This window comes from Streptococcus sp. 27098_8_69, assembly GCF_041432445.1.
Classification (GTDB): domain Bacteria; phylum Bacillota; class Bacilli; order Lactobacillales; family Streptococcaceae; genus Streptococcus.
This window is the reverse complement of record NZ_JAPVZO010000001.1, coordinates 114,990-230,332: the sequence shown is the minus strand read 5'-3', so window position 1 is coordinate 230,332 and position 115,343 is coordinate 114,990. Positions and strand designations below refer to the sequence as shown.

The window sequence follows — 115,343 nt, the reverse complement described above, 5'->3', positions numbered from 1 at the left end:
TGTCTTTGGTCATACACCAGTCTATGGTTTGTTGGATCAAAAACCTGGCACATCTGAACTCTGGATAACAGAAGATGGCAAGATTGGAATGGATGGAGGAGCAGTCTATGGTGGTGTCCTTCATGGAATCGTCTTTACCGACCAAGGTATGACAGAACATTACTTCATTGAAAATAACGGCTTTGTTGCTGAAGATTAGTACTCCTAACAGGGTATGGTCTTGTCAAAATGTTAAAAACAATTTATAATTAATAGATACCCTGAAAGGAAGAGAATGATGAACTTAGAAGAATTGAAAAAACGACAGGAGAAGATTCGTAACTTCTCTATTATCGCCCATATTGACCATGGAAAGTCAACCCTAGCAGACCGTATTTTGGAAAAGACAGAGACAGTTTCCAGTCGCGAAATGCAGGCCCAACTTTTGGATAGTATGGATTTAGAGCGTGAGCGTGGAATTACGATCAAGCTTAATGCTATCGAGCTTAATTATACGGCTAAAGATGGTGAGACTTATATCTTCCACTTGATTGACACACCAGGACACGTAGACTTCACCTATGAAGTTTCACGTTCGCTAGCTGCCTGTGAAGGTGCTATTTTGGTCGTTGATGCTGCCCAAGGGATTGAGGCTCAAACCCTTGCCAATGTTTATCTGGCCTTGGATAATGATTTGGAAATCATGCCAGTTATTAACAAGATTGACCTGCCAGCTGCAGATCCAGAGCGCGTGCGTACGGAAATTGAGGATGTCATTGGTCTAGACGCTAGCGAAGCAGTATTGGCTTCAGCCAAGGCGGGTATCGGTATCGAAGAAATTCTCGAGCAAATTGTCGAAAAAGTACCAGCCCCAACAGGTGATGTGACGGCGCCACTTAAGGCATTGATTTTCGACTCTGTTTACGATGCCTACCGTGGGGTTATCCTCCAAGTGCGTGTCATGGATGGAGTGGTCAAACCTGGCGATAAGATTCAGCTTATGAGCAATGGTAAGACCTTTGATGTGACAGAAGTTGGTATTTTTACTCCGAAAGCAGTTGGTCGTGATTTTCTTGCGACTGGGGACGTTGGTTATATTGCGGCTTCTATCAAGACGGTTCAGGATACTCGTGTGGGTGATACAGTTACCTTGGCAACTAATCCTGCGGCAGAGCCCTTACATGGCTACAAGCAGATGAATCCTATGGTTTTCGCAGGTCTTTATCCAATCGAGTCAAATAAATACAACGATCTTCGTGAAGCCCTTGAAAAATTGCAACTGAATGATGCTAGTCTTCAGTTTGAACCAGAAACATCTCAGGCACTTGGATTTGGTTTTCGTTGTGGTTTCCTTGGACTTCTTCATATGGATGTTATCCAGGAACGTTTGGAACGTGAGTTCAACATCGACCTCATCATGACAGCTCCGTCTGTTATCTATAAAGTCAATCTGACAGACGGCGAGTCTATGGATGTGTCTAATCCATCTGAGTTCCCAGACCCAACTAAGATTGCGACCATTGAAGAACCATATGTTAAAGCGCAAATCATGGTACCGCAAGAGTTTGTTGGAGCAGTGATGGAGCTAGCTCAGCGCAAGCGTGGTGACTTTGTGACTATGGACTATATTGATGATAACCGTGTCAATGTTATCTATCAAATCCCACTTGCTGAAATCGTCTTTGATTTCTTTGATAAGCTTAAGTCTTCAACACGTGGTTATGCAAGTTTTGACTACGAATTGTCAGAGTACCGCCCATCTAAGCTTGTGAAAATGGATATCCTTCTCAATGGAGACAAGGTGGATGCCCTTAGCTTTATCGTTCACAAGGATTTTGCTTACGAACGTGGAAAACTCATCGTTGATAAGCTTAAGAAAATTATCCCTCGTCAACAATTCGAGGTACCAATTCAAGCAGCAATTGGACACAAGATTGTTGCTCGTACTGACATCAAGGCCCTTCGTAAGAACGTTCTTGCCAAGTGTTATGGTGGTGACGTTTCACGTAAACGTAAACTTCTCGAAAAACAAAAAGCTGGTAAGAAACGCATGAAAGCCATCGGTTCTGTAGAAGTACCTCAGGAAGCCTTCCTCAGCGTCTTGAGTATGGATGAAGAATAGTTGAGATCTCAAGAAAAAATAAGATAAATATAAAATAATGATTTTTTAAGTGGCTGGGTAAAAAGTCAATTTTCTCCGAAAATGAAAAAAATATAACGCATAGTATCAAGGTTTTCAACACCTGATATTATGCGTTTTTCTGATTTTAAAGATTTTTTGCCCAGCCTCTTTTCTTAATGTTTGACAAACGCGCCAACCTCAAGTATAGCAGATTGAACTTGGGATAGTACACTACAGATTCTAAAACATTTTTAGAAATTGATTTGACTTTCCTAATCTCTTTGTTCATATCTTATTTCAATCAACTATATAAGTTTGGGAATAGACATTTCTGGTCGGAAGGTTATTACGTGAGTACAGTAGGGCTTAATGAAGCCACAATAAGGAAATATATCCAAGATTAAAGAAATTATCCAGTGGATGATTTCTTCACGAGTATGAAAATTTGAAAATAAGTAAAGCATGATATAGCACTAGATAAATTGAGTATAAAAAAATATGAGGATCCCTTTAGGGATAGTGGCAAGTAATACTCACGCCTTTTTAAGAGGCAAGTGACAATGAGGCTTGAACAAGGTGAAAGCCAGCGTCTTTAGGCGCTGGCTGGTAATTTGGGCTTATAGCGTTCTGGTGCAAACCAGCCGTTAGATGGGGGGGATGTATTTTTGATTTTTTTCAACTTTTATTATACAATAAAACCAAATAAAAAGAAAGCGGTAACAATATGCTTAATGCGAAAATTTTTTATATATTTTTATGTTTGATCGTTGTCGAAACTACAGGCTTGTTGTTGTTGAAAAACGGTCTTGAAAGAGGTTATTTAGATACAGGAGCTATCATCCTTGCAGTTTTTTCATTTGCTTTCTACAACCTATGTTCATTCGGTTGGGTCTGCTCTACAATAAAAAACAATAAAAAATAAATAGTCTTATTTTTAGTCAGAACCTCTCAAAAAACGTATTTTCTTGCACCTGATCCGTAAATGTGTTATACGGATTCTGCGAAAAAGTGATAGTTTTCTAGGCCAGGAGCAATGGAAAAGCACCAGCAGTGCGAATACTGAGGCTTTTTTTACGTGGTTGCAAACCACGTCCGGACCAGTGGCACTTAATCATCGCCTTTCTTATCTAGCCAGACGGAAGAAACGCAAATAGTTGGATCTGATGATTATGGATATGTGAAAATTCCTAAATCATGGGTTCATTTCAAAGAAATTGAAGGTGGAGATGACATTCAGTACTGTGATGGAACGGATGTCAACATTGTAACTCTCAATACTTTTAAACCAGAACAGTTTGGTATTAGTGAAAGCGAATATGCAGCGCTAGAAACTGTTCAAATTTCAACTAGCATTTATGAATCTAAACAGAAAAGTCAAGACTTTTCCAAGGTATGGGGGTCAAAATCAACTATCGGTGGCTATGAGGCCTACGTAGTAAACTGTATTGCTAAGAATGGTAAATATTTAATTATCTGGGTATTTAAATCCGATGATGGTAAGTTTAGATATGTTTCTCTTGAAGGTGTTCTAGAGGTATTAAAAAATCTCCTTCCAATGGTGGAAGAAAGTTGGACCAATAAAAAGAGTTAACATCGTGAAAACAGGAGTCATTCCTGTTTTTTTATTATACTTATTAGGAAATTATAAAAAATATGTTTGAAATTATTAAATGTTTAATTCGTAAACAAAAAAAATAAAAATCAAACAAAATGCAACAAAAAAAATATTGACAACGGTTTCATATAGTGTTATACTTATACCATAAAAGTTAAATATGAAGGGAGAAGGTCATGGGATTAGATCATTTCTTTGACAAAGACCTAGTCTTTTGCTTAGAAGCAGATAATCAAGAGCAACTTTTCGATCAAGTTGCAACCATATTGGAAGAAAAGAAAGTTGTTACAGAGACCTATCGTTCGGCCTTGATTGAACGTGAAAAATCGTTCCCAACTGGTTTGGATATGGAGTTTTTAGGGAAGGATTTGCCTAACGTAGCTATTCCTCATACTGATACAATTCATAATCTAACTGAAAATGTTGTCGTGGTTCGTCTGGAAAAACCAGTAACGTTCCACAATATGATTGCCCCTGATAAGGAAGTAGAAGTATCATTACTCTTCTTTATCATCAACAATTCAAGCTCAAGTCAAACAAATATTCTTGCGCAGTTGATGGACTTCTTTACAGGCAATGGTCATCTTGAAGCGCTCTCTAAGATTACGGAACCTGAAGCTTTGTTCCAATATATCTCAGAAGCGACTGCTTAATTTGTTAATAATTTTTATATAAAAACGGAGGAAATCCAAATGATTAAAATTCTTGCTGCTTGTGGTGCAGGTGTTAACTCAAGCCACCAAATTAAAAGTGCTCTTGAAGAAGAACTTTCTAACCGTGGGTACGATGTTCAATGTGATGCTGTTATGGTAAAAGATGTCAATGAAGACTTGATTAAAGGTTATGATATCTTCACACCAATCGCTGCTACTGATTTAGGTTTTGAACCAGGTATCCCAGTTGTTGAAGCAGGACCAATCTTGTTCCGTATTCCAGCTATGAGCGCTCCAGTTTATGACAATATTGAAGCAGCTATCAAAGAACATGGTCTAAGCTAATTATTAATTTGTAAATATTCCATAAAAATAAAGGGAGGAAAATTATGGATTTCATTATTGACTTGGCCAATAAAGTATTCAAGCCAATCTTGGATATGGGTGGCCCAATTATCATGCTGATCATTTTGACAGTATTGGCTTTACTATTTGGAGTGAAATTCTCCAAAGCACTTGAAGGTGGTATCAAACTTGCCATCGCACTTACTGGTATCGGTGCTATCATCGGAATGCTTAACGGAGCTTTCTCAGCTTCTCTTGCAAAATTCGTTGAAAATACTGGTATTCAATTGAACATCACCGACGTTGGTTGGGCACCACTTGCTACAATCACTTGGGGTTCAGCTTGGACACTTTACTTCTTGCTTGTGATGTTGATCGTCAACATTGTAATGCTTGCAATGAAGAAAACTGATACACTTGACGTCGATATCTTTGATATCTGGCACTTGTCTATCACAGGTCTTTTGATTAAATGGTACGCTGACAACAATGGAGTTAGCCAAGGAGTTTCACTCTTCATCGCGACTGCAGCAGTTGTCCTTGTAGGGGTTCTTAAAATCATCAACTCTGACTTGATGAAACCAACATTTGATGACCTTCTTAACGCACCAAGTTCATCACCAATGACTTCAACTCACATGAACTACATGATGAACCCAGTTATCATGGTTTTGGATAAGATTTTTGATAAACTCTTCCCAGGTCTTGATAAATACGACTTTGACGCTGCTAAATTGAACAAACGAATCGGTTTCTGGGGATCTAAATTCTTCATCGGTTTCATCCTTGGTATCGTTATCGGTTTGATGGGAACTCCACATCCAGTTCCTGGTGTTGAAGGTGCTGAAAAATGGGAACTTGTTATTAAAGGTTGGTTGTCACTTGGTTTGACTGCCGGTGTCTGCTTGGAGCTCTTCTCATTGATCGGTTCATGGTTCATCGCAGCCGTAGAACCACTTTCACAAGGTATTACAAACGTTGCTACTAAACGTCTTCAAGGACGTAAATTCAACATCGGTCTTGACTGGCCATTTATCGCTGGTCGTGCTGAAATCTGGGCTTGTGCCAACGTACTTGCACCAATCATGTTGGTTGAAGCTGTGCTTCTTTCAAATGTCGGAAATGGTATCTTGCCACTTGCTGGTATCATCGCAATGGGTGTAACTCCAGCTCTCTTGGTAGTTACTCGTGGTAAATTGCTCCGTATGATTATCTTCGGAACACTCTTGTTGCCACTCTTCCTTCTTTCAGGTACACTTATCGCACCATTTGCAACAGAACTTGCTAAAGGTGTAGGTGCCTTCCCAGAAGGTGTAAGCCAAACTCAATTGATTACTCACTCAACTCTTGAAGGACCAATCGAAAAACTATTTGGTTGGGCAATTGGTAATGCTACAACTGGTGATATCAAAGCTATCCTTGGCGCATTAGTATTCCTAGTATTCTACGTTGGTATCTTTGCATGGTACAGAAAACAAATGATCAAACGTAATGAAGAATACGCAGCAAACGCAAAATAATTCGCTCCTAAAAATGTAAATTGTAAAAACTAGGTTGTCAGTTTCCAAATCTGGAGTCGACAGCCTAGTTTTTTTAGGTCTTAAATAAATGGAGGTAATTCTAATGATTGAATTAAAAACAGAACAGCTATGTGTACAGTTTCAAACTTTTGGTGGTGCACTTTCTTCAATAAAAGACAAAGATGGAATGGAGTATTTGTGGCAGGGAAATCCAACTTACTGGAGTGGACAAGCACCTGTTTTATTTCCAATTTGTGGATCCGTTAGAAATGATAGTGTCTTGTATGATCAAGAAGATGGTAGTCAAGTAAAAGGTAAAATTCCACGTCATGGATTGGTTCGAAAAAAAGAATTTGAATTAGTAGAACAAACAGAGAACTCTGTCACCTTTGCTATCGAAGATGACCAAGAAATGTATGAGAACTATCCCTATCATTTTCGTCTAGAAATAACTTATACTGTTACGGGAAAGACTATTCGAACACAGTATCAAGTTACCAATAAGGAAACAGATAAGAAAATGCCTTACTTTATTGGTGGACATCCTGGCTTTAACTGTCCTTTATTTGATGATGAAGCTTATGAAGACTACTATCTTGAATTTGAAAAGTCAGAAACTTGTACAGTTCCTAAACCATTCCCAGAAACAGGGATGTTAGATTTTCAAGATAGAAGTAGCTGGTTAAAAGACCAAAAAGAATTGGATCTAAACTATGATTTCTTTAGCTATGATGCTGTGACTTTAGACGAGTTAGCCTCTCGCTCTGTTTCCTTACGGTCACGTAAGCATGATAAAGGGTTGAAACTAGACTTTAAGGAGTTTCCAAACCTCATCGTTTGGTCAACGCTTAATAAAGGTCCCTTCCTTGCTCTTGAACCTTGGTCAGGTTTGTCAACTTCACTCGAAGAGGGCGATCATCTAGAAGATAAGAAAAATGTTCGAATCTTAAATCCAGGTCAAAGTGATCAAATTGGTTTTGATATAGAAATTCTCTAAAAAATAAACAAAAACAAACATAAACTGTTGACTTTTTTAAACAATAGTAGTATATTATGTTTAGAAAGAACAATTTGTGTTTGTTTTAACAAGTTATTCTTCCAATTTCTCCAAGGAGAAGTTACAAAGAGTGATTAGATAAATCATTCTTAAACTAAAATAGTCAACAAAAACTACCAGTAACTACTTGGTGATGGTCATTTTCTTTCCAGAACCAAAAAATTTTTACTGGTCTATATAAAAAAGGAGTATACAATATGTCTATTGTTATTGGTGCAGATGCTGCAGGTTTGAGATTGAAAGAAGTCGTTAAAGATTTCTTGGAAAAAGAAAACTTCCACGTTGTGGATGTTACAGCTGAAGGTCAAGACTTCGTTGATGTAACTCTTGCAGTTGCTGAAGAAGTTAAAAAAGAAGAACAAAACCTTGGTATTGTCATTGATGCTTATGGTGCAGGTCCATTTATGGTTGCAACTAAAATCAAGGGAATGGTTGCAGCAGAAGTATCTGACGAACGTTCAGCCTATATGACTCGTGGTCACAACAACTCACGTATGATTACTATGGGTGCTCAACTCGTTGGTGACGAATTGGCTAAAAACATTGCTAAAGGCTTTGTAAATGGTAAGTATGACGGCGGTCGTCACCAAATTCGTGTCGACATGTTGAACAAAATGTGCTAATTTTTATAACGAAAGAAAGGTAAGATAAAAATGAGAATTGCAATTGGATGTGACCACATCGTAACAAATGAAAAAATGGCGGTTTCAGAATTTTTGAAATCAAAAGGACATGAAGTCATCGACTTTGGTACTTATGACCACGCTCGTACCCACTACCCAATCTTTGGTAAAAAAGTTGGTGAAGCAGTAGTTAGTGGCCAAGCTGATCTTGGTGTATGTATCTGTGGTACTGGTGTAGGTATCAATAATGCTGTTAACAAAGTTCCAGGTGTTCGTTCTGCTTTGGTTCGTGATATGACAACAGCTCTTTATGCAAAAGAACAATTGAATGCTAACGTTATCGGATTTGGTGGTAAAATCACTGGTGAATTGCTTATGTGTGATATCATTGAAGCTTTCATTAACGCTGAATACAAACCATCTGAAGAAAATAAAAAATTGATCGCTAAAATCCAACACGTTGAAACTCATAACGATCATCAAACAGATGCCAACTTCTTTACAGAGTTCCTTGAAAAATGGGATCGCGGTGAATACCACGACTAAGAGGTGACTTATGATTTTAACAGTCACAATGAACCCATCCATCGATATTTCATATCCTTTGGATGAATTGAAAATTGACACTGTCAACCGTGTTGTCGATGTTACGAAAACAGCGGGTGGTAAGGGACTCAATGTTACACGAGTTCTATCAGAATTTGGTGATTCTGTAGTCGCGACAGGACTTGTTGGTGGTAAACTTGGTGATTTTTTAGTAGAAAATATTGATGATAAAGTAAGCAAACGTTTCTTCTCTATTCAAGGTGAAACCCGTAACTGTATCGCAATTCTACATGGAGAAAATCAAACAGAAATCCTAGAAAAAGGTCCTAAAGTTCAAGAACAAGAAGGTCAAGATTTCTTGGCCCATTTCAAGAAACTTTTAGAGACTGTAGAGGTAGTAGCCATTTCAGGTAGTCTACCAGCAGGACTTCCTGTTGACTATTATGCTAGTCTGGTTGAACTTGCTAACCAAGCTGGTAAACCTGTTGTCTTGGACTGTTCAGGATCTGCACTTCAGGCGGTTCTTGAATCTCCACATAAGCCAACAGTTATCAAACCAAATAATGAAGAATTGTCTCAACTTTTAGGAAGAGAAATTTCTAAAGACTTGGATGAATTAAAAGAGGTTCTTCAAGAGCCCCTATTTGAAGGAATTGAGTGGATTATCGTTTCCTTAGGTGCTAATGGTGCCTTTGCAAAACACGGGGACACTTTCTATAAAGTGGATATTCCAAAAATCCAAGTTGTAAACCCAGTTGGATCTGGTGATTCAACCGTTGCAGGTATTGCATCAGGTCTTTTCCATAAAGAATCTGATCAAGAATTGCTGACTAAGGCGAATGTCCTTGGTATGCTAAATGCTCAAGAAAAAATGACCGGTCATGTCAATATGGCTAACTATCAAGGCCTATATGACCAACTAGTAGTGAAAGAGGTATAAAATGGTTTTAACAGAAAATAAACGTGCATGTTTGGAAAAACTCTCAGACGAAAATGGTATCATCTCAGCTCTTGCTTTTGACCAACGTGGTGCTTTGAAACGCCTTATGGCTCAATACCAAACAGAAGAGCCAACAGTAGCTCAAATGGAAGAACTTAAAGTGTTGGTAGCGGATGAATTGACTAAATACGCTTCATCAATGCTTCTTGACCCTGAGTACGGACTTCCAGCGACTAAAGCACTTGATCCAAAAGCTGGTCTTCTCCTCGCTTATGAAAAAACAGGATACGACACAACAAGCACAAAACGCTTGCCAGACTGCTTGGATGTTTGGTCTGCAAAACGTATCAAAGAACAAGGTGCAGATGCTGTTAAGTTCTTGCTTTACTATGACGTAGATAGCTCTGACGAACTCAACCAACAAAAACAAGCCTACATCGAACGTATTGGTTCTGAGTGTGTGGCTGAAGACATTCCATTCTTCCTTGAAATCTTGGCTTACGATGAAAAGATTGCTGATGCAGGTTCTGCAGAATACGCTAAAGTGAAACCACACAAGGTTATCGGTGCGATGAAAGTATTCTCAGATCCACGCTTTAACATCGATGTCTTGAAAGTAGAAGTTCCAGTTAACGTTAAGTACGTTGAAGGCTTTGCTGAAGGTGAAGTTGTTCATACACGTGAAGAAGCAGCAGCATTCTTCAAAGCCCAAGACGAAGCTACTAATCTTCCTTACATCTACTTGAGTGCAGGTGTATCCGCTAAGCTATTCCAAGAAACTCTTGTCTTTGCCCACGAATCAGGCGCAAACTTCAACGGAGTTCTTTGTGGACGTGCAACATGGGCTGGATCAGTTGAAGCTTACATCAAAGATGGTGAAGCAGCAGCTCGCGAATGGCTTCGTACAACTGGATTTGAAAACATTGATGAACTTAATAAAGTACTTCAAACAACAGCTACTTCATGGACTGAACGTGTGTAAACTTCCCCCTTTATGTCCTAAAACCTAGTAAAAAAACTTTTAAAAAAAGTTGTATGTAAAGGTTTACAAAAAATCATTCTTGTGGTATACTAAAGTCACAAGTTAATACAAAGTGAGTGTTACTAAGTAATATTAGGCATGATCACAGATGACTCAGATGTATATTTTCTGAGTTCATTTGTGGTCATTTTTTATGCTCACAAAACTTAAATAATAGGGCAAGGAGGTTGCCATGTATCGGATATTAAATCCAATGAATAACAATGTTTCTCTTGTGCGTAATAGCAAGGGAGAGGAGTTGATCGTAATTGGTAAGGGTATTTCATTCGGTAAGAAGAAGGGAGATTTGATTTCTGAGGATCAGGTTGAAAAAGTTTTCCGGATGAAAACAGAAGAGTCGCGAGAAAATTTTATGGCTCTTCTCAAGGATGTACCGCTTGATTTTATTACGGTCACTTATGAGATAATTGATAATCTTTCTAAAAAATATCAATATCCTGTCCAAGAGTATCTATACGTCACTCTGACAGACCATATCTATTGTTCTTATCAGGCTATTAGTCAAGGACGCTATAAGGATAGTAACTTGCCTGATATTTCTGCCAAGTATCCTATCGCTTTTCAAATTGCACAAGAAGCTTTTGAAATTTATCGTCAAAAACTGACAGAAAATTTTCCTGAAGACGAGATCATTCGTATCGCTTATCACTTCATCAATGCAGAAGGTGAAAATGAAGTCGAAGTGGTTGAGTCGATTGATAAGAGAAAGGAAATTTTAAAGAGGGTCGAAAGCGTTTTGAAGAGCTATAAAATACAGCGAACACCTGAAAATAATAATTTCTACGACCGCTTTATGATTCATCTCAATTATTTCTTGGATTATCTGGATCGTAGTCGCGATGATAATCAATCCTTGCTCGATATGGAAGAACATATAAAGAATACCTATCCAGAAGCATTCGAAATTGGTAGCAAAATTTATGAAGTCATTGCTCAGGAAACTGGTCTTGACCTCTACAAGAGTGAACGAGTTTATCTTGTTCTACACATTCAACGTTTATTGTCATAACATCTATTAAAAAATATAAGGAGTATTCTATCATGAATAGAGAAGAAGTAACATTGTTAGGTTTTGAAATCGTAGCCTATGCTGGCGATGCTCGTTCAAAATTATTGGAAGCTTTGAAGGCTGCTGAAGCAGGTGATTTTGCGAAAGCGGATAGCTTAGTTGAGGAAGCTGGTAGCTGTATCGCTGAAGCACACCACGCGCAAACGAGTCTTTTAACCAAGGAAGCTGCAGGTGATGATTTGGCTTATAGCGTGACCATGATGCATGGCCAAGATCACTTGATGACAACTATTTTGTTAAAAGATTTGATGCACCATTTAATCGAACTTTATAAAAGAGGAGCTAAATAATGAATAAGTTAATTGCCTATATCGAGAAAGGGAAGCCTTTCTTTGAAAAACTATCTCGAAATATCTATCTTCGTGCTATTCGGGATGGATTTATCGCAGGAATGCCAGTCATTCTCTTCTCAAGTATTTTTATCTTGATTGCTTTTGTTCCAAACTCTTGGGGCTTTAAATGGTCTGATGAAGTAGTAGCACTTTTGATGAAACCTTACAGCTACTCTATGGGGATTCTAGCAGTCTTGGTAGCTGGTACCACTGCTAAATCTTTAACAGACTCCGTCAATCGTAGTATGGAGAAAACCAACCAAATCAACTATATGTCAACGCTATTGGCGGCTATTGTTGGTTTGCTGATGTTAGCAGCTGACCCAATCGAGGGTGGCTTTGCAACTGGTTTCCTTGGTACAAAAGGGTTGCTTTCAGCCTTCCTGGCAGCTTTTGTAACTGTAGCTATCTATAAGGTTTGTGTGAAGAACAACGTTACTATTCGCATGCCTGACGAAGTTCCACCGAATATCTCACAAGTCTTTAAAGACGTTATTCCGTTTACGCTTTCAGTTGTTTCTCTTTATGCTCTTGACTTGCTCGCTCGTCAATTTGTTGGTGCAAGCGTTGCAGAATCAATTGGTAAATTCTTTGCTCCATTATTCTCAGCAGCAGACGGTTATCTTGGTATTACTATTATCTTTGGTGCTTTTGCCTTCTTCTGGTTTGTCGGTATTCACGGCCCATCTATCGTTGAACCTGCCATTGCAGCGATCACTTATGCAAATGCCGAAGTCAACTTGAACCTTCTTCAACAAGGTATGCACGCTGATAAGATCCTTACATCTGGTACACAAATGTTTATCGTCACTATGGGTGGTACAGGTGCGACACTGGTTGTTCCATTCATGTTCATGTGGTTAACAAAATCTAAACGTAACCGTGCAATCGGTCGTGCTTCAGTAGTTCCTACATTCTTCGGTGTAAACGAACCAATCTTGTTTGGTGCACCACTTGTTTTGAACCCAATCTTCTTTATTCCATTTATCTTCGCACCTATTGCAAACGTATGGATCTTTAAGTTCTTTATCGAAACTCTTGGCATGAACTCATTTACTGCCAACCTTCCATGGACTACACCAGGACCTCTTGGTATTGTTCTTGGTACAAACTTCCAGTTCTTATCATTCGCTCTTGCAGCATTATTAATTGTAGTAGATATTGTTATCTACTATCCATTCCTCAAGGTTTATGATGAACAAATTCTTGAAGAAGAACGTTCAGGTAAAGCTAATGATGAATTAAAAGAAAAAGTTGCAGCAAACTTTAACACTGCAAAAGCAGATGCTATTCTTGAAAAAGCTAGAGTAGAATCAGCACAAAATACAATTACTGAAGAAACAAACGTCCTCGTTCTTTGTGCGGGTGGAGGAACAAGTGGTCTTCTTGCCAATGCTTTGAATAAAGCTGCTGCAGAATACAATGTTCCTGTGAAGGCCGCTGCTGGTGGTTACGGTGCTCACCGTGAGATGCTACCTGAGTTTGATTTGGTTATCTTAGCACCACAGGTCGCTTCAAACTTCGAAGATATGAAGGCTGAAACAGATAAACTTGGAATCAAATTGGCTAAGACTGAAGGAGCTCAATACATCAAGTTGACTCGTGACGGTAAAGGTGCTCTTGCATTTGTTCAAGCGCAATTCGATTGATGATAGGGACTGTAAAACAGTCTCCTATCATCACGGAAATCGCTGTGGCGAATTTCCTAATCGCCTTGTTAATTCGTCGGTAAAAAAATATCGTTTTTACCTCCTCATGTCACAATTCGACTAACCTTAGGGACTGTGAAACGGTTTCCTATCATTACGGAAATCGCTATGGCGAATTTCCTAATCGCCTTGTTAATTCGTCGGTAAAAAAATATCGTTTTTACCTCCTCATGTCACAATTCGGTGACTTGCTACAAGAAGTGAGATGGAGATGGATAGCTCACTAACTCCTCTCCTCTCACTTTTCATTTTATCCAATCAAGAAATAGGTGAAAAAATGACAAAAACACTTCCTAAAGATTTTATTTTCGGTGGCGCAACAGCAGCTTATCAAGCTGAAGGTGCTACACATACAGATGGTAAAGGTCCTGTTGCCTGGGACAAATACCTAGCAGATAACTATTGGTACACAGCTGAACCAGCGAGTGATTTCTACCATAAATATCCAGTAGATTTGCAGTTGGCTGAGGAATATGGGGTAAACGGTATCCGTATTTCAATTGCTTGGTCACGTATTTTTCCAACTGGTTATGGTGAAGTAAATCCAAAAGGGGTAGAATTCTATCATAACTTATTTGCAGAATGTCATAAACGCCATGTAGAACCGTTTGTTACTCTTCATCACTTTGATACACCTGAAGCTCTTCACTCAAATGGAGACTTCTTAAATCGTGAAAACATTGAACACTTTGTAGATTATGCGGCCTTCTGTTTTGAAGAATTTCCAGAAGTAAACTACTGGACAACCTTTAATGAAATTGGACCAATCGGTGACGGTCAATACTTGGTCGGTAAATTCCCACCAGGTATTCAATATGACCTTGCGAAAGTCTTCCAATCCCACCACAATATGATGGTTTCTCATGCACGTGCTGTGAAATTGTACAAAGACAAAGGCTACAAAGGTGAAATCGGGGTTGTTCACGCCCTTCCAACTAAGTATCCATTGGATCCTAAAAATCCTGCAGACGTTCGTGCTGCTGAGTTGGAAGATATCATCCACAACAAATTTATCTTGGATGCTACATACCTTGGACACTATTCAGATGCAACAATGGAAGGTGTAAACCACATCTTATCAGTAAATGGTGGTAGCTTGGATCTTCGTGACGAAGACTTTGCAGCACTTGAAGCAGCTAAAGATTTGAACGACTTCCTTGGAATTAACTACTACATGAGTGACTGGATGGAAGCCTTTGATGGAGAAACTGAGATTATCCATAACGGTAAAGGTGAAAAAGGAAGCTCTAAGTATCAAATTAAAGGTGTTGGTCGTCGTGTAGCTCCTGACTATGTACCTCGTACTGACTGGGACTGGATCATCTACCCTCAAGGTTTGTATGATCAAATCATGCGTGTTAAGAAAGATTATCCAAACTACAAGAAGATCTACATCACTGAAAACGGACTTGGATACAAAGATGAATTTGTGGACAACACTGTTTACGATGATGGCCGTATTGATTATGTGAAACAACACTTGGAAGTATTGTCTGATGCGATTGCAGATGGTGCGAACGTCAAAGGATACTTCATCTGGTCATTGATGGACGTCTTCTCATGGTCTAATGGTTATGAAAAACGTTACGGACTTTTCTATGTTGATTTCGATACACAAGAACGTTATCCTAAGAAATCTGCACATTGGTACAAAAAACTAGCTGAGACCCAAGTGATTGAATAGTACAACTAGTTATTAGGTATAAAATTTAAGCGAGGAAAGTTTATGCTCAAAGATTTTATCAAATCAATCTATGAAAAAGTTTATATTATTAACTTTGAACATTGCTCTCATGTACCATCCTTAACCAAGGAAGAACTTACAAGTCTTGGGAAATGGTATGTCTCTACCGGTAAAGAATGGATTTGCCATTCAGACTATGAATTTGAAGAATTTCAAAAGCTATTTTTAAATTTTGTCAACGCAGAAGATAAGGATAACATTTCCTTTGTTTCGGATTTTATGCCATTTCAACACTAAAATATTATAAAGAGGAATCTATCTCATACTAGGGGATATTCCTCTTTTTTATCTAGATTTTACCTGAAAGACAAAAAAATTCTTGACAGATTTATGTTATAGGAGTAAACTATTAACTAGTTAAATAACTGGTTAAGTACATAAAGAGGTAACTCACTCGCTCAAATCTTGTTTGATAAATAGAAAATAGAAGGAGGAGTTTTAAAAGTGTTTTCGTTTTTCAATTATATAATTAACCAGTTAAGGAAGTTCTTTAGGAAAAAGTGTAGTTCTTTATTTAACGAATAAATGAAATAGGAAGTGTGTTTAGATGAAAATCAATAAAAAATATGTTCTTGGTTCAGTAGCTCTTTTGACTTTAAGCCTTTCAAGTTATGAATTGGGGCGTTACCAAGCAGTACAGACTAGCAAAGAGTCTAATCGTGTGTCTTATATAGAAGGGAATCAGGCTGGTGCTAAGACTGAAAATCTGACGCCTGATGAGGTTAGTCAGCGAGAGGGGATCAATGCTGAGCAGATCGTCGTTAAGATTACCGATCAAGGTTACGTAACTTCACATGGGGACCATTATCATTACTTTAATGGCAAGGTTCCTTATGATGCAATCATTAGTGAAGAACTTCTGATGAAAGATCCGAATTATCAGTTGAAGGATTCAGACATTGTCAACGAAGTCAAGGGTGGTTATGTCATCAAGGTTGATGGTCGCTATTATGTATACCTCAAAGATGCATCCCATGCAGAAAATATTCGTAGTAAGGATGAGATCAATCGTCAGAAGCAAGAACACGGACATGGTAGTGGAACAAAAGTTAGCAATGAAGTTACCCTAGCAAGGGCTCAGGGACGTTATACAACGGATGACGGCTATGTTTTTAATGCAAGTGATATTATCGAGGATACTGGCGATGCTTACATCGTTCCACATGGCAATCACTTTCATTATATTCCAAAGAGTGACTTGTCTGCCAGTGAATTAGCTGCAGCTCGAGCCTTCTTATCTGGTAAAGGTAGTCAAACAAGCTCAGTTGGGTATCGTCCGTCAATAAATTCTTCTAGCAGTAGCTCATCAGAGGCATCGAATAGTAGTTCATATGGACAAACAAATCAAAGTAATGTTGAGACAAATATTAGTAGATGGGCTCCAACTGTTAGCCCACAAGTGGATAATAGTTATCAAGCAAGTCCAAGTGAAGATGTATCTAGTCTTTTGAAACAACTTTATGCCTTGCCACTTAGCCAACGACATGTGGAATCAGATGGGCTTGTCTTTGATCCAGCGCAAATTACAAGAAAAACTGCGAATGGGGTAGCGGTACCTCATGGGGATCACTATCATTTTATCCCTTATTCTCAAATGTCTGATTTAGAGCAGAAGATTGCGAGAATGATTTCTGAAAATTATCAAGGAAATCATACAACTGCAGGTGGTAAAGAATTAAAACCAATTCCGACTCCAAGTCTTCCAAATCCAATCCCTGCTCCAGAGCCTACCCCAATACCAAGTCCACAACCTGTACCAAATCCTCAACCAGCTCCAAGCAATCCAATTGATGGAAAATTTGTAAAACAGGCGATTCGAAAGGTGGTTGATGGTTATGTCTTCGAAGAGAATGGAATTTCGCGTTATATTTCTGCCAAGGAACTTTCAGTAGAAACTGTTGCAGCCATTGATAATAAACTTGCCAAACAAGAAAGTTTGTCTCATGAGTTAGGAGCTAAGAAAACCAATCTTGCATCTGGTTATCAAAAATTTTACAACAAAGTTTATGATTTACTAGCAACAGTTCATCAAGATTTGATTTCCAATAAAGGGCGCCAAGCTGATTTTGACGCTTTGGATAGACTATTGGAACGTCTCAACGATGAGTCAAGTGATAAAGTCAAGTTAGTTGATGATATCCTTGCTTTTCTAGCGCCGATTCGTCATCCAGAACGTTTAGGAAAACCAAATGCACAAATAACTTACACAGATAATGAGATTCAAGTAGCCAAGTTGGCAGGCAAGTATACAACAGAAGATGGCTATATCTTTGATCCCCGTGATATCACCAGTGATGAGGGGGAGGCCTATGTAACTCCGCATATGAGCCACAGTCATTGGATTAAGAAAGATAGTTTGTCTGAAGCTGAAAGAGCAGCAGGTCAAGCTTATGCTAAAGAGAAAGGTTTGACACCTCCTTCAACAAATCATCAAAGTTCAGGAAATACTGAAGCTAAGGGAGCAGAAGCGATTTACAATCGAGTAAAAGCAGCTAAGAAGGTTCCACTTGATCATATTCCTTACAATCTACAACATACTGTTGAAGTTAAAAATAGTAGCTTAATTATACCTCATTACGACCATTACCATAACATTAAATTTGGTTGGTTTGACGAAGGACTCTATGAGGCACCTAAAGGGTATAGTCTAGAAGATCTCTTTGCGACTGTGAAGTACTATGTCGAACATCCAAACGAACGTCCGCATTCGGATAGTGGTTGGGGAAATGCCAGCGACCATGTTCAAAGAAACCACAATAGTCAAGCTGCTAACAATCAAACAGAGAAACCAACAGAGGAGAAACCTCAGACAGAAAAAATTGAGGAGGGAAAAACGAAAAATGAGAACGCAGAATCTCCAAAACCAAAAGAACCAGAGGAATCAGAAGAAGAATCATCATCGGAACCAGAGGAACCTCAAGTTGAAACTAAAAAGGTTGAAGAAAAACTGAGAGAGGCGGAAGAGTTACTTAAAAAGATTCAGGATCCAATTCTCAAGTCCAATGCCAACGAAACTCTCACAGGATTAAAAAATAACCTGTCATTTGGTTCTCAGGACAACAATACTATTATGGCAGAAGCTGAAAAGCTATTAGTTTTGCTAAAGGAGAGTAAGTAATTATACAACTATTATAGAAGATAAAAAGGGAGCAGAATATGGATTCTGTTCTCTTTTTCATGAAATTGTGAAAAAATTCTTGACATATTTTCTAAATAAAGTTAAACTATTTACTAGTTAATTAAATGGTTAAATACTAGTTAAGGAGTTGTTATGAAAAAAAGAAGTATCCTATGGCTTATGCTTGCCTTCTTTGTTCTTGTCTTAGGAGCTTGTGGACAAAAGACAGGTCAAGACAAGAGTGTTGAAACTAAGGAAATGAAGATTGTGACCAGTTTTTATCCTGTCTATTCCATGGTCAAAGAAATTTCAGGTGATCTAAATGATGTGCGGATGATTCAGTCTAGTTCTGGTATCCATTCCTTTGAGCCTTCTGCAAATGATATTGCAGCCATCTATGATGCCGATGTTTTTGTTTATCATTCTCATACATTAGAGTCATGGGCGGGAAGTTTGGATCCAAGCCTACAAAAGTCCAAGGTAAAGGTGTTGGAAGCATCTGAAGGTATGACCTTGGAGCGCGTGCCTGGGTTAGAAGATATGCAGGCTGGAGATGGGATTGATGAGAAGACCTTGTACGATCCTCACACATGGTTAGATCCTGAAAAGGTTGCTGAAGAAGCACAGATAATTGCTGATAAGTTATCCGAACTGGACAGTACTAACAAGGATACCTATCAGAAAAATGCACAGAACTTTAGTGCTAAAGCTCATGACTTAACCAAGAAATACCAACCCATCTTTGAAAAAGCTAATCAAAAGACCTTTGTGACCCAACACACAGCCTTTTCATATTTGGCAAAACGATTTGGACTCAACCAGCTTGGGATTGCAGGAATATCTCCTGATCAAGAACCAAGTCCAAGACAATTGACTGAAATCCAGGAATTTGTAAAGACTTATAAGGTCAAAACCATCTTTACAGAGAGTAATGCATCATCTAAGGTAGCTGATACACTTGTCAAATCAACAGGTGTGAGTCTGAAAACACTCAATCCTTTAGAGGCAGACCCACAAAATGACAAGTCCTACTTAGAAAACCTAGAAGAAAATATGGCTATCTTAGCTGAAGAATTGAAATGAGGAGATTATGAAGAGTAATAAAAAATATTTAGCAGGATCTGCAGTGGTCCTTGCTTTAAGTGTCTGCGTTTATGCTTTGAATCAACATCAAGCACCTGAGAAAAAAGATGATAATCGTGTATCCTATGTTGACGGTAAAGGATCTGAAGCTAAGAAGAATGAATCTCTGACACCAGACCAAGTTAGCAAAAAGGAAGGGATAGAAGCTGAACAGATTGTTACCAAGATCACTGATCAAGGTTATGTGACTTCCCACGGCGACCATTTCCATTACTATAATGGTAAGGTGCCTTATGATGCAATCTTTAGTGAAGAACTGGTCATGAAAGATCCGAACTATCAGTTGCGTGATCAAGATATTGTCAATGAGATTAAAGGTGGCTATATCATCAAAGTGGATGGCAAATACTATGTCTATCTAAAAGATGCAAGCCATGCCGATAATGTCCGTACCAAAGAACAAATCGAGCAGCAAAAACAAGAACACACATCAGATAGTGGTAATGCAAGTGAGGAAGTTCTTGCTGCACGAGCTCAAGGCCGATATACAACGGATGATGGTTATGTCTTTAATGCTGCAGATATTATTGAAGATACAGGGGATGCTTATATCGTTCCTCACGGTGGGCATTATCACTACGTTCCAAAGAGTGCCCTATCTTCAAGTGAATTAGCAGCAGCTCAAGCCTATCTAGCTGGAAGAGGAAGTCAACCAAGCCTGACGGATTATAAACCAAATCCAAGTGTTACACCAAGTTCTCAAGCCGATAGCCCAGCAACAAGCATCCCAGTAGATCAAGAGGATAGCCTCCAAAGTCTTCTTGCTCAGTTATATGCTTTACCAGTTAGTCAACGCTATCAAGAATCTGATGGTTTGGTATTTGACCCAGCTAAAATTACCAGTCGAACACCATCAGGAGTTGCGATTCCACACGGCAATCACTACCATTTCATTCCTTATAGTAGTATGTCTGCTTTGGAGCAAAAAATTGCTCGTTTGATACCACTTGGCGGTGCCCTAACACTAACAAAGCCGTTAGAAAATCAAAATAAACCAACAGTTCAGCGTGATCATGAAAATGTAACTCATAAGAACCATCATGAGGATGAACATGATCATGGCTTTGCCGCTGAGCGTGTGATTAGAGAAGATGAGCAAGGTTTTGTAGTTTCACATGGGGACCATGCCCACTATTTCTTCAAAAAAGATTTGTCAGCAGAACAGATTAAGGCAGCGCAAGAGCATTTGCATGGGCATGGCCGAACAGAAGTTCCAAAAGATAATCAAAACACTCATAAAGAGAATGAAGTGAAACATGAGCATCATGAGGATGAACATGATCATGGCTTTGCAGTTGAGCGTGTGATTAGAGAAGATGAGCAAGGTTTTGTGGTTTCACATGGAGACCATGCCCACTATTTCTTTAAAAAAGATTTAACTAAAGAGCAGATAAAGGCAGCGCAAGAGCATTTGCATGGTCATGGTCAAACAGAAGTTCCAAAAGATAATCCTAACACTCCTAAAGAGAATGAAGTGAAACACGAGCATCATGAAGATGAACATGATCATGGCTTTGCAGCTGAGCGAGTGATTAGTGAGGATGAGCAAGGTTTTGTGGTTTCACATGGAGATCATGCCCACTATTTCTTTAAGAAAGATTTGTCAGCAGAGCAGATAAAGGCAGCACAAGAGCATTTGCATGGGCACCATCAGGCAGAACCTGTTAAACCTCTTGCCAAGACTGTAGAAAGTTTCTCTCGAGATGCCAGCGATGAAGAAAAGATAGCCTATATCTCTAAAACCTATGGTGTTCCGCTTGAAGCTATCCGAATTTCAAATGGATTCTTTGTATTCGGAAATCCAGACCAGGCTTACGACCCAACTCACATTCACCCTTATGCAGTTCGAAAAGAACACGTTCGTATTCCGCTTCAAACAGGCGATGCAGAACTTGATTTCCTAAACGAACTCTATACAACTGCTTTACGTGATGGTGTTTCTCCTTATAGCTTACAGGTTGAAAATGGTAGCTTTGTCATTCCTCACGGTGACCATAATCACTACATTAAAGTACAGACTAAAGGTTATGAAGTGGCTTTGAAACATAAGATTCCTGCCTTGCAATCCAACTACCAACCAGGTGCCTTTGATGAAGCTACTGTTCAAAATAAGATTGATCAACTCTTGGCAGAGAGTCGTGACGTCTATAAAGATAAACCAATTCTTCAAAGACAGATTGAACTTGCTTTGGGGCAATTTTCTGAGAATATGAAGAAGCTATCAACCAACTCTACAGCTGGTTATCTGGCTGCTTTAGATCTCTTTGACAAGCAGTACATCCACGTTGACTCTAGCGTAAAACCAACAGAAATCAGTCCTTTAGACAAGAAATATCAAGCTTTAGTAGATAAGATTAATACCTTGGATACGGATGCTTATGGACTTCCTAAAAAGGATCTCTTAGCTCAACTCCAAGAAAATAAATTGGCTCAAGATGAGGCTGGTTTAGATGCAGTTGAAGCTAAACTAGAAGCTCTACAAGATTTTAATGATCGTACTGGAGTTACAACAGTGGAGTACATTAAGTATTTCTATCAACATCTGTCAGATGGTCGTTTAAATGATACTCTTAGAAATAAGGTTGCCAACTTAACTTGGACCCTTTATCAATCACAATCCTTCCTTAAGGCGACTGACTTGAACAAACTATTCCCAGAAATCTATCAAACAAAACTGGAAGTTGAAGAAGCTCTGAAGAATGAACCTGTTACAAGTAAGCCTTCTGAAACGATCCTAGATACTGAAAAAGTGGATGGTCACAGTGCTAAAACGGCAGTTTATGAATTTTTGAAAGGTTTGTATGATGATATTAAGCCTGAGGAACAAAGCAATCATGTTCGAAAAGGTCAAGTAGAAGAACTCTTAACAAAAGCTGAAGAGTTAGTGGCTCAAGTCAAAGAAGAAGGAGTGAAAGCTTCACTTGCTGACGAAGTTAAAAATCTGAAAGCTGCTCTAGAGAAAGAGGACGCAGACCTTGATGAACTAAACACGCAAGTCCAAGACCTTCTGAAGCGTATTTCACAAACCATTCAGACTGAACGTGAGAATGCTAAACAAGACCCAGAGGTTTTAGTTCTTTATCAAAAACTATACAACGGAGTTATTGCCCTTCATACATATTTGGAAGTGAATAATGGTTCAGATGCTGACTTTGAAAAAGTCGATGCTCTGTTTGATAAACTAGCAGCAGCTAGCAAAGACAAGCAAGCTCTTCTATCAGTTGCTCAAGAAATCTTAGTATTGAATCAAGAAATTAGAACAAAAGCTGCCCTAGCTGAAACAAACAAAGAATCATCAAGTGACAAACAAGATGATTCAAGATCAAAACCTACAGCTATAACTCCTGAATCAACAGAAAAAGTAGCAGAATAATAAAAAGTTCAGACAGCTACCGTGTCAAAAGTAGGTTGCTGATAAAAAAGAGGTCGGGAATTTTTTCCCGATCTCTTTAGTCTTTATAAGCTACAATCCCAATAATGGTGTCGACTGCACGTTCCATTGTTTGTAGACTAACGTATTCAAAACGTCCGTGCATATTCTCGCCACCAGCGAAGATATTTGGCGTTGGAATTCCCATAAAGGAAATCTTAGAGCCATCAGTTCCACCACGAATCGGTTCGATAATAGGTGTGATACCAAGGTCTTCCATAACTGCTTTGGCAATGGTTACTGGTGTCATATCCTTTTCAATGACTTCTTTCATGTTGTAGTACTGGTCTGTCAAAGTTAAAGTAACACGATCACTACCAAGTTCTTGGTTCATCTTATCAGCAATAGCTTGCATAGCAGCTTTACGCGCTTCAAAGGTTTCTTTTTCGAAGTCACGAATGATGTAGCTGACACGCGCTTCCTCAACACTACCTGTTACATCCATGAGATGGAAGAACCCTTGGTAACCCTCAGTCAATTCTGGTCGGTCGGTTGCAGGAAGTTGGTTGTGGAAGTCAATTGCCAACTGAAGAGCGTTAACCATTTGTCCCTTAGCCGTTCCTGGGTGAACATTACGACCTTGGAAATGAAGTTCAGCACCGGCGGCTGAGAAGGTTTCGTATTGCAATTCCCCAAGAGGTCCGCCATCAACTGTATAAGCAAAGTCAACATTGAAGTCCTCTGCATCAAATTTATTGGCACCAACACCGATTTCTTCATCAGGTCCGAAGCCAACACGGATTTCACAGTGTTTAATCTCAGGATGAGCAGTCAAGTATTCGATAGCTGTCATGATTTCCGCGATACCTGATTTGTCGTCAGCACCGAGCAAAGTAGTTCCGTCCGTAGTAATCAGGGTTTGGCCAGGATATTTCTCTAAGCTCTTGAAATCCGCTGGATCTAGTTTGAAACCAGAGTTCCCAAGCTCGATAACGCCACCATCATAATTTTCAATAACTTGCGGGTTAACACCTTCAGCATTAAAATCAGCTGTATCCATGTGGGAGATAAAGCCGATCTTACGAGTCAAACTAGGATCGTTAGCTGGAAGAGTACCGATAGCAAAACCGTTTGGTAGGTAGTAAACATTTTGCAAACCAACACGTTTCATCTCAGGGATGAGGACATTGGTTGCGAAGTCTACTTGACTTTGGGTACTTGGTGTAGTGGTTGAATGTTCGTCAGAACGTGTATTGACTTTGACATAAGTCAAAAAACGCTCCAACAATGTTGAATATTTCATCGTAACTCCTTTTTTCCTTCTTTTAAAACCATTGTATCATAGAAAGAAGAGAAAAACAAAAGTCAGAAGGGAGATAAAATCCTTATGTTAGCGTTTACTTATGGCTGTTTTAGTGATACAATAAAAAAGATAAAAATATCACAAGGATGCAAATATGAAAAAAGCGATTTTAATGATGACATTTGGTTCCCCAGAAGAGATTACCTTTGAAGGAGTAGCCGATTTTTTTACCAACATTCGTCGTGGAGTTCGACCTCAAGATCACGAGATTCAAACACTTTATGATAATTATGTTCGAATTGGAGGAACTCCACTACAAAAAATTACCCGTGAAGAAGTTGCCTTAGTAGATGCTAGATTGGGAAATGAATATAGTGTCTATTTTGCCAATAAATTTTCAACCCCTTTTATTCCAGATGTGATTCGGCAAATGGAAGCAGATGGAATTGAAAAGTGTATTTGCTTGATTTTGGAGCCACACTATTCCTTTTACTCTGTCATGGGTTATGAAAAGTTTTTGGAAAGCAAACAAATTCAGTTTTTAGTTATTAAGGACTGGTATCAAGAAGAAGCCCTCTTAAACTATTGGACAGATGAAATTGCTAGGATTTTAAAAGAAAAGGTGAAACAGGATAGCTTTAAAGTCATCTTTTCTGCCCACAGTGTGCCCATTTTTGCCTTGGATTTTGGATCCCTATATCGACCAGATTTTCGAAAATAGCAAGTTAATTGCTGAGAAATTAGACTTAAATCCAGACCAATATACCAACACTTGGCAGAGTGAAAGTGATATTGGTATTCCTTGGATTAAGCCAGATGTCTTGGAATATCTTAGAGAACAGGAAGAACATCCAGAGCATTATATTTTTGTGCCTATTAGTTTTATTAGTGAACACATTGAAGTTTTGTTTGACAACGATGTGGAATGTCATGACTTGTGTCAAGAATTGGGTGTGAACTACCATCGTCCACCAATGCCAAATACAGATTCTCGTTTGATTGATGCCTTGGTCAATATTGTCCGAGCTAACGAACATAAAGAATTTAGAGAATTCCTCCCAGAAGAAGAGACCTTTGATGAATTAGTCCCTTCGGATGAAACTAAGAATATTTTAGATGAATCACAAGACTTACAAATGCCAGAATTTGTTAAAAAATTAATAGAGAAAAAAGGTCGGGAAAATGTCAAAATGCCTTATTTAATCAAAAAAATGCTTGAAAAAGCTGGAAAATTACCCAAAGACTAAGTGAAAATAGAAAAGAACTGGTAAAGTTTGTTGCAAATATCTGCTAAGGCAGGATATAACTTAGAAGGTGAAAGAAAAGGCGGTGGGACAGAAATCGATAGACAAAGTCTTGATTTCGTAGTCCCAGCCCCGCGAGGATGATTAGGAGCTTTTTGGAGTCTAAAAGACGAACAAAAAGTTCAATCAGCTACCGCGTCAAATTATGATTGATAATAAAAAGTGAGGTCGGGATCTTTTTGTCCCAACCTCTTTTTAGGTGACTAGCATTTTTTTGGCCTAGTTTTTTCTTATTTACCCAGACAAAATTGGCTGAACAACTGTGTAATGAGTTCATCTGGAGCAGCATCACCAGTGATTTCCCCAAGAATTTCCCAAGTACGGATCAAGTCAACTTGAAGTAAATCAACTGGCATCCCCAGCTCAAGACCTTCGTTAACTGCTTGTAAGCTTTCTACTGCCTTTTCAATTAAGGAAATGTGACGGGCGTTTGACAAGTAAGTAGCATCTTGTTCGACCAAGCCAGCATTTTCAAAGAAGAGGCTGTTAATCCGTTCTTCAATCTTATCGATGTTTTGATTTTTAAGGACTGAAATACGGATGACATCTTCAGGAAGTTCCTGAGTTTCAATAGCCTCAGGTAGGTCAGTTTTGTTCAGTAGGATGATACGGTTGGTATCTTGACTGATTTCAAGAAGTTGTCGGTCTTGGGCAGTTAGAGGTTCGCTGGCGTTTAAGACAAGTAGTACCAAGTCAGCTTCCTTGAGAGCTTTTTTGGAGCGTTCAACACCGATTTGCTCGACGATATCATCTGTTTCACGGATACCTGCAGTATCAATCAACTTCAGTGGAACACCGTTGATGTTGACGTATTCTTCGATGACATCTCGGGTAGTACCAGCAATGTCTGTAACGATAGCCTTTTCCTCACGCAAGAGGTTGTTGAGTAGGCTGGATTTCCCAACGTTGGGGCGACCAATGATAGCCGTTGAAATCCCTTCACGTAGGATTTTCCCACGACGTGCAGTTTTTAGGAGATTGGTTAGTAATTGCTCAAATTCCAATGTTTTCTCTCGGACAACAGCAGTAGTGGCTTCTTCAACATCGTCGTATTCAGGATAGTCAATATTAACCTCTACTTGTGCAAGAGTATTGAGGATTTCCTGGCGAGTATTATTAATTAAGTCTGATAAAGAACCGTCTAGTTGTTTGACCGCAATATTCATGGCCTTGTCTGTCTTGGCACGGATGATATCCATAACAGCCTCGGCCTGAGTCAAGTCTACACGACCGTTAAGGAAGGCACGCTTAGTAAATTCACCAGGCTCTGCCATACGAGCACCTTCACGGATAGCCAGTTGGAGAATTTCATTGGTTACGGCGATTCCACCGTGGGTATTGATCTCGATAATGTCTTCACGAGTGAAGGTCTTTGGAGATTTCATAGCCCCAACCATAACCTCATCCATGACCTTGCCTGACTGAGGATCAACAATGTGACCGTAGTTAAGAGTGTGGCTAGCAACCTTGCTCAAGTCCTTGCCTTTAAAGATTTTCTGGGCGATAGCAAAGCTATCTGTTCCGCTTAAACGAACAATCCCAATAGCCCCTTCACCTAGTGGAGTGGAGATTGCTGCAATGGTATCAAATTCCCGTGTAATCATTTCAATTCCTTTATAGTTTATTTGTTTGTATAGACTAATATCTCTTAAAATTGTAACAAAATATAGTGTTTTATTCAACGAATGGCACTTATAAAGAAAAGCCTAAGCAGATTGCTTAAGCTTTATTTAGTGCGCATTTCGCCTTGTGGGAAATAGGTTCCTTCAGGCATATCGTTGATAATGACATGAACAGCAGATTGAGGTGCTCCAGTGTTGCGAACAACGGCCTCCGTTACTTCCTTGGCTAGGGCTTTCTTTTGCTCTAACGTGCGTCCTTCAAATAAATCGATGCGTACAAATGGCATAATTGCGTCCTCCACTAGTTATTTGATTTCTTCTATTTTACCACAATTTGCCGTTTAAAGCTTTGAGAAAATATGGTATACTAGAATGTAGCAAAAATTTAGAAATGGACGTGAAATAGAAGCATGGCACAGTTGTATTATCGTTATGGGACTATGAACTCAGGAAAAACGATTGAGATTCTCAAGGTAGCCTATAACTATGAAGAGCAAGGAAAGGGAGTTGTGATTATGACTTCGGCTCTGGATACGCGTGACGGTGTTGGCTATGTTTCAAGTCGAATTGGGATGAAAAGACCAGCAGTTGCTATTGAGGAAACGACGGATATCTTTGGGTTCATCCGAGATTTACCTGAAAAGCCCTATTGTGTGCTTGTTGATGAGGCCCAGTTTTTGAAACGTCATCATGTTTACGACCTAGCTCGTGTTGTGGATGAGTTAGATATACCTGTCATGGCATTTGGTTTAAAAAATGACTTTCGTAATGAACTATTCGAAGGTTCAAAATATCTTTTGCTCTTAGCAGATAAGATTGACGAAATCAAGACCATTTGCCAGTATTGCAAGAAAAAAGCGACCATGGTCTTGCGCACGCAGAATGGTCTGCCAGTCTATGATGGTGAGCAAATCCAGATAGGTGGCAATGAAACCTATATCTCGGTTTGCCGTAAACATTATTTTGCACCACTGATAACATCCAAAAAGGAACAAGACTATGACAATTGAACTAAGAGATGTTACAATGGAAAATTATTTTGATGTTCTGAATTTGGATGTTAAAGAATATCAAAAACAATTTATTGCTACTAACGCAATTAGTTTAGCTGAAGCATATGTCTACACAAAAAATGGAGATTTTGTAGCTCCATTGGCAGTTTACGATAATGATGCAATCATAGGTTTTGTGATGTTAGCATATGATAAAAAAATCGGAATTAGTAATGGAAATTATTTACTATTTCGTTTCATGATTGATAAGCATTTTCAAGATCAAGGATACTTTAAACCAATTATGGATAAGGTGCTAGACTATGTTCGGACAGCGCCAGCAGGTTTATCCAATAAACTTTGGTTGTCTTATGAACCAGAAAATGAACATGCAAGATCTTGTTACCTCAGTTATGGATTTAAAGAAACTGGGGAAATATTTGAGAACGAAGTAGTAGCCATATACGATTTAACAATTGAAAAATAAGGAGAAAAAATGAACATCTATGATCAACTACAAGCTGTAGAAGACCGTTATGAAGAGTTGGGAGAATTGCTCAGTGACCCAGATGTGGTCTCTGATACCAAACGCTTCATGGAATTGTCCAAAGAAGAAGCTTCAACTCGTGATACAGTAACAGCCTACCGTGAATACAAACAAGTCCTTCAAAACATTATCGATGCCGAAGAGATGATTAAAGAATCAGGCGGAGATGCTGACTTGGAAGAAATGGCCAAACAAGAATTGAAAGATGCTAAGGCTGAAAAAGAAGAGTACGAAGAAAAACTGAAAATCTTGCTCCTTCCTAAAGATCCAAACGATGACAAGAACATCATACTTGAAATCCGTGGAGCAGCTGGTGGAGATGAAGCAGCCCTCTTTGCTGGTGATTTGCTAACCATGTACCAAAAGTACGCTGAAGCTCAAGGCTGGCGCTTTGAAGTCATGGAGGCTTCTATGAACGGTGTCGGTGGTTTCAAGGAAGTGGTTGCCATGGTATCAGGTCAGTCTGTATACTCTAAGCTTAAGTATGAGTCTGGTGCCCATCGTGTTCAACGTGTCCCTGTGACAGAAAGCCAAGGTCGTGTTCATACCTCGACAGCAACTGTCCTTGTTATGCCTGAGGTAGAAGAAGTAGAGTACGATATTGATCCAAAAGACCTTCGTGTGGATATTTACCACGCATCTGGAGCTGGTGGACAAAACGTCAACAAGGTTGCGACTGCCGTTCGTATCGTTCACTTGCCAACCAATATCAAGGTTGAAATGCAGGAAGAACGTACCCAGCAGAAAAACCGTGAAAAAGCTATGAAGATCATCCGTGCGCGTGTGGCAGACCACTTTGCTCAAATTGCCCAAGATGAGCAAGATGCTGAGCGTAAGTCTACAATCGGTACTGGTGATCGTTCAGAGCGTATCCGTACTTATAACTTCCCACAAAACCGTGTGACAGACCACCGTATTGGCTTAACCCTTCAAAAACTTGATACTATTTTGTCTGGTAAACTAGATGAAGTTGTGGACGCCTTGGTTCTTTACGACCAAACGCAAAAATTGGAAGAATTAAACAAATAATGAAACTAGCTCAAATTTTTAAGGATTTTGAGGAAAAGTTGATAGCACAGGGAGAGGAAGCAGAAAGCCTCTCTTTTGTCTATCGTAGCCAGAAAAATCTATCTTTTACAGACTTCGTCTTTGCTCTTCAGCAAGAAATTTCAGAGGAAGAAAGACAGTTTGTAGAGGACATTTACGGGAAATTGGCAACTCATATACCCGCCCAGTATCTTATCGGTCATGCTGAATTCTTTGGGATGCAGTTAAAGGTTGATGAGCGGGTCTTGATTCCTCGCCCAGAGACAGAAGAGTTGGTGGATCTCATCCTAGCTGAGAATCCAGAGGAAAATCTCAAAGTTCTAGATATTGGAACAGGGAGTGGTGCTATTGCTCTTGCTTTAGCTAAAAATAGACCTGATTGGACAATCACAGCTGCCGATATTTCTCAGGATGCTTTGGATTTGGCGATGGAAAACGCTAATAATCAAGGTCTAACATTATCTTTTATTAAATCTGACTGTTTCTCCGAAATTTCTTCAAAATATGATATAATTGTATCCAATCCACCTTACATATCTCGAGTAGATGAGGCAGAAGTAGGTTTGAATGTTCTCCATTCAGAGCCACATTTAGCCCTCTTTGCAGATGAGGATGGTCTAGCGATCTATCGCAGAATTGCGGAAGAATCAAAGGACTATCTAAATGATGGTGGTAAGATTTATCTTGAAATTGGCTACAAACAAGGACAATGCGTTCCAGTTCTTTTCAAGGAGAATTTTCCCGAGAAGAGAGTTCGAACGCTCAAAGACCAATTTGGCCAAGATAGGATGGTTGTCATTGATGATGGAGAAAATTAAGAAAGAGCTTGAAAATGGTGGAGCTGTAGTTTTGCCGACAGAAACAGTTTATGGTCTCTTTGCAAAAGCTTTGGATAAAAAGGCAGTTGACCATGTTTATCAGCTTAAACGTCGCCCAAGAGACAAGGCACTCAATCTCAATGTCGCAAGTTTAGACGATATCTTGAACTTTTCTAAGAATCATCCACCTTATCTCAATAAACTGGTTGAAAGTTTTTTACCAGGCCCTTTGACCATTATCTTAGAAGCTAATGACAAGGTTCCCTACTGGGTCAATTCAGATTTGACGACTGTTGGATTTCGCATGCCGAGTCATCCAGTAACTCTGGACTTGATTCGTGAGTTTGGCCCCTTAATAGGACCTTCTGCCAATATCTCAGGGCAATCAAGTGGAGTAGATTTTCACATGATTCTTCAAGATTTTGACCAAGAGGTCTTGGGACTAGAAGACGATGCTTTTTTAACAGGTAAAGATTCTACTATTTTAGATTTAACTGGTAAGAAGGTAAAAATTTTACGGCAAGGTTCCATCACTCAAGAAGATATCCTTGCCAAGATACCAGCCATTCCTTTTGAGGAGGTATGATATGCTACGTGATTTGAAAACAGCAGATGTTGCAGCTATTTGTGAGATTAACAAAGAAGCTTTAGACTATTCGTTTAGTTTAGAGGAAACGTCTAGTCAACTAGCTAAGTTGTCTCAAGACCCCCATCACTTTCTACTGGGGTTTGAGGAACCGACCAGCCATGACTTACTTGGGTATGTTCATGCCGAGGTTTATGAATCCCTTTATTCAAAACCAGGTTTTAATATCCTAGCTTTAGCTGTTTTGCCTCAAACACAGGGTCAGGGTATTGGTAAAAGTTTACTACAAGGGTTGGAACAAGAAGCAAAAAGACGTGGTTATGAGTTTATTCGCTTAAACTCTGCCGATCATCGTCTGGGTGCTCATGCATTTTATGAAAAAGTTGGTTATGCTTGTGATAAAGTGCAGAAACGGTTTATTCGCATCTTTTAGTTTGATTTATGTAGAACAAAACTAAAGGACCTGTCACACTATAAAGGAGAAGACCTATGATTTTTGACAAAGATGATTTTAAAGTTTATGACGCAGATCTCTGGAATGCCATTGCCAAAGAAGAAGAACGCCAACAAAACAATATTGAGCTAATCGCCTCTGAAAATGTTGTTTCTAAGGCTGTTATGGCAGCTCAAGGGTCTATCTTGACCAATAAATACGCTGAAGGTTACCCAGGACGTCGTTATTACGGTGGTACTGATGTAGTAGATATCGTTGAAAGTCTAGCTATTGAACGTGCAAAAGAAATCTTTGGTGCCAAGTTTGCCAATGTCCAACCTCACTCAGGAAGTCAAGCCAACTGTGCAGCTTACATGGCTTTGATTGAGCCAGGTGATACGGTCATGGGAATGGATTTGGCAGCAGGTGGTCACTTGACCCACGGGGCTCCTGTAAGCTTCTCTGGTCAAACCTACAACTTTGTTTCTTATAGTGTTGATCCTGAGACTGAACTCTTGGACTTTGATGCTATCTTAAAACAAGCACAAGAAGTGAAACCCAAACTAATCGTAGCAGGGGCTTCAGCTTATTCTCAAATTATTGATTTTTCAAAATTCCGTGAAATTGCTGATGCTGTTGGTGCTAAACTCATGGTCGATATGGCGCACATTGCTGGTTTGGTTGCTGCAGGTCTTCATCCAAGTCCAGTCCCTTATGCACATATTACAACAACAACGACCCACAAAACCCTTCGTGGACCACGTGGTGGTTTGATTTTGACTAATGACGAAGACCTTGCTAAGAAGATTAATTCAGCTATTTTCCCAGGTATCCAAGGCGGCCCTTTGGAGCACGTTATCGCTGCTAAAGCTGTGTCTTTCAAAGAAGTTTTGGATCCAGCCTTCAAGGAATATGCTACCAATGTCATCAAGAACAGCAAGGCTATGGCAGATGTCTTCTTGCAAGACCCTGATTTCCGTATCATTTCTGGCGGAACTGAAAACCACCTTTTCCTAGTTGATGTAACTAAGGTTGTAGAGAACGGAAAAGTTGCTCAAAACTTGCTGGATGAAGTCAATATTACCCTAAACAAAAACTCAATCCCTTACGAAACCTTGTCACCATTTAAGACAAGTGGTATTCGTATCGGATCTGCAGCCATTACTGCACGTGGATTTGGTGAAGCAGAGAGCCGTAAAGTGGCTGAGCTCATCATTAAAGCTCTTAAGAATGCAGAAAATGAAGCTGTTTTAGAAGAAGTGAGAAGCGCAGTTAAAGAATTGACAGATGCCTTCCCATTGTATGAGGACTAATACTTTTATGGACATTTATATTAAGAAAGCCATTATCCATCAGTTCAGCCCAGATGACACGGACTTGTTTCTAGCGGATAAATTTCTCAATATCACTCCAAAAATCGAAGAATACCTGCGTAAAAAAATTGAGCGTGTGTATTCAGATGAAGCTAAGACTGGGATTTTCGAAGAAGAAAATCCCTTCTTCAATCACATCACAGACGATTTGTTGGAGACATCGGTGACGCTGGCTAATCTCTGGAAAGAGGAATTCAGCATTTCTGAAAATCTTAAGACCAATGACTTGATTTTTGTGCAGTTTTCTAAAGAAGGAGTGGAACATTTTGCTTTCTTGCGAATTGCCCTGCGTGAGACCTTAACCCATCTGGGTGGAGAGGTTGATAATCCAATCAAGCTGACTCAGAATAACCTGCCTGGATTTGGTACAGGGGCTGACGAGGCCTTGGTGGTCAATCTTCAAAGCCGAAAATATCACCTGATTGAGAAACGAATCAAGTATAACGGAACTTTTTTGAACTATTTTTCTGAGAATCTGATTCAGGCTCACCCAAAGATTTCACCTAAGAAGTCCATCAAGGAACTGGAAAAAACAGCTCAGAGAATTGCAGAGACATTCAACACAGACGATTTTCAGTTTCAATCCAAGGTCAAGTCTGCTATTTTCAACAATCTTGAAGAAAGCAATGAATTGTCTCCTGAAAAATTGGCTAATGACCTTTTTGACAACAATCTCACTGCACGTCTTAGCTTTATTGACCAAGTCAAGGAAGCAGTGCCAGAGCCAGTTCAGTTTGATGAAATTGATGCTAGTCGCCAATTAAAGAAATTTGAAAACCAAAAACTTTCTCTGTCAAATGGGATTGAATTAATTGTACCCAACAATATTTATCAAGATGCTGAGTCGGTCGAATTTATCCAAAATGACAACGGAACCTACTCTATCTTAATCAAAAACATCGAGGATATACAAAGCAAATAATGTTTAAATTTATAAGAAGGGTCTTGGTGCTTGTTCTTATCTTATTTACTAGTTATAAACTTTTTCATATGTATCGGGATGTGAAGCAGGTCATGACCTATCAATCCTTGGTACGAGAGGTTTTAAGTGAGCAAGATACGCCAGCAAATGAAGAACTAGTCCTGGCCATGATTTATACCGAAACCAAAGGTAAAGAAAGTGACGTGATGCAGTCAAGTGAGTCTGCCAGCGGAACTACAAATACGATTTCTGACAATAGGAGTAGTATTCGTCAGGGAATTCAAACCTTGACAGAGAATCTTTATTTAGCTCAAGAAAAGGGTGTAGATGTTTGGACTGCTGTACAGGCCTATAACTTTGGGCCTGCTTATATCGATTTTATCGCCCAAAATGGGAAAGAAAATACCCTTGCACTAGCCAAGCAATACTCAAGAGATACTGTTGCGCCAACTTTAGGAAATACAACTGGAAAAACCTATCGCTATGTCAATCCAATTTCCATCTTTCAAGGTGGAGAACTCTATGTGGATGGTGGAAACTATTATTATTCTAGACAGGTTCAACTAAATCTTTACATTATTAAATTTTTTAATCTATTTTAAGCACTTAGAAAATTCTAGGTGCTTTTATAAGCTTTCTTTAAGGCTAATTTACTATGCTAGATAGGAAAAGGAGGAACGTCTCATGCGAAAGAAATTCTTTCTGACTAGTGCTGCAGTTCTTTTAGCAGTTGCAACTTTGCAAAGCGCTCAAGCAGCCACTGATGTTCAAAAAGTAATTGATGAAACTTATGTTCAACCTGAGTACGTCTTGGGTTCTTCTCTCACTGAAGATCAAAAAAATCAAACATTAAAAAAACTCGGTTATAATGCCTCTACAGATACCAAAGAACTGAAGACTATGACGCCAGATGTCTACTCAAAGATTATGAACGTCGCCAATGACTCTAGTCTCCAGCTCTATTCATCTGCAAAAATTCAAAAATTGGGTGAAAAATCTCCACTTGAAGTGAAGATTGAAACCCCTGAAAATATTACTAAAGTGACACAAGATATGTACCGTAATGCGGCTGTTACCTTGGGTGTGGAACATGCTCGTATCACCGTTGCTGCACCAATCCCTGTAACAGGTGAAAGTGCCCTAGCAGGTATTTACTATTCACTAGAAGCTAATGGTGTTCAACTTCCTCAAGAAAATAAAGACCTAGCTCAGGAAGAACTAAAAGCCTTGTCAGACATCAACGATGAAAATAAGGACAAATCAGGCTATGATGCCAATAAACTCAATGTAGCCCTTGCCGATATCAAATCTGCGATTGCTAAAGCAAAAGAGTCTAAGGGTGAGCTTACTGAAGATGATGTTCGTAAGATCGTTGAAGATACGTTGAAAAATTATAAGCTGGATCAGGTTATAACAGGAAACCAGATCAATGTCATCATCAACTTTGCCTTTAATCTTTCTAAGAGCGATATTTTGAATAACGAAGACTTTACAAAGACTCTAAAGGATCTGAAACAAAGTATCGTTGCGCAAGCAGGAGATAGTTTTAGCAATATCGACCTTAACTTTGATGCTAATAAAGCTATTCAAGACGGTGGCAATATCCTCAGTGCTATTTGGCAAGCAATTGTAAACTTTTTCAAGAGTTTTGGTGCTTAGACTAATTCATGGTATAATAGATGGTAACAGAACAGTTGCCGTCTTTTTTTGTTGGCTGATAGAAAGTGAAAAATATGTTAAAGAAAAATGATATTGTAGAAGTAGAGATTGTCGATTTGACACATGAAGGAGCAGGTGTTGCTAAGGTAGATGGCTTGGTCTTTTTTGTTGAGAATGCTCTTCCGACTGAGAAAATCCTCATGCGTGTCCTTAAAGTCAACAAGAAGATTGGCTTTGGTAAAGTCGAGGAATACCTTACGCAATCACCACATCGCAACCAAGATTTAGATTTGGCTTACCTGCGTTCAGGGATCGCTGACTTGGGACATCTAGCTTATCCAGAACAACTCAAGTTCAAAACCAAGCAAGTAAAAGATAGTCTTTATAAGATTGCTGGAATCATGGATGTAGAGGTTGCTGATACTCTTGGTATGGAAAATCCTATCAAGTATCGCAACAAGGCTCAGGTACCTGTTCGTCGTGTTAATGGTGTTCTAGAAACTGGTTTCTTCCGTAAGAATTCTCATGACCTTATGCCATTGGAAGATTTTTACATTCAGGATCCAGTCATTGATCAAGTTATTGTGGCTTTGCGAGATTTGCTCCGTCGATATGACTTAAAGCCTTATGATGAGAAGGAACAGTCAGGCTTGATTCGTAACCTTGTTGTGCGTCGTGGATATCATTCAGGACAAATCATGGTTATTTTGGTGACAACTCGTCCTAAAGTTTTCAGAGTTGAACAGGTGATTGAACAACTCATCAAACAATTTCCAGAAATTGTGTCTGTTATGCAGAATATCAATGACCAGAATACTAATGCAATTTTTGGGAAAGAATGGCGTACGCTTTATGGTCAAGACTACATTACTGACCAAATGTTGGGCAATGATTTCCAAATCTCTGGACCAGCCTTTTACCAGGTCAATACCGAAATGGCAGAGAAGCTTTATCAAACAGCCATTGACTTTGCAGAGTTAAGAGCAGAGGACGTGGTCATTGATGCCTACTCAGGAATTGGGACTATTGGTTTATCTGTCGCTAATTATGTAAAGGAAGTCTATGGGGTAGAAGTCATCTCTGAAGCCGTGGAAAATAGCATGAAGAATGCTGCTTTAAACAATATCACCAATGCCCACTATGTCTGCGATACAGCTGAAAATGCCATGAAGAATTGGCTCAAGAAAGGCATCCAACCAACTGCCATCCTGGTTGACCCTCCACGTAAGGGCTTGACCGAAAGCTTTATCAAAGCAAGCGCCCAAACAGGAGCTGACCGCATTGCCTATATCTCATGTAATGTCGCCACCATGGCGCGTGATATCAAACTCTATCAAGAATTGGGCTATGAATTAAAGAAAGTCCAACCTGTGGATCTTTTCCCGCAAACGCACCATGTGGAGTGTGTGAGTTTGTTAGAGAAACGCAGCTAAACATCTCGCTTTTACATTTCAAGGCGAGATGCTTCAAAGCTCCACTGGAGCTTTGAACTCCCCTTACCTTTTGAGTCCACAAACGCATCACGTTGCGCTATTGTCCAAACTAGATGTCGACAACCATATCCAACTTGAAATTAATGAAGAAGATATTGAGTCACTTTACATCAGAAAGGATGCGACTTATCCTGAAATCCAAGACTATATTTTGAAGAAATATGGTTTCAAGGTTTCTGGTCTCTACATTGCACAAGTGAAACGACAGTTTGACTTTATCGAACGTGAGAATCTCAACAAATCAAGCAAGGAGGAAGGCGATCAACGTGTTCCAACTCGTCCCCCTGAAAAAGAAGAAGCAATCAAAGATGCTTTGGCTTAGTTTGGGATGATTTAAGTTTATAAACTATCTCCATTAAGTATTTTCTTAGTGGGAATTTTTTATTATCAGATGATATAATTGATTTATGGATAAAAATAAAGAAGTTAATCAAGACGAAGTTATTGATGATAAAAAAACAATTGAAGACGTAACGGTTGAAAATCCAACTATATCATTAACTCCTCAAGTAGAAGGTGTTGCAAATAGTGTTAAGACACTTATGGAGTTATCTGCTTATAAAGATATTGCTAAAATTTCTTATCACTATAATTCACAATTGTCTAAAATGGCAATTGTTTTAGGTGAATCATTGAGTAAAGCCTCGGTTGTTTACAATAAAGCTATTTCACCTCAAACTTTAAAATCAATCCAAGTAATTTCTGAATCTGCTAAAAGGATTGTCGAAACTACTCAGATAAATTATGCTGATATTATTTCTGGGTTAGGTGAGATAGTCCAAAAAATTCCAAAACCTTATACAGATGAAGAATATGAAGATATAAAACTTCATATTGAAAAAACAGCAGATAAGGGATGGGTCGTATATTACTTTGTAGGTAATACATTCGAGCGTTTGAAATCTGCTGATATATCTGAAATTGAAAACGAGTGGGTAGAATTACTTAAAAGGGACTTAGATAACAAAGATACAATTGAGAAACTAAGTAAGTGCCATTGGTATTCTTCTTATCTGATTGATTCAATGTATGACTGTTACAAGTGCAAAAATTATTACGCAGCTTATACTCTTGCTACATTAGCTATCGACGGTGCTGTAAACAGAATAGCTGAAGAGTTAAGCATAGAAGATGATAAAAGCAGAAAGAGAAATATAGTCGGATATAGAGCTGTAAAGGGGATAGAGGATAAAATAGAAAAACATTCCTTGACCTATTTTGGTTTATTTAAATGGCTATATAATTTTTTTCAATATACGGAAATGTTTACACTTGATGAACCTAATCGACATATGGTTGGACATGGTCGCTGGGATAAGGAAATCTCAGAATTACAATTTTTAAAAGTATTCAATACCTTATTATTTATTTCGGATGGATTATTATTAGAATTTGATGATGTTTTAATTGATTATTAGTCTCGAAAAATCAGTTGTATTATTGCTTTATCCGATGTCAGCTTAATAGAAAAAATAGTTTTGAAATGATATAATATACTTAAATAAAAAATTGCGAAGGGTACCCTTCCTTTATGCTTTCACCATAAAGGAATCCTATTAGTCCTTCAACAATTTTGAATGAAAGCTCTTTTTGAGCTTTAGGAGAATGAGAAATGACACCAGAACAAGAAGCTAGAATTATTATTGATAAAAAATTAGAAGAAGCTGGATGGATACTTCAAAAAATGGAGGAATTAAACCCGCGGGCTTCATTGGGAGTTGCCGTTCGAGAATTTGCAACGGATACAGGACCAGTAGATTATGTCCTTTTTATTGATGGTGAAGCTGTTGGGGTAGTAGAAGCAAAACCAACAGATGAAGGCGAAAATATTACTGTTGTTGAAAATCAATCTAAGCGCTATGCAGAGAGTGAATTTAAGAGAATCAAAAAATCACCTGAGATTCGTTTTGCCTATGAAGCAACAGATTTACTAATTCGTTTTACGGATTATAAAGATGAGAAATATCGCTCTCGTGAAGTATTTTCTTTTCATAGACCTGAATTTTTGGAAGAGTTGCTAGAACAAAATGATACCGTACGGAATAACTTAAAAAGGGTCCCAGAGTTTGATGAGACAGGTTTTCGTGATTGTCAGGTTACTGCGATTACTAATCTAAGCCAATCTTTTGCAGAAAACAAACCTCGTGCTTTGGTTCAAATGGCAACAGGAGCAGGTAAAACTTTTACTGCAATTACACAAGCCTACCGTCTTTTGAAATATGGAAAAATGAAACGTATCCTTTTTCTTGTGGATACTAAAAGTCTAGGAGAGCAAGCTGAATCAGAATTTCTTGCCTATAAACCAAATGATGATCCAAGAAGTTTCTCTCAATTATACGGTGTTAGGCGTCTATCAAGTTCTTACATACCAAATGATGTCCAAGTATGTATTAGTACGGTACAGCGGATGTATTCCATTCTAAAAGAAGAAGATTTGGATGATGCTGATGAAGAAGAGTCATTGGAAACGTATGTTACCGCAGATAGTAAAACACCTAAAGAGGTTGTTTATAATGAAAAATACCCTCCAGAGTTTTTCGATTGTATCATTATTGATGAGTGCCACCGCTCGATTTATAATGTTTGGCAACAGGTTTTAACTTATTTCGATGCCTTTTTGATTGGTTTGACTGCTACACCAGATAAAAGAACTTTTGCTTTCTTTAATGAAAATCTAGTCAGTGAGTACAGACGTGAACAAGCCATTATTGATGGTGTCAATGTTGGGGAGGACATTTACCATATTGATACAGAGGTTACTCAAAAAGGTGGTCAGATTCTGAAGAGATATATTGAGTATCGTGAACGTAAGAGTCGGAAAAAACGCTGGGCGGAGATGGATGAAGACATCGAGTATGATAAAAGTACGTTAGATAAAAGTGTCGTAAATCCAAGTCAAATTCGAACAGTCATTAGAACATTTAAGGAAAAGTTAGAGACTGAACTTTTTCCGTATCGAAAAGAAGTTCCTAAAACTCTAATTTTTGCTAAGACGGATAGTCATGCAGATGATATTATCAATATTGTTCGTGAAGAATTCGGAGAAGGGAATGAATTCTGTAAGAAAATTACCTATGCTGCCAAGGATGCGGATACGGTATTGACCTCATTTCGAAATGACTTCTATCCTCGTATTGCAGTCACAGTGAATATGATTGCTACAGGAACAGATATCAAACCACTTGAGTGTTTGATTTTCATGCGTGACGTAAGAAGTAAAAACTTCTATGAACAAATGGTTGGTCGTGGCACACGTACACTGAGCTTGGAAGACTTAAAAAAAGTTTCTCCATCAGCTACTGAAAGCAAGGATCACTTTGTTATTGTAGATGCGGTAGGTGTTACGAATTCTAATAAAATAGAAACAAAGTCATTTGAGCGAAAATTGGGTATTTCTCTTAAAGAGTTGATGCTGAATGTTACTTTAGGTGATAGTAGTGAAGACACGTTGAATTCACTGGCAGAACGAATTACAAGACTGGATAAGAGATTGACCAAGAAGGAGCAGAAAGATTTTGTTGTAATCGTGGGTGCTTCAGCGCGTGATATAGCTTACAATTTATTACACGCTCATGATGAAGATACTATTTTTGAACGAGCACAAGAGTTGGCTAGTTCGGACATACCAAATGAAAAAGAAATCAAAAAAGCTCAAAAATCTTTGCTGAGAGAAGCGACTGATCCATTCTTTAACCCAGATGCTCGAGATTTTATTGAGAATGTCCATAAGAATCATACGCAAATAATTGATAGTGTGAATATTGATTCAGTCTTGTTTGCTGGATATGATTCACAAAAAGATGAAAATGTCAGCAAAACCATTCTTACTTTCCGTGAATTTATTGAGGAGAATAAGGATGAGATTATTGCATTGCGCATCATTTACAACAAATCCTATAAAGATAGACCAATGGTTATCCAGCAATTGAAAGCTTTGTATGAGACATTACAACAGAAAAACTTAACTGTGGATCGAGTTTGGGAAGCGTACGCGACTAAAGATGTTGAAAAAGTGAAAAAACGTAGCACAATGGCACAAATCACGGATTTGATTTCATTAATTCGTTATGAAATGGGAGTAGTAACTGAATTGTCACCCTTTGCAGACTGTGTGAACCAAAACTTTAAGGACTGGACCTTTAAAAAGAATGCAGGGTATTTGCAATTCACAGAAGACCAGATGGAATGGCTTCGTCTTATCAAAGACCATATCATCTCGTCTTTGAGTATTTTGGATGAGGACTTAGATTATACGCCATTTGACCACAAGGGAGGCTTACTTGGCTTCTATGAGGCATTTGGTGATAACTATAAAAATATATTATATGAAATGAATGTAGAATTGGTGGCGTAAGAATGGTAAAAAATATGAAATATACAAAAGCTAAATTACCAGATATATGCACAATAAAAACAGGTAAACACGATGCAAATCACGCTAATAAAGAAGGAAAGTATCGATTCTATACATGTTCTAATCAATATTCAATGTGTGATACATATTCATTTACAGGAGAATCTGTTATAGTTCCTGGAAATGGAGATATTGGATTAGTTTTCTATTATGATGGTGAGTTTGATGCATATCAACGTACATACGTTTTGAATGATATAACGATCTTACCAAAGTACTTGTTTTATCATATGCAATTATACTGGCGTAATTTTAATGATCAGAAAAAATTTGGATCAACAGTTAAATATGTTAGGATGTCTAATTTCACAAATTATGAGATTTCCTACCCTTCTATAGAAGAACAAGAACGCATTGTTGCAAAAATTGAGGAACTATTCTCTGATCTTGATAATGCTGTGGAGACTTTGAACGCGACAAAAGCACAGCTAAAGCTATATAAACAAGCTGTATTAAAGAGTGCTTTTTCTAGATGCATCGAATTAAAAAAAGCTGAAGATTTATGCTTCTTCATTACAAAAGGAACTACGCCCAAAAAAGCGGAGTTTCAACTTGAGGATAAGAGTATACCGTTCATAAAGGTATATAATTTAACTTTTGATGGAAGTTTAGATTTTACTATCGAACCAACATTTATTGCAAAATCTATTCATGAGACTTCATTAGCACGATCTATTGTTTATCCCGGAGATGTATTAATGAATATTGTTGGTCCACCTATGGGCAAAGTATCAATAGTTCCAAGTTCCTATGATGAGTGGAACATCAATCAGGCCATTGCACGTTTTAGATGCAAAGAGGAGTTAAATAATAGATATTTAGCATATTTTCTTATGTCTTCAGAAACTGTAGAAAAAATGAGTAAACAAACTAAAGCTACCGCGGGACAATTCAATTTAACTCTTGAAACATGTAGAAATATAGACATTCCTGTATGTTCAATAAATGAACAACTTAGAATTGTAGATAATCTTGATACGCAACTTACTGCATATAACAATATAGAGAAAACAGTAAATGATGCCTTGCAACAAGCTACCGCTATGCGTCAAAGCATATTGAAACAAGCCTTTGAAGGGAGATTATTAAATGGTAAATGAAAATACATCAGCAATCATCTCCAAAGTGTGGGGAATGTGTAATCCTCTTAGAGATGACGGAGTCTCTCACGGAGACTATTTGGAACAACTTACATATCTGCTATTTCTTAAAATGGCGGATGAATATTCAAGACCTCCCTATAATCGTAACACCGGAATTCCAGAAGGTTATAAATGGAAGGATTTAAGTACTCTCAAGGGTGCTGAACTTGAAGAACAATATAAAAATACTCTTGAAACGCTTGGTGAAAAGACCGGTATCCTTGGACAGATTTTCAAAGGAGCGACAAACAAAATAAACAATGCAGCGATCCTTTATCGCATCGTACAAATGATAAATAACGAAAAATGGGTTGCAATGTCTTCAGATGTTAAAGGTGAAATCTATGAAGGGTTACTTCAAAAGAACGCTGAAGATATTAAAAGTGGTGCAGGACAATACTTTACTCCACGTCCGCTCATTAAAGCTATGGTTGAGTGTATCGCTCCAGAGCCTATGAAGACTATCGCAGATCCATGCTGTGGAAGTGGGGGATTTTTCTTAGCTGCTCAGTCATATATTTCAAATCCAAATAACTATTCTTTGGACAGAGAACAAAAGGAATTCTTAAAAGATAAGACATTCTATGGAAATGAAATTGTCGGTGCGACTTTTAAGACAGCCTTGATGAATCTTTATCTCCATAATATTGGTGACATCTATACAGAAGCGCCAGTAACCTTAGGAGATGCTTTGTTACTCGATCCAGGTTATCGTGTAGATTATGTCCTTACTAACCCACCATTTGGTAAAAAATCTTCACTTACTTTCACGAATGAAGACGGAGAGCAAGAAGAAGAAGAACTTATTTATAATCGTCAAGATTTTTGGACGACAAGTTCCAATAAACAGCTGAACTTTATTCAGCATATCAACACGATTCTGAAGTCAACCGGTAAAGCAGCAGTTGTCTTACCTGATAATGTATTGTTTGAGGGTGGAGCAGGTGAAATTATCCGTAAAAAGTTGCTTGAAACAACTGATTTACATACGATTTTGAGATTGCCTACAGGAATATTCTATAAGCCAGGCGTAAAGGCGAATGTATTATTCTTTGATAAACGTCCGGCAAGCCCAGAAGCTCAAACGAAAGAGGTTTGGGTATATGATTTGAGAACGAATGTACATTTTACACTTAAGAAAAATCCAATGACTGGTGCTGATTTGCAAGATTTTATCCAGTGCTATAATCCCTCTAATCGTCATAATCGGACTGAAACTTGGTCAGAAAGTAATCCTGATGGCCGTTTCAGGCGATTTAGCTTAGATGAAATTATGTCTCGCGACAAGACAAGCTTGGATATCTTCTGGATTAAAGATAAGTCTCTAGCTGATTTAGATAATCTTCCGTCACCAGATGAATTGGCAGGAGATATCATCGATAATTTGCAGAGTGCTCTAGATAGCATTAAAGAGTTGCAAGCACAATTGGAGAATAATTAAGTTTAAAACTTACGAGCATTGCCTAGTATTTGGTGATGCTTTTTTCGAGTCATTATTTCTTTAAAAATGATATACTAAACATATAGAAAAGCGAATGTGGGCTTGAGCTGTTCTTGTTTTCCCACCTATCAAAATAAGAGAAGCAAACTTCCGCAAGGCAAAAGCGTTCATAGAAAGTATAGGGTATGAAGTCGATCGGAGCTATTTTGGAAGTGAAGATAGCGAAGCGATTGTCTACAGAAAACGTGGCACCGAAGATTGGCATTTCTTATGTCACCTAGATAATTCTTTTATAGAGATTGAAGGTGTCGAGGGATATGTCAAAGAAGAGCTGGAAGAGATTCATTAGTTAAAAAAAGTTCTTTGCGTGTATGTAGCTTTGCTGGTAAATGCGTAAAAATCTTCTAACAAAAGGGATAGTGAAAAGCCTTGATTGTAAGGCTTTTTTTGTATTTTTATGATAGAATATATGTAGTTATAATCGTGAGCAACAAAGAAGCAGTGACAGATATTACATATAAAATAATCAAAATAAGGAAGATAGAATGACAGAAATTGATAAAAGGAATTTAAAAAATTATCTTTATATTACATTTGGAATTACTTATATAGCTTGGGGGATTCTTGCCATCTTTACTCAATCTCATATTTTTGGATTAGAAACATTTATAGGGAGAATGTTACATATAGTAGGTGCACTTGGTCCAGCTATTGCAAGTGGCTTTTATTTGAAAAGGAATAATGTAAAATTTAAACATTTTTTATTTAATAAGAGAGATAATAGTAGTATTTATCTTGTTATTCATATGTTAGCCATTTTGATACTATTTTCTGTATCTTCCTTAGAATTAAATGAAGTATCAATTTATCTGATGCCATTATTCTTTATACAACTAATTTTTTTTGGTGGTGGGCATGAAGAATTAGGATGGAGAGGAATACTACAGCCATTACTTGATAAAAAATATACTTATTGGCAATCTAATTTGATTGTAGGTTCAATCTGGGGGATTTGGCATCTGCCTTTATGGTTTATAGTTGGAGAAAGTCATCAAGGATTTCCTTTTATTTTATTTTTTATACATACGTTATTTTTAAGTTTTGTTTTAGGACTTCTTTACCGTCAAACGAAATCTGTGGGGTATTGTATATTATTTCATGCGTTCGCAAATTTGTTAAATCTCTATTTTGTGTTGAAGATTAATCTTACTTTTATTATCATTTTTATAGCTTATTTAATTTATACAATATTGGCTAGTAATAGAATTAGTAAGGAAACAACATTTTAAAATTTAGATCAGGATATCCTTTATTGAAAGTAACGATTTGCTAATTAGATGATCTATGTTAGAGAATTATCTATTATAATTTAAAGTGGAGTGATGAATATCGTTTCTTTTGGAACTAGCGAAAATCTTTCCGTTCCACAGTATCTTTTAAAATGATTTTCATTGCCTTTTGTTTATTAGTACAAAAAAAATATTATCACATGTCGAATGTGTAAGCTTGTTTGTGAAATGTGGATAATCGTTCAAAAATCAGAAGGACTAGAGATGTATATGTTGGAATTGTATAAAAATCCTTCTTATAAAGATCTAGTCGCATTTGGGTCCTTAAAAGAAGGAAAAGAATTTGTATCCAAAATAACTGGATATACTCTAGAAAATGAAGATGATTTTGTTCAAGGTAATAAAGTAGAAATAACGAACATTTAGATGAAAGGTTTAGAGTAAACATGAGTCTCTTATTTGAAGAATTTAAAATCATTTGTTCCCATTTAAATCGAGTCGGAATTATACCGACACTGATTGGGTCTTTGGGATTGGAGTTTAGAACGAAAGAAAATTGGGGGCCGTCTGACATTGACATTCATGTGCCTGGTGACCCTAGAGGTTGGGAAGCACCTGATCATCTCAGAATTTATGACTGGGACAAGATAATGAAAGTGATGAAAGACTTAGGCTACGTCTTAATAGATATTCATGAGCATGAATTCAAAAAGGATCGAGTGAGTGTTGAATTTGGAAGTATCGATTCCTTACCTGATTTTGCAGGAGTTTCGGAATCGGATATAGAGTTTATTCATATTGAAGGCATCACTTTTCGTCTTCCAAGTCTGGAGCAGTATCTAAGTATTTACAAAGCTTCTTCTCAAGACTCCTATCGAAATGAACAAAATAACAATAAGGATTTTAAAAAGATCGAGTGGCTGGAAAAACATTTGTAAATTATCATATGAAAAGTAGTAAGTTGTAAGACTGGCTGCTATGTTATTTTTATTATCATTTTTATTGGTTATTTAATTTCTACTATATTTGCGAGTACTAGAATTAGTAATAAAAAGCAGGTGGAAAAATTGTAAAAGAGCCACAGGGACTTTTCTGGGGTGGATATCACGCATATTTTTCGGATTTAGATGGATATTATTGGGAAGTTTCTTGGGGACCCAATTTTCAATTTGATGAAAATGGACTATTGAAATTTTAGTAATTAAGGGAGATAGCAAAAATGGCTTCAAGTAAAGAATATTTAGATTTCATTTTAGAACAATTGTCCGAGTTGGAAGAAATATCATATAGAGCAATGATGGGTGAGTATATAATTTATTATCGTGGGAAAATCATAGGTGGAATTTATGATGATAGATTTTTAGTGAAGCCTGTCAAATCTGCAATAGCGTATATGCCGAATGTAGAATACGAATTGCCGTATGAAGGTGCAAAGGAAATGCTATTGGTAGATGATGTTGACAACAAAGAATATTTAACCGGCTTATTTAATTCAATGTATGATGAGTTACCTACACCAAAACCAAAGAAAAAGAAATAATAAAATCTCAGTTTATCTAGGTAATACCATTTAACAATAACCTTATGCTATCGTTAAAAAGTTTATAGAACAGACAAGACTACCTGGCATAATTAGTGTTCACTCGTTTCATGTTGAGGCGGTATCACTGCTTGTACGAGTTGAGGCATCAGCGAAGTAGAAGTAAATGATCTTCTATGCGATAGGACTCGTAGAATGAGGAGGGAAACCGACGAAATGATACGGTAAGTCCGAGCCGCTGAGTGCGTGGCTCTGCTCTTCCAATCTGAGACAGCGAAAAGAAGAAGGGGATGGTATTGGTATCAATAAATGAGTAACAAAGTAACAGCATGATTCGAAACATTTGCTTGTAATTTGCGGAGGAACATCAATATGGATGGAATAACAAAAGATTCTATAAAAATGGCTAAACTAATGAAACAATTATGGCCCCAATTGACCGATAAAGAAGCTATTGATGAAGTGAAAAAATATACGAATGGCAAAAATACTGCAATCTTTACTGAAGTTGAAGGTGACACAATTGTAGGTCTAGCACTATGTTCACTCAGATTTGATTATGTTGAAGGTTGTAAATATAGTCCTGTTGGATTCTTAGAAGGGATTATTGTCGACGAGGAATATCGTTTAAAGGATATTGCTAAAAATCTCTGTACAAAATGTGAGGAATGGGCGAAAAATAAAGGATGTAAGGAATTTGCAAGTGACTGTACTTTAACGAATACGGATTCTATAAGATTTCATCTCAATATTGGATTTCAGGAGGCAAATAGAATTATTCATTTTAAGAAAAAATTATAATTTTGAAACGTGAATAAACTTGTTTAAACTTTATGTACCTTTAGAAAGTGTGAAAGATTGGACGAACAAATTTTTTTGATGGGTGGAAATCCGCCGATAAAGAACTATACGATTGTTAATAAAATTGTGTCATCAAGGAAGATTGAAAGAATTGTCATTTTTACAGTTTATCGAGAAAATTGGGAACCGTATATGAAAAAGTACACGGAAGTTTTCCAAAGTCAATTTCCTAATCTAAACACTGATTACTTACTCTTGGACACTGAGCAGATTATTTTTGATAGCTATCTAGATGTTGATGTCATCATTATCGGTGGTGGAAATACGGAAAAGTATTTAGCTACTTACGTCAATCAGCAGTTCAAAAATTATATCGATCGTATGCTGAATAAAGGGGCGAAAGTTATAGGTTTTTCTGCAGGAGCCCTATTATTAGGAGAAAAAGTCTATGTCTCACCTAATGATAATTCAGATCATCAGTTAAAGATTAAAAATGGGTTGGGACTTTTTAGTCAGTTTTTAATTAGTGTTCATTATGATTCCTGGAATGATAAAGCTAATAAGGATAAAGCTGAAGAACTTGTTGATGTTCCCATAATTCCACTAAATGATCATTCATGTCTTGTATTGGATAAACTTGGAAACATTATTGAGAAAATTGACTAGTTTCCATTATCTAAATCTTGATCTAGGTAACTAAAGTGTAGACGAACTGGATAGGTTACTAGTGAAAACTGCAAAAAGTGTTGTGAAATGAATCGGAGAGTGCTTGATGAATTTTAGTAGTAAGATAGCCATAAATAAAGGTTGGTCAGATGATAAAAAGTATTGTGTGACAGATCAAAATCAGCAAAAATATTTCTTGCGTGTTTCTGATAAGGAGAAGTTAGATTCTAAAAAATTTGAATTTGATATGATGGAGAAAGTAGCTTCTCTTGGAGTTCCGATGTGTAAACCAATTAGCGTTGAACTCTGCGATGATGGAGTACATTCTTTACACGAATGGATAGACGGGAAAGATGCAAGAGAAACCATTTTAACTGTTTCAAAAGAACAACAATACACTTACGGAGTAGAAGCAGGAAGTATACTTCGAAAAATTCATTCACTTCCTGTTACAGAAGTTCGTGAAGATTGGGAAAGTTTTTTTAATCGAAAAATTGATGATAAAATCTCCAAATACAAAGAATGTCCCGTCCAATATGAAAATGGTCAGATCTTTATTGATTTTTTAAATGCAAATCGAGAATTGTTAAAAGATAGACCACAGGTTTTCCAACATGGAGATTATCATATCGGGAATTTCATGATTGGTGAAGATCGTAAAATTTATGTCATTGACTTTGATCGATTTGATCTTGGAGATCCTTGGGAGGAATTCAATCGTATTGTATGGTCTGCTCAAGTTTCACCTTCTTTTGCCTCTGGTATGATAGATGGATATTTTGATGGTAAGGTTCCAGATTTATTTTGGAAACTTCTTGCTATCTATATTATAAATAACATAGTTGGTGCTCTGCCATGGGCTGTTCCTTACGGAATCGAAGAAATAGCAGTAATGCAAAATCAAGCTAAGGAAATTTTAGAATGGTATGATGATATGAAGCAAATCATTCCTAGTTGGTATTTGATTGAGAATCGGTTGAATAATAAAAGGGTTTAAATATCAATTTGAAAAAATGTCAAGATTATTTGCTCATATTATAATGAATTCAATTCTTTATTAATACCTATCGAGAAATATCTTGAAAATTGGGATGTTGTTTCGGGTTCAAGTTACATGAAAGAATATATTTTAAATTTAGAAAAAGAATTCTCTTTAATAGAAAATGGATTTAAAGAAGAAGAGCAAAGAGCTCTTGCTGACTATCTCTCGAACGATAATGCGTATACCAAAGAATTAGCATTTTTAGCTTTTAAATCCAATGTATATCAAGTTAGAATGTACAGTGTATTTCTCTTTGGATATTTGTCATCATATGAAGAAATTTTGATCTTCATGAGGGATGAGGTTTCAAAGGATGACAATTGGAGAGTTCAAGAAGTATTAGCAAAAGCATTTGATGAATTCTGCAAGAAAAAAGGATATGAAAAAGCACTTCCAATAATTGATGAATGGTTAAAAAACAATAATCCTAATACAAGGAGAGCTGTTACGGAGGGACTAAGAATATGGACAAATAGACCATATTTCAAGGAAAATCCGAATGAAGCTATTGAAAGGATTGCCAACTTAAAAAAAGATGCAAGCGAATATGTGAGAAAATCAGTTGGAAATGCTTTAAGGGATATTAGTAAGAAATTCCCGGAGTTGATTAAAGAAGAACTTGATGGTTGGGATATTAATAGTAAAGAGATTCAACAAGTATACAAACTAGCAAGTAAATTTATCAAGTGACAATTATCAACTATAAAGTTGGAAAAATGGTAACTATAAAATAGTTTCATTCTAAAGTTTAATTTTAAACAACAACTCTATCCCTTTCATTCTATAAAATAGAAGATTGCTAACACCACATGTTGAGGCGTGTGCTCTTCTCATTAGGACAGATTTTCTGTGATGATTTGATTTTGACAAAGACTGATTTAATAAAGTAGGTGATTTTAATGACTCGTTCACCAGAGAAATTTATTCTCGAAATGAAAGAAATAAATTCTAATATTGAGATCCTTGGAACGTATACCAAGGCAGTCGAGCAAGTCCAAGTCAAATGCAAGACTTGTGGAAAGATATGGAATCCGTTAGCATATAGTTTGCTCCAAGGAAAAGGGTGCCCATCATGTTCTGCAAAGAAAGGCGCAATAAATAATAGTGGTAAAACGGGATTAAAAACAACAGAGCGGTTCATAGAAGACTTAAAAGTAGTTGACGATTCTATAGAGGTACATGGTGAATATATTAATGGACATACAAATATAAAACTACACTGTTCACGATGTGGAAATGATTGGGAAACAAAACCGTATTCGATTCTTGCTGGGCATGGGTGCCCAAGGTGTGCAAAAAGCGGGACCAGCTTTATGGAACAAGCTATTCTACTATGTTTCCAAAGTGTACTTGGATCAGATCAGGTTCTTTCTAGAGATAAAAAGACGATAGGAATGGAAATTGATATCCTCATCTCTTCGCTGAAATTCGCAATTGAACCTGGTAACTGGTGGCTCCATAAGAAATCAATACGAAGAGATAAGCAAAAACGGGTTTTGTGCTCTGAAAAAGGTATCAGGCTTATCACAATTTATGATAAATTCCCTAAGGGACGGACAGCACCTTTTGAGAATAATGTGTACACATTTGCAGAAGATTTAAATATTGCAAATCACTCAATTATCAGAAGTTTTATACAAAAATTATTTAGTGAAGTCGGATTGAATGAAAAGATTGATGACGAAGAGTGGGAGCAGATTGAAAAAAATGCATACTCTAATGCAAAATCAATGACGCATGATATTTTTGTGAGAAGGATGTCTGGTGTGAATCCGTCAATTGCAATTCTAGGCACTTATCAGAATGCAAATAGAAGGTTATTGGTACGTTGTAAAAAATGTGGATTTGAATGGGATGCTGTTCCGGCAAAGTTACTTTCCGGAGATAGTTGCAGAAAGTGTGGAACCAAATTGGCGCATGTAAGTTTTGTTAATAGCCAGGAAGCATTTGAACAAAAAATTGCTATTGTTAATCCTAATGTAGAAATTATCGGTAATTACACAGGGAGACATTCGCCAGTAAAAGCTAGATGCAGAATCTGTGGTTATGAATGGGAGCCGATTGCGTCTAGTTTGCTTCGAGGAAGCAGTCATAAAGGCAGCAGAACATTGCATAAAATTTAAACATAACAAAGAGAAAAAATTATGAAGTTAAGCAACCTTATTTGACAATCGTTTAAGAGGTATGACTATTGACATTAACGTAATAATGTGGAGGAGGGTTATCGATAGTTATATTGAAATTGTATCAAGGTGATTATCAAAAAGATTTAGTCGTGTTTGATTCTTTAGAGGAGGGTAAAGCCTTTGTAGCTCAAATCCCTGGATATACTTTAGAAACAGAAGATGAGTTTGAAGTGGAGTATTTTAACCCTAAACACTTGCCCGATTATATGGAAATTGTGTTCAATGGAAATATTGTCCCTTTATCTAGGTTTTCGTTTAATTCTGAGGAAAATGTGGACATTATTTGGAAAGAAATTTCGAATCTATCCGAACCAAACGATAGAGTGGTCGAAGGGTTTACAAAAGTCGATGCCTATGTCATTAACAACGATGAAGTGAAAGTCTATGTCGAAGCCAGAGAAGCAAACTTCCGCAAGGCAAAAGCTTTCTTAGAAAGCAAAGGGTACGAAGTCGACAGAAGCTTTTTCGGAAGTGAAGACGGTGAAGCGATTGTCTATAGAAAAAAAGGCAACGAAGAATGGCACTTCTTATGTCACCTAGACCCAATGTTTGTAGAGATTGAAGATGTAGAAGGATATATTAAAGAAGCGATGGAGGAGCTACAATAGTCAACCAAAGTTCGTTTTAAGTTTGTAGGATTGCCAGTTAAAGCGATTTGATATAGTGTTCAAAATAATCAATAAAAAAATGTAGTATTTTAGCAAATATAATATGGAGGTTTAAGATGCCAACTACAATAGAAGTTAATAAGCAGAGTGTTGAGGCACTACTTGGTAGTGGAAGAACAAAACCATTTGTTATTCCAGAATATCAGCGTCCTTATGCTTGGACAGATGAGCAGGTTGAAACACTGTTTGAAGATTTATGGGAATTTACCGTCAGTAATGGGGGTACTGAACGCGAAGGTTCGTATTTTCTTGGAAGTATCGTTTCGTATGAAAATGATAATGGTGAACAGGAAATTATTGATGGTCAGCAACGTATTACCTCTCTGTTTTTATTGTTAAGAGCGATTTACACAAAGCTATTTAATTCTCCATTATCAGAACGAACTCCAGAAGCGAACAATTTTATTGGTAAGATTGAACCCTCAATCTGGCGCACTAATAAACTGACTGGAACAGTTGATTATAAGACTACTCTTCTAACATCACGTGTTGTTAATAATGAAGGTAATGAAATTCTTCGTAAAATTCTCGAAACTGGAAGAGCGAATAAAGATTCTAAAGATAATTATTCTAGAAATTATATTCATTTTCAGGAGTTACTTGATAAACATTCAAGTGATAACCCCTTGATGATTTATCAGTTCATTTATTCCCTATTAAATCAAGCTATTCTTTTACCAATAACTGCTGATACCCAAGATACAGCATTGACTATTTTCTCTACTTTAAATGACAGAGGTTTACCGCTATCTGATGCTGATATATTTAAAGCTAAAATTTATAACCATCTTGAGGGAAAAGATAAGGAAACATTTATTGAACGCTGGAAAGAGCTTGATGAACAAGCTACAGCAGCTAATGAAAGTATCCAACAATTATTTTATTACTATATGTTCTATCTTAGGGCTTTGGAAAAAGATACTAAAAGTACTACACCAGGTGTCAGAAAATACTATTCGAGTAACAAATTTGAACGCCTTTATCAATCTGAATTATTAGATAATTTATTCGTAATGATCGAATTATGGAAAGTAATTAATAAAGGTGAAGTGCTGGAAGATGAGAGTTGGTCATCAAATATAAAGATAAAACAAACATTAGATACACTTACTTCATATCCTAATGAGTTCTGGAAATATCCGGTGATTATATATTATATTTGTTATCGTAAGGATAAAAACTTTGAGGATAAATTTGCAAGATTCTTAAACAAATTACTCGCTGAACTAATGACAAAATACATTCTTATTCCAACTATCAATGCTGTTAAAGGTGATATTTTGAAATTAAATTCAGCAATTGTTATATCAGATATTCCTAAATTTGATTTCAAAGAACTAGACCAAGCTCAACTTGAAGCAGGAATCCAAAATCCTCACCGTAATGTGGTGAGAATGTTGCTTAAAACACTTGCTTATAAACATCAGGATTCATTATTACCAAGTAAATGGGAAATCGAGCATATCTTCCCTCAAAAATGGCAAACTAACTATTTTATCGATGAATCAGATCATAAAATCCGAGAGAAAATCGAGCATATAGGCAATAAATTACCATTTGAAAAGAAGTTAAATATTATAGCAGGAAATGGTTACTTTGCTAAAAAGAAAAAAGAATATGCAGCTTCTAAGATCGAAATCACAAAAGTTATGGGACTTTCTGAAATTCAAGAGTGGAATTTAGAGTCAATTTCGAAAAGAGATATCAGGATTTCAGATTCTATTATTGCAATTCTTAAAAAATGGAACAAAGAGTATTCGGTTATTACAAAAGAAATTGTTTCCAATAAACCTTCAGATGAGGATTTAGCTCGTATTGCTGAATTTAAGGAAAAAGGATGGATTTAACAGTAAATCAATACTGCGTTTTTCAAACTACTTTAGATTTTTATAGAGAAAGCGTGTGAGATGAGAAAATAGTGGTGGGAGAGATTTAATGCTAGAGTGGAAATCTATAGTCAATTGAAACAAGAACAAGACAAAAGAGCCTCGAAAAAAGTACTACAACTTGGCAATACCTTTTTGAGATGCTTTTTGATATGGGCCCATGTTTTCTCAATAGGATTGTACTCAGGTGAGTAGGGAGGAAGTGGTAAAAGTTTATGCCCAAATTCTTCACATAAGAGCTCTAGCTTACACATTCTATGGAATCTTGCATTATCCATAATAATAACTGATGGTGTGTTTAATGTTGGTAAGAGAAACTTCTGAAACCAAGCTTCAAAAAAGTCGCTCGTCATAGTCTCTTCGTAAGTCATTGGAGCGATTAACTCACCATTTATTAGCCCTGCAACCAGTGAGATCCTCTGATATCTTCTTCCAGATATTTTACCTTTTATTAACTGACCTTTTAAAGAGCGACCATATTCTCGATAAAAATAAGTATCGAATCCTGTTTCATCAATATAAACAGGTGCTAGATGTTTTAAACTATTAAAATTTTTAAGAAATAAGGCTACTTTTTCTGGGTCTTGTTCAAAGTAGGTGTGGTTCTTTTTTTTCGAGTGTACCCCATAGTTTTAAGAGCATAGTGAATGGTAGTTGGGTGACATCTGAATTCAGCAGCTATCTCAGTCAAATAAGCATCTGGATTGTCAGTAAGATAGTTTTTGAGTCTATCTCTATCAACTTTTCTTGGTTTTGTTCCTTTTACTTGATGGTTTAGCTCTCCTGTTTTTTCTTTTAGCTTTAACCAGCAATAAATGGTATTACGTGAGATTTGGAAAATGTGTGATGCTTCTGTTATACTACCTGTTCGCTCACAATAGGAGAGAACTTTTTTACGAAAATCTAATGAATATGCCATAAGAAGATTATACCACACTACGTACTGTTTTAGGTTCATTTTACTATATTATTCCAGAAGATGAATATGAAGCTAGTGCAGCTTTTAGTGAAAATAGTCATTATGAGATTTCTACGATGACTTTGAAGGGAAAGAAACATCTGATTCGATTGAAATTTCCCTTCTGTCATTTTAACCAAATTACAGATAGTAACTTATTTGATGCTCTTCATCAGATTCCTAGTTCGCCAGAGCTTGAATCCCCGATTTGTAAGCTAGAGACCAGTAGCCTGATTACAGAAGTGATTCATAGGGCGGGTGGAGTTTTGGCTGAAGAAGATTTGGTTCATTTTCGTATTTGTGCAAAGAATCTAGTTTTTGACTTAGTTCTCTATAAAAATCAAGAGAGTGATATAAGGATAGAAGAGGTTGGTTAAAAATGAAGTGGGTTCATATTGGTGAGGAAATAGAGTATGATTGGTATGAATTACGGTGTCAACTTTCTCAAGAAAATCACCTACAAATTTTTCTTGAGGGCTTAAAGGATCAAAAGTTAAAATACTGTATTGATTTTGGTAAGATTCTTTTCTGCAGATCTATTGATGAGGGATGGGACCTGAATTTACTAGAAGAAGATTTACTTAGCGGATCAGAATTTCCCTATTTATCAGATGGGATTTTACTTGAAATGAAAGACACTCACCTTAAAAACAGAGTCCAAAAGTTTTATCCTGCCCCCATCTATCACTATCAAGTACAGGGAATTAATTTTGGGATAGACGTCCTTACAGAGGCATTTCCGATTATAAAAAAACTAGACTGAAGCCTAGATAAACGTAAACCTTTTCAATAATAAAATAGACTCCATAATATCTATAGGGAATTTATCCACTAGAAATATTATGGAACCTGAATACTTACAGCTTTATCTACAGATTTTAGCAAGTTCTTTATAAAATATCCACCCTGAGGGAATCGAACCCCCATCTCAAGAACCGGAATCTTACGTGATATCCATTACACTAAGGGTGGAAACTTTAATTATTATATCAAAAAAGAGAGCTGAACTCAAGTTTTTTCTAAGCTCAGCAAAAGGAGAATAAAAAAGGATTCAGTATCGAACCGAATCCTCTATATGATTATTTTTTCTCAAGAAGAGCTTTGATTTCTTGAAGAACTTCCAACTCAGTTGGACCAGCAGGTGCTTCTTCAACAACCTCTTCTTTTTTAGTAAGGCTTTGAGCTTTTTCCATAGCTTTAATCACAAAGAATAGAACAGTACCAACTACAAGGAAGTTGATAACAGCACTCAAGAATTTACCATATGTAACACCATTCCATGCAAGCTCAGCGATGTTTTGTACTTTCGCAGCTTCCAAGGCTGGGTTCAATAGGAGTGGAGTGATGATATCATTAACAAATGAAGTAACGATAGCACCAAAAGCAGAAGCGATGATCACACCGACAGCAAGGTCTACAACGTTACCGCGGAGTAAAAATTCTTTAAGATCTTTTAACATTTTCTTTTTCCTTTCGAAATTTTTACAATCCAAATTATAACTTAATCATCTGTTGAATGCAAGAAATATGCTTAGTGTTTTTTAAAAACAAAAACTTTACTGAAGATGTAATTGAGGACTATGATAGTAACTTGTGCAAAAATAGTCTCAATTGTATTGATAGTATTGAGATTATCACCTACAAACTGACCGATAATATGGGGGAAACTCGTCACAAAAATAAAGGTTAGAAGCAGGTCTAAGAGGAAGGTAATGAATCTTGCGGTCGTAAATTTTATCAGACGCTTGAACCAATTTTTTCGTTTTTGTTTAAAAACAATGGTATCATTGGTGAAAAAAGCAAACAAAATTCCAGCTATATTTCCCAGAGCAGTCGCCCATAATTCTTGTTGGAAAAAGTAAAAAATAGTGATACGAACAATGATAGAAACAAGTGTAGTTGCAACTCCAAAAAATAAGTAGGAGAGGATTTCATTGTCGAAAAATTTTTTTATGTATCTTTTCATAAAAACAGTATAGCATAAAGGACATAAATGTGCTATACTTGAAAGGTTGACTTGCTCAACCCTTGGTGCTTAGCTTCTTTCACCAAGCATATTATACGCGGGTTAATCGCTAAAGGAGAAAACATGAAAAAACTAACTGTCCGTGATTTGGCAGATATTGCCATTGTCGCAGCCATTTATGTGGTTTTGACAATCACACCACCCCTTAATGCTATCAGTTACGGTGCTTATCAGTTCCGTATTTCTGAAATGATGAATTTCCTTGCCTTTTACAATCCTAAGTACATTATCGGTGTTACTCTTGGATGTATGATTGCAAATTTCTTCAGTTTTGGAATCATCGACGTCGCAGTTGGTGGGGGCTCTACGCTTGTCTTCCTAAGTTTAGGCGTATGGTTGTTTAGCAAATATAGTAAAGACTATCTTTTTAATGGATTGATTCGTAAAGATCATTTCTTCTTTTCAATTCTTTTTTCGATTTCAATGATCACCATTGCTGCTGAATTGAACATCGTAGCAGAAGCACCTTTCTTCTTAACTTGGTTTACAACTGCTATCGGAGAATTCGCTTCCTTGATTGTTGGTGCTATTCTTATCGGAAAAATCGGTAAACGTCTTGATTTGACTAGATAAAGATATCACATCAAATATTATTGAAAAGGGCTGAACGTTGTTCAGTCTTTTTCTTTGTCCATAAAACTAGTTGTTCAATAAAAGTGATATAATAAGGAAAAAAGGGATTATTTTAATATGTATGGTTATCGTATTTCAGTTTTTGAAGTCCTTTGGAAAAATCAGGTCATTAGATTTTTGTTAATTTTTTTAGCACTATTTTATTTCTATCTTTTTTTCCAAAGAGTTAAGACATCTTTAAAAAGTGGTGGGAGTATGTTGGATCCTTTTCATATTGCAAAGGGAAGATTATACATTCACACGATTATTCTTTTTAGAAAAAGGATTGTTCCTCTAGCTGAAATTAGACAGATTGATATTGATTACGTTCGAGGGAGAAGAATGAATGGGGACAGGTATCATCTGTACTTTACAAGGAAAGATGGAAAATCTTTTACTTTTCATTTTGGAAAAAGCAAAAGAAACGAGGAGTTATTGAAAAATCTTGCCAATGTGGCCAAGAAGTGCCATATTAAAATCTATTATTATTAAGAGTCGATTGCTAAAATTGGATTGTTGTCACTTGTGACAGTTGTCAAAGCTAGGAGAGTAGCTAATATGAATCAACTACAAGTAATAAGAGAAAATAAACAACTAAGAATTTTATTGATGCAAGAATGCGATATTCTCTTTTATGACCAGTTGAAAGAGGTTGAATTTTCTCAGAACAATGAATTTTATTCTCTTTCGCCCATAGCCTTTGCTAAAGACGGTAGTGGGGGAGAATATGTAATTCTTGAGGATGAGAGTATCGGCTTTATAGGGAGTGAAGGCCAAGTTGGGAGAGTGGCAGAAAGCCTTGATGACCTGCTTACCTTCTTACTTCATGCTGGTTCTATCTCAGACTTTTCCTGTCGTTTGCTCTATCAAAACAAGGATTTTTTGGTAAAATTCTGTCAAGGATTTCTCAAAAAAGCAAGAGAAAACTACCAGTCAAAAGGCGAAGATTGGGATAAAGTGAGAACTGGACTTGCACAAAAGTTGGGACTCGAATTTCACCCTGAGAAACTGCAAGAGTTAGCCTTAAAATTTTATCAATCAGCCATAAGAACCCCTCTTTTCACTTGTAAATATGGTCATGGTGAGAATGAATATCTCTGCGATTCTGTTTTGTCAGATATTGTGGGCTTGTGGGTTTCAGAGCTTGTTGGAATGAGTAGGGAAGAAATTATGAACTTTGGCAACTAATAACTAGATGGTAATGATTATTCGCTGTAGCTTGGGTAAGGATTTCTAAAAAAGATGATGGAAAAATAAGGTCTGAAATTAATTAAAAAAAAGAAAAAATCTTTATTTCCTTAAGGTTTTTTTATGTTATAATAGTAACAGAAAAATTTTTAGGAGTTTATATGAGTTCTTCAGAATTTATTTCAAAGATTGATTATTATTGTCATAAGAAAGAAAGTCTATTTGACAAAAGTAAGTTCAAATATGCCATTCGCTCGATGTTTGCAGGTGCTTTCTTAACCTTTAGTACAGCCGCTGGGGCTATCGGTGCTGATCTACTCAATAGCATCATTCCTAGTGCTGGCTATTTTCTTTTTCCCTTTGTGTTTGCTTGGGGACTGGTTTACATTGTATTTTTAAATGCTGAATTGGTCACATCAAACATGATGTACCTGACAGCTGGAACATTCTTGAAGAAGATTGATTGGAAGAAAGTTTTTATTATCTTACTCTATTGTGCCTTTTTCAACTTAGTTGGAGCTATCTTGGCAGGTTGGTGCTTTGCTAATTCATCAGCATTTTCACATTTGACTCACGATAGTTATCTAGCAAAGATTGTTGCTAAGAAGTTAGCAAGACCTAGTGATTTGGTATTGTTGGAGGGGATTTTGGCAAATATGTTTGTAAATATTGCCATTCTATCTTCTATTTTGGTTAAGGATAGCAGTGCTAAGTTGTGGATTATCTTATCAGCTATCTCTATGTTTGTTTTCTTGTCAAACGAGCACATTGCAGCTAACTTTTCATCCTTTAGCATTATTAAATTCAGCATTGTTTCTGACCAAATTGCTAACTTTGATATTCCAAATATCCTACGCCATTGGGGAGTTACCTTTATCGCCAACTTGATTGGTGGAGGATTCTTGATAGGATTACCATACGCTTTTTTAAATAAAAACGAAGAAACTTACGTTGATTAGACCTGAGTATTTTATATTGGTGTAATAGAAGAAGAGAGAATCATCGCGATTCTCTTTTTATTTAGAATTAAATGCAGTCATTACTGGCTGATAACTTTAATCTAATCTTTATTTCAGAAATTTATTATTACTCCAATTGGTAAAATATATTAAATAATTTAGTATAGAAAATATAAACCTAACTAAAATAATAATTATAAATTAATAAAATAAATGTATAGAATAAGGATGGAAAGGATTGCTAAAATTAGTAAGAATTTAAAGTTATGTCTTAAGAAAGCCTTCCCATAATTTCGATTTTATGTTATAATATTCACAAATAAAAGTTTTAGGAGTTTATATGGTTTCTTCAGAATTTATCTCAAAAATTGAGTTTGCTTGTAAGAAAAAGGAAAGTCTTTACAGTCAAAGTAAATTCAAGTATGCTATCCGTTCAATGTTTGCTGGTGCATTCTTAACATTTAGTACAGCAGCTGGTGCAGTTGGAGCTGACTTGATTAATAAGATTGCTCCTGGTAGTGGACGTTTCCTCTTCCCATTTGTTTTCGCTTGGGGATTGGCTTACATTGTCTTCTTGAATGCTGAGTTAGTAACATCTAACATGATGTTCTTAACAGCTGGTAGCTTTTTGAAAAAGATTAGCTGGAGAAAAACAGCTGAAATCCTTCTATATTGTACACTCTTTATTGTACACTCTTTAATTTGATCGGTGCGCTTATAGCAGGTTGGGGCTTCGCCCATTCAGCAGCTTATGCAAACCTAACACATGATAGCTTTATTTCTGGAGTTGTGGAAATGAAGTTGGGCCGTTCAAATGAACTAGTCTTGCTTGAAGCTATCTTGGCTAATGTCTTTGTAAATATCGCAATTCTTTCATTTGTTTTAGTCAAAGATGGGGGAGCTAAACTTTGGTTAGTTCTATCTGCGATTTACATGTTTGTATTCTTAACAAATGAACACATTGCCGCAAACTTTGCATCATTTGCTATCGTGAAATTCAGTGTTGCTGCTGATTCAATCGCAAACTTCGGTATTGGAAATATTCTTCGTCACTGGGGTGTAACCTTTATTGGTAACTTTATTGGTGGTGGTCTACTGATGGGATTGCCTTACGCCTTCTTAAATAAAAACGAAGATACATACGTAGATTAAAAGTTGGATTCATTCCAGCTTTTTCTTTTTGTTTTTCCATGCTATAATGAATGTAGAATAGATAAATATAGAGGAATAACATGAACGAGATTAAATGTCCCAATTGTGGCGAAGTATTTACAGTCAATGAAAGCCAATATGCAGAGCTGATTTCTCAAGTTCGAACTGTAGAGTTTGATAAGGAATTGCATGAACGCATGAAACAAGAGCTGGCCTTGGCTGAGCAAAAAGCCATGAATGAACAGCAGACAAAACTAGCGCAAAAAGACCAAGAAATTGCCCAGCTTCAAAGTCAAATTAACAACTTTGATACCGAAAAAGAATTGGCCAAAAAGGAAGTAGAGCAAAGTGCTAGTCAAAGTCTGCTAGAGAAAGAAAAAGAAGTTCAAGCACTGGAGAATCAGCTGGCTACCTTGCGCTTGGAACATGAGAACCAACTGCAAAAAACACTGTCTGATCTAGAGAAAGAACGTGATCAGGTCAAAAATCAGCTCCTCTTACAAGAAAAAGAAAATGAGTTGTCTCTAGCTTCTGTTAAACAAAACTACGAAGCCCAGCTCAAGGCAGCTAGTGAGCAGGTTGAATTTTACAAGAATTTCAAAGCGCAACAATCAACCAAGGCAATCGGTGAAAGTTTGGAACACTATGCAGAAAGTGAGTTTAACAAGGTTCGAAGCTTTGCCTTTCCAAATGCATACTTTGAGAAGGACAATAAGGTTTCAGCACGTGGTTCTAAGGGTGATTTTATTTTCCGTGATTTTGATGAAAATGGACTAGAATTCATTTCCATCATGTTTGAGATGAAAAATGAAGCTGATGGTACTGAGAAGAAGCATAAGAATTCGGATTTTTACAAGGAATTGGACAAGGATCGTCATGAGAAGAACTGTGAGTATGCTGTTTTGGTAACTATGCTTGAGGCTGACGATGATTACTTCAATACTGGGATTGTCGATGTCAGCCACGAGTATGAGAAGATGTATGTCATTCGTCCTCAATTCTTTATTCAGTTGATTGGTCTCTTGCGCAATGCTGCACTGAATTCTCTCAAATACAAGCAGGAATTGGCTTTGGTTCGCGAGCAAAATATTGACATTACGCATTTCGAGGAAGACTTGGATGCTTTCAAGGTAGCTTTTGCAAAGAATTATAACTCAGCTTCTGTCAACTTCGGCAAGGCTATTGACGAAATCGACAAGGCTATTAAGCGAATGGAAGAGGTGAAGAAATTCCTAACCACATCCGAAAACCAACTCCGCCTTGCAAACAACAAGCTGGAAGATGTTTCCGTTAAAAAATTAACCCGCAAAAATCCAACCATGAAGGCTAAGTTTGAAGCATTGAAGGGGGAGTAGAAAGCAACACATGAACGGTATTATCAACTTAAAAAAAGAGGCGGGGATGACCTCGCATGATGCAGTTTTTAAGCTACGTAAGATTTTGGGAACCAAGAAGATTGGTCATGGTGGGACGCTAGATCCTGATGTGGTGGGCGTTTTGCCGATTGCCGTTGGTAAGGCGACTCGCATGGTCGAGTTTATGCAGGACGAAGGCAAGATTTACAAGGGTGAAATTACTCTGGGCTATTCTACGACTACCGAGGATGCTAGTGGTGAGGTAGTTTCAGAGACACCAGTTTTGTCACCTTTGAATGAGAATCTTGTCGATGAAGCAATCGCCAGTCTGACAGGTCCTATCACTCAGATTCCACCTATGTACTCTGCTGTCAAGGTCAATGGTCGCAAGCTCTATGAGTATGCGCGTGCTGGTCAGGAAGTGGAGCGTCCAGAACGTCAGGTGACGATTTATAGTTTTGAAAGAACCAGCCCTATTTCCTATGAAAATAATCTGGCACTATTTACTTTTCGTGTAAAATGCAGTAAGGGAACCTATATTCGTACCTTGTCGGTTGACTTAGGAGAAAAACTTGGCTATGCTGCTCATATGTCTTATTTAACACGAACAAGTGCAGCTGGGTTACAGTTAGATGATGCTTTGACCTTGAGTGAAATTGAGGAAAAGGTACAAGCTGGTGAATTAGACTTTCTTTATCCCTTGGAGATTGGGACAGGTGACTTGGTCAAGGTGTATTTGACTCCAGAGCAGGCAGAAGAAGTGCGTTTTGGTCGCTTTATTGAATTGGAACAAACCGAGAAGGAATTGGCTGGTTTTGAAGGTGATAAGTTATTAGCCATTTTAGAGAAACGGGATACTCTTTATAAACCAAGAAAGGTTTTCAATTGATTAGAGCAGGTGGTAAAATTGCAAACTGATGTTTAGTTTAAAAAAGCTGAAAGACAATTTAGTTTAGAAGAGAGATTGTTTTGAAAAAGGGTTGAAAACACGGTGATATTTGACAGTTTTGCTTGCTTATGATAATATTTAAATAAAGAAAAGCTAGAAAACTTTCAGAGGATATTATGAGTATTGAGATGACTGTTAGTGAGATTGCTGAGGTCTTGGGCTTGTCCCGCCAAGCAATCAATAACCGTGTCAAGGAATTACCTGAAGAAGATACGACTAAAAATGATAAAGGAGTTACTGTGGTAACTCGCAGTGGCTTGATTAAGCTTGAAGAAATCTACAAAAAAACTATTTTTGAAGATGAACCTGTTAGTGATGATGTGAAGCAACGGGAGTTGATGGAGATTCTTGTTGATGAAAAGAACGCTGAAATCATCCGTCTTTATGAGCAGTTAAAGGCTAAAGACAAACAGTTAGCTGAAAAAGATGAACAGATGCGTGTCAAAGACCGTCAAATCGCAGAAAAAGATAAGCAATTGGATCAACAACAACAGTTAACCCTACAAGCCATGAAGGACCAAGAAAACCTTCAGTTGGAGTTGGATCAGGCTAAGCAAGAAGTACAAGCAACGAAGAAAGGCTTCTTTGCTCGCTTATTTGGAGGATAAGAAAAAACTGCTTGGTTTCTAGGTATAACCAAGTAGTTTCTTTTTACAAATACAGTAAGGAATGGATAAGATGGAAAAATTAAGAGATTACATTTCATTTGATTTGGAATTTAATAAACACCAAGATAAAACTCACTTGATTCAGGTATCTGCGGTCCGTTTTAAAGATGGTGAAGAAGTAGGAGCATTTGACTCATATGTTCATACCGATGTACCATTGAAAAGTTTTATAAACGGTTTAACGGGTATCACATCTGAAACCTTGAAGGATGCTCCGAAGGTGGAAGATGTTCTCAAAGATTTTCAAGCCTTTATTGGTCAATTACCTATCGTTGGCTATAATGCAGCTAAGAGTGATTTACCGATTCTATTGGAACATGGTTTGGATTATAGTAGCCAATATCAAGTGGATCTCTATGATGAAGCTTTTAAGCGACGTAGTTCGGATCTTCACGGGATTGCAAATCTCAAGTTACAAACTGTTGCAAGTTTTCTAGGATTTAAGGGACAATCTCATAACAGTTTAGAGGATGCTCGTATGACTGCGCGTGTTTATGAAGTATTCCTAGAGTCTGACGAAAGTAAAATCTTACTGGACGTCAAGAGTAGTCTTAACTCTAATCCTTTTGGTGGTTTAGATTTATCACAGCTTTTTGATTAGGAGGTTTTATGAAACCTGAAAAGCCTAAAAAATTGGGTTTTAAAAAGATTTACTTAAATCTGGATAAAATCCTCTTTCTATTTTTTCTAATCTTTATGTTGGTCGACTATATTTGGTTACCTTTGAATTCATTGATAGCGGGTTTTTTGCTAAGTCAGACGGGCTATTTGTTTATTTCTTACAATAACATTTTTGCCATTATCAAAAATGCTCCTATAGTCAGTATTGGCTTCTTAATCTTAATCATTCTTAACCTTTTAGTTGCTTATTTTCAACTCAGTCTTCTCTTTATAGGGGCGCGTCATCTTCTTTATCATGAGAAAAGAACACTGATAGAATACAGTCGTAAGGTCTTTCGTGAGAGTCTTGTCTTTATGAAAGGTCTGACAATTACAAAAGCCTTATTTATCTTCTTCTATGTTGCCATGCTTTTTCCTTTTATCAGGAAGTTTTTAAAGATTTATTATTTTAATAAAATCGTAATCCCAGAGTTTATTCAGACATACATGGAAGATAAATACTGGATGTGGTGGCTAGGTATAATCATCTTGTCAATCCTCTTCCTCTACGTTTCTGTTAAGTTGGTATTTGTTCTTCCAAAAATCTTTTATGATAAGATGACAGTCAAGGAAGCTGTGCTCTATAGTCTTGAAAGAACTAGAAATCAATTCTGGTTTTACGCTTGGCATCTCTTTCTCATTGTTGTCAAAACAAATCTTTTCTTTTACTTGCTTCTAATCCCACTATTGATTGTCCAGTTTTTAGTGGATGGTCTCACACAAAGAGAATCCTTGATTCTTGCTATTTCAAACTATATCTTGATTAAAAATATCCACTATATGGCCCTGACTTACTTCTTGGTTAAGTTCACTTCATTTTTAACAGGTGAGGAATTGGATATTATACCGAGACGAAAAAAAGACCATCTCATGAGATGGGGAGTTATGGGGTGTGCGAGTGTCATCTTTGCTATTGAAGGCTATGTCTATTTAGAAGCACCTGTTGCAAATCCTCCGCGCGTGATATCCCACCGTGGTGTTTCCAATGCTAATGGCGTGCAAAATACTGTAGAATCCCTAGAAAAAACAGCTCAATTAAAACCAGACCTTGTTGAAATGGATGTTCAGGAAACCAAAGATGGTCAGTTTGTCATGATGCACGATGCGAATCTGAGAAGTCTAGCAGGATTAAATGTGACCCCTCAAGATCTAACTTTGGAAGAGTTGAAGCAGATAGATATTTTTGAAAATGGCTATCAAACTAAGATATCAAGCTTTGATGATTATCTAAATCGTGCCAACCAACTAAATCAAAAACTACTCATTGAGATTAAAACCAGTAAAAATGATAGTGCTCAAATGATGGATCATTTTCTAGATCGATATGGGGCGAAAATCAAAGTTTATGGTCATCAGATGCAATCTTTGGATTATCATGTTATTGAAAAAGTAACTCAGTATGATAAGGAAATTCCAGTCTATTTCATTCTGCCCTACAATTCCGTTTTCCCAAGAACAAATGCTACCGGCTATACCATGGAGTATTCTACCTTAGATGAATATTTTGTAACCAAGCTTTGGAATACAAAACAAAAACTCTATGTATGGACAATCAATAGTTCGGAATCCTTTAACAAATCGCTTCATCTAGGAGTAGATGGCATGATTACGGATAATTTGGAAATGGTACAAGAAGAACTTGAAACTGCTCAGGAAGACCCAGAATACGCTGATTTACTTTTAAAGAAGGCAACGGAATTCTTTACTTTTTAGATAAGACAAAAGAGGCTGAATTCAGCCTCTTTTTATGCTATTAGAATGGTAATTTTCCTGCAAAAGCACCGAGTTTCTTTTTAGTTGCCTCATCGATTTGTTCAAGAGCAGCATTGACTGCTTGAACAGTCATATCTGAAAGAGTTTCAATATCTTCTGGATCAACTACAGCTGGATCGAAGTCAATTTTTACAACTTTCTTATCTCCAGTTAAAGTAGCAGTTACAAGGTTCTGAGCAGAAGTGCCAACAAATTCTGTAGCAGCAAGCTCAGCCTGACTTTGCTCCATTTGTTTTTGAAGTTTTTGAGCTTGACGCATCATGTTTTGCATATTCATCATGGTGGTATATAGCTTCCTTTTCTTTTATTTTCCCTATTATTTTAACAATTTTAATTAGAAAAGTCTATTCTAATTTTAAAAGGAGCAAACATTAAATTTTCTGACAATTTATTGAATAATTAGAAAAACTATGATATAATAAATTTTAAAAATGGGATTCCCATGATTTAATAGGAGCGTTATATGAAAAAACTTGGTTTTATCCTTTTATCTTCGGCTTTATTATTGACGGCTTGTGCGGCACAGACTGAAAAACAAACCTCGACAAGTAATTCCTCTCAGGTTACAAAATTGTCAGAAGATAACAAAAAACTATTGGATAAGGCAACTAGTGACTACAAAACCTTTGTAGAAGAACAGATTGATAAACTATTGACGGATACAGAAGGTTTTGTTCAACTCTTGAAGGATGGTAAGTTAGAAGAAGCTAAAAAGGCATATCCTTTAATCCGTATGTCTTATGAACGTTCAGAGCCGATTGCAGAGAGCTTTGGTGAATCTGATGTGAAGATTGATTTTCGATTAGCAGACTATCTAGATGAAAACAAGACCGAAGAAGGTTGGTCAGGTTTCCACCGTATCGAGCGCATTCTTTGGGAGGAAAACACAACCAAAGGAACTGAGTCTTATGGTGACCAACTGGTAAATGATATCAAGGAATTAAAGGCTAAGATTGCGACCGTTGATGTTGATTACAAGATTATGCTAACTGGTGCTGTTGACCTTCTTAATGAAGTAGCGACAAGTAAGATTACTGGTGAAGAGGAGATTTATTCTCATACAGATTTGTATGATTTCCGTGCCAATATCCAAGGTGCTGAGAAGATTTTCCAGCTATTTAAACCCTTGCTTGAAAAATCAGATGCAGCTCTGGTTAAAGAGTTAGAAGAAGATTTCAAATCTGTCAATAGTTTGTTAGACAAACACATGACGGACAAGGAACACTATAAGCTCTATACAGACTTAACGAAAGAAGACACTAAAGAATTGTCTGAAGCAGTAACAAAACTTGGTGAACCATTATCACAAATGGGTAAATTTCTTGGTGGAGAATAAGTAATATGACAAACAAAGGCGAAAAATTTTTTGAACAAAAAATGGACCGTCGAGAATTTCTAAAAAAAGCAGGTATCGGAGGTGCCGGTCTCGCACTTGGACTCTCTGGTGCTTCTGCTTTTTTCTCACCTAAGCTTGATGGTCAGGAGAAAATCTCGTACGGGGATGAAAAAATAGCCTTCTATGGCAAACACCAAGCTGGCATTACAACTGTCATGCAGAAAAACATTTATTTTGTGGTTTTAGATTTGCATACAACTGACAAAGAGAAAATCATCCAGTTATTTAAGGATTGGACGGATTATAGTGCCAAACTTGTAGAAGGAGAATTGGTTAAAAAAGATGGTAACAATAGCCTCTTGCCTCCAAGTGATACTGGAGAAACAGTTGGACTTAATCCTCATCGTTTGACCCTGACCTTTGGAATTTCGGCTAGTTTCCTAGAAAAGATGAAACTAGAGAACAAACGTCCCAAACTTTTCAGAGATTTACCTCCATTTCCAAAGGAACAGTTACGAGAAAAGTACACGGGTGGAGATATAGTTATCCAAGCTTGTGCTGATGATGAGCAAGTTGCCTTTCATGCTATTCGTAACCTTATTCGCAAGGGTAGAAATGCCGTTACTCTTCGTTGGAGCCAATCAGGTTTTGCAGCTATCGGTAATCGTATGGAAACTCCTCGGAATCTCTTTGGATTTAAAGACGGGACTGCTAATGTCACTACTGAGAAAGAATTTGATCAGGTTGTTTGGGCTGACAGTAAGGATTGGATGGAAAATGGTTCCTACATGGCAGTTCGACGCATTCAGATGTTTCTAGATACTTGGGATCGAACCAATCTCGAGGAACAAGAAAATACCTTTGGTCGTTATAAAGAAAGTGGCGCTCCCTTTGGCAAGAAGAACGAATTTGATGAGGTTGATTTAAGCCTTCTTCCTGATGATTCTCATGTACGCTTAGCTAAAGAAGTGGATAAGCCTCTCTTGCGTCGCTCTTATTCTTATTCTGATGGAATTGATGAAAAGACTGGTCAGTTTGACACTGGTTTGCTCTTTATCTCCTTCCAAAAGGATCCAGATAGCTTTGTTAAAGTTCAGACCAATCTAGGTGCTACGGATAAAATGAATGAATACGTTACCCATATAGGTAGTGGTCTTTTTGCCTGCTTTGGTGGAGTAGAGAAGGGAGGTTACATTGGGCAGAAATTATTGGAATCCTAAAAGTATTATCCTCCTATGTGCTTGTTTCTTCCTATTGATTTTTCCGGTAGGAGCTAAGGAAAATTTGAGTCCCTACTTTGTGAAAATAACTGATGCGACTAAAGCTGTTAAAGAAGGCAAACAAGATCAGGCAAGAAAACTAATTGATGAAATGACCAAAGATTTCGAGAAAGTCGAGAATTCTGACTCTGAAGCTGGACGTAAAGTTCAAGAAAAGTTAGTCTTAACTGGTGATATTACCGAAGACCAGCTAACTCAGATTTCTTTAGCCCTTTTGACATTTGAGAAAGAGCAAAATCCAGTCGACCTAGATGCAGAAAAAGAGAAACTTGTTTCACGATTAGAACCTCGTTTTGAAGCCTTAGACAAGGCAATCGCTTCTCAAGATCTGGAAGCAGTAAGAGAAGCCTATAAAAAAATGAATTCAACCTGGACCATCAATGAAGCAGTGGTTCGCGACCATAGTACATCTCATTATGGGCAAGTAGAAACAGCAATTTCCTTTCTGCGTAGTAGCATTGAGACTGAACCAACGAACTTTGATACTATTCAGGCATCGTTTGATGATTTGAAAAAAGCCATTTCTAACTTTGTTGAAGGTACAGAAATAGCGACGACATCTTCGAATCTGACCCTTAAGGATGGAATCGATCTTTTAAAAAAGGCCTTGACACAATTTCAAGCTGGTCAAGATAGTGATGCAGCTGCAACCATGAAGGAGTTTATTACTATTTGGCCAACAATCGAAGGTTCTGTAAGTACAACCAATCCATCGCTTTATACCAAGGTTGAAAGTGAAAGCCCTGTCATCATGGTTAAGGGAAAGGATAGTGAATATCAAGAAAAGCTTTCTAGCTTGATTGCAGAGCTATCTCAAATTGATACTAGCGCTTCCTATAATGCATTTGACGCCATGCTCATCTTGCTCCGAGAAGGTGTAGAAGCCCTCTTGATTGTCATGGCGCTTGTGACAACTTTGAAAGCTGCTAAGATGAGAAAGGGCCTCAAGTGGGTCTATGGTGGTGCATTTGCGGGAATAGTGGCCAGTCTTTTAATTGCCTATATCCTACAGATTGCCTTTCCAGCAGTTACCTCAGGAACTAACCGTGAAATCATAGAAGGTGCAGTCGGGATTTTTGCGGTTATCATGATGATTCTAATCGGTATTTGGCTTCATAGCAAATCTTCTGTTAAGAAATGGAATGCTTTTATAGAATCGCAGATGCAAACTGTCACGAAAACAGGATCGTTCCTTTCTATGTTTGCTCTGAGTTTTCTAGCCGTATTCCGTGAAGGTGCTGAGACGATTTTATTCTATGTGGGGGTTCTGCCAAGGATTTCTAGTTTTGATTTTGTCCTAGGAATTTCTCTGGCCCTCTTAGTCCTAGTCGTGATTGCTTTTGTGATGAACAAGGCCAGTCAATTTTTTCTACCTCATAAGGTTTTCTTTATCCTGACTTGGATGATTTATGCCTTAGCCTTTAAGATGACGGGAGTCAGTATCCATGCCTTACAGTTGACAAATATGATTCCAAACCATCTGATCTCAGGAATACCAAGTATTGATATATTGGGAATTTACCCTAGTTGGGAAGGGTTAGCAGGTCAGACTCTCTTTATCCTCGTAGTTTTTCTAATTACCATTAGACAGGGTGAAAAGTGATGGATCAAAAGGAATTGACAATTATTGAACATTTGGTAGAATTTAGAAAGAGATTGCTAGCAGTAGTTGTTTGCTTCTTTCTAGTATTCTGCGTCTCACTATTATTTGCTGATCAGGTTTATCAATTTATCACACAAGGCTTTAGTCAGAAGTTGATTGTCTTAGGGCCGAATGATATTTTATGGATTTATCTTCGTTTAGCAAGTTTAATGTCCTTTAGCCTTACCTTACCTTTTACGGTCTATCAAGTCTGGAGTTTTGTTCGACCAGCACTTAAAACTGAAGAAGCAGGAGCGATTTTTGCTTATATCCCTGCAACTTTCCTTTGTTTTATCTTGGGATTAGTCTTTGGCTTTTATTTTGTCACACCAGCTATACTTCAGGTCTTACTGGGACTAGGTGAAAACTTATTTGAAACGCAGCTGACAGCACAAAATTATCTAGCTTTTGTCTTTCAAACAACTGTACCACTAGCGTTTATCTTTGAATTGCCAGTTATCATTGCTTTTTTAACCTCAATTGGTTTGATTGGGCCTGGACTACTCATTGCTTATAGACGTTATGCATACTTCATTTTATTGGTATTGGCTGTTATATTGACACCTGCTGATTTTATTAGCGATTTAGCGATGACTGTTCCTTTAATCTTATTGTATGAGGTTAGTATCGCTATTAGTAAATGGATGATTAAGAGAAAAAGGAAAGGAGAAAAAGATGGGAATCTTACGTGATATTGGTGCACCAGGCTTGATAGTCATTGTCCTTGGAGCATTGTTGATTTTTGGACCAAAACGCTTACCAGAGCTAGGCGAATCAGTAGGAAAAATGCTTGCCGAGTTTAAGAAAGCCGTTAAGGGCATCGGTGAGCAAGAAGAAAAATAAACGAAAAATGATTGAATAGAGTTGAGAATTGTTAGCTTGGAATTATCTCTGGCTACAATCTCAACTTTTTTATTTAGTTTAAGGTTTCTTTAAGTTTTCTATAATATTCTAAAGAACTCTATATTAATGGAAAGATGGATTTGAAAACCTACTTTTTATCATTAAAGATACCTTCCCAAAAAGTATGTAACAACTCTCTTTCTGACTAGAGAATTCTAGTATTTATTTCGATAAAGGGCTAGGTTGTGATATAATAGTAAAGAATGAGTTTTTTTAAGAACAGACTAAAGGAGTATTAAAATGATCTACGCTGGAATTTTAGCAGGTGGAACCGGCACGCGCATGGGGATTAGTAATTTACCTAAACAATTTCTTGAGTTGGGCGATCGTCCAATCTTGATTCATACTATCGAAAAATTTGTTTTGGAACCAACTATTGAAAAAATTGTAGTTGGAGTTCACGGAGACTGGGTGACACACGCAGAAGATTTAGTTGAAAAATTTCTTCCACTCCACAAGGATCGTATCATCATCACAAAAGGTGGTGCTGATCGTAATTCGAGTATTGAAAAGATCATCGAAGCTATTGATGCTTACCGTCCAATTACGGAAGATGATATCGTAGTCACTCATGACTCAGTTCGTCCTTTTATCACACTTCGCATGATTCAAGATAACATTGCTCTTGCACAAAATCATGATGCTGTTGATACTGTAGTTGAAGCCGTGGATACCATTGTTGAAAGTACTAATGGGAAATTTATTACAGATATTCCAAACCGCGCTCATCTCTATCAAGGGCAAACTCCTCAAACCTTCCGTTGTAAAGACTTTATTGATTTGTATGGTTCTTTATCAGCAGACGAAAAAGAAATTTTGACAGATGCATGTAAAATCTTTGTCATTAAGGGTAAAGATGTTGCCTTGGCAAAAGGTGAATACTCAAATCTAAAAATCACAACAGTTACAGACTTGAAGATTGCTAAAAGCATGATTGAGAAAGACTAAAAACATGATTAATCAAATTTATCAACTGACAAAACCAAAGTTTATCAATATCAAATATCAAGAAGAAGAGATTGATCAAGAGAATCATATCCTTATTCGACCAAACTTTATGGCGGTTTGTCATGCGGATCAACGTTACTATCAAGGAAAACGTGATCCCAAAATATTATCTAAAAAGCTTCCAATGGCTATGATTCACGAGTCTTGTGGGACTGTTATTTCTGATCCCACAGGTACCTATAAAGTTGGCCAGAAGGTTGTCATGATTCCCAATCAACCACCTATGCAAAGTGATGAGGAATTCTATGAAAACTATATGACAGGAACCTATTTTTTGTCTAGTGGTTATGATGGCTTTATGCGAGAATTTGTTTCTCTACCTAAGGATCGTGTGGTAGCTTACGAAGATATCGAAGATACAGTTGCAGCCATTACTGAGTTTGTCAGTGTGGGCATGCACGCTATGAATCGTTTCTTGACAGTTTCTCACAGCAGACGTCAGCGTATTGCAGTTATTGGCGATGGTAGTCTAGCTTTTGTTATGGCTAATATTATCAACTATACCTTGCCTGAAGCAGAGATTATTGTTATTGGTCGTCATTGGGAGAAACTTGAACTCTTTTCATTTGCGAATGAACGTTATATCACTGACAGTATTCCAGAAAATCTTAGTTTTGATCATGGTTTTGAATGTTGTGGTGGTGATGGCTGCGGACCTGCTATTAATGATCTCATTCGTTACATCAAACCACAGGGAACCATTTTGATGATGGGTGTTAGTGAGTACAAGGTAAATATCAATACTCGAGATTCCCTCGAAAAAGGTTTATTATTAGTAGGTTCTTCGCGTTCAGGACGTGTTGACTTCGAAAAAGCTATCCAAATGATGGAGATTAAGAGATTTGCCAATCGTTTGAAAAATATCATTTATTTAGAAGAACCAGTCAGAGAAATCAAAGATATTCACCGAGTTTTTGCTACAGATTTAAATACTGCCTTCAAGACAGTCTTTAAATGGGAAGTGTAAGGATATGGAGGTTGACCGTGGAGAAACTTATTAAAGAAAAGATTGCTTCTTTATTATCGGAAGAAGAGGATATTCTCAGTGTTGAGCAACTAGGTGGGATGACCAATCAAAACTATCTAGTCAAGACGACTGCAAACCAGTATATCGTTAAGTTTTTCGGTAAAGGTACAGATAAATTAATCGACCGCCAGAATGAGAAGTTCAATCTTGAATTGTTGAAAGATTTGAAATTAGATGTAGAAAATTATCTTTTCGATATTGAAGCTGGTATCAAAGTTAATCAGTACATTGAAAACGCTGAGACACTTGATTCAGCTACCATTAAAACCAAATTTGAAAAGATTGCACCAATTCTACAAACGATCCATGCTTCTGGTAAAGAATTAAAAGGAGAGTTTGCTCCTTTTGAGGAAATCAAAAAATATGAATCATTGATTCAAGGAGAGATTTACTATCCAAACTATGAAGCTGTCAGAAAATCTGTATTTTCTCTGAAAGAAGAGCTTGAACAAATTGGAATTGATAAGAAATCATGTCATATTGATTTGGTTCCAGAAAACTTTATTGAAGATCCAGACGGGCATCTTTATCTAATTGATTGGGAATATTCTTCTATGAATGATCCTATGTGGGATTTGGCAGCCCTCTTCCTAGAATCTGAATTTACAAGTGCAGAAGAAGAAGACTTTTTAAGTCATTACGAGAGTGACAAGACTTCAGTTTCAAGGGAGAAAATTCGTATTTACAAAATCTTGCAAGATATCATTTGGAGTCTTTGGACTATTTACAAAGAAGAAAATGGTGCAGATTTCGGAGATTACGGAATCTCTCGTTACAATAGAGCAGTAAAAGAATTAGAGTCTGAAGGAGATTTAGATGAAAACTAAAAATGGAGTTTCTTTTGGGCTACTATCAGGTGTGTTCTGGGGATTAGGCTTAACGATTAGTGCTTATATCTTTTCAATCTTTACAGAGCTTTCGCCTTTTGTAGTAGCAGCAGCACACGATTTTCTGAGTATTTTTATCTTGCTAGGATATCTTCTAGTTAAAGAAGGAAAGGTACGTTTTTCAATCTTCTTGAACATTCGAAATGTTAGTGTCATCATTGGAGCCTTACTTGCTGGACCTATTGGTATGCAGGCTAATCTCTATGCGGTCAAGTATATCGGTAGTTCTTTGGCATCGTCGGTTTCAGCTATTTATCCTGCAGTATCTGTCATTCTCGCTTTCTTTTTCTTAAAGCATAAGGTTTCTAAGAATACAGTATTTGGAATTTTGTTAATCATTGCGGGCATTATTGCTCAGACTTACAAGGTTGAACAAGTGAATTCCTTCTATATCGGAATACTCTGTGCCTTGATTTGTGCGCTTGCTTGGGGAAGTGAAAGTGTTCTGAGCTCATTTGCTATGGAAAGTGACCTCAGTGAGCTAGAAGCTCTTTTGATACGACAAGTCACATCTTTCTTGTCCTATCTTGTCATTGTTCTCTTCTCACATCATTCATTTGCGGAAGTGGCAAATGGTCAATTGCTAGGTCTTTTGATTATCTTTGCAGCAAGTAATATGATCTCTTATCTAGCCTACTATATGGCTATCAATCGATTGCAGCCAGCAAAAGCTACTGGTTTGAATGTCAGTTATGTAGTATGGACTGTTTTGTTTGCAGCAATCTTTTTGGGCTCGCCCCTTAATTTACTGACCATCATTACTTCACTTATCGTAATGGCTGGTGTTTATATTATTATTAAAGAATAAAGGAGAAAACGCGTGAAAGCGATTATCTTAGCAGCGGGATTGGGAACTCGTTTGAGACCCATGACAGAAAATACTCCCAAAGCCTTGGTTAAAGTCAATCAAAAACCCTTAGTTGAATATCAAATTGAATTTTTAAAAGAACGTGGAATTGATGACATTATCATCGTTGTCGGTTATTTGAAGGAACAATTCGACTACCTTAAAGAAAAATACGGAGTTCGTTTGGTCTTCAACGATAAGTATGCTGATTACAATAACTTTTACTCCCTATATCTTGTAAAAGAAGAATTGGCCAACAGCTATGTTATTGATGCCGACAATTATCTCTTTAAAAATATGTTCCGCAATGATTTGACTCGTTCGACTTATTTTAGTGTTTATCGTGAAGATTGTACCAACGAATGGTTCTTGGTCTATGGAGATGACTACAAGGTTCAAGACATTATTGTTGATAGTAAGGCTGGTCGTATCCTGAGTGGTGTTTCATTCTGGGATGCTCCAACTGCAGAAAAGATTGTCAGCTTTATTGACAAGGCTTATGCAAGTGGTGAATTTGTTGATCTCTACTGGGACAATATGGTTAAAGATAATATCAAAGAACTAGATGTTTATGTAGAAGAGTTGGAAGAAAACTCTATCTATGAAATCGATAGTGTCAAAGATTATCAAAAATTAGAGCAGATTCTTTCTTCACAAAAGTAAGCCACTTTTATGAACTGATACCTTACCTATTTTTACTTGACTTTTCGCGTTTGATACAGTATACTAGTGAAAATTTAACCTTTAAGGGAAGTCCAGAGAGACTCACAAGGTGTCAGAGAAAAGAAACTACAATTGAAACAAGTAAGTAAGTGCTTATTTGGTGTACTTTTGTGTGAATATCTTAACTGAAACCTTGCAATTGCAAGGTTTTTCTTTATCTGATCCCCTTAAAATTTAAGGAGGAAAAGTTATGAATCCAAATTGTAGAAAACGTATGGGTGCCATTCGCTTGGAAAACATGAAAGTGATTAAGCAAGAGGAAATCGCACCAGCAATCTTTGAGATAGTGCTCGAAGGAGAGATGGTTGAAGCTATGAAAGCTGGCCAATTTCTCCATTTGCGTGTACCTGATGATGCCCATCTCTTGCGTCGCCCAATTTCAATTTCATCCATAGATAAGCCTAATAATCAATGCCATCTCATTTATCGAGTTGAGGGTTCTGGTACAGCAATCTTTTCAACCTTAAAAGCTGGAGATGCCCTAGATGTTATGGGACCTCAGGGGAATGGTTTTGATTTATCTGATTTAGAGCAGCATAGTCGTGTTCTCTTAGTTGGTGGCGGAATTGGTGTTCCACCTTTGTTTGAAGTAGCTAAGCAATTAGATGAACGTGGTGTAGATGTCACAACGGTTCTAGGATTTGCGACCAAAGATGCAGTTATTTTGGAAGCTGAATTATCTCAATACAGCAAAGTCTTTGTAACGACTGATGATGGTTCTTATAGAACCCAAGGAAATGTATCAGTAGTGATAAAGGAATTTGATAACGAATTCGATGCAATATACTCATGCGGGGCACCTGGTATGATGAAATATATCAATCAAACCTTTTACGAGCATCCAAGAGCATATCTATCTCTTGAATCCCGTATGGCCTGTAGTATGGGGGCTTGCTACGCTTGCGTCTTGAAAGTACCTAATAGTGAAACATTTAGTCAACGTGTGTGTGAAGATGGCCCTGTATTTAAAACAGGCACAGTAGTTTTATAAGGAGAGTGTCATGACTGCAAATCGATTACAAGTTTCTTTACCAGGCTTAGAATTAAAGAATCCTATCATTCCTGCATCAGGTTGTTTTGGCTTCGGTCAAGAATATGCTAAATACTATGATCTAGATCTCTTGGGTTCTATCATGATTAAGGCAACTACCCTAGAACCCAGGTTTGGAAATCCAACTCCACGAGTGGCAGAAACACCTGCTGGTATGCTCAACGCTATTGGTTTACAAAATCCAGGTTTAAAGGTCGTTCTCTCTGAGAAACTACCTTGGCTTCAAAGAGAATATCCAAATCTTCCCATTATCGCCAATGTTGCTGGCTTTTCAAAACAAGAGTATGCAGCCGTATCTCATGGAATTTCTAAGGCAACTAACGTGAAAGCCATTGAGCTCAATATCTCTTGTCCTAACGTCGATCATGGAAATCATGGACTTTTAATTGGACAAGATCCTGAGTTAGCCTATGATGTGGTGAAGGCTGCCGTAGAAGCATCAGAAGTGCCCGTTTACGTCAAATTAACCCCTAGTGTGACGGATATCGTGACGATTGCAAAAGCAGTAGAAGATGCTGGAGCTAGTGGTCTCACAATGATCAATACCCTTGTTGGGATGCGTTTTGACCTTAAAACCAGAAAGCCGATTATCGCAAATGGGACAGGTGGCATGTCTGGACCTGCTGTATTTCCTGTAGCTCTAAAACTAATCCGTCAAGTAGCTCAAACAACCAAGCTTCCAATCATTGGTATGGGAGGAGTGGATTCAGCTGAAGCGGCCTTAGAAATGTATCTGGCAGGAGCCTCAGCAATCGGTGTCGGAACAGCCAACTTTACGAATCCCTATGCTTGTCCAGATATTATCGAAAATCTACCAAAAGTCATGGATAAGTACGGGATCGAAAGTCTAGAAATGTTGCGAAAAGAAGTCAGAGAAAGTTTGCTCTAAGTTTTATGTCCTGAATTCAGTCTAAATTGTTTTGAAAGCGCCATTTTTCTGGTATAATAAATACTATGATTATTACAGTACCTATTAAAACAGAAAAAGATATTGCAACACCAGGACCAAACGTCCTTGTACTTGGTTATTTTGATGGAGTTCATCTTGGACATCAAAAATTATTTGAAATAGCTTCTAACATTGCTGCTGAAAAGCGCCAGGGAGTAGCTCTAGTAACTTTTAACGAATCACCAAAACTAACTCTGAATCAATACTCACCTGAACACTTATTGCATATTTTGAATGCTAGTGAACGTGAACGTAGATTGAAGCGAGCTGGAGTTGAGAGCTTGTATTTGATGGATTTCACTAGTCGAGTAGCAAATATGACTGCCCAAGAATTCATTGATACCTACGTCAAGGAAGCAAAGGCAGATACGATTGTAGTTGGTTTTGACTATACTCTTGGTTCAGATAGAAAAATAGCTGAGGATTTAAAAGAACTTTTCCATGGTGAAGTGGTTGTTGTTCCACCAGTTGAGGACGAAAAGGGGAAAATTAGTTCAACGCGTATTCGCCAAGCCATTCTAGAAGGAGATGTAAAAGAAGCAGGCAAACTTTTGGGATTCCCTTTACCAACGAGAGGTGTAGTGGTTCACGGAAATGCTCGAGGTCGAACTATTGGATTCCCGACAGCTAATCTAGTCAACTTGGATCGGACATATATGCCAGCTGATGGTGTCTATGCCGTTGACGTTGAAATCCAAAGAAAAGTCTATCGTGGTATGGCAAGTCTAGGTAAAAATGAAACCTTTGATGGCGAAGAAGAGCGTTTTGAAGTTCATATCTTTGATTTTTCCGACGATATCTATGGGGAGACTGTCATTGTTTCCTGGTTGGACCGTATCCGTGATATGGTAAAATTTGATAGCGTTGATCAATTAGTTAAACAACTAGAAGAAGATGAAAAGATAGCTAGAAAATAAAATCAAAAAATAGTAGAGTTTGGGATTTTCTCAAACTCTTTTTTTATTATGTGACTTTCAGTCCGTCTCGCTCCGTTAGGTGCGAGACAAATAAACCACCCGCTATGCGGGTGCGCGTCGAAGGTTATACCAAAAAAACTCCAAGCGCGATACAATAAAGGTGTTCAAGCCAATTGTAAAGCAAAAGGAGAAAACCATGGCACAAAAGTCTCATAGTTTATCACACACAAAGTGGATGTGTTCTATCACATTGTGTTCACCCCTAAGTATAGACGAAAAGTCATCTATAATCAATATCGAAGTAGTTTGGGAGAAATATTCCACCGATTATGTAGTTATAAAGGTGTTGAGATTATCGAAGGTCATTTAATGCCTGATCATGTACATATGTTGGTGAGTATTCCACCTAGGATAAGTATTTCAAGTTTCATGGGGTATTTAAAAGGCAAAAGTGCACTCATGATGTTTGATAAACACGCCAACCTCAAGTATAAGTTTGGGAATCGGCATTTCTGGGCGGAAGGTTATTATGTGAGTACAGTAGGGCTTAATGAAGCCACAATTAAGAAATATATTCAAGAGCAGGAAAAGCATGATATAGCACTAGATAAATTGAGTGTAAAAGAATATGAGGATCCCTTTAGGGATAGTGGTAAGTAATACTCACGCCTCTTTAAGAGGCAAGTGACGAGTCAAGAGCAATGAGGCTTGAACAACGTGAAAGCCAGCGTCTTTAGGCGCTGGCTGGTAATTTGGGCTTTTAGCCCTGGTGCAAACCACCCGTTTGACGGGTGGTTATGATTTGTATTTTAGCTTAAGTTTGGGGAATCATCATAACTATTATAGCAGGCTGAATAAAGAATAGTTCATTTCGAATTCTAAAACATTGTTAGAAATGATAGTGAAATGAACTTAGAATAGTACGCTACGAATTCTAAAACATTTTTAGAGATTTATTTGACTTTCCTAACCTCTCTATTCATATCTTATTTCAATCCACTATATTTAACTTAAATCAACATTTTTAAATTAAAACTGACAAGTAGCTATATAAAAATTAGAGTATTATGAATAGAATAAATCTTTTCTACTTTTGTTTCCAGACATCCTAGACTCTGATAAACTTTTTTAAACTATGTGTTTATTCAAATTTTAAACAAGATAATCTTTAGATTTCCTTTTTCTTCCTTTTAGTCTTATAGTCTTTGTTTTATTGAATGTCTATCTTGAATTTTTGAGTATCATTAAAGGTTATGCTATACTAGAAATATGTTAGATTTGGAGAAATATGTTAGATTTGGAGAAATATGGTGTGACCATGTGGGAAGAGGACAAGATTCTCTCTTTCCGTCAAAAACTATTAGCCTGGTATGACGAAAACAAGCGGGATTTACCTTGGAGACGGAGTAAGAATCCTTATCATATCTGGGTATCTGAAATTATGTTGCAGCAGACTCGAGTTGATACCGTCATTCCCTATTATGAGCGTTTTTTAGATTGGTTTCCGACCGTAGAAAGCTTAGCAAATGCTCCTGAGGAGCGCTTATTAAAAGCCTGGGAAGGACTTGGCTATTATTCTCGTGTCCGCAATATGCAAACAGCCGCTCAACAGATTATAAATGAATTTGAAGGCAAGTTCCCGTCTACTTATGAAGGTATTTCAAGCTTGAAAGGGATAGGTCCTTATACAGCTGGTGCAATCTCTAGTATTGCCTTTAACCTTCCACAGCCTGCAGTAGACGGCAATGTCATGCGCGTTTTGGCACGTTTATTTGAAGTCAATCATGATATTGGAAATCCTAGCAATCGAAAAATATTTCAAGCTATGATGGAGGTTTTGATAGATCCTGATCGTCCAGGTGATTTCAATCAGGCTTTGATGGATTTAGGTTCAGATATTGAGGCTCCTGTTAATCCAAGACCTGAGGAGAGTCCTGTTAAGGAGTTCAGTGCTGCTTACCAACATGGGACCATAGATCGCTATCCTATCAAGGCTCCCAAGAAAAAGCCAATCCCTATTTATCTAAAGGCTCTTGTAGTGCAAAATAGTCAGGGTCAGTTTCTATTAGAGAAGAATGAGAGTGAAAAACTCTTGGCTGGATTTTGGCATTTTCCCTTGATTGAAGTTGATGAATTCTCAGACCAGACTCAAGACTTGGACCTTTTTAGTCAAGTAGCGGAGCCAATTCAAGAACTGGGACCATCTCCACAGGAGAGTTTTGAACAGGACTATGATCTTGAAGTTGATTGGCAAGATTTACGATTTGAAGAGGTCAAGCACATTTTTAGCCATCGTAAATGGCATATCCAGATAATTGCAGGGCGAGTTACTGAGACACAGGAATATGCAGATAGAGAAGTCCTTTGGTTAAGTCCAGAAGAATTTATCAATTATCCTCTGGCCAAACCCCAGCAAAAGATTTGGCAAGCCTACTTGAAAAGAAGCTGCTAGTATCGGTCTTTCGTGTCTTCTTTACATTTTTTTGGTATAATGAGATAAGGAAAAAGGTGACTAAATGAAAAAAATACTAATTGTAGATGATGAAAAACCCATCTCAGATATTATAAAATTTAATATGACCAAGGAAGGTTATGAAGTTGTAACTGCTTTTAATGGTCGTGAAGCACTTGAACAATTTGAAGCTGAGCAACCAGATATTATTATCTTGGATTTGATGCTTCCAGAGATTGATGGACTTGAGGTCGCAAAAACTATTCGTAAGACAAGTAGTGTTCCTATTATCATGCTTTCAGCTAAAGACAGCGAATTTGATAAGGTTATCGGGCTTGAGCTTGGAGCAGATGACTATGTGACCAAGCCATTTTCAAATCGTGAACTACAGGCCCGTGTTAAAGCTCTTCTTCGTCGTACAGATCTTGTCTCAGTTGATAGCCAAGAACCTGAAACGAAATTACAAAGTCTGCAGATTGGCGATTTGGAGATTTTACCAGATGCCTACGTGGCTAAGAAATATGGTGAAGAGTTAGACCTAACCCACCGTGAATTCGAACTCTTGCATCATTTAGCTTCTCATCTTGGACAAGTTATTACCCGAGAACATCTTCTTGAAACCGTTTGGGGATATGACTATTTTGGAGATGTCCGTACAGTTGATGTAACCATTAGACGTTTGCGCGAGAAGATTGAAGATACACCAAGCAGACCTGAATACATCCTAACTCGTCGTGGTGTAGGATATTATATGAGAAATAATGATTGAAGTAATTAGACAAACAATTTTGACGAGCGACTTTATCTTTATCCTCATCTTAATTGGCTTTATTCTGTTAGTGTCTTTTCTCTTGCTTGAGAGTCGTCGTGATAATATTCGTTTGAGGCAGATCAATCAGAAAATAAAAGATTTGATTGATGGTGATTATTCTCAGGTTTTGGATATGCAGGGAAGTTCAGAGATAACTAATATCACTAACAATCTTAATGATTTGTCTGAAGTCATTCGTCTGACTCAAGAAAATCTGGAACAAGAGAGTAAAAGGTTGCATAGTATTCTGTCCTACATGACAGATGGAGTGCTTGCAACCAACCGTCGTGGGCAAATCATCATGATCAATGATATGGCCAAGAGACAACTTGGAGTTGAAAGGGATGATGCTCTTAATCAAAATATCTTAGAGTTACTCAAGATTGAAGAAGAGTATGAGCTGAGAGAACTTATTACTCAGAGCCCTGAGCTGATGATTTATTCGCAGAATCTTAATGGCGAATATATCAGTTTGCGCGTTCGTTTTGCCTTGATTCGTAGAGAGTCTGGCTTTATCTCTGGTTTAGTAGCAGTTCTACATGATACGACTGAACAAGAGAAGGAAGAACGTGAGAGAAGGCTTTTCGTTTCGAACGTTAGTCATGAGTTGCGTACACCTTTGACCAGTGTAAAATCCTATTTGGAGGCCTTGGACGAAGGAGCGCTGACAGAACCAGTTGCTCCAGACTTTATCAAGGTTTCTTTGGATGAAACCAACCGTATGATGCGGATGGTGACGGACCTCTTGCATCTATCACGGATTGACAACGCAACTAGTCACTTAGATGTTGAATTGATTAACTTTACGGCCTTTATCACCTTTATCCTTAATCGTTTTGATAAAATGAAAAGTCAAGATGAGGAGAAGAAGTACGAGTTGGTGAGAGATTATCCGATTACTTCTGTTTGGATTGAGATTGATACAGATAAGATGACCCAGGTGATTGACAATATCCTGAATAACGCTATCAAGTATTCACCAGATGGTGGAAAAATCACTGTTAACATGAAAACTACAGATGATCAGATGATTTTATCTATTTCAGATCAAGGACTTGGGATTCCTAAAGAAGATTTACCAAAGATTTTTGACCGTTTTTATAGGGTTGATAAGGCTAGAAGTCGTGCTCAAGGAGGAACAGGACTAGGATTGGCTATCGCCAAGGAAATCATCAAGCAACATAAGGGCTTTATCTGGGCCAAGAGTGAATATGGCAAGGGATCTACCTTTACTATCGTACTTCCATACGATAAGGATGCCGTGAAAGAAGAGATTTGGGAGGATGAACTAGAAGACTAGAATGAGTGATATCGGTTTTAAATACAGTATTTTAGCATCGGGTTCCAGTGGAAATTCATTTTACTTGGAAACACCAAAAAAGAAAATTTTAGTAGATGCGGGACTATCAGGCAAAAAAATTACAAGCCTCTTGAGTGAAATCAATCGTAAACCAGAGGATTTGGATGCTATCTTGATTACGCATGAGCATTCAGACCATATCCACGGCGTGGGCGTTCTGGCTCGTAAGTACGGCATGGATCTTTATGCCAATGAGAAAACCTGGCAAGCTATGGAAAATAGTAAGTATCTTGGTAAGGTTGACTCGTCTCAAAAGCATATTTTCGAGATGGGGAAAACCAAAACCTTTGGCGACATCGATATTGAGAGTTTCGGTGTTAGTCATGATGCAGTGGCGCCCCAGTTTTATCGTTTTATGAAGGATGATAAGAGCTTTGTCATGCTGACGGATACGGGCTATGTTAGTGACCGTATGGCTGGCATTGTCGAGAATGCAGATGGCTATCTGATCGAGTCAAATCATGATGTGGAAATTCTACGAGCAGGATCTTACGCATGGCGACTCAAGCAACGCATCCTGTCTGATCTTGGACATCTCTCAAATGAAGATGGAGCAGACGCCATGATTCGCACACTAGGTAATCGTACCAAGAAGATTTACCTAGGCCATTTGTCCAAGGAGAATAATATCAAGGAGCTGGCTCACATGACCATGGTCAATCAGTTAGCTCAGGCAGATCTGGGAGTTGGAGTAGACTTTCAAGTTTACGATACTTCACCAGACACCGCAACACCACTGACTGATATATAGAAAGGAACGCCGAGAGGTGTTCTTTTTTATATTGACTGAGTTCTTAAAAAGTAATACAATGGTATTACCAATAATTCTAGGAGAATAAACATGCCGACTATTACATTAAAAGTTTCCGAAGCAGATAAAACATTTATGAAAGCCATGGCTAAGTTTGAAGGAGTTTCTCTATCCGAGTTGATACGAACAAAAACTTTAGAAGCTTTAGAGGATGAATATGATGCTCGTGTAGCAGATTTAGCTTATCAAGAGCATTTAGAAGACTTGGAAAAAGGACTTAAACCCATTACTTGGGAAGAAATGATACATAATCTAGGTCTGGAGGAAGATTAACTTGTATAAGTTAGTTCCAACAAGACGATTTATCAAACAACTAAAGAAATTAGATTGTTATACGCAGATACTAATTAAAAAGTATCTAGAAAATAACGTTTTAGAGGATCCAAGAAGGCATGGGAAAGCTCTGGTGGGGAATCTAGGTAGCCAATGGCGGTACCGTATTGGAATTTATCGAGTTATTGTGCACATTGTAGATGATGAACTGATAGTCTCTACTTTAGAAATAGGTCATCGTAGAGATATTTATTAGAATTCCCATTAAACTATTTTATTTAATTTTTATAACAAGAGGAGTTTACAGATTGCAGAACAAGTGGAAAATAAAAGTCTATTACGATACTAGTATTATAATATTAGCTTTAATATCAGTTGTTTTAGTAATACTTGGTTTTACAGATTTAATTGATCTTGAGAAACCTCCATACAGTATTATAGACTTAGTCATATGGTTTGTTTTTCTTGTCGATTATATTTGGAGATTTAGTATTTCCAAAAGTAAATGGTCATTTATTATAAACAACATTTTTGACTTGCTTGCGATTCTTCCTTTGAATGCTATTTTTACAGTTTTTCGTTTAGGGAGGATCTTCCGTCTTGCACGCTTAACAAAGTTAGTAAAACTAACTCGGTTATTAAGAATTATAGGTCTTACTGGCAAATTAGAGAAAAAGCTAAAAATTTTTCTAAGAACAAATGGATTAATTTACATTCTGTATGTCAATTTTTTTATTGTTCTAGTTGGTAGTTCAATCTTATCAGTTGTTGAAGATAAGACATTTTCTGATAGTGTATGGTGGTCACTTGTTACTGTTACAACTGTTGGATATGGGGATATTGTTCCAAGTAGCCTATTTGGGAAATGGCTAGCTGTATTATTGATGCTAGTTGGAATTGGAACAATAGGAATGCTAACAAGTTCTTTAACTAATTTTTTTGTTAAGGATGAATCTAAAACTCAAATAAATCTTGATAAACTTTATAAGGAAATTGAGAATCAAAGACAATTAATAGAATCACAAGATAAAAAGCTTGAGGAGCTGAATCAGATGGTTAAAGAATTGCTGAAAAAAAGTTAGCAAACAAATAGTTCTTCAACAGTCTATAAAATCAAAAAACGCATAATATCAGGTGTTCATAAACCTTGATATTATGCGTTTTAACATGAAAAAAATTATTGGATTATCTCCTAAAATTCAATTTAAACTAAGTTTCTTACAATTCTGCAAATTCTTTGATTTCTTGAGCTGACATTGAAGAGTCGCAACGGACATTGATTTGTCCATTTGCAACATGGACGAATCCTGGTACAGTAGGGATTCCGTAGCGTGAGCGGAATGCTTGCAACTCATTGAGTTGGCTTGGTTCTTCACTATTGATGAAGTAGATGTGAGCTTTAGTTTCAGCTACGACACCTGACAATGTACCAGCAAATTTACGGCAGTAAGGGCAAGTTTTGCGACCGATAAAGAAGGTTGCAGTTTCTTTTTTATCAAGAGCTTCTTGCGCACGCGCAACTGTAGTGACTTCAAGGTCTTTGATGTTATCTAAAAATTGTTCCATGAGATTACCTCGCTTTCATTGATAAGTCTAGTATGCCATAAAGTTTCTAAAATTGCTTAGATTTGATACGAAAAAAAGATGAGATTGGTTTGTCTCATCTTTTATAGGATTTTATTTTACAAAAGCATTGATTTCTGCTTCGATATTAGCAATCTTAGCTTGTGATTCTTCGTTGCTTTCACCTACAACTGCAATGTAGAACTTGATTTTTGGTTCTGTACCTGAAGGGCGAACAGCAATCCATGAACCGTCAGCAAGTGTGTATTTCAACACATCACTTGGAGGAGTTGTTAAGTTTGTAACAGTTCCGTCAGCAGCAGTAGCTGTTTGAGCTTTGAAGTCTTCTACGATAGTGATAGCTGTTGCGTTCCATTCTTTTGGAGCATTGTTACGGAATTTAGCCATAATTGCTTTGATTTGCTCAGCACCGTCAACACCAGAGAGGGTAACAGAGATTGTCTTTTCAGCATAGTAGCCGTACTCTTTGTAGATTTCTTCGATACCATCAGCAAGTGTCAAACCACGAGAGCGGTAGTAGGCAGCAAGTTCAGCAACGACAAGAACTGCTTGGATTGCATCTTTATCGCGAACGAATGGTTTAATCAAGTAACCGAAGCTTTCTTCAAACCCCATCATGTAAGTGTGATTGTGTTTTTCTTCGAATTCTTGGATTTTTTCAGCGATGAATTTGAAACCAGTCAAGACGTTGAACATAGTTGCACCGTAGCTTTCAGCAATCTTAGTTACCAAGTCAGTTGATACGATAGATTTGCAAAGAGCTGCGTTTTCTGGAAGTGTCCCAGCATTTTTGTGGGCTTCCAAGATGTATTTTGCCATGATGGCACCGATTTGGTTCCCTGAAAGGTTAAGGTAGCTACCATCTTTTTGAAGAACTTCAACACCAACACGGTCAGCGTCAGGGTCAGTTGCAACAAGAACATCAGCTCCTACTTGGCGACCAAGTTCTTCTGCAAGAGCAAAGGCTGCTTGACTTTCTGGGTTTGGAGATTTAACAGTTGAGAAGTCAGGGTCTGGAGTTGCTTGAGCTTCTACGACTTGAACTGAGTCGAATCCTGCTTGCGCAAGAGCACGACGAGCCAACATTTCACCAGTACCGTGAAGAGGAGTGTAGACAATCTTCATGTCCTTACCAAACTCTTCAATCAAAGCTGGGTTGATGTTAACATCTTTAACTTCTTTGAGGTATTCGGTATCGACTGCTTCGCCAATAACTTCAATCAAACCAGAAGCTTTTTCTGCTTCTACATCAGCAACTTCAACAGCAAATGGATTTTCAATAGCACGGATGTAAGTTGTCAAAGCATCAGCATCGTGTGGAGGCATTTGTCCACCGTCTTCACCGTAAACCTTGTAACCGTTAAATGGAGCAGGGTTGTGGCTGGCTGTGACCATGATACCCGCGAAACAGTTGAGGTGACGAACTGCAAATGATAGTTCTGGAGTGGGACGAAGGCTTTCAAATACGTAAGATTTGATACCATGTTTGGCAAGAACTGCTGCAGATTCAAAGGCAAACTCAGGTGAGAAGTGACGGCTATCATAAGCGATGGCTACACCACGTTCTTTTTCATTTTCACCTTTTGACTCAATCAAACGAGCCAAACCTTCTGTTGCTTGACGAACAACGTAGATGTTAATGCGGTTAGTACCAGCACCAATCAGTCCACGCATACCTGCAGTACCAAATTCAAGATTTGTATAGAATGCGTCTTCCTTAGTTTTTTCATCCATATTTTCCAAATCATGACGAAGATAGTCTGGAAGTTCTGCGAAATCAACCCATTTTTGGTAGTTTTCTTGGTAAGACATAGGAAATCTCCTTTAATATATAATCTAATCGCTTACATTATATCACGATTTGAAGTTTTAGTAAAACGTTAGCATGAGTTTCTGAAAAAGTTATGAAATAGAGCTAAACCACAAGTCTTGAATGGCTTAGAGAAACATGCTATACTAACTGTATGATTATTTTACAAGCTAATAAAATTGAACGTTCTTTTGCAGGAGAGGTTCTTTTTGATAATATAAACCTACAAGTAGATGAAAGAGACCGTATTGCCCTCGTTGGGAAAAATGGTGCTGGAAAGTCTACTTTGCTCAAGATATTGGTTGGAGAAGAGGAGCCAACCACGGGTGAAATCAATAAGAAAAAAGATATTTCCCTCTCATATCTAGCACAGGATAGCCGTTTTGAGTCTGAGAATACTATTTACGATGAAATGCTACATGTATTTGATGACTTGCGTCGTACTGAAAGACAACTTCGCCAGATGGAGTTGGAGATGGGGGAAAAGACTGGAGCAGAACTTGATAAACTCATGTCAGACTATGATCGCCTATCAGAAAATTTTCGTCAGGCTGGAGGATTTACATACGAAGCTGATATCCGTGCTATCTTAAATGGTTTCAAGTTTGACGAGTCTATGTGGCAGATGAAAATAGCAGAGTTATCTGGTGGTCAAAATACTCGTCTAGCGCTAGCCAAAATGCTCCTTGAAAAGCCTAATCTCTTGGTCTTGGATGAGCCGACCAACCACCTAGATATTGAAACTATTGCCTGGTTAGAAAACTATTTGGTTAATTATAGCGGTGCCCTCATTATCGTCAGCCATGACCGTTATTTCCTCGATAAGGTTGCGACCATAACACTCGACTTAACCAAACATTCTTTGGACAGATATGTAGGAAACTACTCGAGCTTTGTGGAGCAGAAGGAGCAGAAGCTCGCAACTGAGGCAAAAAACTACGAAAAACAACAGAAGGAAATTGCTGCCTTAGAAGACTTTGTTAACCGAAATCTTGTCCGAGCATCGACAACCAAACGTGCTCAATCTCGACGCAAGCAACTGGAGAAAATGGAGCGCTTAGACAAGCCTGAAGTTGGCAAGAAATCAGCTAATATGACCTTCCATTCTGATAGAGTATCTGGTAATGTCGTTTTGACAGTTGAAAATGCTGCTATCGGCTATGATGGTGAAATCTTATCAGAACCCATCAACCTTGATCTTCGTAAGATGAACGCCATTGCCATTGTTGGTCCAAATGGCATTGGTAAGTCAACCTTTATTAAGTCTATTGTGGACCAGATTCCCTTTATCAAGGGGGAGAAGCGCTTTGGTGCTAATGTTGAGGTTGGTTACTATGACCAGACTCAGAGCAAACTGACACCGAGCAATACAGTCTTAGACGAACTCTGGAATGATTTTAAATTGACGCCAGAAGTTGAAATCCGTAATCGACTTGGTGCCTTCCTTTTTTCTGGTGACGATGTTAAGAAATCAGTTGGAATGCTCTCAGGTGGTGAGCGAGCGCGTTTGCTTCTGGCTAAACTTTCCATGGAAAACAATAACTTCTTGATTCTCGATGAGCCGACAAACCACTTAGACATCGATAGCAAGGAAGTCTTGGAAAATGCCCTGATTGACTTTGATGGGACTCTTCTATTTGTCAGCCATGACCGTTACTTTATTAATCGTGTAGCCACTCATGTTCTAGAATTATCTGAAAATGGCTCAACCCTTTATCTAGGTGATTATGACTATTATGTTGATAAAAAAGCAGAGCTAGTAGCTAGTCAAGCGGAAGAAGCGGCAGCTGTTAACCAAGAAAAAGAAGTTTCTCCAGTTAATGACTACCAAGCTCAAAAGGAAAGTCAAAAAGAACTTCGTAAATTGATGAGACAAATTGAAAGTCTTGAGACAGAAATCGAAGAACTGGAAACGCAAGCCCAAGCAATCTCTGAACAAATGCATACTACCAATGATGCGGATGAACTCATGCAATTACAAGCAGAACTGGATAAAATTAGCCATCGTCAGGAAGAAGCTATGCTGGAGTGGGAAGAATTATCGGAGCAGGTGTAAGATGGAAAATCTTGGAAAAGTTTTTCGTGAATTTCGAATCAGTAAAAATTACTCTCTTAAAGAAGCTGCAGGAGAGGCCTGTTCGACCTCCCAATTATCCCGATTTGAATTGGGGGAGTCGGATCTGGCTGCATCTCGTTTCTTTGAAATATTAGATAATATTCACGTGACGATTGAGAATTTTATGGATAAGACTAGAAATTTTCAACATCATGAGCATGTGAGCTTGATGGCTCAGATTATTCCGCTTTACTACTCAAATGATATTGCAGGTTTTCAAAAACTTCAAGAAGAACAACTTGAAAAGGCTAAGAGTTCAACAATTCCCCTCTATTTTGAACTGAACTGGATTTTGTTACAAGGTCTGATTTGTCAAAGAGATACTAGCTTCACTATGAAGCAAGATGATCTGGATAAGGTTGCGGATTATCTTTTTCAAACAGACGAATGGACCATGTATGAGTTGATTCTGTTTGGCAATCTCTACAGCTTTTATGATGTGGACTATGTTGCTCGCCTTGGTAGAGAAGTGATGGAGAGGGAAGATTTCTATAAAGAAATTGGTCGCCATCGAAAACTGGTCTTGATTTTAGCTCTTAACTGTTACCAGCATTGTTTAGAACATCTTGCTTTTGAAAATGCCAGCTACTTTGAAGCTTATATAGAGAAGATTATAGGTAAGAGCATCAAACTCTATGAGCGTAATGTTTTCCACTTTCTTAAAGGATTTGCTCTTTATCAGAAGGGGCAAAAAGAAGAAGGTTGTAAACAAATGCAGGAAGCCATGCATATTTTTGATGTGCTAGGTCTTCCGGAGCAGGTAGCTTACTATCAGGAACATTACGATAAATTTGTAAAAGATTAATTTCCCAAATATGGGAAAAATGAGAAACTCCTTCAAGTTTTGATACAATAGTTTCAAAATTTGAGAGGAGTTTTTATGAATCGATATGCAGTACAGTTGATTAGTCGTGGAGCTATTAACAAACTAGGAAATATGCTCTATGATTATGGAAATAGTGTTTGGTTGGCATCGATGGGAACGATTGGGCAAACCGTTCTAGGGATTTATCAGATTTCTGAGTTGGTGACAGCTATACTAGCTAATCCATTTGGAGGCGTGATTTCAGACCGTTTTTCCCGTCGCAAGATTTTGATGACAACAGACTTGGTTTGTGGGATTCTCTGTCTGGTCATTTCTTTTATCAGAAATGATTGCTGGATGATTGGAGCTTTGATCTTTGCTAATATTGTCCAGGCCATTGCCTTTGCTTTTTCTCGGCCTGCCAATAAAGCTATTATCACAGAGGTGGTAGCAAAGGACGGGATAGTGACCTATAACTCTCGCTTGGAGTTAGTTTTACAGGTTGTAGGAGTCAGTTCTCCGGTGCTTTCTTTCCTTGTTTTACAATTTGCAAGTCTTCATCTGACGCTCTTACTAGATGCTTTGACCTTTTTCATCGCTTTTGCCCTAGTGGCTTTACTTCCCAAAGAAGAACCAAAGGTTCAAGAGCAGAAGAGTTTTACAGGGAAAGATATTTTTGAGGACATCAAAGATGGCTTACACTATATCTGGCATCAAAAAGAAATTTTCTTTCTCTTGTTAGTGGCTTCCAGTGTGAATTTCTTTTTTGCAGCTTTTGAGTTTTTGCTCCCTTTTTCAAATAAACTCTATGGTGTAGAAGGAGCCTATGCAACTATCTTAACCATGGGTGCAATTGGCTCAATCGTCGGAGCATTGATTGCAAATAAATTTAAATCCAGTATGAATACACTTTTGTTCTTATTGATCTTAACAGGAGTAGGAGTTTTCATGATGGGCTTACCACTGCCTAATTTTCTTACTTTTTCAGGAAACCTAGTTTGTGAACTCTTTATGACAATTTTTAATATTCACTTCTTTACTCAAGTACAAACCAAGGTTGACGGAGACTATCTGGGGAGGGTATTGAGCACCATTTTTACACTGGCAATTCTCTTTATGCCGATTGCGAAAGGGTTAATGACCTTTCTACCGAGCGTCCATTTAGCTTCCTTTTTAATTATCGGTCTTGGAGTTATTTTTCTTTCGTTGGTATCGATAGTCTATATTCAAAGACAGAAGAAGGATTCGAGTGAGAAAAACCAAAATTGAAGATAAAATTAAGTAAATCTGCCCATTATAAAACGTATCGTATCAGTTCATTGAAGTCTTGATATTATACGTTTTTTTAATTTTAAAGACTTTTTAACTATTTTCTACGATTTGTTAAATTTATCAAGGTTAAAAAAATGCTACAAGACAGTAGCCATCCTGAAGTCTCTACCTTATTTTTAATACTAATTGAGTTATAAAAGGGCATGCTCAAATAACACCTCATCTGTATACAATAAAATGGATTAGGTAATCATTTTAGGGAATTGACCGATTACAATAGTATAGATCCGTGAATGCCATCTGCTTCAGTCTTTTTTTTCTGTTTATGTAGTATAATAAAAGGTGTAGGGATTCAGTTTTTTAATAGGATTATTCTAAGAACGAAGCTCCAATTAGAAAGAGGAGAAGCATGAAGCAATCACTTGAATTTTTAAGAGAAAGAATCACCGATAAGATGCCCTTAGAGGATATGGTAGCAATATTTGAAGACTTGTGTCGTGAGCCTATTGATGATGAGATGATTTTGTTTGAAGTAGGGACATTTACCAGTATATCTGATAAACCTTTGTTTCAATTTTCATTAGTAAGGCAAGTCCCTGATGAAGATGAAGAATTTTATCAAGTTCACCTTGATATTTTTTATGAAGCTAGTCAAGACAATCAAATCTTTAGTGAATCAACCTGGGATGAAGATTTAGAGGAAAATATTTTTGACTACATTAGAAATTCAGAAGTATTTGCCTATGCTAGAGAGAAGGAATACCTAGCAGTCAAAATGTATCTTGAAGAAACTTAAGAAGGGGTAATAATATGTTTGATTTTTTTAAGAAAAAAACACACAAAAAACTTGAAATCGATCTTCAAAACAATTCAATGATAATCAACGGAACTAGCTTAGCTTTTCCTTTGTCCTTGAAAGATATTGAAGTTGTATTGGGGAAGCCTGACCGAGTTGTCAAAAAAGAAAATAAGTTTATCAAATACATTTATGACAAAGCTGGAATTGTATTTGAACATTCCTTTGAAGTTAAACAACACTTAAAGAGTTGTGAGGTCTATATTGATGAGGAGCATTTAATTACTGAGCTTTGTTTATATTTTGGAGAGAAGGTCAAACCCATGTGGGACGAGGGAGAACTACCTCTCAATCCTTGCAAGACCCTGATAACTTGTAATGGAAAAAGCCCTTATTTTATTTCTGATAGACAGAGAGTAGGGGATTTTAACTTGATTTTATGGACTCCTTATGGAAGTGATTTTCATGGATATGCAGAGACCATCACAGACACACTATCAATTTCCTACTTCCCAGAGGTCAAACATGAACGGGAAAGCTACAAGTTAAAAGAAACTGACGAAGAACTGCTACACTTTGACAATATAAATTTTAAACTAACTATTATCCAAGTTTTGATGTACGATTTACGAGTACTGAAACCCTACTTTGACATCCATGATTTTGCGGAAGAATTTAGTGAACTGGAAATCGATACAGAAAGTATGGAGATTATTCAGCCAGCCCTTGATTATATGATAGATCTTCCTATACCTAAGAAATATGCCGAACAAGTCCAAGAAATCTACATGGATGGCGGAAATGAAATTTATCTGAATCTGATACCTCAGTGGGATGGAGAAGATGATGGTTTCGATCTAAATGAAGTTAGTCTTAAAGAACTGCAACAGTTTCCAAATCTGAAGCAAGCGACTATCATAAGCAGTAATTTTGAACATGTCAAAGAAATGTTCGACAAGCAAGGGGTTCAAGTGAAGGTATTATAATTGTTGCATTTATCTGAATAAATCATAAATGGATGGGATAAGTTCTTTAAGGAAAAGGGCTAAAAAAGGAAAGAAATCTGGTGTTGGAAAATGAACATTCTTGATCTTAATTCTAATCAGAAAGATACGATATTGCTAATCCACCCGATGTTATCATCGGCTCAAGGGATGAAGTCCCTCATTGCAGATCAGATGGGGCAAGGGTTTAGATATATTATTCCGGATTTGTCGGCGCATGGGCAATCAGCTTCGCTCATCTACGAATCGGCTCTTAAGGAAAGCCAGATGATTTATAATTATCTAAAGGCTCATCATATAAAAGACTTGAGTTTAGCCTTTGGAGCGTCCTTAGGTGGAGTTGTGTTGCTGCAATTATTGAATCATAAGGATATCAGGTTTGGGAAACTTGTTTTTGAAGGAGTTAGTTTATGGATAAATGCGCCCTTGCTTGATGTATTTACTAGGTATTTATTGTTAATAAAGCATAGAAAAGCTCTGCGAAATAGAGATCTTGCTGTTCGTAAGATGGTTGCACTTTATGGAGAAAAAGGAGAGATGATGGCGGATTCTTTCATTGCTATGGATGAAGAAAGCATCAAACATATTTCCCATGATTGTGCCTTCGTAGCTTTGCCTAACCTTACGCCAGAGGAACAAAAAAGCTGTGTTTTCTTTTATGGTTCAAAAGAATTCGACTTGATAGCTGCTAAAAAAGTTCTTCCAAAAAAGTATCCTCACGCCACATTTCACATTTGGCAAGGATATGACCACTGTTGCAAGATCACTGAAAATTCGGCAGTTTACTGTAAATTATTAAAAGAAATGATTGTAAAGAAAAATACCAGTTTTAATGAGGTAACACATGACAAGCAAAAAATCTGATCTTGAACATTATAGAAATATGTTAAAACAACCTTGGGGAAAGATACAATATGAAATAACCTTTGCCCAACTCGTTCATTTAGAAGGTAAGAAAATTCTTGATTTTGGATCTGGATTTGGCTTGGTCAGTGAATTTCTTTCTCGCAAGAATCAAGTTATTTCTGTTGAACCTAATGAGGAAATGCTCTATGCCAACTCTTCCACATCCTATGAAAAATTGTGGGGAAGTATTGACCAACTCGCTCGTTTTACGGATAAATCCTTTGATCTTGTCCTTTGCCATAATGTTTTAGAATATATAGATCCTAATGATCGAAAAGACTATCTTCTGGAGTTCAAAAGAATTTTAAAAGATGATGGCTTAATTTCAATTATCAAGCATAATCAAGTTGGAAAAGTTCTACAAAGTGTTGTTTTTGCTAATGACATCAACCAAGCTTTTAGCTTACTCAATGGTGGAAATTTTGAGAGCCTATCTTTTGCAAGTGGTTCTACTTATACGATAGAGGAATTATTAGCTTTGTCTGGTTTTAAATTAGAAAACTATTTAGGGATCCGAATATTTTACAGTCTACAACCAAATGAATTTAAGAGCAAAGAAAACTGGTTAGAAGAAATGACAAAGATTGAACTTGCAGTATGTGATTTAAAACCCTATAAAGATATTAGTTTTTTACAACATTTGTGGCTAAAAAAATAATAGAAGTATAGTTTTTTTTAAAAAGTAAATTAAAAACTGATGTATATGAAAAAAAGTGAATGAGATGATTTCTTCAGTTTGTAACTTGATAAAATTTTTTCCACAAATTCTATTTTTTTAATTTTGATAGAAAAATTCTTAGACAGTTCAGGATTGTATCTATTTTAGTTCAGTACTTTCAATTTTTATTTTTAGAAATTTCATTATATAATAAAGTGTATCAAAAAAAGATATATTGATAGCCTAAAGATGTAAATAGATATTGAGGAGAAAATGAATGCAAAAAATAATGTTGATTATCAATCCAACCTCTGGTGGAGAAAAGGCTTTAGATTATAAGGAAAAGTTAGAAAATAAGGCTAAAAAATACTTCGAGCAAGTCGATACCAGAATTACACAAAAAGCGCAAGACGCAACCAACTTCGCCACAGAAGCTTCTCGAGAGCAGTATGAGGCAGTTCTCGTATTCGGTGGAGATGGGACAGTCAATGAAGTGATCTCAGGTATCGCTGAAAGAGACTATATTCCAAAACTAGCAATTATACCTGGAGGAACTGGAAATCTGATTACGAAACTATTAGAAATCAATCAAGATATTGACGGCGCGATTGACGAGCTTGATTTCAATTCTACAAATAAGATTGATATCGGAAAATCAAATGGAAATTATTTTGGTTATATCTTTAGTATTGGTTCACTACCAGAGGCCATCCATAACGTTGGGATAGAGGATAAAACAAAGTTTGGTATGCTAGCCTATGCGGTTAATACTGTAAAGTCTGTCGTGACAGATCAAACATTTAACATTCAAGTTGAAACAGAAAATGGAAATTACATTGGCCCAGCCAGCCATGTTTTAGTTCTTCTTACCAATTATTTCGCTGACAAAAAAATCTTTGATGAGGACAAGGATGGTTATGCTAACATTTTAATCCTAAAAGATGCCTCAATCCTTACTAAATTGTCAGTTATCCCTGATTTATTAAAAGGTGATGTTGTAGAAAATGATCACATCGAGTACATAAAAGCTCGTCATATAAAAATTTCTTCTGATTCTGAATTAGAAACGGATGTTGATGGTGACAAATCTGATGACCTACCAGTAGAAATTAAGGTGCTAGGTCAGCATATTCAAGTCTATTCTCAACCGAAAGTATAAGATTTTTAAACTTTGACAAGTCTTTTTAAAGATATTATTAACAAAGGAAAACCTATGAAAATTAGAAAATTAGCAACTATTGGTCTTTGCTCAACACTTCTTTTGACGTTAGTAGCTTGTAGTCAAACTCAAAAGACTTCTGATAGTACTGCTGAAATTTCAGTGACTCAATCACAGTCGAATCAAGTTTCCTGGAAAGCAACTTATAGCAATTTGAACAATCAACCGAGTGCAGAAGAAGTTCGGAAAGCCTTGGCTGCACATTTGGATAAAGACAGTGTGGATGCATTTTTCAATCTTGTCAATGACTATAATGAAACTGTTGGTTCGGTTGGCTTAACTGGAGGTTTTTCTACATTCACCAAAACTGAGTATGACGTAGAAAAGATTAGCAATCTTTGGACACCGAAAAAAGGTGATTTTGTAGGTACCAACTGTCGTATTAACAGTTATTGTTTATTGAAAAATTCAATTGAAATTCCTAAGTTAGAGAAAGATGATTCCCTCTTGTTTGTCGATAATGATGCCATTGATAAAGGAAAGGTCTTTGGTGCAGAAGATAAGGATGACTTTGATATTTTATTCTCAAGAGTCAAGACCGAAGCAACAACTGATGTCAAGGTTCATGCTGCAAAGATGGAACAATTCCTTTCTCAATTCAAGTTTAATGAAAATTCAAGAATGCTCTCCGTAGTCGTCCATGATGACTTGGATGGGCAATCCCTCTTTATCGGTCATGTTGGAATTCTTGTACCAAGTGAGGATGGTTTTCTCTTTGTCGAAAAGTTAACCTTCGAGGAACCTTATCAAGCCATCAAATTTGCGACTAAGGAAGATTGTTACAAATATTTAGATACAAAATACGAAAACTATACAGGTGAAGGTCTAGCTAAACCATTTATTATGGATAATGATAAGTGGGTTCAATATTAAAAAATTATATACTTAAAGTAGTGTAATTGATAGACGTTTATATGGGAAAAATAAAAGTTATAGACTTTATCGATATGTTTAAGTCAATTAGATATAATAGTTTTATATGAGGAGATATATTTATGAAACAATCACAATTTTATAGAGCACTCTGGTATGGTATTTTGGGTGCTCTCTTTTTTGCTTTTACTTTTATTTTTAACCGTAGTATGAACCTAGAAGGTGGGTCTTGGATGTGGAGCGCAAGCCTCCGTTATTTATTTACTTTGCCAATACTTACTTTTTTTGTTTGGCGAAAGAAAGAATTATCTACGGTATTAGCAGATATTCGTCAGTCACCATGGACTTGGTTTCTCTGGAGTACAGTTGGTTTTGGACTTTTTTATGGTCCACTTTCCATGGCTTCTGTTTATTGTGAATCATGGTTTGTTGCGGCTACATGGCAGATCACTATTTTAGCTGGCTTACTCTTGACTCCTCTTTTTGGTAAAAAAATTCCAGGAAAGCAGTTAGGTATGACTTTCTTTATATTGTTGGGGATTATTCTCATTCAGATCCCTTATTTTCATAGTGGTATGGGAAATGGAGTTCTTATTGCTAGTCTATTGATTTTACTTGCAGCTTTTTCTTATCCTTTGGGGAATAGAAAAATGTTGGAACATTGTCAGCAAGATAGTTTAACTACTAGTCAGCGTGTTTTTGGTATGACCCTGATGAGTACTCCTTTTTGGCTATGCGTCTCCCTATATGCTGGATTTGATACAGGATTGCCATCCAGTTCCCAAATGTTGCAATCTCTCATTGTTGCAATATTTTCAGGTGTTGTTGCAACTTTACTTTTTTTTGAAGCGACAAACTTAGTCAAGCACAATCATAAGCAACTGGCAGTCATAGAAGCAACTCAGGCAGGGGAAGTACTTTTTACTCTTTTGGGTGGTTGCTTTTTCCTTGGTGATAGCTTTCCAAATCTTCTGGGTCTTTTGGGCATTATTATTGTAACATTAGGAATAGTAGGAAATAGTCTATTAACCGGTTTTGATTAATGGAAGTGTGGTTTAAAGGAAAATCTCTACAAATCAGAAGTTTGGCAAGTGTCAGAAGATGATAAATAAATATGATTAGAGGATAGCAAGCATGGATGAACATACATTAAGAGTTGTAAAAATTGATAAGGAAGCTATTTTTGAGTTGATCTACGAAACGTTTATAGCGCAAGAGCAAGAACTGCTGGACCTGTCGCCAGTAGATGTTATCAATGATTGTGCTATGGATTGGGAAAAGGGGGAGTTTATCTTTGCAGCACATCTTCAAGAAAATAGTCTGGGAGAATTTAATCCTCTTCCCACTAATATTGATATCCAAGATTTGCTGCAAAAACTACCTGTTACAACAGATTCCGTTCTTGGCAAAGAAGTGATTTATAGAGATTTTTCATTCGACCAATTAAAAAAATAGTATAATAGTAGTAAATAAAATAGTCATAAGGAGACACAATGGATATTAAAGATTTTACAGAAAAAGAACAAGAAATGATTAAAAAGGGACTAACTTTCTCTAAGCTGACCGATAAGGAAACTGCCGATAAAATTATCGCTTTAATTCCTCAAGATATGATTAAACGAATTCCATTTTTTGTTAGAAAACATGCCATTACACGTACTGTTAAGAGAATCTCGCTCGAGTATCCAGAGTTGTATGCTGTAGCTGAACAAGAAGGCCAACTTCCTGAAAAAGAAGCTCAAGAATTGCGACAAATTCTTACAGATATTTTCCAAGAAAAAATGAACAAGCATAAGATTAAGTAAGGTTTTAAATTTAGTAATTTCATGGCGGTTGAACCTAGGAGTTGAGAATGGCTATTGATGGCGTTAAAATCATTGACAGTGATCAAGGGTATGACATTTACAATGAGGTAGTTGGTCGTTATAGAGACGGTGATCATGTGTCCAATATTATCAAGGATATCCTCGATGCAGAGAAAGATTGCTGTCAAACTGACTTTTTTACAGAGATTTATTGGACTGCTCTTGCCTATTCACTGTGGAAGATTGGTCACCTGACAGACGATATCAGAGATAAAACGGTAGAGCTTATCCAAAAAGGGGCTGATCCATTTTGGATGGAAATAGATCCAAAGGCTTTGAAGCAAAGGCAAAAAGTCTTGGAAAAACTTGCTATCCAGTTGCAAACTGAAAATCCTAGGCCTCTAAAGTTCCCTAAAGCCAAAACTAAACGCAAACCCTATTTTGAAGAAGGGGATCTCCTTGCTGTTAAGTTTCAAGATGAGTATGGTCTTGTCTTTGTATCTATGGTTGATCAGAGTCCTAGAAAGCTTGAGTACCATCTGGCTTGCACGCGCCTCTTACAGACAAAAAAGCCCACTATCGATGATTTTTTGACCAGTCATATCTCCTGTAAGATGGACAATACAAAGTTTGCTCTCGTTACAGACTGCTGGTTCAATCACAAAGATTTAGGACAATTATTAGAAAATATTGAAAAAATTGGACAGGTGAAACTTAGACCTTTTAGTCTTTGGATGTTAGCACCTGCCCAAAATTTAGAAGATATTTATGAAGAAATCACTAGAGATAAAGGTTCCTCTGGCCTTAGATTCATTGAAACCTATAAACTTGTCGACGATATTTTTCCAGTTTAATGCCTATGTGATAACGGGAGAAATGGTCAATCATTCCCACATGCTGTGTTGGGCTCTGACACCATAGCTATCCAGGGAACCATCTGAATTGAACTTGGATTCAATCCGGTATCTTTTCCAGAGGTCGTAATCTGCTGTTTGAATGGTTAAAATGAAGTTGGCATCGGTATCAGATTCATGATAATCAGCAGGATTGACTTCAAAGATATCGATTAATTTTCGTGTTTGAAAGTCTTGGTGTTTGAGGTTTGCTAGCTTGACATGATTGATGGAAATTTCTTCTAGTTGATTCTTATCCTTAGGTGTTCTGTAATAGGTGACGACGCAGTTTTTGAGTTGATCAGTATCTTTACCTGTGGGAGTAAGGCTCATAAAGCCATAGGACTGATCATCCCGCTTGACTTCGAGAAGCTGACCGTAGTAGAAGTGGTCGTTTTTGGGATTGGTGATGGAAGTCTCTGGACTTTTATCTTCGAAGCTAAAGCCTTTGTCCAAAAGCTCGGAAGCCTTGGTCTCACCGATAATGACAGTAGTATCTTGAATGGTTACTGGAACAGGTTGAGCTGGAAGACCACTCATCATCATGCAAAACATAAATACATAACTCGTTAAAAAAGCTGTCCCGATAAAAGCGTTGGTTGATGCATAGGCATGACTGTTATGAAAGTTTTTTCTTATAGCTAGTACAATAAATTTTCCAAGACTTTTTAAAATCATACTAACAAGTACGATGAAAAATTGTTTTTTCAAACATTCATAAACTGCTTGCGGGAAGCTATTGCCATGATAGTAGAAGCCAGCCAATACGAGTAGATTTACGATTAAATAGATCAGCAAGAACCAATGAATCTCTTTAAGGGCATTAGCATCAGTGATTTCTTCATAGTCAACGTGAATTCTTCCTTGAACAGCATGGCCAAATTTATAAATCCATTTGGGAATGTCTTTGCCTTTTTTAACCGCAACTACGAGTCTGATATAGAGATAGATGGTAAAGGATAAGGATAGAAAGAAAAGAGCATAAAAGCCCAAAACAATACTAGTGAACATGACTATTTCCCCTATTTAACCTACAATAAAACAATTTCTTAGCTCCATTATAGCATTTTCTAGGGAAATAGAGCTAGAAATATCCATATGATACTAACAGATTCAAAGGAGAAAAATCATGGGAATGATTGCCAATTATCAATATTTACCAGACGATGAATTAAAACAAATAAAGCTACTTTCTAATAAGGAAGATGACTTGCTGGACTTAGCGGAAGATTATGTAGAAGAATATGAAATTTTTCTGGATATCGATAAAATGTGGGATGCCTTGGTTTTTGTCTTGACAGGATTTAGTAGTTCAGAATTTTTGGATGACAATCCCTTGAGAGAAGCTGTTTTAGGGGTGACTCCTCTAGAGGATGTATCTGAATATATCGCCTATACTGAAAAAAAACAAGATAGCCGAGATCGTAGAAGCTCTAGAAAGTTTTGACATGAACAGAGCCTTGGCAGACTTTAGTATGGAAGCATGCAAGAAAGCTGACTTGTATCCTGATATTTGGGATTATCTTGAGGAAGAGGAAGAGGAAGAAATCAAGGATGATATTTTAACCTGCTTTGTCAAAATGAAAGACTTTTACAAGGAAATCTTAAACCACAAGGGGAATGTCTTAGTGACTATTTGTTAAGGTTTTTATATTCCGTTAGAAAGGTAGTCCCATGAATCCATTTCTAGAAAAATACATTACATTAAAAAAGCAATACCTGGACCAAGATGGAAAGCCTTCAAGTGTCGCAGCCCTTTATGATTTGGCTGATGAATTAGCTAAGTCTGATGATTTAGAAGCGAAGAAAGTCTTAGTTGACCTCTATGAGCAATTGGGTCTCTACACTAGTGCCTATAGCTTATTTACTGAAATCTTAGATAAACCAGATCGAAAACAGATAAAGAAACTGAGTCGTTTACAAGAAATGCGTCAGAGTCATGGTGATCGTTATGCCCTTCCTCGTCCCCTAACAAAAGAAGAGAAGAAGCAAAGAAAGGACTTGTTAAAAGACTTACCTCATTTTCTCTATCATCCAGATCCCTTAGCTACAGGTTCATTTGTTGAAGGAGAAGTCAAGGTTTGTCCATCTTGTGGGAAAGAAAGCAATGTTTATTATGCCCTTATACCTTATAGTATCGAGGATATAGAATACCTTTGCCCATTTTGTATTGCAAACGGTCAAGCGGCCAAAAAATTTGATGCGGAATTTATCCAAGATGCCGAGTGGCAGGGCGAATTGGATCCAGAAAAAAATCAGCTGCTTTTTTGTCAGACTCCAGGCTACTCTAGTTGGCAGGGAGAATATTGGCTTTCTTGTTGCCAAGATTACTGTGCTTACTTGGGTACAGTTGGAACTCGAGAATTGAAGGATATGGGAATCGCTGAGCAAGTCTTGGCAGACTATGAAGCGCGTGAAGAATATCAAGAGGTAGAAGACTACTTGGTCAAAGACGGGCCTATCTGTGGTTATTTGTTTAGATGTCTCCATTGTCAAAAATACCAGATCTGGGTTGATGCAGATTAAACCGGAATGTGATTAGCTATGAAAATTAAAGTGAAGCCTATGGAAGAACTAGAATTATTCGAAGCTGCCTCCAAAGATTTATTAGATACTATGCAGGGATTTAAAGACAATCTATCTGCTCAATTTCCCCTATTAGATAGTGATAACTGGCAGTATGATAAGGGAATGATAAAGGTTTGTAAGGCTGATGAGTCAGGATTCAAAAAAAGATGTAGGGTCGGAATCAGCTACAACTTGAAAGTCTCCCTATTAAACGAAGATGCCGAGCAAATCTGGTTACTGTTTAAAGACTGGTTCAATACTAGCAGATTGAGTCTAGTTGAAAGAAATCCTAATAATGAGGATTTGGGAAGATATGTCTTCTCAGCGAGTTCCCCTCTAGGTGATCAGGTAGATTGTTCGATTTATTTGCCTAATGAGTGGAATATCCCTCAGATTAGCTTTTCAGGCTATCTAACAGCTCGTTATAGGGCTTGTGATCTTGATAAATTGCAAGAATAAGATGGAGGTTTTTAGAGATGAGAAAGATTAATTGGGACAAGATAAAGACTCGCTTAGATGCCTTGCTGGTCATTGATGAGTATCTAACAGATCCAAGTAAGGATTGGCTCAGACTCGTGATTAAGACTGAGGAAGACTATGGACTCCGCTACCTTATTGACAATGGCTCTGGTGATTCTTTGGAAGTGATTTTGACTGATAAAATGATCCTTATAAAAGGCTTTGATCATGAAAGTAGTTTAAGCCAGTTTGCTGTTGACGAGTGGAATCAAGACGTCATTGATAGTTTTTATAAAGGACTGGATGAGAAGTATCTCTCACTTTATTCCGAAGATCAAAAAGATGAAACAACCTTTTTTATCTGGTATGACGGTCAAGCGCATCAACACACTTACCAAGATCAGGATGGCGGAGAATGGTTGCTATCTTACCTCTTTGATAGCTTTGAGAGATTTCATGAGTTTGTGACTGACTATTATGAAATTACCGTAGATAAAGATTTACTTAGGAAACTTTACATTGAAGGCTTTCTTTCAGACCTAGAATTAAAGCAATTAATCCAAGATGATTAAGAGGCTTATTATGAGAGTGAACTATAAAAATACCCCTGAAAAATATCAAACTCTAGCAGAAATAATCATTACACCATTGCTTGATATCCTTAAAAGTTTAACCTTGTTAGAAGAGGAAATTTTTGAGCGTAACAGAGCACTGGATAAGGAAAAAGAAGGCCTTGGCATCCCATCAAATCAGCTTCATCCTTTGTGGAATGAACTTATGGATGACTATTTTCAGAGGCAAATGCAACTTCTAACTGGACGAGTGACTCAAAAATGCTTGGAAGGAGGAGTTCGAAATTCTTATGGATCCCCAAGTGAGTATAACTATGTTCAAACGAATGATTTTTCTGTAGATTTTATCATGACAAAAGCTGAAGAAGCAAGAGTCATCACCCATTATCAAGAAGCTTTAGAAATGAAGCATCAGTTTATACTTAGATTGGTAGATGGGAATTGGTTGCTTGACCAGAAATTTTACAGTTTTGAGGATGAGGAAACTTGGTATCTCGATTCACTTTGAGCAAGATAGCTTTGCTTCCCAACTGATATGAACAAAAGGAGAATTCCTATGAATTTTTTGAAAAAACTATTTACTGGTAAAAAAGAGAATACAGAGAAGAAAAAGATCCTTACCTTGTCCATGCCCCTCTTCAAAGGCAAGCAGGCCTATTCTTTAGACCAGGTTGTTCAGGAATTGAAATCTCACTGGGGACTTGAAATTTCTGAAGTTTCTGGGGATGATTCTAGTGCAACCTTTGTGATTGATGGTGCTCTCGTTGCTTTGGCATTAATGGATCTTCCTATCCCAAGTCAAGAATTTGACGAATTGTATGCCTATTCTTACCTCTGGCAGGATGTTGAGAAGGAAACACAGGAGCACACACAACACGCCATTGTTTCTATTTTGTCTGACAATTTTTCGCCAGTAGAAACTTATTCCCTATTAACTAAAGTCAATGCATCTATCCTAAAAACTAGTCAATCAGCTATTGGTATTTATCAGGGTTCTACCACCTTGCTCTTGCCAAAAGATCTTTATCTAGACCTGGCTGACCTTTTGAAAGAAGAAATGCTTCCCCTTCAACTCTGGATCTATATGGGGATTATCAATCAGAAAGATAAGACCAGCATTTACACTTATGGTTTAAAAGAGTTTAGAAAAACTGAGATTGAAATTATCGAGTCTCCTATGAATAGTGATGACTTATATTATTTCCTCTTGTCTATTCTTCAGTATGTTTTAGGCAGTGATGTCACCTTAAAGGACGGTGAAACCATTGGCTTTTCAGAAGATCAAAAAATCAAAATCACTGAGTCAAAAGCCGTCTATTTGGAAGGCAATTCCTTGAAATTAGATGTTTAGACCATGATTTATAATTGAGTGTCCTTCCTAGATTGGGGGTTTTATGAAGCGTGATATAAAAAAGTATTATCTCTACCGATTTCTGGTCTATAGATTTGAAAAACTCTCTTGTAAGGACCCAAGTCTCAAGGAAATAAAACCAGAGAAGAGAGAAAAAATCGTTCTAGAGGCTACTCGAACTAGTCAAAAGATTATTCTAGTCCTTGGAATTCTTTATGTTTTGCTAAATTCTGCTTTATTCATTTACCTAAGGCTCAGTGATTTCCAAAATCCTTTGTTTATGATGTATACTGACTACATCGACTATTTGGGTCAGCTGATAAACGGAGAATGGGGCGGTAGTTTGCGTCAAAAGAAAGCTAGTTTTTTGATGATTGCTCTACTGGCTTTGCCCATTGTGGTCATAGAAGGTGGCCCCTTCTTCTTGCTGGTTTTATTGATTGGGAATTGGATACTAAAGAGAAAGATAAGATTTGTGAGAGAACATAAAGGAGTAGAGAGCCATGGCTAGAACGGCGATAATAGGTACTTTAATAGTTTTTGCAATCTTTAATCTGCTACTTGGTCTGGGGTTTTATCTCTTTCTAAAAAAGAGGAAAGAGAATGGGCAGTCATTGTACGAAACGCCTGTAAACCAACAAACTCGAACTGAAAAGCTGGGTCTAGGTGAGATTTTGGTCTACCTGTCTCTGATTGCTATTGCAGGGATCTTTGCTTTTCAGACTTTAAATAGAGGTGGTGTTGGGAATTCTATTTTAGCCAAAATGATTCTTCTACCTGCTCTGATGGCCCTTTTCAATGCAAGAAAAAGGACTGGAAAATCTTTACTTGCCCTCCTTATAACCTTTATGGTCTTTCTGGTAGGAGTCATGTTTAATCTCACGATTGGTTTGCCACCTCAAGCACCGATTTTGCAGATCAATGAAAGTAAAATCACTTTGGCAGAAACCAAAGCCAGTGAGCTGATGGATGCTGGATTTGATATTTATGTAAGACAGGGCGATAGTGGTAGCGAATACGAAGAGCTCCTGACAGATGGCAGTTTCCAAAGGTATTCAGGCGATAAAACAATTACCATCGAAAAAGGCTTCAGACTTGATAGCAATGCTGTTCCTTACGCTACCTATCTCCTGGCAAAAGATGGAATAGTACTGGGCAGTATTTCCTTTTACGGTGCTGAGGACCAGGATGTGGCTTTAGAAGATTCTAAGATTATTCAGGTTCGATTTAACAAGGAAAGTATTGAGGCAGCTAAAAAACATTCTATCACTCTCAAATTAGATGAACTTGACTTGACTACTCGACTGGATGTTTCTCTTGTTCAAGAAACTTTTAAAAAGCATCTATGGTCAATTCCTCCATCACATACAAGTGATGTCACTCAATTGTGGTATGGATTAAAGTGGTCCAGCAACAGTGACTCTCTATTTTGGAATGAGTATTATAGTCTCATCCGTCTGGATGAAAATTACTTGATGACTGATTTTGAATTAGCGGTTCAAATAGCACGAGATGAGTAGATAGGATTTTGAATAGTTGATTATGCTTACGATTCATTAAAGGAATTAATCGATTTAGTTCCTTTTTTTGTTTTTTGATTTAAATTTAAAACGATTTCCATTTTGAAACTAAAGCAATTTCACGAACAAAATATTAAATTATTTAAAAAAAGTTTCTAAAAATACTTTACAAGTATCTGAAAACATGATATAGTAATGAAGCTTAGAAAATGAGATGATGTTTTCTAGTAAATATAAACCCGAGTAAAAAATGCCTACGGACAGGCAGGGTTGAATGCCGAAGCGTGGTTGAAAAGCCACATTATTGATAGGGTTAAAAGCCTACTTTTATAAGTTGATGTTAGGACATTTGTCCTAATTCGTATAGATTTGTTAGTGTGGTGAAAGCACACGTCATCTTGTGAAACGATCAATAAAGTACGTAATATTTGCTACTAGAGAGTTAGGAAACATCAGGAACAGACATACTCAAAAGAAACAAACATAAACACGTCAGTAGATTGTAGAGCAGGTGCCAACCTGCTCTTTTTTCATAAGTATCCTTTAAAGCCTTGCATTGTCAAGGTGAAAAAACTATGATAAAGGAGTATGTCTTTATAATGTTAAATCAAAACCAAGCTCCCATCTATGAGGGGTTGGTCAAGTTACGAAAGAAAAGAATTGTACCGTTTGACGTACCTGGTCACAAGCGTGGCCGTGGAAACCCAGAGTTGGTTGAACTTTTAGGGGAAAAATGTGTAGGCATAGATGTCAACTCTATGAAGCCCTTGGATAATCTGGGGCATCCCATTTCGATTATCCGAGAAGCTGAGGAACTAGCTGCAGAAGCTTTTGGTGCTGCTCATGCCTTTTTAATGATTGGGGGCACAACCTCATCTGTTCAAACTATGATTCTCTCCACCTGTAAAGCTGGAGATAAGATCATCCTTCCTCGAAATGTCCATAAATCAGCCATCAACGCTCTAGTTTTATGTGGTGCTATCCCCATCTATATCGAGATGAGTGTGGATCCTAAAATCGGTATTGCTTTGGGGCTTGAAAATGATCGTGTGGCGCAAGCTATTAAGGACCATCCAGATGCTAAGGCTATCCTAATTAACAATCCAACCTATTATGGTATTTGTTCAGATCTTAAGGGGCTAACAGAGATGGCCCATGCTGCAGGAATGAAAGTCTTAGTAGACGAGGCACACGGTGCTCATCTCCACTTTACAGATAAACTTCCTCTATCTGCTATGGACGCAGGAGCAGATATGTCAGCTGTATCCATGCATAAGTCCGGTGGCAGCTTGACTCAAAGTTCCCTTCTTTTAGTTGGCAATCAGATGAATCCTGAGTACGTGCGTCAAATCATTAACCTGACCCAATCAACATCAGCATCTTACTTACTAATGTCTAGTTTGGATATTTCACGCCGCAATCTGGCCCTTCGTGGTAAAGAATCCTTTGAGAAGGTCATTGAGCTATCTGAGTACGCTCGTCGTGAAATCAATGCCATCGGTGGCTACTATGCCTACTCAAAAGAGCTAGTAGACGGAGTGTCTGTTTGTGATTTTGACGTTACTAAGTTGTCAGTCTACACTCAGGGAATCGGTCTAACAGGTATTGAAGTTTATGATCTCCTGCGAGACGAATATGATATTCAGATTGAGTTTGGTGATATTGGGAATATCTTGGCCTACATTTCGATAGGGGACCGCATTCAAGACATTGAACGCTTGGTGGGTGCGCTAGCTGATATCAAGAGACTCTACTCACGAGATGGGAAGGACTTGATTGCTGGAGAATATATCCAGCCTGAGTTGGTGCTATCTCCTCAGGAAGCCTTTTATTCAGAGAGAAGAAGTTTAACCCTGGACGAGTCTGTGGGGCAAGTCTGTGGGGAATTTGTCATGTGCTACCCTCCAGGAATTCCAATCCTAGCGCCAGGTGAACGGATTACACGAGAAATTGTTGATTATATTCAATTCGCCAAAGAACGTGGTTGTTCCCTCCAAGGGACAGAAGATCCAGAGGTCAACCACATTAATGTCATTGAGAGAAAGGAGAACTAAATGGATTTATGGTTTTCTGAAGTTCACACTCCAGATGTGAAATTATCCCTGAGAACAGCCAAGCAACTCTATGCTGGTAAAAGTGAATGGCAAGATATCGAAGTCTTAGATACACCAGCTTTTGGAAAAATATTGATCTTAAATGGGCATGTCTTGTTCTCAGATGCAGATGACTTTGTCTACAATGAAATGACAGTTCACGTTCCAATGGCTGTCCATCCTAATCCAAAGAAAGTCTTGGTTATTGGGGGTGGTGACGGAGGTGTTGCCCAGGTATTAACACTCTATCCTGAACTGGAGCAGATTGATATCGTGGAACCGGATGAGATGTTGGTTGAGGTCTGTCGTGAGTATTTCCCAGACTTTGCTGCAGGGCTTGATGATCCTCGTGTTACCATTTATTATCAAAATGGTCTGCGTTTTTTGAGAAACTGTGAAGATGACTACGACATTATCATCAATGATGCGACAGATCCATTTGGACATACAGAAGGTCTTTTTACAAAGGAATTTTACGGCAATAGTTATCGAGCTCTCAAAGAAGACGGTATCATGATTTATCAGCATGGTAGTCCCTTCTTTGACGAAGATGAGTCTGCTTGCCGAAGCATGCACCGCAAGGTCAATCAAGCCTTTCCAATTAGCCGTGTTTATCAGGCACATATCCCTACCAGTCCGGCTGGCTATTGGTTATTTGGATTTGCATCGAAAAAATATCACCCTGTCAAAGATTTTGATAAGGAAGGCTGGAAAAAACGCCAGCTATTCACAGAATACTACACTGCAAACTTACATGTGGGTGCCTTTATGTTGCCTAAGTATGTAGAAGACATTTTAGAAGAAGAGGAAGGAAAAAAATGAGTCGTTTATTAGTTATTGGATGTGGGGGAGTCGCCCAAGTTGCTATTTCAAAGATTTGCCAAGACAGCGAAACTTTTAAAGAAATTATGATTGCTAGCCGTACAAAGTCAAAATGTGATGACTTGAAAGCTAAATTAGAGGGCAAAACAAGTACTAAAATTGAAACAGCTGCTCTTGATGCTGATAATGTCGAAGAAGTCATTGCCTTGATTGAAAGCTACAAGCCAGAAGCCGTTTTGAACGTAGCTCTACCATACCAAGATTTGACAATTATGGATGCTTGCTTGGCAACGGGAGTTCACTATATCGACACAGCCAACTATGAGGCTGAGGATACAGAAGACCCTGAATGGCGTGCCATCTATGAGAAACGTTGCAAGGAACTTGGTTTTACAGCCTACTTTGACTACTCATGGCAATGGGCTTATCAAGAAAAATTTAAGGAAGCAGGCTTGACAGCTCTTCTTGGTTCTGGTTTTGACCCAGGTGTAACCAGCGTCTTTTCAGCATACGCCCTCAAACACTATTTTGATGAAATCCACTATATCGACATTTTAGACTGTAATGGTGGTGACCATGGTTATCCATTTGCAACTAACTTTAACCCAGAAATCAATCTACGTGAGGTTTCTGCACCAGGTTCTTACTGGGAAGATGGAAAATGGGTTGAAGTTGAAGCAATGTCTATCAAACGTGAATATAATTTCCCTCAAGTTGGTCAAAAAGACATGTATCTTCTTCACCACGAAGAAATTGAATCGCTAGCTAAAAACATCCCAGGAGTTAAACGTATTCGTTTCTTTATGACTTTCGGTCAATCTTATCTAACGCATATGAAATGCTTGGAAAACGTTGGACTTCTTCGTACAGATTCGATTAACTTTAATGGACAAGAAATCGTTCCGATCCAATTCTTGAAAGCCTTGCTTCCAGATCCTGCAAGCCTTGGCCCACGTACAGTTGGAAAAACCAATATCGGATGTATCTTTACAGGTGTTAAAGATGGTGTTGAAAAGACCATTTACATCTACAATGTTTGCGACCATCAGGAGTGCTACGCAGAAGTTGGTTCACAGGCAATTTCATACACAACAGGAGTTCCAGCCATGATTGGAACAAAATTAGTGATGGATGGTACTTGGAAACAACCAGGAGTGTATAATCTTGAAGAGTTGGATCCAGATCCATTCATGGAAGCTTTGAATAAATACGGCTTGCCATGGGTTGTGGTTGAAAATCCACAAATGGTGGACTAATGAAGTTAGAACAAGTACCAACACCTTCTTATATCATTGACTTAGGAAAATTAGAAGAGAATTGTCGCATTCTAAAAGAGGTTCAAGAAAAAGCAGACTGTAAGGTTTTGCTAGCTCAGAAAGCCTATTCCCTCTATAAAACATATCCTTTGATTAGCCAGTATCTGACAGGTACGACGGCTAGTGGACTCTATGAAGCTAAGCTAGCTAGAGAAGAGTTCCCTGGGGAAGTCCATGTTTTTGCGCCTGCATTCAAGGAATCAGACATGGAAGAGTTACTTCAAATATCTGATCATATCGTCTTTAACTCAGAGAGACAATTACGAAAATATGGTCAAACTTGTCGAGAGGCTGAGATCAGTGTAGGTTTGCGTCTTAATCCCCAATGTTCAACTCAGGGTGATCACGCGCTCTATGATCCTTGTTCACCAGGTTCTCGCTTTGGCGTGACACTAGATAAAATTCCTAGTGATTTGTTGGATTTGGTGGATGGTCTTCATTTTCATACTCTTTGTGAGCAAGGGGCAGATGATTTACAGACAACTTTGAAAGCAGTAGAAGCGCAGTTTGGTTTCTATTTGCATCAAGTTAAATGGCTCAATATGGGTGGTGGACATCACATTACGAGAGCCGACTATGATGTGGACTTGCTGATTTCTGAGATTAAGCGAATTCGAGAAACCTATAATCTTGACGTCTATATCGAACCAGGAGAAGCGATTGCTCTTAATGCTGGTTATTTAGCTACTGAAGTCTTAGACATCGTTGAAAATGGGATTGAGACCTTAGTGCTAGACGCTTCAGCAAGCTGCCATATGCCGGATGTCCTTGAGATGCCTTATCGTCCTCCATTGAGAGATGGTTTTGAAGCGCAAGAAAAAGCCTATACTTATAGACTTTCTTCTAATACCTGCCTGACGGGTGATGTGATTGGAGATTATAGCTTTGAAAATCCAGTCCAAATAGGTGATAGGCTTTATTTTGAAGATATGGCTATTTACTCTTTTGTCAAAAATAATACCTTTAACGGTATTGGCTTGCCAAGTCTCTATCTCTTGGACGAGCAGGGTGACTGCAATTTAGTCAAAGCTTTCGGCTATCAAGACTTTAAAGGGAGATTATCATGATGGACAGTCCAAAGAAATTAGGTTATCGTATGCCTGCAGAGTATGAACCCCATCATGGAACTCTCATGATATGGCCGACTCGACCAGGGTCTTGGCCATTTCAAGGTAAGGCTGCCAAAAAAGCATTTAGCCAGATTATCAAAACCATTGCCCAAGGGGAAACAGTCTACCTTTTAGTAGACCAGAATTATTTGTCTGAAGCCCAATCCTACCTAGGCAATAGTGTTGTTTATCTAGATATTCCTACCAATGATGCCTGGGCGCGTGATACGGGTCCGACTATTCTCGTCAACGATAAAAAGGAAAAGTTGGCGGTAGATTGGTCTTTCAATGCTTGGGGTGGCTCATATGACGGTCTTTATCAAGACTATGAAGCAGATGACCAAGTGGCCAGTCGCTTTGCAGAAGTTTTAGAGATACCTGTTTACGATGCCAAACCTTTTGTACTAGAAGGTGGAGCTATTCACAGTGACGGTCAAGGAACGATACTTGTGACTGAAAGTTGTTTGCTCAGTCCTGGTCGTAATCCTCACCTGACTAAAGAGGAGATTGAAGAGACTTTACTAGAGAGCCTTGGTGCCGAAAAAGTCATTTGGTCGCCTTACGGTATTTATCAAGACGAGACAAATGAACACGTCGACAATGTTGCAGCTTTTGTTGGTCCTGCAGAGCTTGTTTTAGCTTGGACGGACGACCAAGAAGATCCTCAGTATGCCATGTCTGCAGCTGATTTAGCTCTTTTAGAGGCGGAAACGGATGCAAAAGGCCGGAGTTTCACTATTCATAAACTTCCAATCCCAGCTATTCATCAAGTAGTTACAGAGGAGGATTTGCTGGGCTATACTTATGAAGAAGGCGAAGAGGAACGCTATGCTGGTGAACGTCTAGCAGCTTCCTATGTAAATTTTTACATTGCTAATAAGTCTGTATTAGTGCCGCAATTTCAGGACGCTAATGACCAAGTGGCCTTGGATATTCTGAGCCAGTGTTTCCCAGACCGTGAAGTCGTAGGAATCCCAGCTAGAGATATTCTTTTAGGTGGTGGAAATATCCACTGCATTACCCAACAAATTCCAGAATAGGAGAAAAAGATGAGAAATGTAACGGTTGCAGCTATTCAGTTGCAATGCGCTAAGGATGTGGAAACGAATATCCAAACAGCTGAACGTTTAGTCCGTCAAGCTGCTAAGCAAGGTGCGCAAATTATTCTCTTGCCTGAGTTGTTTGAACGTCCCTATTTCTGTCAGGAACGTCAGTATGACTACTACCAGTATGCCCAGTCGGTGACAGAAAATACTGCTATTCAGCATTTTAAGATGATTGCTAAGGAGCTAAAAGTCGTTTTACCAATCAGTTTCTACGAAAAGGATGGTAATGTCTTGTACAACTCTATCGCCGTTATTGATGCTGATGGAGAAGTGCTAGGAGTTTATCGAAAAACACACATACCAGATGACCATTATTATCAAGAGAAATTCTTCTTTACTCCTGGAAACACAGGCTTCAAAGTTTGGGATACTCGCTATGCCAAGATTGGCATTGGGATCTGTTGGGACCAGTGGTTCCCAGAAACAGCCCGTTGCCTTGCCTTAAATGGCGCAGAATTACTCTTTTATCCAACAGCCATTGGTTCGGAGCCGATTTTGGATACAGATAGTTGTGGTCACTGGCAACGTACCATGCAAGGACACGCAGCAGCAAATATTGTCCCAGTTATTGCAGCCAATCGTTATGGCTTGGAAGAAGTACAACCTTGCGAGGAAAACGGGGGACAAAGTTCTAGCCTTAACTTCTACGGTTCATCTTTTGTGACTGATGAAACAGGAGCTATCTTGACCCAAGCAGAACGACAAGGCGAAGCTATCTTGTTAACAACTTATAACCTTGACAAGGGAGCAAATGAACGCCTAAATTGGGGTCTGTTTAGAGACAGAAGACCAGATATGTATAAAGATATTGTGAAATAATTGTTTGTATTTTTAGTTTAGGTAATTATCGTTCTAGAATAGATAGGAGTCTTTAAATGAATCAAGCTTGGGAATTATTATTTGAGGGAAAAATTAATGAAGCTAAGCAATTAGTTCAAGCAGAGTTTTGCCTAGCAACTTGTAAAGATTACAGTCTTTTAAACTTGATGGGCTATATCTATTTGTACGAAAAAAAGTATGAACACTGTTTAGAGGTTTACCAACGTTATCTCCACTTGGCTATTACAGAAAAGGATCGTGAAAATGAACACATCGCGTATCATCAATTGGCCATGGTCTATCGTGAAATGAATGATTTTCAGACAGCTCTTAGCTATATCGAAAAAGAGCGAGAAGTTATTGAACAAGATTTTTCAGGGGATTCTCTCAAATATTCTGCTAATGACTATGAGCAAGGTTATTTACGATTAAAGTTAGGTCAACTAGTTGAAGCGGAGTTTTATATGCAGCAGTCGCTAGACTCAGCCTTAAAGACAGATGATCTTATCGCTCAGGCCTGCGCTTATAGAGGATTGGGAGAGATTTATCGAAAACTTGATTCGAGTAAATCCTATGATTATTTTAGTCACGCTATTAATCTCTTCGACAAGGCGGGAGATGAGATTGGAGCGGAAGAAGTCAGAGCTTTAAAAGATAATAAAAAGTCTGAGACAAAATAGTTCTCAGATACAAAAAAGCTAGAGGTTCCCAATTGTTGAACCTCTAGCTTTTTTATGTAGATACTATAGTAATTTTTGATAAAGTAAATGATAAAATAGACTTAGTGTTAGCATGGATAATAGAGACTGGAAAGCTCTCAATCAATTTTTCCTTGAAGAATTAAGTCGTGACTGAGGTTAGATATGGGAAAATGGACATGTAGATGTGGCCAAGCAATGAACGATCACCAAGCGCCTGATCCAAATGCTTATTCGGTTTATTCGGATGAGTTCTTAGTAGAAATTTCTCAAGCTGAGTTATTTTAACTGATATTCTGTCATTGTAATTACGGTAATTATTTGTTACAATACTTCAAAGGAGGAAATCAGATGGTAGTAAAAACAAGAAAACAAGGAAATTCAATCACCATCACCATTCCAAGTGAATTCAATATTCCAAGTGGTGTTAAATACGAAGCAAAATTGTTACCAAGTGGTGAAATTATCTTTACTCCCGAAGAGTCTGGACA

Annotated in this window: 115 protein-coding genes, 1 tRNA gene, 8 pseudogenes and 1 riboswitch (2 of these 125 cut by a window edge); of the genes and pseudogenes, 113 read left to right on the top strand and 11 right to left on the bottom strand. The window is 37.5% G+C overall.

Going from position 1 to position 115,343, the window contains the following annotated elements; all coding sequences use genetic code 11:
• From O3658_RS01240 to O3658_RS01140, 21 genes and pseudogenes are all read left to right on the top strand, one after another.
• Positions 1-199, top strand: the 3' end of a protein-coding gene (locus O3658_RS01240) for a metallophosphoesterase family protein (protein WP_371558995.1). 530 nt of this gene lie to the left of the window's left edge; the window shows 199 of its 729 coding nt (coding positions 531-729); its start codon lies beyond the left edge, outside the window; it ends in the stop codon at positions 197-199.
• A gap of 78 nt (positions 200-277) precedes the next feature.
• The gene (lepA, locus tag O3658_RS01235; protein WP_001047207.1) at positions 278-2,101 is read left to right on the top strand and encodes a translation elongation factor 4; all 1,824 of its coding nucleotides are present in this window, start codon (positions 278-280) and stop codon (positions 2,099-2,101) included.
• A 299-nt stretch (positions 2,102-2,400) separates the two neighbouring features.
• Positions 2,401-2,631 (top strand): annotated as a pseudogene (locus O3658_RS01230) (transposase); the annotation flags it as partial.
• Between the two features lie 194 nt (positions 2,632-2,825).
• Positions 2,826-3,023, top strand: a complete 198-nt coding sequence (locus tag O3658_RS01225; RefSeq protein ID WP_075230276.1) for a hypothetical protein — start codon at positions 2,826-2,828, stop codon at positions 3,021-3,023.
• A gap of 213 nt (positions 3,024-3,236) precedes the next feature.
• Positions 3,237-3,692: pseudogene (locus O3658_RS01220) on the top strand (hypothetical protein); the annotation flags it as partial.
• Between the two features lie 200 nt (positions 3,693-3,892).
• Entirely contained in the window at positions 3,893-4,369 is a 477-nt protein-coding gene (locus O3658_RS01215) for a PTS sugar transporter subunit IIA (protein WP_371558994.1), read from the top strand.
• 39 nt (positions 4,370-4,408) lie between these two features.
• Entirely contained in the window at positions 4,409-4,714 is a 306-nt protein-coding gene (locus tag O3658_RS01210) for a PTS sugar transporter subunit IIB (protein ID WP_000590576.1), read from the top strand.
• Positions 4,715-4,758: 44 nt separating this feature from the next.
• Positions 4,759-6,234: a PTS galactitol transporter subunit IIC gene (locus tag O3658_RS01205; RefSeq protein ID WP_301560186.1), complete on the top strand. Its 1,476-nt coding sequence runs from the start codon at positions 4,759-4,761 to the stop codon at positions 6,232-6,234.
• 103 nt (positions 6,235-6,337) lie between these two features.
• Complete coding sequence (locus tag O3658_RS01200) at positions 6,338-7,231, top strand: aldose 1-epimerase family protein (protein ID WP_371558993.1); 894 nt, start codon at positions 6,338-6,340, stop codon at positions 7,229-7,231.
• A 257-nt stretch (positions 7,232-7,488) separates the two neighbouring features.
• Entirely contained in the window at positions 7,489-7,914 is a 426-nt protein-coding gene (lacA, locus tag O3658_RS01195; RefSeq protein ID WP_000029280.1) for a galactose-6-phosphate isomerase subunit LacA, read from the top strand.
• Positions 7,915-7,944: 30 nt separating this feature from the next.
• Complete coding sequence (lacB, locus tag O3658_RS01190; RefSeq protein WP_001216925.1) at positions 7,945-8,460, top strand: galactose-6-phosphate isomerase subunit LacB; 516 nt, start codon at positions 7,945-7,947, stop codon at positions 8,458-8,460.
• Between the two features lie 10 nt (positions 8,461-8,470).
• On the top strand, positions 8,471-9,400 hold the full coding sequence (locus O3658_RS01185; RefSeq protein WP_371558992.1) for a tagatose-6-phosphate kinase: 930 nt from the start codon (positions 8,471-8,473) through the stop codon (positions 9,398-9,400).
• Between the two features lies 1 nt (position 9,401).
• Complete coding sequence (gene lacD, locus O3658_RS01180) at positions 9,402-10,382, top strand: tagatose-bisphosphate aldolase (protein WP_371558991.1); 981 nt, start codon at positions 9,402-9,404, stop codon at positions 10,380-10,382.
• Between the two features lie 232 nt (positions 10,383-10,614).
• Positions 10,615-11,451: a PRD domain-containing protein gene (locus tag O3658_RS01175; protein WP_049510215.1), complete on the top strand. Its 837-nt coding sequence runs from the start codon at positions 10,615-10,617 to the stop codon at positions 11,449-11,451.
• A 32-nt stretch (positions 11,452-11,483) separates the two neighbouring features.
• Positions 11,484-11,801, top strand: a complete 318-nt coding sequence (locus O3658_RS01170) for a PTS lactose/cellobiose transporter subunit IIA (RefSeq protein WP_045763395.1) — start codon at positions 11,484-11,486, stop codon at positions 11,799-11,801.
• Positions 11,801-13,492, top strand: a complete 1,692-nt coding sequence (locus tag O3658_RS01165) for a lactose-specific PTS transporter subunit EIIC (RefSeq protein WP_371558990.1) — start codon at positions 11,801-11,803, stop codon at positions 13,490-13,492. The genes O3658_RS01170 and O3658_RS01165 overlap by 1 nt, the downstream gene beginning before the upstream one ends.
• Positions 13,493-13,829: 337 nt before the next feature.
• Positions 13,830-15,236, top strand: coding sequence for a 6-phospho-beta-galactosidase (lacG, locus tag O3658_RS01160; RefSeq protein WP_371558989.1), 1,407 nt, complete (start codon positions 13,830-13,832; stop codon positions 15,234-15,236).
• 42 nt (positions 15,237-15,278) lie between these two features.
• Positions 15,279-15,533, top strand: coding sequence for a DUF3884 family protein (locus O3658_RS01155; protein WP_301560180.1), 255 nt, complete (start codon positions 15,279-15,281; stop codon positions 15,531-15,533).
• Positions 15,534-15,843: 310 nt separating this feature from the next.
• The gene (locus O3658_RS01150; protein WP_371558988.1) at positions 15,844-18,414 is read left to right on the top strand and encodes a pneumococcal-type histidine triad protein; all 2,571 of its coding nucleotides are present in this window, start codon (positions 15,844-15,846) and stop codon (positions 18,412-18,414) included.
• A gap of 153 nt (positions 18,415-18,567) precedes the next feature.
• A complete protein-coding gene (locus O3658_RS01145; protein WP_371558987.1) occupies positions 18,568-19,497 on the top strand; it encodes a metal ABC transporter solute-binding protein, Zn/Mn family in 930 nt (309 codons plus the stop codon).
• A gap of 7 nt (positions 19,498-19,504) precedes the next feature.
• Positions 19,505-22,930, top strand: a complete 3,426-nt coding sequence (locus tag O3658_RS01140) for a pneumococcal-type histidine triad protein (protein ID WP_371558986.1) — start codon at positions 19,505-19,507, stop codon at positions 22,928-22,930.
• Positions 22,931-23,006: 76 nt separating this feature from the next.
• Here O3658_RS01140 and pepT read toward each other — a convergent pair whose 3' ends face one another.
• On the bottom strand, positions 23,007-24,230 hold the full coding sequence (gene pepT / locus O3658_RS01135; RefSeq protein ID WP_371558985.1) for a peptidase T: 1,224 nt from the start codon (positions 24,228-24,230) through the stop codon (positions 23,007-23,009).
• A gap of 154 nt (positions 24,231-24,384) precedes the next feature.
• Here pepT and hemH point away from each other — a divergent pair.
• Positions 24,385-25,201: pseudogene (gene hemH / locus O3658_RS01130) on the top strand (ferrochelatase); the annotation flags it as partial.
• Positions 25,202-25,764: 563 nt separating this feature from the next.
• Here hemH and mnmE read toward each other — a convergent pair.
• The gene (gene mnmE / locus O3658_RS01125; protein ID WP_371558984.1) at positions 25,765-27,138 is read right to left on the bottom strand and encodes a tRNA uridine-5-carboxymethylaminomethyl(34) synthesis GTPase MnmE; all 1,374 of its coding nucleotides are present in this window, start codon (positions 27,136-27,138) and stop codon (positions 25,765-25,767) included.
• Between the two features lie 122 nt (positions 27,139-27,260).
• Positions 27,261-27,443 (bottom strand): 4-oxalocrotonate tautomerase, encoded by a 183-nt coding sequence (locus O3658_RS01120; protein WP_001117401.1) that lies wholly within the window; start codon positions 27,441-27,443, stop codon positions 27,261-27,263.
• A gap of 123 nt (positions 27,444-27,566) precedes the next feature.
• Here O3658_RS01120 and O3658_RS01115 point away from each other — a divergent pair, with 123 nt between their 5' ends.
• The 28 genes and pseudogenes from O3658_RS01115 (at position 27,567) to O3658_RS00980 (ending at position 54,062) form a co-directional block, all read left to right on the top strand.
• Positions 27,567-28,166 (top strand): thymidine kinase, encoded by a 600-nt coding sequence (locus tag O3658_RS01115; protein WP_371558983.1) that lies wholly within the window; start codon positions 27,567-27,569, stop codon positions 28,164-28,166.
• Complete coding sequence (locus O3658_RS01110; RefSeq protein WP_049527097.1) at positions 28,156-28,635, top strand: GNAT family N-acetyltransferase; 480 nt, start codon at positions 28,156-28,158, stop codon at positions 28,633-28,635. The genes O3658_RS01115 and O3658_RS01110 overlap by 11 nt, the downstream gene beginning before the upstream one ends.
• A 9-nt stretch (positions 28,636-28,644) precedes the next feature.
• Complete coding sequence (gene prfA / locus O3658_RS01105; RefSeq protein WP_001028810.1) at positions 28,645-29,724, top strand: peptide chain release factor 1; 1,080 nt, start codon at positions 28,645-28,647, stop codon at positions 29,722-29,724.
• Positions 29,724-30,560, top strand: a complete 837-nt coding sequence (gene prmC, locus O3658_RS01100; protein ID WP_371558982.1) for a peptide chain release factor N(5)-glutamine methyltransferase — start codon at positions 29,724-29,726, stop codon at positions 30,558-30,560. Before prfA ends, prmC begins: the two co-directional genes overlap by 1 nt.
• Positions 30,544-31,146: an L-threonylcarbamoyladenylate synthase gene (locus O3658_RS01095; protein WP_371558981.1), complete on the top strand. Its 603-nt coding sequence runs from the start codon at positions 30,544-30,546 to the stop codon at positions 31,144-31,146. The genes prmC and O3658_RS01095 overlap by 17 nt, the downstream gene beginning before the upstream one ends.
• 1 nt (position 31,147) lies before the next feature.
• Positions 31,148-31,579, top strand: a complete 432-nt coding sequence (locus O3658_RS01090; protein WP_371558980.1) for a GNAT family N-acetyltransferase — start codon at positions 31,148-31,150, stop codon at positions 31,577-31,579.
• Between the two features lie 56 nt (positions 31,580-31,635).
• Positions 31,636-32,892 carry a serine hydroxymethyltransferase gene (gene glyA / locus O3658_RS01085; RefSeq protein WP_371558979.1) on the top strand — a complete coding sequence of 419 codons (1,257 nt, stop codon included), beginning with the start codon at positions 31,636-31,638 and terminating at the stop codon, positions 32,890-32,892.
• Positions 32,893-32,899: 7 nt separating this feature from the next.
• Positions 32,900-33,874: a nucleoid-associated protein gene (locus O3658_RS01080; protein ID WP_371558978.1), complete on the top strand. Its 975-nt coding sequence runs from the start codon at positions 32,900-32,902 to the stop codon at positions 33,872-33,874.
• Positions 33,874-34,476 (top strand): lysozyme family protein, encoded by a 603-nt coding sequence (locus O3658_RS01075; protein WP_371558977.1) that lies wholly within the window; start codon positions 33,874-33,876, stop codon positions 34,474-34,476. The genes O3658_RS01080 and O3658_RS01075 overlap by 1 nt, the downstream gene beginning before the upstream one ends.
• Positions 34,477-34,558: 82 nt before the next feature.
• Positions 34,559-35,533, top strand: a complete 975-nt coding sequence (locus O3658_RS01070; RefSeq protein WP_001227374.1) for a DUF1002 domain-containing protein — start codon at positions 34,559-34,561, stop codon at positions 35,531-35,533.
• Between the two features lie 74 nt (positions 35,534-35,607).
• The gene (gene rlmD, locus O3658_RS01065; RefSeq protein ID WP_371558976.1) at positions 35,608-36,966 is read left to right on the top strand and encodes a 23S rRNA (uracil(1939)-C(5))-methyltransferase RlmD; all 1,359 of its coding nucleotides are present in this window, start codon (positions 35,608-35,610) and stop codon (positions 36,964-36,966) included.
• 52 nt (positions 36,967-37,018) lie between these two features.
• Positions 37,019-37,348, top strand: coding sequence for a Clr5 domain-containing protein (locus tag O3658_RS01060; protein ID WP_371558975.1), 330 nt, complete (start codon positions 37,019-37,021; stop codon positions 37,346-37,348).
• Between the two features lie 85 nt (positions 37,349-37,433).
• Positions 37,434-38,444: a hypothetical protein gene (locus O3658_RS01055; RefSeq protein ID WP_371558974.1), complete on the top strand. Its 1,011-nt coding sequence runs from the start codon at positions 37,434-37,436 to the stop codon at positions 38,442-38,444.
• A gap of 194 nt (positions 38,445-38,638) precedes the next feature.
• Positions 38,639-41,380: a DEAD/DEAH box helicase family protein gene (locus O3658_RS01050; protein WP_371558973.1), complete on the top strand. Its 2,742-nt coding sequence runs from the start codon at positions 38,639-38,641 to the stop codon at positions 41,378-41,380.
• A gap of 2 nt (positions 41,381-41,382) precedes the next feature.
• Positions 41,383-42,540, top strand: a complete 1,158-nt coding sequence (locus O3658_RS01045; protein ID WP_371558972.1) for a restriction endonuclease subunit S — start codon at positions 41,383-41,385, stop codon at positions 42,538-42,540.
• Positions 42,530-44,023: an N-6 DNA methylase gene (locus O3658_RS01040; protein ID WP_371558971.1), complete on the top strand. Its 1,494-nt coding sequence runs from the start codon at positions 42,530-42,532 to the stop codon at positions 44,021-44,023. Before O3658_RS01045 ends, O3658_RS01040 begins: the two co-directional genes overlap by 11 nt.
• Positions 44,024-44,150: 127 nt before the next feature.
• Positions 44,151-44,372: pseudogene (locus O3658_RS01035) on the top strand (hypothetical protein); the annotation flags it as partial.
• 196 nt (positions 44,373-44,568) lie between these two features.
• Entirely contained in the window at positions 44,569-45,312 is a 744-nt protein-coding gene (locus tag O3658_RS01030; RefSeq protein ID WP_371558970.1) for a lysostaphin resistance A-like protein, read from the top strand.
• Between the two features lie 446 nt (positions 45,313-45,758).
• Positions 45,759-46,250, top strand: a complete 492-nt coding sequence (locus O3658_RS01025; protein WP_371558969.1) for a nucleotidyltransferase — start codon at positions 45,759-45,761, stop codon at positions 46,248-46,250.
• Between the two features lie 119 nt (positions 46,251-46,369).
• Positions 46,370-46,510: pseudogene (locus O3658_RS01020) on the top strand (VOC family protein); the annotation flags it as partial.
• A gap of 21 nt (positions 46,511-46,531) precedes the next feature.
• On the top strand, positions 46,532-46,852 hold the full coding sequence (locus O3658_RS01015) for a TfoX/Sxy family protein (RefSeq protein ID WP_009730799.1): 321 nt from the start codon (positions 46,532-46,534) through the stop codon (positions 46,850-46,852).
• Between the two features lie 372 nt (positions 46,853-47,224).
• Positions 47,225-47,653, top strand: coding sequence for an aminoglycoside 6'-N-acetyltransferase (aac(6'), locus tag O3658_RS01010; protein ID WP_371558968.1), 429 nt, complete (start codon positions 47,225-47,227; stop codon positions 47,651-47,653).
• A 57-nt stretch (positions 47,654-47,710) separates the two neighbouring features.
• A complete protein-coding gene (locus O3658_RS01005; protein WP_371558967.1) occupies positions 47,711-48,319 on the top strand; it encodes a Type 1 glutamine amidotransferase-like domain-containing protein in 609 nt (202 codons plus the stop codon).
• Positions 48,320-48,425: 106 nt separating this feature from the next.
• On the top strand, positions 48,426-49,316 hold the full coding sequence (locus tag O3658_RS01000; protein ID WP_371558966.1) for an aminoglycoside phosphotransferase family protein: 891 nt from the start codon (positions 48,426-48,428) through the stop codon (positions 49,314-49,316).
• Positions 49,317-49,433: 117 nt separating this feature from the next.
• Positions 49,434-50,051 (top strand): DNA alkylation repair protein, encoded by a 618-nt coding sequence (locus O3658_RS00995; RefSeq protein ID WP_371558965.1) that lies wholly within the window; start codon positions 49,434-49,436, stop codon positions 50,049-50,051.
• A 209-nt stretch (positions 50,052-50,260) separates the two neighbouring features.
• On the top strand, positions 50,261-51,484 hold the full coding sequence (locus O3658_RS00990; RefSeq protein WP_371558964.1) for a hypothetical protein: 1,224 nt from the start codon (positions 50,261-50,263) through the stop codon (positions 51,482-51,484).
• A gap of 104 nt (positions 51,485-51,588) precedes the next feature.
• Positions 51,589-52,155 (top strand): hypothetical protein, encoded by a 567-nt coding sequence (locus O3658_RS00985; protein WP_371559014.1) that lies wholly within the window; start codon positions 51,589-51,591, stop codon positions 52,153-52,155.
• A gap of 116 nt (positions 52,156-52,271) precedes the next feature.
• On the top strand, positions 52,272-54,062 hold the full coding sequence (locus O3658_RS00980; RefSeq protein ID WP_371558963.1) for a DUF262 domain-containing protein: 1,791 nt from the start codon (positions 52,272-52,274) through the stop codon (positions 54,060-54,062).
• A 110-nt stretch (positions 54,063-54,172) separates the two neighbouring features.
• Here the strand turns inward: O3658_RS00980 and O3658_RS00975 are convergent.
• A protein-coding gene (locus O3658_RS00975) for an IS630 family transposase (protein ID WP_371558962.1) occupies positions 54,173-55,020 on the bottom strand; the annotation gives its coding sequence in 2 pieces (ribosomal slippage) (positions 54,173-54,702 and positions 54,702-55,020; 849 coding nt in all).
• Positions 55,021-55,136: 116 nt separating this feature from the next.
• On the opposite strand from O3658_RS00975, the gene O3658_RS00970 reads away from it, so the two are divergent.
• On the top strand, positions 55,137-55,436 hold the full coding sequence (locus O3658_RS00970; protein WP_371558961.1) for a hypothetical protein: 300 nt from the start codon (positions 55,137-55,139) through the stop codon (positions 55,434-55,436).
• Positions 55,437-55,438: 2 nt separating this feature from the next.
• On the top strand, positions 55,439-55,822 hold the full coding sequence (locus O3658_RS00965; protein ID WP_371558960.1) for a hypothetical protein: 384 nt from the start codon (positions 55,439-55,441) through the stop codon (positions 55,820-55,822).
• A gap of 137 nt (positions 55,823-55,959) precedes the next feature.
• On the opposite strand, the gene O3658_RS00960 is transcribed toward O3658_RS00965, so the two are convergent.
• The 3 genes from O3658_RS00960 to O3658_RS00950 form a co-directional block, all read right to left on the bottom strand.
• A tRNA-Arg gene (locus O3658_RS00960) sits at positions 55,960-56,031 on the bottom strand.
• A 107-nt stretch (positions 56,032-56,138) separates the two neighbouring features.
• Positions 56,139-56,519 (bottom strand): large conductance mechanosensitive channel protein MscL, encoded by a 381-nt coding sequence (gene mscL / locus O3658_RS00955; RefSeq protein ID WP_049526579.1) that lies wholly within the window; start codon positions 56,517-56,519, stop codon positions 56,139-56,141.
• A 71-nt stretch (positions 56,520-56,590) separates the two neighbouring features.
• Entirely contained in the window at positions 56,591-57,025 is a 435-nt protein-coding gene (locus O3658_RS00950; protein ID WP_049526581.1) for a GtrA family protein, read from the bottom strand.
• A gap of 28 nt (positions 57,026-57,053) precedes the next feature.
• Positions 57,054-57,151, top strand: a riboswitch (PreQ1 riboswitch).
• Between O3658_RS00950 and O3658_RS00945 the strand changes: the two genes are divergently transcribed.
• The 10 genes and pseudogenes from O3658_RS00945 (at position 57,149) to O3658_RS00900 (ending at position 66,341) form a co-directional block, all read left to right on the top strand.
• Positions 57,149-57,658, top strand: a complete 510-nt coding sequence (locus O3658_RS00945; protein ID WP_371558959.1) for a QueT transporter family protein — start codon at positions 57,149-57,151, stop codon at positions 57,656-57,658. It overlaps the preceding riboswitch by 3 nt.
• A gap of 117 nt (positions 57,659-57,775) precedes the next feature.
• The gene (locus O3658_RS00940) at positions 57,776-58,189 is read left to right on the top strand and encodes a hypothetical protein (RefSeq protein ID WP_315639080.1); all 414 of its coding nucleotides are present in this window, start codon (positions 57,776-57,778) and stop codon (positions 58,187-58,189) included.
• A gap of 66 nt (positions 58,190-58,255) precedes the next feature.
• On the top strand, positions 58,256-58,885 hold the full coding sequence (locus O3658_RS00935; RefSeq protein ID WP_371558958.1) for a hypothetical protein: 630 nt from the start codon (positions 58,256-58,258) through the stop codon (positions 58,883-58,885).
• Between the two features lie 161 nt (positions 58,886-59,046).
• On the top strand, positions 59,047-59,844 hold the full coding sequence (locus tag O3658_RS00930) for a formate/nitrite transporter family protein (protein ID WP_371558957.1): 798 nt from the start codon (positions 59,047-59,049) through the stop codon (positions 59,842-59,844).
• Positions 59,845-60,184: 340 nt separating this feature from the next.
• Positions 60,185-60,996: pseudogene (locus O3658_RS00925) on the top strand (formate/nitrite transporter family protein).
• A gap of 80 nt (positions 60,997-61,076) precedes the next feature.
• Complete coding sequence (locus O3658_RS00920) at positions 61,077-62,351, top strand: DUF2130 domain-containing protein (protein WP_371558956.1); 1,275 nt, start codon at positions 61,077-61,079, stop codon at positions 62,349-62,351.
• Positions 62,352-62,361: 10 nt separating this feature from the next.
• Positions 62,362-63,240, top strand: coding sequence for a tRNA pseudouridine(55) synthase TruB (truB, locus tag O3658_RS00915; protein ID WP_371558955.1), 879 nt, complete (start codon positions 62,362-62,364; stop codon positions 63,238-63,240).
• Between the two features lie 176 nt (positions 63,241-63,416).
• Positions 63,417-63,908 carry a chromosome segregation protein RocS gene (gene rocS / locus O3658_RS00910; protein ID WP_000021254.1) on the top strand — a complete coding sequence of 164 codons (492 nt, stop codon included), beginning with the start codon at positions 63,417-63,419 and terminating at the stop codon, positions 63,906-63,908.
• 70 nt (positions 63,909-63,978) lie between these two features.
• Positions 63,979-64,569, top strand: coding sequence for a 3'-5' exonuclease (locus O3658_RS00905; RefSeq protein ID WP_371558954.1), 591 nt, complete (start codon positions 63,979-63,981; stop codon positions 64,567-64,569).
• Positions 64,570-64,577: 8 nt separating this feature from the next.
• Positions 64,578-66,341, top strand: coding sequence for a glycerophosphoryl diester phosphodiesterase membrane domain-containing protein (locus O3658_RS00900; RefSeq protein WP_371558953.1), 1,764 nt, complete (start codon positions 64,578-64,580; stop codon positions 66,339-66,341).
• A 40-nt stretch (positions 66,342-66,381) separates the two neighbouring features.
• Here O3658_RS00900 and O3658_RS00895 read toward each other — a convergent pair whose 3' ends face one another.
• The gene (locus tag O3658_RS00895; RefSeq protein WP_371558952.1) at positions 66,382-66,681 is read right to left on the bottom strand and encodes a YbaB/EbfC family nucleoid-associated protein; all 300 of its coding nucleotides are present in this window, start codon (positions 66,679-66,681) and stop codon (positions 66,382-66,384) included.
• 183 nt (positions 66,682-66,864) lie between these two features.
• Between O3658_RS00895 and efeO the strand changes: the two genes are divergently transcribed.
• The 21 genes and pseudogenes from efeO to O3658_RS00790 all read left to right on the top strand — a co-directional run bounded on the left by efeO (position 66,865) and on the right by O3658_RS00790 (position 85,760).
• On the top strand, positions 66,865-67,737 hold the full coding sequence (gene efeO, locus O3658_RS00890) for an iron uptake system protein EfeO (protein ID WP_371558951.1): 873 nt from the start codon (positions 66,865-66,867) through the stop codon (positions 67,735-67,737).
• 5 nt (positions 67,738-67,742) lie between these two features.
• On the top strand, positions 67,743-68,957 hold the full coding sequence (gene efeB, locus O3658_RS00885) for an iron uptake transporter deferrochelatase/peroxidase subunit (protein WP_371558950.1): 1,215 nt from the start codon (positions 67,743-67,745) through the stop codon (positions 68,955-68,957).
• On the top strand, positions 68,932-70,620 hold the full coding sequence (locus tag O3658_RS00880; RefSeq protein ID WP_371558949.1) for an FTR1 family protein: 1,689 nt from the start codon (positions 68,932-68,934) through the stop codon (positions 70,618-70,620). The genes efeB and O3658_RS00880 overlap by 26 nt, the downstream gene beginning before the upstream one ends.
• On the top strand, positions 70,620-71,351 hold the full coding sequence (gene tatC / locus O3658_RS00875) for a twin-arginine translocase subunit TatC (protein WP_371558948.1): 732 nt from the start codon (positions 70,620-70,622) through the stop codon (positions 71,349-71,351). The genes O3658_RS00880 and tatC overlap by 1 nt, the downstream gene beginning before the upstream one ends.
• A complete protein-coding gene (locus O3658_RS00870; protein ID WP_000512114.1) occupies positions 71,335-71,502 on the top strand; it encodes a twin-arginine translocase TatA/TatE family subunit in 168 nt (55 codons plus the stop codon). The genes tatC and O3658_RS00870 overlap by 17 nt, the downstream gene beginning before the upstream one ends.
• Before the next feature lie 300 nt (positions 71,503-71,802).
• Positions 71,803-72,510, top strand: a complete 708-nt coding sequence (locus O3658_RS00865) for a 2-C-methyl-D-erythritol 4-phosphate cytidylyltransferase (protein ID WP_371558947.1) — start codon at positions 71,803-71,805, stop codon at positions 72,508-72,510.
• A 4-nt stretch (positions 72,511-72,514) separates the two neighbouring features.
• On the top strand, positions 72,515-73,537 hold the full coding sequence (locus O3658_RS00860) for a ribitol-5-phosphate dehydrogenase (protein ID WP_371558946.1): 1,023 nt from the start codon (positions 72,515-72,517) through the stop codon (positions 73,535-73,537).
• Positions 73,538-73,554: 17 nt separating this feature from the next.
• Positions 73,555-74,424 (top strand): phosphotransferase, encoded by an 870-nt coding sequence (locus O3658_RS00855; protein ID WP_371558945.1) that lies wholly within the window; start codon positions 73,555-73,557, stop codon positions 74,422-74,424.
• Positions 74,414-75,292 carry a DMT family transporter gene (locus O3658_RS00850; RefSeq protein WP_371558944.1) on the top strand — a complete coding sequence of 293 codons (879 nt, stop codon included), beginning with the start codon at positions 74,414-74,416 and terminating at the stop codon, positions 75,290-75,292. The genes O3658_RS00855 and O3658_RS00850 overlap by 11 nt, the downstream gene beginning before the upstream one ends.
• A gap of 12 nt (positions 75,293-75,304) precedes the next feature.
• Positions 75,305-75,994, top strand: coding sequence for a sugar phosphate nucleotidyltransferase (locus O3658_RS00845; RefSeq protein WP_371558943.1), 690 nt, complete (start codon positions 75,305-75,307; stop codon positions 75,992-75,994).
• 250 nt (positions 75,995-76,244) lie between these two features.
• Positions 76,245-77,045: a dihydroorotate dehydrogenase electron transfer subunit gene (locus tag O3658_RS00840; RefSeq protein WP_371558942.1), complete on the top strand. Its 801-nt coding sequence runs from the start codon at positions 76,245-76,247 to the stop codon at positions 77,043-77,045.
• A 10-nt stretch (positions 77,046-77,055) separates the two neighbouring features.
• Entirely contained in the window at positions 77,056-77,994 is a 939-nt protein-coding gene (locus tag O3658_RS00835) for a dihydroorotate dehydrogenase (protein WP_371558941.1), read from the top strand.
• Between the two features lie 65 nt (positions 77,995-78,059).
• Complete coding sequence (locus O3658_RS00830; protein ID WP_371558940.1) at positions 78,060-78,971, top strand: bifunctional riboflavin kinase/FAD synthetase; 912 nt, start codon at positions 78,060-78,062, stop codon at positions 78,969-78,971.
• 196 nt (positions 78,972-79,167) lie between these two features.
• A pseudogene (tnpA, locus tag O3658_RS00825) lies at positions 79,168-79,631 on the top strand (IS200/IS605 family transposase).
• A 628-nt stretch (positions 79,632-80,259) separates the two neighbouring features.
• Entirely contained in the window at positions 80,260-81,423 is a 1,164-nt protein-coding gene (gene mutY, locus O3658_RS00820) for an A/G-specific adenine glycosylase (protein ID WP_371558939.1), read from the top strand.
• Positions 81,424-81,487: 64 nt separating this feature from the next.
• A complete protein-coding gene (gene yycF / locus O3658_RS00815) occupies positions 81,488-82,192 on the top strand; it encodes a response regulator YycF (protein WP_075231732.1) in 705 nt (234 codons plus the stop codon).
• Positions 82,185-83,534, top strand: coding sequence for a cell wall metabolism sensor histidine kinase VicK (gene vicK / locus O3658_RS00810; protein WP_248034301.1), 1,350 nt, complete (start codon positions 82,185-82,187; stop codon positions 83,532-83,534). The genes yycF and vicK overlap by 8 nt, the downstream gene beginning before the upstream one ends.
• Before the next feature lies 1 nt (position 83,535).
• Entirely contained in the window at positions 83,536-84,345 is an 810-nt protein-coding gene (locus tag O3658_RS00805) for an MBL fold metallo-hydrolase (RefSeq protein WP_001279898.1), read from the top strand.
• A 90-nt stretch (positions 84,346-84,435) separates the two neighbouring features.
• A complete protein-coding gene (relB, locus tag O3658_RS00800) occupies positions 84,436-84,678 on the top strand; it encodes a type II toxin-antitoxin system RelB family antitoxin (RefSeq protein WP_371558938.1) in 243 nt (80 codons plus the stop codon).
• 1 nt (position 84,679) lies between these two features.
• The gene (locus tag O3658_RS00795) at positions 84,680-84,934 is read left to right on the top strand and encodes a type II toxin-antitoxin system RelE/ParE family toxin (RefSeq protein ID WP_371558937.1); all 255 of its coding nucleotides are present in this window, start codon (positions 84,680-84,682) and stop codon (positions 84,932-84,934) included.
• Between the two features lie 52 nt (positions 84,935-84,986).
• Positions 84,987-85,760: a potassium channel family protein gene (locus O3658_RS00790; RefSeq protein WP_371558936.1), complete on the top strand. Its 774-nt coding sequence runs from the start codon at positions 84,987-84,989 to the stop codon at positions 85,758-85,760.
• Positions 85,761-85,896: 136 nt separating this feature from the next.
• Here the strand turns inward: O3658_RS00790 and O3658_RS00785 are convergent, their stop codons facing one another.
• Complete coding sequence (locus tag O3658_RS00785) at positions 85,897-86,244, bottom strand: thioredoxin (protein ID WP_371558935.1); 348 nt, start codon at positions 86,242-86,244, stop codon at positions 85,897-85,899.
• Between the two features lie 111 nt (positions 86,245-86,355).
• A complete protein-coding gene (locus O3658_RS00780) occupies positions 86,356-88,074 on the bottom strand; it encodes a phospho-sugar mutase (protein WP_371558934.1) in 1,719 nt (572 codons plus the stop codon).
• A gap of 152 nt (positions 88,075-88,226) precedes the next feature.
• On the opposite strand from O3658_RS00780, the gene O3658_RS00775 reads away from it, so the two are divergent.
• From O3658_RS00775 to O3658_RS00715, 13 genes are all read left to right on the top strand, one after another.
• Positions 88,227-90,128 (top strand): ABC-F family ATP-binding cassette domain-containing protein, encoded by a 1,902-nt coding sequence (locus tag O3658_RS00775; protein WP_371558933.1) that lies wholly within the window; start codon positions 88,227-88,229, stop codon positions 90,126-90,128.
• Position 90,129: 1 nt separating this feature from the next.
• Complete coding sequence (locus tag O3658_RS00770) at positions 90,130-90,993, top strand: XRE/MutR family transcriptional regulator (protein ID WP_371558932.1); 864 nt, start codon at positions 90,130-90,132, stop codon at positions 90,991-90,993.
• A gap of 75 nt (positions 90,994-91,068) precedes the next feature.
• Positions 91,069-92,262, top strand: a complete 1,194-nt coding sequence (locus O3658_RS00765; RefSeq protein ID WP_371558931.1) for an MFS transporter — start codon at positions 91,069-91,071, stop codon at positions 92,260-92,262.
• A 412-nt stretch (positions 92,263-92,674) separates the two neighbouring features.
• Positions 92,675-93,061 carry a hypothetical protein gene (locus O3658_RS00760; protein ID WP_371558930.1) on the top strand — a complete coding sequence of 129 codons (387 nt, stop codon included), beginning with the start codon at positions 92,675-92,677 and terminating at the stop codon, positions 93,059-93,061.
• A gap of 14 nt (positions 93,062-93,075) precedes the next feature.
• Positions 93,076-94,047: a hypothetical protein gene (locus tag O3658_RS00755; RefSeq protein WP_371558929.1), complete on the top strand. Its 972-nt coding sequence runs from the start codon at positions 93,076-93,078 to the stop codon at positions 94,045-94,047.
• A gap of 90 nt (positions 94,048-94,137) precedes the next feature.
• Complete coding sequence (locus O3658_RS00750; RefSeq protein WP_371558928.1) at positions 94,138-94,929, top strand: alpha/beta fold hydrolase; 792 nt, start codon at positions 94,138-94,140, stop codon at positions 94,927-94,929.
• Positions 94,910-95,629 (top strand): class I SAM-dependent methyltransferase, encoded by a 720-nt coding sequence (locus O3658_RS00745; RefSeq protein WP_371558927.1) that lies wholly within the window; start codon positions 94,910-94,912, stop codon positions 95,627-95,629. The genes O3658_RS00750 and O3658_RS00745 overlap by 20 nt, the downstream gene beginning before the upstream one ends.
• Before the next feature lie 277 nt (positions 95,630-95,906).
• Complete coding sequence (locus tag O3658_RS00740) at positions 95,907-96,788, top strand: diacylglycerol kinase family protein (RefSeq protein WP_371558926.1); 882 nt, start codon at positions 95,907-95,909, stop codon at positions 96,786-96,788.
• A 54-nt stretch (positions 96,789-96,842) separates the two neighbouring features.
• Complete coding sequence (locus O3658_RS00735; RefSeq protein WP_371558925.1) at positions 96,843-97,721, top strand: DUF4300 family protein; 879 nt, start codon at positions 96,843-96,845, stop codon at positions 97,719-97,721.
• 122 nt (positions 97,722-97,843) lie between these two features.
• Complete coding sequence (locus O3658_RS00730; protein WP_371558924.1) at positions 97,844-98,764, top strand: multidrug resistance efflux transporter family protein; 921 nt, start codon at positions 97,844-97,846, stop codon at positions 98,762-98,764.
• A 91-nt stretch (positions 98,765-98,855) separates the two neighbouring features.
• Complete coding sequence (locus tag O3658_RS00725; RefSeq protein WP_075231391.1) at positions 98,856-99,176, top strand: hypothetical protein; 321 nt, start codon at positions 98,856-98,858, stop codon at positions 99,174-99,176.
• A 38-nt stretch (positions 99,177-99,214) separates the two neighbouring features.
• Entirely contained in the window at positions 99,215-99,526 is a 312-nt protein-coding gene (locus O3658_RS00720; RefSeq protein WP_075231390.1) for a hypothetical protein, read from the top strand.
• A 47-nt stretch (positions 99,527-99,573) separates the two neighbouring features.
• Positions 99,574-100,380 (top strand): hypothetical protein, encoded by an 807-nt coding sequence (locus tag O3658_RS00715; RefSeq protein ID WP_371558923.1) that lies wholly within the window; start codon positions 99,574-99,576, stop codon positions 100,378-100,380.
• A gap of 30 nt (positions 100,381-100,410) precedes the next feature.
• Here O3658_RS00715 and O3658_RS00710 read toward each other — a convergent pair whose 3' ends face one another.
• On the bottom strand, positions 100,411-101,430 hold the full coding sequence (locus O3658_RS00710; RefSeq protein ID WP_371558922.1) for a hypothetical protein: 1,020 nt from the start codon (positions 101,428-101,430) through the stop codon (positions 100,411-100,413).
• A 118-nt stretch (positions 101,431-101,548) separates the two neighbouring features.
• Here O3658_RS00710 and O3658_RS00705 point away from each other — a divergent pair.
• The 17 genes and pseudogenes from O3658_RS00705 to O3658_RS00625 all read left to right on the top strand — a co-directional run.
• A pseudogene (locus O3658_RS00705) lies at positions 101,549-102,062 on the top strand (YfbM family protein).
• Between the two features lie 31 nt (positions 102,063-102,093).
• The gene (locus tag O3658_RS00700) at positions 102,094-102,945 is read left to right on the top strand and encodes a CbrC family protein (protein ID WP_371558921.1); all 852 of its coding nucleotides are present in this window, start codon (positions 102,094-102,096) and stop codon (positions 102,943-102,945) included.
• 18 nt (positions 102,946-102,963) lie between these two features.
• Positions 102,964-103,446 (top strand): hypothetical protein, encoded by a 483-nt coding sequence (locus O3658_RS00695; protein ID WP_371558920.1) that lies wholly within the window; start codon positions 102,964-102,966, stop codon positions 103,444-103,446.
• Positions 103,447-103,463: 17 nt separating this feature from the next.
• A complete protein-coding gene (locus tag O3658_RS00690) occupies positions 103,464-104,018 on the top strand; it encodes a hypothetical protein (RefSeq protein ID WP_371558919.1) in 555 nt (184 codons plus the stop codon).
• Between the two features lie 10 nt (positions 104,019-104,028).
• Positions 104,029-104,526 carry a hypothetical protein gene (locus O3658_RS00685; RefSeq protein WP_371558918.1) on the top strand — a complete coding sequence of 166 codons (498 nt, stop codon included), beginning with the start codon at positions 104,029-104,031 and terminating at the stop codon, positions 104,524-104,526.
• A gap of 48 nt (positions 104,527-104,574) precedes the next feature.
• A complete protein-coding gene (locus O3658_RS00680) occupies positions 104,575-105,369 on the top strand; it encodes a DUF4261 domain-containing protein (protein ID WP_371558917.1) in 795 nt (264 codons plus the stop codon).
• A 43-nt stretch (positions 105,370-105,412) separates the two neighbouring features.
• Positions 105,413-105,880, top strand: a complete 468-nt coding sequence (locus O3658_RS00675; RefSeq protein ID WP_371558916.1) for a hypothetical protein — start codon at positions 105,413-105,415, stop codon at positions 105,878-105,880.
• Positions 105,873-106,889 (top strand): hypothetical protein, encoded by a 1,017-nt coding sequence (locus O3658_RS00670; protein ID WP_371558915.1) that lies wholly within the window; start codon positions 105,873-105,875, stop codon positions 106,887-106,889. The genes O3658_RS00675 and O3658_RS00670 overlap by 8 nt, the downstream gene beginning before the upstream one ends.
• Before the next feature lie 599 nt (positions 106,890-107,488).
• Positions 107,489-108,943, top strand: a complete 1,455-nt coding sequence (locus tag O3658_RS00665; protein ID WP_371558914.1) for an aminotransferase class I/II-fold pyridoxal phosphate-dependent enzyme — start codon at positions 107,489-107,491, stop codon at positions 108,941-108,943.
• Positions 108,944-109,804, top strand: coding sequence for a polyamine aminopropyltransferase (gene speE, locus O3658_RS00660; RefSeq protein WP_000366713.1), 861 nt, complete (start codon positions 108,944-108,946; stop codon positions 109,802-109,804). It abuts the gene before it with no gap.
• Positions 109,801-111,060 carry a saccharopine dehydrogenase family protein gene (locus O3658_RS00655; RefSeq protein ID WP_371558913.1) on the top strand — a complete coding sequence of 420 codons (1,260 nt, stop codon included), beginning with the start codon at positions 109,801-109,803 and terminating at the stop codon, positions 111,058-111,060. Before speE ends, O3658_RS00655 begins: the two co-directional genes overlap by 4 nt.
• Positions 111,060-112,187 (top strand): carboxynorspermidine decarboxylase, encoded by a 1,128-nt coding sequence (gene nspC, locus O3658_RS00650; protein WP_371558912.1) that lies wholly within the window; start codon positions 111,060-111,062, stop codon positions 112,185-112,187. The genes O3658_RS00655 and nspC overlap by 1 nt, the downstream gene beginning before the upstream one ends.
• On the top strand, positions 112,184-113,269 hold the full coding sequence (gene aguA / locus O3658_RS00645; protein ID WP_371558911.1) for an agmatine deiminase: 1,086 nt from the start codon (positions 112,184-112,186) through the stop codon (positions 113,267-113,269). Before nspC ends, aguA begins: the two co-directional genes overlap by 4 nt.
• Positions 113,270-113,278: 9 nt before the next feature.
• Positions 113,279-114,154, top strand: a complete 876-nt coding sequence (aguB, locus tag O3658_RS00640) for an N-carbamoylputrescine amidase (protein ID WP_371558910.1) — start codon at positions 113,279-113,281, stop codon at positions 114,152-114,154.
• Positions 114,155-114,210: 56 nt separating this feature from the next.
• A complete protein-coding gene (locus O3658_RS00635) occupies positions 114,211-114,834 on the top strand; it encodes a tetratricopeptide repeat protein (RefSeq protein ID WP_371558909.1) in 624 nt (207 codons plus the stop codon).
• Positions 114,835-115,017: 183 nt separating this feature from the next.
• On the top strand, positions 115,018-115,140 hold the full coding sequence (locus O3658_RS00630) for a hypothetical protein (protein WP_371559016.1): 123 nt from the start codon (positions 115,018-115,020) through the stop codon (positions 115,138-115,140).
• A gap of 63 nt (positions 115,141-115,203) precedes the next feature.
• A protein-coding gene (locus O3658_RS00625; RefSeq protein WP_000260607.1) for an AbrB family transcriptional regulator crosses the window boundary here: on the top strand, positions 115,204-115,343 show its 5' portion. 97 nt of this gene lie beyond the right edge of the window; only the first 140 of its 237 coding nucleotides appear in the window; its start codon is at positions 115,204-115,206; the stop codon falls past the right edge of the window.

Excerpts from the sequence above, each read along its gene's own strand:
- lepA (WP_001047207.1), top strand. The coding sequence starts at position 278 with ATGAACTTAGAAGAATTGAAAAAACGACAGGAGAAGATTCGTAACTTC.
- O3658_RS01225 (WP_075230276.1), top strand. The coding sequence starts at position 2,826 with ATGCTTAATGCGAAAATTTTTTATATATTTTTATGTTTGATCGTTGTC.
- O3658_RS01215 (WP_371558994.1), top strand. The coding sequence starts at position 3,893 with ATGGGATTAGATCATTTCTTTGACAAAGACCTAGTCTTTTGCTTAGAA.
- O3658_RS01210 (WP_000590576.1), top strand. The coding sequence starts at position 4,409 with ATGATTAAAATTCTTGCTGCTTGTGGTGCAGGTGTTAACTCAAGCCAC.
- O3658_RS01205 (WP_301560186.1), top strand. The coding sequence starts at position 4,759 with ATGGATTTCATTATTGACTTGGCCAATAAAGTATTCAAGCCAATCTTG.
- O3658_RS01200 (WP_371558993.1), top strand. The coding sequence starts at position 6,338 with ATGATTGAATTAAAAACAGAACAGCTATGTGTACAGTTTCAAACTTTT.
- lacA (WP_000029280.1), top strand. The coding sequence starts at position 7,489 with ATGTCTATTGTTATTGGTGCAGATGCTGCAGGTTTGAGATTGAAAGAA.
- lacB (WP_001216925.1), top strand. The coding sequence starts at position 7,945 with ATGAGAATTGCAATTGGATGTGACCACATCGTAACAAATGAAAAAATG.
- O3658_RS01185 (WP_371558992.1), top strand. The coding sequence starts at position 8,471 with ATGATTTTAACAGTCACAATGAACCCATCCATCGATATTTCATATCCT.
- lacD (WP_371558991.1), top strand. The coding sequence starts at position 9,402 with ATGGTTTTAACAGAAAATAAACGTGCATGTTTGGAAAAACTCTCAGAC.
- O3658_RS01175 (WP_049510215.1), top strand. The coding sequence starts at position 10,615 with ATGTATCGGATATTAAATCCAATGAATAACAATGTTTCTCTTGTGCGT.
- O3658_RS01170 (WP_045763395.1), top strand. The coding sequence starts at position 11,484 with ATGAATAGAGAAGAAGTAACATTGTTAGGTTTTGAAATCGTAGCCTAT.
- O3658_RS01165 (WP_371558990.1), top strand. The coding sequence starts at position 11,801 with ATGAATAAGTTAATTGCCTATATCGAGAAAGGGAAGCCTTTCTTTGAA.
- lacG (WP_371558989.1), top strand. The coding sequence starts at position 13,830 with ATGACAAAAACACTTCCTAAAGATTTTATTTTCGGTGGCGCAACAGCA.
- O3658_RS01155 (WP_301560180.1), top strand. The coding sequence starts at position 15,279 with ATGCTCAAAGATTTTATCAAATCAATCTATGAAAAAGTTTATATTATT.
- O3658_RS01150 (WP_371558988.1), top strand. The coding sequence starts at position 15,844 with ATGAAAATCAATAAAAAATATGTTCTTGGTTCAGTAGCTCTTTTGACT.
- O3658_RS01145 (WP_371558987.1), top strand. The coding sequence starts at position 18,568 with ATGAAAAAAAGAAGTATCCTATGGCTTATGCTTGCCTTCTTTGTTCTT.
- O3658_RS01140 (WP_371558986.1), top strand. The coding sequence starts at position 19,505 with ATGAAGAGTAATAAAAAATATTTAGCAGGATCTGCAGTGGTCCTTGCT.
- pepT (WP_371558985.1), bottom strand. The coding sequence starts at position 24,230 with ATGAAATATTCAACATTGTTGGAGCGTTTTTTGACTTATGTCAAAGTC.
- mnmE (WP_371558984.1), bottom strand. The coding sequence starts at position 27,138 with ATGATTACACGGGAATTTGATACCATTGCAGCAATCTCCACTCCACTA.
- O3658_RS01120 (WP_001117401.1), bottom strand. The coding sequence starts at position 27,443 with ATGCCATTTGTACGCATCGATTTATTTGAAGGACGCACGTTAGAGCAA.
- O3658_RS01115 (WP_371558983.1), top strand. The coding sequence starts at position 27,567 with ATGGCACAGTTGTATTATCGTTATGGGACTATGAACTCAGGAAAAACG.
- O3658_RS01110 (WP_049527097.1), top strand. The coding sequence starts at position 28,156 with ATGACAATTGAACTAAGAGATGTTACAATGGAAAATTATTTTGATGTT.
- prfA (WP_001028810.1), top strand. The coding sequence starts at position 28,645 with ATGAACATCTATGATCAACTACAAGCTGTAGAAGACCGTTATGAAGAG.
- prmC (WP_371558982.1), top strand. The coding sequence starts at position 29,724 with ATGAAACTAGCTCAAATTTTTAAGGATTTTGAGGAAAAGTTGATAGCA.
- O3658_RS01095 (WP_371558981.1), top strand. The coding sequence starts at position 30,544 with ATGATGGAGAAAATTAAGAAAGAGCTTGAAAATGGTGGAGCTGTAGTT.
- O3658_RS01090 (WP_371558980.1), top strand. The coding sequence starts at position 31,148 with ATGCTACGTGATTTGAAAACAGCAGATGTTGCAGCTATTTGTGAGATT.
- glyA (WP_371558979.1), top strand. The coding sequence starts at position 31,636 with ATGATTTTTGACAAAGATGATTTTAAAGTTTATGACGCAGATCTCTGG.
- O3658_RS01080 (WP_371558978.1), top strand. The coding sequence starts at position 32,900 with ATGGACATTTATATTAAGAAAGCCATTATCCATCAGTTCAGCCCAGAT.
- O3658_RS01075 (WP_371558977.1), top strand. The coding sequence starts at position 33,874 with ATGTTTAAATTTATAAGAAGGGTCTTGGTGCTTGTTCTTATCTTATTT.
- O3658_RS01070 (WP_001227374.1), top strand. The coding sequence starts at position 34,559 with ATGCGAAAGAAATTCTTTCTGACTAGTGCTGCAGTTCTTTTAGCAGTT.
- rlmD (WP_371558976.1), top strand. The coding sequence starts at position 35,608 with ATGTTAAAGAAAAATGATATTGTAGAAGTAGAGATTGTCGATTTGACA.
- O3658_RS01055 (WP_371558974.1), top strand. The coding sequence starts at position 37,434 with ATGGATAAAAATAAAGAAGTTAATCAAGACGAAGTTATTGATGATAAA.
- O3658_RS01050 (WP_371558973.1), top strand. The coding sequence starts at position 38,639 with ATGACACCAGAACAAGAAGCTAGAATTATTATTGATAAAAAATTAGAA.
- O3658_RS01045 (WP_371558972.1), top strand. The coding sequence starts at position 41,383 with ATGGTAAAAAATATGAAATATACAAAAGCTAAATTACCAGATATATGC.
- O3658_RS01040 (WP_371558971.1), top strand. The coding sequence starts at position 42,530 with ATGGTAAATGAAAATACATCAGCAATCATCTCCAAAGTGTGGGGAATG.
- O3658_RS01030 (WP_371558970.1), top strand. The coding sequence starts at position 44,569 with ATGACAGAAATTGATAAAAGGAATTTAAAAAATTATCTTTATATTACA.
- O3658_RS01025 (WP_371558969.1), top strand. The coding sequence starts at position 45,759 with ATGAGTCTCTTATTTGAAGAATTTAAAATCATTTGTTCCCATTTAAAT.
- O3658_RS01015 (WP_009730799.1), top strand. The coding sequence starts at position 46,532 with ATGGCTTCAAGTAAAGAATATTTAGATTTCATTTTAGAACAATTGTCC.
- O3658_RS01000 (WP_371558966.1), top strand. The coding sequence starts at position 48,426 with ATGAATTTTAGTAGTAAGATAGCCATAAATAAAGGTTGGTCAGATGAT.
- O3658_RS00995 (WP_371558965.1), top strand. The coding sequence starts at position 49,434 with ATGAAAGAATATATTTTAAATTTAGAAAAAGAATTCTCTTTAATAGAA.
- O3658_RS00990 (WP_371558964.1), top strand. The coding sequence starts at position 50,261 with ATGACTCGTTCACCAGAGAAATTTATTCTCGAAATGAAAGAAATAAAT.
- O3658_RS00980 (WP_371558963.1), top strand. The coding sequence starts at position 52,272 with ATGCCAACTACAATAGAAGTTAATAAGCAGAGTGTTGAGGCACTACTT.
- O3658_RS00970 (WP_371558961.1), top strand. The coding sequence starts at position 55,137 with ATGACTTTGAAGGGAAAGAAACATCTGATTCGATTGAAATTTCCCTTC.
- O3658_RS00965 (WP_371558960.1), top strand. The coding sequence starts at position 55,439 with ATGAAGTGGGTTCATATTGGTGAGGAAATAGAGTATGATTGGTATGAA.
- mscL (WP_049526579.1), bottom strand. The coding sequence starts at position 56,519 with ATGTTAAAAGATCTTAAAGAATTTTTACTCCGCGGTAACGTTGTAGAC.
- O3658_RS00950 (WP_049526581.1), bottom strand. The coding sequence starts at position 57,025 with ATGAAAAGATACATAAAAAAATTTTTCGACAATGAAATCCTCTCCTAC.
- O3658_RS00945 (WP_371558959.1), top strand. The coding sequence starts at position 57,149 with ATGAAAAAACTAACTGTCCGTGATTTGGCAGATATTGCCATTGTCGCA.
- O3658_RS00940 (WP_315639080.1), top strand. The coding sequence starts at position 57,776 with ATGTATGGTTATCGTATTTCAGTTTTTGAAGTCCTTTGGAAAAATCAG.
- O3658_RS00935 (WP_371558958.1), top strand. The coding sequence starts at position 58,256 with ATGAATCAACTACAAGTAATAAGAGAAAATAAACAACTAAGAATTTTA.
- O3658_RS00930 (WP_371558957.1), top strand. The coding sequence starts at position 59,047 with ATGAGTTCTTCAGAATTTATTTCAAAGATTGATTATTATTGTCATAAG.
- O3658_RS00920 (WP_371558956.1), top strand. The coding sequence starts at position 61,077 with ATGAACGAGATTAAATGTCCCAATTGTGGCGAAGTATTTACAGTCAAT.
- truB (WP_371558955.1), top strand. The coding sequence starts at position 62,362 with ATGAACGGTATTATCAACTTAAAAAAAGAGGCGGGGATGACCTCGCAT.
- rocS (WP_000021254.1), top strand. The coding sequence starts at position 63,417 with ATGAGTATTGAGATGACTGTTAGTGAGATTGCTGAGGTCTTGGGCTTG.
- O3658_RS00905 (WP_371558954.1), top strand. The coding sequence starts at position 63,979 with ATGGAAAAATTAAGAGATTACATTTCATTTGATTTGGAATTTAATAAA.
- O3658_RS00900 (WP_371558953.1), top strand. The coding sequence starts at position 64,578 with ATGAAACCTGAAAAGCCTAAAAAATTGGGTTTTAAAAAGATTTACTTA.
- O3658_RS00895 (WP_371558952.1), bottom strand. The coding sequence starts at position 66,681 with ATGATGAATATGCAAAACATGATGCGTCAAGCTCAAAAACTTCAAAAA.
- efeO (WP_371558951.1), top strand. The coding sequence starts at position 66,865 with ATGAAAAAACTTGGTTTTATCCTTTTATCTTCGGCTTTATTATTGACG.
- efeB (WP_371558950.1), top strand. The coding sequence starts at position 67,743 with ATGACAAACAAAGGCGAAAAATTTTTTGAACAAAAAATGGACCGTCGA.
- tatC (WP_371558948.1), top strand. The coding sequence starts at position 70,620 with ATGGATCAAAAGGAATTGACAATTATTGAACATTTGGTAGAATTTAGA.
- O3658_RS00870 (WP_000512114.1), top strand. The coding sequence starts at position 71,335 with ATGGGAATCTTACGTGATATTGGTGCACCAGGCTTGATAGTCATTGTC.
- O3658_RS00865 (WP_371558947.1), top strand. The coding sequence starts at position 71,803 with ATGATCTACGCTGGAATTTTAGCAGGTGGAACCGGCACGCGCATGGGG.
- O3658_RS00860 (WP_371558946.1), top strand. The coding sequence starts at position 72,515 with ATGATTAATCAAATTTATCAACTGACAAAACCAAAGTTTATCAATATC.
- O3658_RS00850 (WP_371558944.1), top strand. The coding sequence starts at position 74,414 with ATGAAAACTAAAAATGGAGTTTCTTTTGGGCTACTATCAGGTGTGTTC.
- O3658_RS00840 (WP_371558942.1), top strand. The coding sequence starts at position 76,245 with ATGAATCCAAATTGTAGAAAACGTATGGGTGCCATTCGCTTGGAAAAC.
- O3658_RS00835 (WP_371558941.1), top strand. The coding sequence starts at position 77,056 with ATGACTGCAAATCGATTACAAGTTTCTTTACCAGGCTTAGAATTAAAG.
- O3658_RS00830 (WP_371558940.1), top strand. The coding sequence starts at position 78,060 with ATGATTATTACAGTACCTATTAAAACAGAAAAAGATATTGCAACACCA.
- mutY (WP_371558939.1), top strand. The coding sequence starts at position 80,260 with ATGTTAGATTTGGAGAAATATGGTGTGACCATGTGGGAAGAGGACAAG.
- yycF (WP_075231732.1), top strand. The coding sequence starts at position 81,488 with ATGAAAAAAATACTAATTGTAGATGATGAAAAACCCATCTCAGATATT.
- vicK (WP_248034301.1), top strand. The coding sequence starts at position 82,185 with ATGATTGAAGTAATTAGACAAACAATTTTGACGAGCGACTTTATCTTT.
- O3658_RS00805 (WP_001279898.1), top strand. The coding sequence starts at position 83,536 with ATGAGTGATATCGGTTTTAAATACAGTATTTTAGCATCGGGTTCCAGT.
- relB (WP_371558938.1), top strand. The coding sequence starts at position 84,436 with ATGCCGACTATTACATTAAAAGTTTCCGAAGCAGATAAAACATTTATG.
- O3658_RS00785 (WP_371558935.1), bottom strand. The coding sequence starts at position 86,244 with ATGGAACAATTTTTAGATAACATCAAAGACCTTGAAGTCACTACAGTT.
- O3658_RS00780 (WP_371558934.1), bottom strand. The coding sequence starts at position 88,074 with ATGTCTTACCAAGAAAACTACCAAAAATGGGTTGATTTCGCAGAACTT.
- O3658_RS00775 (WP_371558933.1), top strand. The coding sequence starts at position 88,227 with ATGATTATTTTACAAGCTAATAAAATTGAACGTTCTTTTGCAGGAGAG.
- O3658_RS00770 (WP_371558932.1), top strand. The coding sequence starts at position 90,130 with ATGGAAAATCTTGGAAAAGTTTTTCGTGAATTTCGAATCAGTAAAAAT.
- O3658_RS00765 (WP_371558931.1), top strand. The coding sequence starts at position 91,069 with ATGAATCGATATGCAGTACAGTTGATTAGTCGTGGAGCTATTAACAAA.
- O3658_RS00760 (WP_371558930.1), top strand. The coding sequence starts at position 92,675 with ATGAAGCAATCACTTGAATTTTTAAGAGAAAGAATCACCGATAAGATG.
- O3658_RS00755 (WP_371558929.1), top strand. The coding sequence starts at position 93,076 with ATGTTTGATTTTTTTAAGAAAAAAACACACAAAAAACTTGAAATCGAT.
- O3658_RS00750 (WP_371558928.1), top strand. The coding sequence starts at position 94,138 with ATGAACATTCTTGATCTTAATTCTAATCAGAAAGATACGATATTGCTA.
- O3658_RS00745 (WP_371558927.1), top strand. The coding sequence starts at position 94,910 with ATGACAAGCAAAAAATCTGATCTTGAACATTATAGAAATATGTTAAAA.
- O3658_RS00740 (WP_371558926.1), top strand. The coding sequence starts at position 95,907 with ATGCAAAAAATAATGTTGATTATCAATCCAACCTCTGGTGGAGAAAAG.
- O3658_RS00735 (WP_371558925.1), top strand. The coding sequence starts at position 96,843 with ATGAAAATTAGAAAATTAGCAACTATTGGTCTTTGCTCAACACTTCTT.
- O3658_RS00730 (WP_371558924.1), top strand. The coding sequence starts at position 97,844 with ATGAAACAATCACAATTTTATAGAGCACTCTGGTATGGTATTTTGGGT.
- O3658_RS00725 (WP_075231391.1), top strand. The coding sequence starts at position 98,856 with ATGGATGAACATACATTAAGAGTTGTAAAAATTGATAAGGAAGCTATT.
- O3658_RS00720 (WP_075231390.1), top strand. The coding sequence starts at position 99,215 with ATGGATATTAAAGATTTTACAGAAAAAGAACAAGAAATGATTAAAAAG.
- O3658_RS00715 (WP_371558923.1), top strand. The coding sequence starts at position 99,574 with ATGGCTATTGATGGCGTTAAAATCATTGACAGTGATCAAGGGTATGAC.
- O3658_RS00710 (WP_371558922.1), bottom strand. The coding sequence starts at position 101,430 with ATGTTCACTAGTATTGTTTTGGGCTTTTATGCTCTTTTCTTTCTATCC.
- O3658_RS00700 (WP_371558921.1), top strand. The coding sequence starts at position 102,094 with ATGAATCCATTTCTAGAAAAATACATTACATTAAAAAAGCAATACCTG.
- O3658_RS00695 (WP_371558920.1), top strand. The coding sequence starts at position 102,964 with ATGAAAATTAAAGTGAAGCCTATGGAAGAACTAGAATTATTCGAAGCT.
- O3658_RS00690 (WP_371558919.1), top strand. The coding sequence starts at position 103,464 with ATGAGAAAGATTAATTGGGACAAGATAAAGACTCGCTTAGATGCCTTG.
- O3658_RS00685 (WP_371558918.1), top strand. The coding sequence starts at position 104,029 with ATGAGAGTGAACTATAAAAATACCCCTGAAAAATATCAAACTCTAGCA.
- O3658_RS00680 (WP_371558917.1), top strand. The coding sequence starts at position 104,575 with ATGAATTTTTTGAAAAAACTATTTACTGGTAAAAAAGAGAATACAGAG.
- O3658_RS00675 (WP_371558916.1), top strand. The coding sequence starts at position 105,413 with ATGAAGCGTGATATAAAAAAGTATTATCTCTACCGATTTCTGGTCTAT.
- O3658_RS00670 (WP_371558915.1), top strand. The coding sequence starts at position 105,873 with ATGGCTAGAACGGCGATAATAGGTACTTTAATAGTTTTTGCAATCTTT.
- O3658_RS00665 (WP_371558914.1), top strand. The coding sequence starts at position 107,489 with ATGTTAAATCAAAACCAAGCTCCCATCTATGAGGGGTTGGTCAAGTTA.
- speE (WP_000366713.1), top strand. The coding sequence starts at position 108,944 with ATGGATTTATGGTTTTCTGAAGTTCACACTCCAGATGTGAAATTATCC.
- O3658_RS00655 (WP_371558913.1), top strand. The coding sequence starts at position 109,801 with ATGAGTCGTTTATTAGTTATTGGATGTGGGGGAGTCGCCCAAGTTGCT.
- nspC (WP_371558912.1), top strand. The coding sequence starts at position 111,060 with ATGAAGTTAGAACAAGTACCAACACCTTCTTATATCATTGACTTAGGA.
- aguA (WP_371558911.1), top strand. The coding sequence starts at position 112,184 with ATGATGGACAGTCCAAAGAAATTAGGTTATCGTATGCCTGCAGAGTAT.
- aguB (WP_371558910.1), top strand. The coding sequence starts at position 113,279 with ATGAGAAATGTAACGGTTGCAGCTATTCAGTTGCAATGCGCTAAGGAT.
- O3658_RS00635 (WP_371558909.1), top strand. The coding sequence starts at position 114,211 with ATGAATCAAGCTTGGGAATTATTATTTGAGGGAAAAATTAATGAAGCT.
- O3658_RS00630 (WP_371559016.1), top strand. The coding sequence starts at position 115,018 with ATGGGAAAATGGACATGTAGATGTGGCCAAGCAATGAACGATCACCAA.